Origin of the sequence: Streptomyces sp. NPDC001480, from assembly GCF_042894725.1 — a bacterium.
Taxonomy (GTDB): Bacteria; Actinomycetota; Actinomycetes; order Streptomycetales; family Streptomycetaceae; genus Streptomyces.
Genome location: NZ_JBIAVX010000005.1, coordinates 55659 through 171001 on the forward strand (window position 1 = coordinate 55659; position 115343 = coordinate 171001).

Consider the following 115343-nt stretch of genomic DNA (forward strand, 5'->3'; position numbering starts at 1 on the left):
AACACCTCGGCGCGCAGCATGGTCCGCTCGGCCCAGGCGCGGTGCGGCTTCACCTCGTTCATCTTGTTCGTGTAGGCCGACCTGAGTACACCCCCACCGCCCCGTTCCGGCCGCAGGATGTCCGCCGCGTCGCTGAACTCCTCGTGGCTGACCACGGACAGCGCGTGCACGGGAAGCACGTGGGAGGGGTGGATGCAGGTCTTGCCGAGCAGGCCGTTGGCCTGGTCCAGGGAGATCTCCCGCAGCAGCCCGTCCATCGCGTGCTCGATGAGCCGTTCGCGCAGCCCCACGGCCTGCCCCTCCAGGAAGGGGCTGTGCCGCAGCATCGGCTTGAACATGCGCTCGGGCACCCGGAAGTACTCCCACACCGGCCCGGTCACCGTGAACCCCGTGCCGTCGGCCCGCCCCAGCATGTTCACCACGTCGGCGATCACGGAGGCGACGATCTGCACGTCGTACGCGGTCATGTCGGGGGCCCGGCGCAGCCCGTAGGAGGAGCAGAAGTCGGTCACGCCGAGGCGCAGGGCGAGGACCCGGTCGCGGTACTTGTCGACCGCCCGGAAGATCCCCTCCAGTGCCTCGACCCGTGATTCCAGGTACAGCAGCTCGGGCGTCTCCAGCACCGGCATGGCGAACAGCCGGCGCCCGGTCTGCGTCTCCGCGGTGGCCAGCGCCTCCAGGAAGGGGATGCCGCGTTCCTCGGTGAACTTGGGCATGACGAACCCGGACAGCAGCCGGACGGCGGGGCCGAGCCGGCGGGCCAGGTCGGGGATCTGTTCGGGCGCCCGGACCCGGATGAAGAGCAGGGGCAGCCCGGCGCCGTCCCGCGCTGCCAGATCGGCGAACTGGCGTACGAGGTTCTCCTCGCCCTCCACGACGTCCGCGTCGTCGATCGAGTCCTCCAGGCACAGCACCATCGAGACCACGCCGTTGCCGGCCTGCTTGACGATGTCGTCGGCGAGCCGCGGCCGGGTGGCGGGGCTGTACAGCGTGGCCCCCAGGGCCGCGGACAGCAGCCGGGCCGGGGAGTCGGCGGTGAACTCGCACGGTTCCTGGTGGAAGAGGCGCCGCCGCACCTCAGGGGCGATGTGCCCGAAATGACGCATGAAACTCCCCCGCGGCGCAAAGTAAGCCTGTGGATTCTGGAAACAGGTGGCCGGTAATAGTACGTAGGCGTCCATGTCCTGGGTTCCCCCGGGCCATGAATTTCAAGTAACGGCGGGCGTGCGCGTGGTTTCCCGCAGCCGGACCCCGCATTGTCGTGACCAGGACCGAGAGGGCAGGATGACCGCATGACGCACGCGATGCTGAAGGGGTCGAACGTCCCGCTGGAAGCCACGACGGTGCGCGCCGTGCTGCGCTGGGCGCCCGGGCAGGGGGTCCCGGACGTCGATGCCTCGGCGCTGCTCCTCGGCCCCGGCGGTCGTGTGCGCTCCGACGAGGACTTCGTGTTCTACAACCAGCCCCGGCACCCCTCCGGGAAGGTGTGGCGGCTCGGCAAGAAGCGCGCCGCCGAGGGCCTCACCGACACGATCCAGACGGATCTCACCGGTGTCGAGCCCGGCGTCGGCCGGATTCTCCTGGTCGCTTCGGCGGACGGCGTCCCCTTCGAGCACGTACAGGCCCTGCGCATCCTGCTGTACGACGCGAGCGTCCCGGACGGGGAGCCGCTGGCCCACTTCGACATCAAGCCCGAGACCGGCGCCGAGACCGCGCTGATCTGCGGTGAGCTGTACCGGCGGGGCGAGGGCTGGAAGTTCCGCGCGCTGGGCGAGGGCTACTCCAACGGCCTCAAGGGCCTGGCCACCGACTTCGGCATCTCGGTGGACGAGTCGGAGGCGGCGGAGGAGCCTTCCCCGTCGCAGCCGCTGCCCCCCGAGCAGCCGACGACCTCGGTCCCGCCGCAGCCCGCGTACGGCTATCCGCAGCAGCAGCCCGCGACCACGCAGCCGGCCTACGGATACCCCCAGACGACGAGCCCCGCGAGCCCGCCGGCCTACGGCTACCCGCCCGCGGCGACGGCCTTCCCGGACCCGGACTTCCGGCTGCCGCCGCAGGGGCCGCAGTTCGTGCGCTGAGCGGGCCCGGGGGCGGTCACTTCTCCGCCTTGGTCTTGTAGCCGCGCCCCCACTGGAGCCCCCACCCGTACAGCCGGTCGAGCTCGGCCTGGAACCCGTAGACGAACTTCACCTCGCGGCGGACGACCAGCTCGCCCTTGACGTTCTCGATCATCACCACGGCGCAGGAGCGGGCCTGCTGGTGGCGCTCGTCCAGGCCTATCTCGATGCGGGGGCCGTTGCTCGGGTAGAGGGTGACGATCGCGTGCGTGCGGTCGAACGCCGGCGTCTGGTCGTATATGTAGACGAAGACCAGCAGGCGCTTGATGTCGTCCCGGTGGTCGAGGTTGACGTAGATCGTCTCGCCGGACGCGGAACCGAACCGGTCGTCGCCGCTGAGCTTGACGTAGGGCGGCCCGTTGACGTCGCCGAGGTAGCCGCCGAGGGGCTGCACCACGCCCTTGGTGCCGTCCATGAGCTCGTACAGGCAGCCCAGGTCGAGGTCGACGTTGACCATGCTCTGCCCGTGCCCGAGGATCTCCGGCGGCTTGAGCGCCTGGAAGGGGCGCCGGAACAGGCCCCCGCGCGGGCCGTCACCGAAGTCGGACGTCCGCATCCGCCAGGTCAGGTTGACGCGCAGGTGCCCGGTGGCCGCGCCCTGCTTGGTGAGCGACACCTGGTGGTGCCGTTTGGTGAGCTCGATGGCGTTGCTCGCGGCGCTGCCCGAGTCGAAGTCGTTCGCACGCGCGCCCAGCAGCCCGTCGAAGAAGCCCATTCCCGCCCCCAGCTACTCAGATCACAAGCGAAGGGGGCGGCCGCCGTCGACGGCCGCCCCGCTCAGAGCGTTCCTCACCCGGAGGGCTGTCACACCCCGGACGAGACCTCCGCCTTCGCGTCGGCCTCGCCCTCCGCGTCCGCCAGCGCGCGGTTGCGGCGGACGGAGGACCAGAAGGACCAGCCGATCAGGACGACGCCGACGAGGCCGGTGATGACCTCGTTGATCTCGTACTGGATGGTGACCATGAGGATCACGGCCAGCGCGCCGATCGCGTAGTGGGCGCCGTGCTCCAGGTAGACGTAGTCGTCCAGGGTGCCCTGGCGGACCAGGTAGACGGTGAGCGACCGGACGTACATCGCGCCGATGCCCAGGCCCAGTGCCATCAGGACGATGTCGTTGGTGATGGCGAACGCGCCGATCACGCCGTCGAAGGAGAAGGACGCGTCGAGGACCTCGAGGTAGAGGAACATGAAGAACGCGGCCTGGCCTGCCAGTACGACCGCGGACCGCTTCTTGCCGGTGCGGGCGGCTTCTTCCTCCTCCTCGTGCTCGCGCTCCTCCTCTTCCTCGAGCTTGTCCTCGAAGTAGCCGGAGAGGCCACCGACGATCATGTACGTGATCAGGCCGGCGATGCCGGCGATCAGGACCGTCTGCGCCTTGTCGACGTGCGCGCCGCCGTGCTGGTGGGCGTGGGTGGCGAAGGTGAAGGAGGTGATCAGCAGGACGATCAGCGCGATGCAGACCGACAGCATGTCGACCTTGCCGAGCTTGGCCAGGGGGCGCTCGATCCAGCGCAGCCACTGGATGTCCCGGTCCTCGAAGATGAAGTCGAGGAAGATCATCAGCAGGAACATGCCGCCGAAGGCCGCGATCGCCGGGTGCGCGTCGGTGACCAGCTGCTGGTAGTGGTCCTTGTTGTTCAGCGCGAGGTCGACCGCGTCGATCGGGCCGATCTTGGCGGTGATGGCGACGATCACGACCGGGAAGACCAGTCGCATGCCGAAGACCGCGATGAGCACGCCGACCGTGAGGAAGATCTTCTGCCAGAAGGCGTTCATCTTCTTCAGGATCCCGGCGTTGACCACCGCGTTGTCGAATGACAGCGAGATCTCCAGGACGGCCAGGATCGCCACGATGCCGAAGGCTTCCCACCCCCCGTAGAAGATCGCCGCGACCAGGCCGAGCGCGGTGACCGCGAACGACCAGCCGAAGGTTTTGAGAAGCACTGCTTACCCCATCGTGTCCGTACGAGTCCGCGCCGGGCCGTACGCGGCTTTACCCACTGTTGACCCCGAAGTCTAGAGTGTCGCGACCGAACCGGGCCAGGAGGGGCGTTATGGCCGTGGCGCCTATGAGACGTTCACGCCGAAGTCCAGGGCGATGCCCCGCAGTCCGGACGCGTACCCCTGCCCCACCGCGCGGAACTTCCATTCGCCGTTGTAGCGGTAGAGCTCGCCGAAGATCATGGCGGTCTCGGTGGAGGCGTCCTCGCTGAGGTCGTAGCGGGCCAGTTCCTGGCCGTCGGCCTGGTTGACGACCCGGATGAAGGCGTTGGAGACCTGGCCGAAGGTCTGGCCGCGCTCGTCCGCCAGGTGGATGGAGACGGGGAAGACGATCTTGTCGCAGCCGGCCGGCACCTTCGGGAGGTCGACCAGGATCGACTCGTCGTCGCCCTCGCCCTCACCGGTGAGGTTGTCGCCGGTGTGCTCGACCGAGCCGTCGGGGCTCTTGAGCTGGTTGTAGAAGACGAACCACTCATCGCCGAGCACCCTTCCGCCGGCGCACAGCAGCGCGCTGGCGTCCAGGTCGAAGGGGGCGCCGGTGGTGGAGCGGGCGTCCCAGCCGAGTCCGATCATGACGTTGGTGAGGTTCGGTGCGGCCTTGGAGAGGGAGACATTGCCTCCCTTGGCGAGCGTGACGCCCATGTTGCTGGTCCTCCCCGGGGGTACTTCTCTTCTTCGGTTGTCCTGCACGTCCGGCGCCGACCGTAAACGGTGCGGCGCCGGAGAGAGCGAGCGGGGTGCCTCAGACGTTGACGCCGAAGTCCTGGGCGATCCCGCGCAGGCCGGAGGCGTAGCCCTGGCCGATGGCGCGGAACTTCCACTCCGCGCCGTGCCGGTACAGCTCGCCGAAGACCATCGCCGTCTCGGTGGAGGCGTCCTCGCTCAGGTCGTACCGGGCGATCTCCTGCTCGCCGGCCTGGTTGACGACGCGGATGAACGCGTTGCGCACCTGGCCGAAGGACTGCTGGCGGTTCTCGGCGTCGTAGATCGAGACCGGGAAGACGATCTTCTCGATGTCGGCCGGGACGCCGGCCAGATTGACCTTGATCTGCTCGTCGTCACCCTCGCCCTCACCGGTGAGGTTGTCGCCGGTGTGCTCGACCGAGCCGTCGGGGCTCTTGAGGTTGTTGAAGAAGACGAAGTGCTGGTCGCTCGCGACCTTGCCGGAGTTGTTCAGCAGCAGCGCGCTGGCGTCGAGGTCGAAGTCGGTGCCGGTCGTGGTGCGGACGTCCCACCCCAGACCGACGATGACGGCGGTCAGGCCCGGGGCCTCCTTCGTCAGCGATACGTTGCCGCCCTTGCTGAGGCTGACTCCCACGGGTCCTCCATGTGGTGTCCAGGGGCGGGGAGCCCCGTCGTGCGTCGGATACCGGATCAACGATTCGATCCTAGTGACGGGTTCCCGCACACCGCAGTCCCGGGAGGTGAACAATCACAGGGTGTCGAGCGCCTTGACGTACTCGTTCAGGTCACGGGCGTCCGGAAGCGCGTTGACGACGGTCCAGCGGACCACGCCCTCCTTGTCGATGACGAAGGTGCCGCGCACGGCGCAGCCCTTGTCCTCGGCGAACACGCCGTAGGCGCGGGAGACCTCGCCGTGCGGCCAGAAGTCGCTCAGCAGCGGGTACTCGAGGCCCTCCTGCTCGGCGAAGACGCGCAGGGTGTGGATGGAGTCGTTGGAGACGGCGAGCACCTGGGTGTCGCGGTCGTCGAACTGCGGCAGGTTGTCGCGCACCTCGCACAGCTCGCCGGTGCACACGCCGGTGAAGGCGAAGGGGTAGAAGAGCAGCACCACGTTCTTCCGGCCGTGGAAGTCGGACAGCTTCACGGTCCTGCCGTGGTTGTCCTTCAGTTCAAAGCCGGGGGCCTTGTCGCCGACCTGGATCGCCATTCGTCCTGCTTCCCTTCGGTGGGACTGTTGGGGTGGGAACACCCTACGCAGCGCCCACCCCGGGGTGGTGGACGGGCCGAGCACGGCCCGGCCCGTCCACCACCCGGTGTCCGGGACGAGGCGGTTACCTCTTGGACTTCGCGGCCTTCGGCGTCGCCAGACGCGAGCCGCTCCAGTCCTTGCCCACGCTGACGCTCTTGGACGCCGTCAGCCCAGCGGTGGTCGCGGCTTCCGAGATGTCACTCGGCTCCACGTACCCCGAACGGCCGGTCTTCGGCGTGAGGAGCAGGATCGCCCCGCCCTCCTCGATGTACGTGGTGGCATCGACCAGCGCATCCGTCAGGTCGCCGTCATCGTCGCGGAACCACAGCACGACGGCATCGGCCACGTCGTCGTAGTCCTCGTCCATCAGCTCGCTGCCGATGACTTCCTCGATGGACTCGCGGAGCTCCTGGTCGACGTCGTCGTCGTAGCCGATCTCCTGGACCACCTGCTCGGGCTGGAACCCCAGCCTGACGGCAGGGCTAGTCCGCTCCTCCGCGTGGTCCGCGGTCGCGCTCACGGGTTGCCTCCTGATCATGTCTTGGTAGATATCTCAGCCACGCGCGTGCGCGAAGCATTGGCCGTAGTCCACACGGGCGGGGCGGATCGCGCAAGTACCCGGCCGTTCGGACCGCCGAAACGGTGACGATCCCGGCCGTGTCGCCGCAACTTACGGCACCGTATCGCGAGCCCGCCCGACGTACACCACACCCTTGTGCCCGGTTTGCGAGGTTTGAAATCATTCAAAATCATCCGCGGATACGACGCTCGAACAACTTTGCCATTCCCGTCACTCGTCGGGCGTATCGTTGCGTTTTGGCCGGGCCTGCCCGAGTGCCGCTCGAGGGGGACCGTACGGACGCCTCCGTTACCTCACGGTAGAGATGACGTACGCCTTCCCGAGGTACACGATGGGGAGCGGTGTAAGGCACGAGCAACAAAAAGTGGCCCTCTGACAGGTAAGGAACAGCGTGGCTTCCGGATCCGATCGCAACCCGATCATCATTGGCGGCCTTCCGAGTCAGGTTCCTGACTTCGATCCCGAAGAGACCCAGGAGTGGCTCGACTCCCTGGACGCCGCCGTCGACGAGCGAGGCCGGGAACGGGCCCGGTTCCTCATGCTGCGTCTGATCGAGAGGGCCCGCGAGAAGCGCGTGGCCGTGCCCGAGATGCGCAGCACGGACTACGTCAACACCATCCCCACCAAGAGCGAGCCGTTCTTCCCCGGCAACGAGGAGATCGAGCGCAAGATCCTCAACGCGACCCGCTGGAACGCGGCCGTGATGGTCTCGCGCGCGCAGCGGCCCGGCATCGGCGTCGGCGGCCACATCGCCACCTTCGCCTCCTCCGCCTCCCTGTACGACGTGGGCTTCAACCACTTCTTCCGCGGCAAGGACGAGGGCGACGGCGGCGACCAGGTCTTCTTCCAGGGCCACGCCTCCCCGGGCATCTACGCGCGCGCGTACCTGCTCGACCGGCTCTCCGAGCGGCAGCTGGACGGCTTCCGCCAGGAGAAGTCGAAGTACCCCGACGGCCTGTCCAGCTACCCGCACCCGCGCTCCATGCCGGACTTCTGGGAGTTCCCCACGGTCTCCATGGGTCTCGGCCCCCTCGGCGCGATCTACCAGGCGCGGATGAACCGCTACATGGAGGCGCGCGGCATCGCGGACACCTCCAAGTCGCACGTGTGGGCGTTCCTCGGCGACGGTGAGATGGACGAGCCGGAGTCGCTCGGCCAGCTGAGCATCGCCGCCCGTGAGGGCCTGGACAACCTGACCTTCGTCGTGAACTGCAACCTCCAGCGCCTCGACGGCCCGGTGCGCGGCAACGGCAAGATCATCCAGGAGCTGGAGTCGGTCTTCCGCGGCGCCGGCTGGAACGTGATCAAGCTGATCTGGGACCGCTCCTGGGACCCGCTGCTCGCGCAGGACCGGGACGGCGTGCTGGTCAACAGGATGAACACGACGCCGGACGGCCAGTTCCAGACGTACGCCACCGAGACCGGGGCGTACATCCGCGACCACTTCTTCGGCGACGACCACCGGCTGCGCGCCATGGTCGAGAACATGACCGACCACCAGATCCTGATGCTGGGCCGCGGCGGTCACGACCACCGGAAGATCTACGCGGCGTTCAAGGCGGCCAACGAGCACAAGGGCCAGCCGACGGTCATCCTCGCCAAGACGGTCAAGGGCTGGACGCTGGGCCCGAACTTCGAGGGCCGCAACGCCACGCACCAGATGAAGAAGCTGACGGTCGACGACCTCAAGCGCTTCCGCGACCGGCTGCACCTGCCGATCTCCGACAAGGAGCTGGAGTCCGGCGCGCCGCCGTACTACCACCCTGGCCGGAACTCGGAGGAGATCCAGTACATGCACGACCAGCGCAAGAAGTGCGGCGGGTACGTCCCGACGCGCGTCGTGCGCTCCAAGCCGCTCGCGCTGCCGGACGACAAGACGTACGCGACGGTGAAGAAGGGCTCGGGCCAGCAGTCCATCGCGACGACCATGGCCTTCGTCCGGCTCCTGAAGGACCTCATGCGGGACAAGGAGATCGGCAAACGGTTCGTGCTGATCGCGCCCGACGAGTACCGCACGTTCGGCATGGACTCCTTCTTCCCGAGCGCGAAGATCTACAACCCGCTGGGCCAGCAGTACGAGTCGGTCGACCGCGAGCTGCTGCTCGCGTACAAGGAGTCGCCGACCGGGCAGATGCTGCACGACGGCATCTCGGAGGCGGGCTGTACGGCCTCGCTGATCGCGGCCGGCTCGGCGTACGCCACGCACGGCGAGCCGCTGATCCCGGTGTACGTCTTCTACTCGATGTTCGGTTTCCAGCGCACCGGCGACCAGTTCTGGCAGATGGCCGACCAGCTCGCGCGCGGCTTCGTCCTGGGCGCGACCGCGGGCCGTACGACCCTGACCGGTGAGGGCCTCCAGCACGCGGACGGCCACTCGCAGCTGCTGGCCTCCACGAACCCGGCCTGTGTCGCCTACGACCCGGCGTACTCGTACGAGATCGCGCACATCGTCCAGGACGGTCTGCGCCGTATGTACGGCGGCGACGCGGAGCACCCGCACGGCGAGGACGTCTTCTACTACCTCACCGTCTACAACGAGCCCATCCAGCACCCGGCCGAGCCGGCGGACGTGGACGTGGAGGGCATCCTCAAGGGCATCCACCGGATCGGCGCCGCCACCTCGGGCTCGATCCCGGCCCAGATCATGGCGTCCGGTGTGGCGGTCCCGTGGGCGCTTCAGGCCCAGCGGATCCTCGCCGCGGACTGGGACGTCAAGGCCGACGTGTGGTCGGCGACCTCCTGGAACGAGCTGCGCCGCGAGGCCGTGGCCGTGGAGGAGCACAACCTGCTGCACCCGGAGGAGGAGCAGCGGGTGCCGTACGTGACGCGGAAGCTGGCCGGCTCCGAGGGTCCGTTCGTGGCGGTGTCCGACTGGATGCGCTCGGTCCCGGACCAGATCGCGCGGTGGGTGCCGGGCACGTACCAGTCGCTGGGCGCGGACGGCTTCGGCTTCGCCGACACCCGGGGCGCGGCCCGCCGGTTCTTCCACATCGACGCGCAGTCGATCGTGGTGGCGGTGCTGACCGAGCTGGCGCGCGAGGGCAAGGTCGACCGGTCCGTGCTCAAGCAGGCCATCGACCGGTACCAGCTGCTCGACGTGACGGCGGCGGACCCGGGGGTGGCCGGGGGCGACGCGTAGTCGCCGCGCGGCTTGAACGGGTGACGGGCGGCGGAGCCTGGACTCCGCCGCCCTTACCCGTTCTTTACGATTGCGGCCATGAACGAACAGACACCGCAGGCCCGTTGGGAGCGGCGCACCCAACGGCCGCTGCTGGCGCTAGCGGTGGCGTTCGCCGTCGCCTACGCCGTGCCGATCGTGGACAGCTCCGCCAACCGGCTGCTGACGTCCCTGTGCACGGTGACGGAGTGGGTGGTGTGGGGGGCGTTCGCCACCGACTACCTGATGCGGCTCGCTCTCACCCCGCACCGCAGGGTGTTCGTGCGGACGCACTGGATAGACCTGGGCGCGGTGGTGCTGCCCATGCTGCAACCCCTCCGGCTGCTGCGGATGGTGGCGACGCTGCTGCTGGTCGGGCGGCGGGCGCGGATGGCCTCGCAGATCCGGCTGACGACGTATGTCGCCGGTGCGGTGGTGGGGTTGCTGATGTTCGGCTCGCTCGCGGTGCTGTCCGTGGAGCGGGAGTCACCGCGGGGGAACATCCGGACGCTGGGTGACGCGGTGTGGTGGTCGTTCACCACGATGACGACCGTGGGGTACGGGGATCACGCCCCGACGACCGGGCTCGGGCGCATGATCGCGGTCGGGCTGATGCTGTCGGGGATCGCGCTGCTCGGTGTCGTCACCGCGAACATCGCCGCCTGGTTCATCGGGCAGTTCGCCAAGGACGACCTGGAGGAACGCCGGCAGACGGAGGCCATCGAGACCCTGACGGAGGAGGTCCGCCTGCTGCGGGCGGAGGTCGCGGCGCTGGCCGGGCGGGAGAGGGTCGGTGAGGAGCAGCCGCGCTGAGTGGTCGGGCGGAGGCGGGGCTGGGCGGAGGTGGGTCGCGCGGCCCGGCGCTGCCGGGGTCCCGCTGCGCCCACCCTCCCCCACTCTCGGCTTCGCTCGAGCGGGGCCCCCATCGCCCCAGCGGCACGTCTGCCCGCAGCTACTGCGGCTGCAACGGCAGTGCGCCGCCTAGAAGAACCCGTTGCCCATCGTCGCCGACCCCGCCAGCCAGATGATGGCCAGCAGGGTGTCGATGGCGCCCAGGACCAGGGCCACCAGAGCGGGGATGTTGCGGTCGGGCGACCATGTGCGGCCCATCGCCAGCCAGCCGCAGACGACTGCCACCGGGCCGAGGATGATGCCCAGGGTGAAGAAGCCGGCGACCGCGCATATGGTCCCGATGATTCCGAGCGTCGCGCGATCCGGCCCGCTCCGCTGCCACGTCCGGCCGCGTGAACGGGGGTACCTGCGCGTTCCGTGCCCGAATCCCGCCATCATCAACTCCCTGGTCGCTCATGGACTGTTCGGGTTCGATGCTCGGGTACCCCTGTTCCGCGTCCCCAGACCTGCGCGCTGCCCCCCTCCAGCAGCGCGCCACGGTCCGGGCCTCCTCCCATGCCCTGCGGAGGACTTGACCCACTGTGACCTGTGGCGCGTGCCGGGGGCGAGGAATCTTTAGCGGAGTCACCCTGATAGGGGAACTTCGCCTGGAGGCGACCGCAGACCTAGATGTGGCCCACGCCCGCGCCCGCCTCCGCGTTCTCGCCGCGCTTGGTGAGCAGGGCGACCAGGATGGCCACCGCGGCCACACCCGCCGCGACCAGAGACGCCAGGCTCATGCCGGAGATGAAGGTGTCGTGCGCGACGGTGGTGATCTTCTCGACCAGCGGCTGCGGCGTGCCCTTGGCCACCGGCGCCACCCCGACCTGGACCGCCTCGGAGGCCTGGTCCAGCTGGGCGGGGGTGAGCCCCGGCAGACCCGCGCCGGTCCAGTTGCCCGGCAGGTCGCTGTCAACCTTGGAGGCCATCACGGCGCCCAGCACGGCCGTGCCGAGGCTGCCGCCGATCTGCATCGCGGCCTGCTGGAGACCGCCGGCCACACCGGAGAGCTCCATCGGGGCGTTACCGACGATGACCTCCGTGGCGCCGACCATGACGGGCGCGAGGCCGAGGCCCAGCAGGGCGAACCAGAGGGACATGACGGCGCTGCCGGTGTCCGTCTCAAGCGTGGACATGCCGTACATGGCGATCGTGGTGGCCGCCATGCCGCCGGCGAGCGGGATGCGCGGGCCCAGCTTGGTGATCATGGCGCCGGCGATCGGGGAGCCGACGATCATCATCCCGGTGAGCGGGAGCAGGTGGAGACCGGCGTCGATCGGGCTCATCCCGTGCACGTTCTGGAGGTAGAACGTGACGAAGAACAGACCGCCCATGAACGCGATGGCCATCAGGACCATCAGGACCACGCCCGCCGACAGCGGCACCGAGCGGAACAGGCCCAGCGGGATCAGCGGCTCCTTCACCTTGGTCTCCCAGAAGGAGAACACGGCGAAGAGCACCGCGGACGCGACGATGAAGCCCCACGTCTTGCCGTCGCCCCAGCCCCAGGTGGGGGCCTTGATGAGCGCCCAGACCAGGCAGAACATCGCGCCGGAGAGCAGGGCGATGCCGAGGATGTCGAAGGAACGCGGGGCGTTCTCCGCCCGGTGGTCCTTCAGGATCAGCAGACCGAGGGTGAGGGCGAGCAGACCGACCGGCACGTTGATGAAGAACACCGACTGCCAGTTGACGTGCTCGACCAGGACGCCGCCGAGGATCGGGCCGCCCGCGGTGGAGGCGCCGATGACCATGCCCCAGATGCCGATCGCCATGTTGAGCTTGTCGGCCGGGAAGGTGGCCCGCAGCAGGCCGAGGGCGGCCGGCATCAGCAGCGCGCCGAACAGGCCCTGGAAGACACGGAAGGTGACGACCGCGGCGATGCTGCTGGACAGGCCGATGGCGCCCGAGGCGGCGGCGAAGCCGACGACGCCGATCAGGAAGGTCTGCCGGTGGCCGAACCGGTCGCCGAGCTTGCCCGCGGTGATCAGGGACACCGCGAGGGCGAGGAAGTAACCGTTGGTGATCCACTGGACCTGCGCGAAGGTGGCGCCGAGGTCCTTCTGGATGGCCGGGTTAGCGATCGCCACGATGGTGCCGTCGAGGGCCACCATCATGACGCCCACGGCCACGGTTATCAGGGTGAACCACGGGTGACCGCGCAGCCCGCCGGCCGGGGTCGGGTCCGGCGGGGCTGCCGGTGCCTTGTCCCCCGGCCCCGTCGAGTCGATGGTCTGACTAGTCATACGCGCGAGGCTAGTGTCAGTCGCTGACAATTGACAAAACATTTCAGTTACGGAGAGAAGCACATGAGTGAAGCGGGGTTGCGCGAGCGCAAGAAGCGGCGCACCCGGGACGCCCTGCTGCGCGCCGCGCTCGAACTGTTCCTCACCCAGGGGTACGAGCACACCACCGTCGACGAGATCGCCGAGGCCGTCGACGTCTCGCAGCGCACCTTCTTCCGCTACTTCGCCGGCAAGGAGGACGCGGCCTTCTTCGTCATCCGGCTCGCGGAGTCGCACTACGTCCGGGCCGTACGCGAACGCCCGTCGCACGAGGCCCCGCTGGAGACACTGCGACAGGCCGTCATGGCGAGCTGGGACACCATCGGGGAGGCCATCGAGCAGGTCGTCCCGGTCGAACTCCACCTGCGCGCCCACAAGATGATCGAGGCCACGCCCGCTCTGCTCGCCGCCCACCTGCGGCGCCAGGAGGAGGTGGAGGAGGAGATCGCGAGGATCATCGCCGAGCGCGAGGGCCTCGACGTGGACACCGACCCGCGCCCGCGCCTCCTGGTGGCCCTCTTCGGTGGAGTGATGCGAGTCACTCAACGGACCTGGTCGGTGGGCGAGGAGTGCAGTATCGAGGCGATGCGCGAGCTCACCGCCGCCTATCTGGACCAGGTGGGGCCCGCGCTGACCGGAAACTGGCGATCCGCCTGAGTTCCCCGTCACACCTGACGAAACGTGATCCCTGTCACTCGGTTACCGCGAGACCCTCCCGTTCTCTTAGTGTGTCCTCCCAGTGACTTCCTTCGACTCCTCCCCGCAACTCAACGTCTGGCGCGCGCTGCTCGCTCTGGCCGTCGTGTTCGTGATGCTCGCGACCACCGGCTGGACCGCCCTGCGCGGGCACCGGGAGACGACCCCCTTGCAGGCCTCGCTCTCCGCCTGGGAGCACGGCCGCGTCGGCGGGCACCGGCTGCCGGACCCGGACGAGGGTCCCACCCGGCTCGGCCGCTTCTTCGCCTCGCTCACCGAGCGGCAGCGCACCGGCCTCGCCCACAGCTACCCGCTCGCGGTCGGCAACATGAACGGCGCCCCCGTCGAGCTGCGCTACCGGGCCAACCGCATCGCGCTGAAGAAGCAGCGCAAGGTGGACGCGAAGCGCATGCACGACAGCCGGCTCTCCCCGGCCGGACAGCAGCAGGCGGGCCTGCGCATGCACCGCTACGAGTCACTCATGAGCAAGGACCGGCAGATCCTCGCCTTCGACCCCGACGGCTCGGGCCGGGTCGCCGAGGTGTTCGGCAACCTCGACCAGGCCGAGCGGATCTCCGTCGTCGTCCCCGGCGTCGACACCGACCTGCTCACCTTCCAGCGGACGAACCGCAGGTACACCGCCCCGGTCGGCATGGCCGAGGCCCTGTACGCGGCCGAGCGCACCGCGAGCCCCACGACCCGTACGGCCGTGATCGCCTGGGCCGACTACACCGCCCCCAGCGGGCTCGGCATCGACTCGGCCACGGCGATGCGCGCCGAGGACGGCGCCGTACGCCTGAACGCGCTGCTGCGCGCGCTGCCCGGCAGCGCCCCCGTCACCACGTTCTGCCACAGCTACGGCTCCGTACTGTGCGGGGTGGCCGCGCGCGACATGCCGCGCCGGGTGGCCGACATAGCCGTCGCCGCCAGCCCCGGCATGCACGCCTCCCAGGCCTCGCACCTGGGCACCGGAGCCCGGGTGTGGGCCATGCGGGACGCCTCCGACTGGATCCAGGACGTGCCGTACCTCGAGGTCGGCGGGCTCGGCCACGGCGCCGACCCGGTCTCCACGGCGTTCGGCGCGCGGGTGCTGTCGGCCCGGGACGCCGAGGGGCACGCCGGCTACTTCGAGCCGGGCACGGACAGCCTGCGCAACTTCGCCGACATCGGGGTCGGCGCGTACGACTCGGTGCGGTGCGCCCGCAGCGATGACGGGTGCCGGGACGGTTTGTCCGGTACGACGACGGCCGGACGCGCGTAGAGACAGCAGGAAGTGCGGTCCGCGCGGGGAGGGACGTGATGAGCCGGTGCCGCTTACGATGAGCCGCATGGGTGACGTACTGGCCGGATTTCATGCCGCCTGGGAGTTCGAGTCCGACTCCGTGCTCATCCGTTACGAACGGGGGATTCGAACACCGAAGCTGTTCCAGGCGCTGGGCGAACGACGTGTCCCCCTGGCCGCGCTCGAAGACGTGACGCTCACCCCCGGCCGACGCGGGACCGTCGTACTGCGGGCCGTGCCCCGCGCCGGCGCCGATCCGCTGATCGAGGCGGCGGCCGGACAGCTGAAGGACGCCTACGACCCGTACCGGCTGGTGCTGCCCGCCGAACGGGAGACACTCGCGGAGTACTACGCCGACGAACTGCGGGGCCTGCTGACCGAGTCCGGGCCGGCGGACCGGCACCTGGTGGCGGCACCCTCCGGGCCCCTCCAGTTCAAGGCGTACGACGGCAAGGCGTTCTTCGACGGCGCCTCGGTACGGTTCCGGTGGTTCTGGACGGGCGCCTCCACGGCCAAGTGGAAGGCCGGCGACCAGAGCTTCCCGGTCGCCGACCTGGGCGGCGTCGAGTGGCGCTCACCCGACGTCCTCGAAGGCCACCTCCGCCTCGTCCCCCGCCACTCGGCGAACGAGCACCCCGCGCCGCCGGACCAGGATCCGGCGGCGGTGGTGTTCGGGCTGGGGTACGGGCCGGTGCACGAGTCACTGCCGTTCGCTGCGGCGGTGTTGGCGGCGGTTCGGGGACGGCGGCCGGGGGCCGGGGTGTCTTCCGCGGCGGCGCGCCGCGATCCCGCCGACATCGCGGAGCGGATCCGGCACCTCGGGGAGTTGCATGAGGCGGGGTTGGTGACGGACGAGGAGTTCTCCTTCAAGAAGGCGGAGCTCCTCACGGAGCTTTAGCCGTGTGCGACCAACCGTCTGCCGGGTGCGGTTGAGTGTCGGCTGCCGACTCCGTCGTGGCTGGTCGCGCCCACGCGGCGGAGCCGCATATCGATACAGCCCCGCGCCCCTTCCGGGGCGCGTCCACCTCGGGCTGCTGGTTACTCCCGGCCTGCCGATGCGAAGGACATGTCCGCGTAGCGGTCGCCTGACACCTTTGTCGCTATCGGGTCCAGGAGGGACAGTTCGTCGTCGGTCAGTTTGATGGTCGTCGCCTTCGCGTTCTCCTCCACCCGGTGCCGCTTGGTCGTGCCCGGGATCGGGACCACCGGCAGGTTGTGGACGGTGGTCCGCTGGTGGGTCCAGGCGAGGGCGATCTGGGCGAGGGAGGCGTCGTGGGCGGCGGCGACGGCGCGGATCGGTTCCAGGAGGGCCGCGTTGGCCGCCGCGTTGTCGCCGATGAAGCGGGGCTGGTGGCGGCGGAAGTCACCGGCCGTGAGATCGTTCTCGGCGTCGGCGAAGGAGCCGGTCAGGAAACCCCGGCCCAGCGGGGAGTACGGCACCAGGGCCACGCCCAGTTCGGCGGCCGCGGGTACCACGTTCGCCTCGATGTCACGGCTGAACAGCGACCACTCCGACTGCACGGCGGCGATCGGGTGCACGCCCTGGGCCGCGCGCAGTTCGCCGGCGGTGACCTCACTCAGGCCGAGGTGCTTGACCTTGCCCTCGCGCACCAGGTCGGCCATCGTGCCGACGGTCTCCTCGATGGGGACGTTCACATCGCGGCGGTGCATGTAGTAGAGGTCGATGACGTCGACGTCCAGCCGCTTCAGGCTCGCCTCGACGGCCTGGCGGATGTACGGCGGGTCGTTGCGGACGACCCGCCGGCTCGGATCGTCCGGCGGGATCGACAGGGCGAACTTGGTGGCGACGACGACCTCGTCCCGGTGCGCCTTGAAGAACGGGGCGAGGAACCGCTCGTTCTCCCCGGAGCCGTACATGTCCGCGGTGTCGTAGAGCGTCACGCCCAGCTCCAGCGCGCGCTCCAGGGCGGCCCTCGCCTCCCCCGCGTCCGCCGGGCCGTACGCGGCGCTCATGCCCATGCAGCCGAGGCCCTGGACGCTCACCTCCGGGCCGGTCTCGCCGAGCCGTACCGTCGGGATCCTGCTGTCGGTCATCGATTCCTCCCCGTGGCGTGGACGCGTCCCGCGTCCGCGTAGAAACTGATCTTCCGGTCCAGTACGGACAATGTGTCCCGCAGTTCGGCGATCCGGGTCAGCACGTCCCGCCGGGTCGCCTCCAGCAGCTCCTGCCGCTCCTCGAACGTGTGGTCGCCCTCGCGCACCAGTTCGGCGTACCGGACCATGTCGGCGACCGGCATGCCGGTCAGCCGCAGCTTGGTGACGAAGTCCAGCCAGTCCAGGTCGCGGTTGCAGTAGCGGCGCTGGCCGGTGTGCGAGCGGTCGATGTGGGACATCAGGCCGATCCGCTCGTACCAGCGCAGGGTGTGGGCGGTGAGGCCGGTGAAGGCCACCACCTCGCTGATCGTGTATCTGTCCTGACCGTCGGGACGCGGGTGCCGCCGCGGTGGGGCGGAGCAGATGTCGGCGGGGTTGTTCGCTTCTCGCTCGGTGGCCGCTGGCGTGGTCTGCATCACCGTCATGGCCCCCACGCTATGACCTTGGAGTGCACTCCAAGCAAGCGGAAACCGGTAAGAAATCCGGAGGACGGGCCGGGGGCGCGGTCGTTAGCGTGCGGGCCATGAGTCTCGTACGCCGTGCCACGCCCGAGGACGCCGCCGAAGTACTGCGGCTGCGCCAGGTCATGATCGACTCTGTCTTCGCGGGAGGGGGCGGGGACGGCGGCGGCGCCGACTGGCACGGGGAGTCCCTGCCGACGCTGCGGGCCCGACTCGCCGAACCCGACGGGGACTTCACTGACTTCACGGCCTTCGCGGCCTTCGTGGTCGACCACCCCGAACGGCCGGGGGCGCTGGCCGCGCTGGTGGTGGGGACGGTGGAGTACCGGATCGGGCGGGCCGACAACCCGCACGGGCGGGTGGGGCACGTCTTCAGCGTCGCCACCGACCCCGACGCGCGGCGGCGGGGATACGCGCGCGCGTGCATGGAGGAGTTGCTGGAGTGGTTCCGGGAGCGGGGTGTCCGGCAGGTCGACCTGAACGCGTCCGCCGAGGCCGAGCCGCTGTACGCGGCGCTGGGCTTCGTGCGCAAGCCGGACCCCTCGATGCGGCTGGCGCTCTGAGCCGCGGCTAGGCTCGGGCCATGGCGTTGAACAGCTTGGCCGGCTTGGCGTTGATCGAGAACTGGCCCGTGCCGACCGCGGCGGCGGGTGTCGTACGGGCCGACGGCACGGTCCTGGGGACCCACGGGCCCGCCGGGCGGCGCTTTCCGCTGGCCTCGGTCACCAAGCCGCTCGCGGCGTACGCGGTGCTCGTCGCGTACGAGGAGGGGGCGATCGAGCTCGACGAGCCGGCGGGGCCGCCCGGCTCGACGGTGCGTCACCTGCTCGCGCACACCTCCGGGCTGGCCTTCGACGAGCACCGGGTGACGGCGGCGGCCGGGGAGCGGCGGCTGTACTCCAACGCCGGGTTCGAGCAGCTGGGGGATCACGTCGCCAAGGCGACGGACATTCCCTTCGCGGAGTATCTGCGGCAGGCGGTGCTGGAGCCGCTGGGGATGACGTCGACGTCGCTGGAGGGTGCCCGCTCCCCCGCGAAGGACGGGGTGTCGACAGTCGATGACCTGCTGCGGTTCGCGGCGGAGGTGCAGGCGCCGCGGCTGCTGGATCCGCGTACGGTGGCTGAGGCGATGACGGTGCAGTATCCGGGGACGAAGGGTGTACTGCCCGGGTACGGGCACCAGAACCCCAATGACTGGGGGCTGGGGTTCGAGATCCGGGACGGCAAGTCGCCGCACTGGACGGGGGCTTCGTCGTCGGCTCGCACCTTCGGGCATTTCGGGCAGTCCGGTACGTTCCTGTGGATCGACCCGGCGGCGGGGGCGGCGGCGGTCGCCCTGACGGACCGCGCGTTCGGGTCGTGGGCGGTCGAGGTGTGGCCGGTGTTCACGGACGCGGTGCTGGCGGAGCTGCGGGGCTGAGCCCGGCGAGCGGTTTTCGCCCCCGCCGGGCTGATGATCGAGAGCCTCGCCTTCCAGCCCACTCGCACGGGTGGTGGGTGGGCATAGGCCCGGGGGTCTGGGGGCGGAGCCCCCAGCGGACCGGAGCGTATCGGGCTTAGGTGGTCATCTCCCACACCAGGAGTTCCGCCGGGCCCGTCGCCGTCGCCTCGAGGCCCTCGGGCATGGTGAGCCGTGCCGAGTCACCGGGGGTCAGGGTCTCCCCCGCCAGTTGGATCCCGCCGCGGACCACGTGGGCGTACACGTACGCCGCGTCCGGGAGTGCCGTGCGTTCGCCCGGGGTCAGGCGGCGTACGTGGAGCATCGCTCCGGCCGAGGGGACGGCGTAGGGGGTGGAGTCGGCGATGCCGTGGACGATCTCGTAGGACGGGGTGCCGCCGGGGACGAGCGGGGCCAGCCACATCTGGAGGAAGGTGAGGGGGACCGTGCCGGCGTTGCGCTCGACGTGGCGGACACCCGACGCCGAGCTGAGGCGCTGGACGTCGCCGGGGCGGACGATCGTCTCGCGGCCGGTGGAGTCGCGGTGGGTCAGTTCGCCCTCGACGACCCAGGTGACGATCTCCGTGTGGCTGTGCGGGTGCTCGTCGAAGCCGGCGCCGGGGCCGAGCCGCTCCTCGTTGCAGGCGATGACCGCGCCGAAGCGAAGGTTGTCGGGGTCGTAGTGCGGGCCGAAGGAGAAGGCGTGGCGGGAGTCGATCCCGGCCCGGGGGTCGCCGCCGTGGTAGCGCTCCGTGGCGCGCCTTACGTCGATCACGGGACCACCGTAGACCCGGCGGCGCACCCGCCCGTCCCGATAAGGCAGTCTTGTCCACGTGCCCGAACCAGAAACCGGCAAGTCCGAACACGCAGCGCCCGGCGTCCACCAGCACCAAGCGACCCTGAGGCGGCTGGAGAAATCCTCCGGGAGTCTCGCCGCGCAGGCCATCGCGCGGATGGACGAGACCCTGCCGTGGTACCGGGCGATGCCTCCGGAGAACCGTTCCTGGATCGGGCTGGTGGCCCAGGCGGGTATCGCCGCGTTCACCGAGTGGTTCCGACACCCGGACGCGCCCCAGGCGATCTCCACGGACGTGTTCGGGACGGCGCCCCGCGAGCTGACCCGGGCGATCACGCTGCGGCAGACCGTGGAGATGGTGCGGACCACCATCGAGGTCATGGAGAGCGCCATCGACGAGGTGGCGGCCCCGGGCGATGAAGGGGTGCTGCGCGAGGCTCTGCTCGTGTACGCGCGGGAGATCGCCTTCGCCACCGCGCAGGTGTACGCGCAGGCCGCCGAGGCACGCGGTGCCTGGGACGCGCGGCTGGAGTCGCTGGTCGTGAACGCGGTGCTCAGCGGTGAGGCCGACGAGGGGGCGGTCAGCAGGGCCGCGGCGCTGGGCTGGAACTCGCCCGAACACGTGTGCGTGGTGCTGGGCACGGCCCCCGACGGGGACAGCGAGCTGACGGTGGAGGCCATCCGGCGGGCCTCGCGCCACGCCAAGCTCCAGGTGCTGACGGGGGTGCTCGGGGACCGGCTGGTCGTCATCGCGGGCGGCAGCGACAATCCGCTGGCCGTCGCCCGGTCGCTCATCGGGCCGTTCGCCGCGGGGCCGGTCGTCGCGGGCCCGGTGGTGCCCGACCTGCTGGCCGCGACCCGGTCCGCGCAGGCCGCGGCGGCCGGACTGAAGGCGTGTTCGGCGTGGCAGGACGCGCCGCGCCCGGTGTTGGCGGACGATCTGCTTCCGGAGCGCGCCATCGCCGGTGATCCCGGGGCGCGCGAGCAACTGGTGGAGGAGATCTACAGACCACTGGAGGAAGCCGGGTCGGCGCTTCTGGAAACCCTGAGCGTCTATCTGGAGCAGGCGAGCAGTCTGGAAGGAGCGGCGCGCATGCTTTTCGTCCACCCCAACACCGTGCGCTACCGGCTTCGACGTGTGACTGACGTCACCGGCTGGTCGCCCTCCGATGTACGATCCGCGTTCACGCTGCGGATCGCGCTGATCCTGGGGCGTCTGGCCGATGGGGATGCCCAACCCTAGGCTTTTGTCGGGGGCCTACAAAACCCCCTCCTGTTCTTCGTCCCTGTCCTCACGGGCGGCCGCGGCCGTCCCCAAGAGAGAGTGTGAGAGTGCTCGTACTCGTCGCTCCCGGCCAGGGCGCCCAGACGCCCGGCTTCCTGACTCCCTGGCTCGAACTGCCCGGCGCCGCCGACCGCGTCGCCGCCTGGTCGGACGCCATCGGCCTGGACCTCGCCCACTACGGCACCCAGGCCGACGCGGACGCCATCCGCGACACCTCGGTGGCCCAGCCGCTGCTGGTCGCGGCCGGGCTCCTGTCCGCCGCGGCACTCGGTGACATGTTGCCGGGCGCGGTCGCCGGTCACAGCGTCGGCGAGATCACCGCGGCCGCCTTCGCGGGCGTACTGGACGACACCGCCGCGCTGGGCCTCGTACGCAGGCGCGGCCTGGCCATGGCGGAGGCCGCGGCGATCACCGAGACCGGTATGTCGGCGCTGCTCGGCGGCGACCCGGAGGTGTCCGTCGCGCACCTGGAGAAGCTCGGCCTGACCCCGGCGAACATCAACGGCGCGGGCCAGATCGTCGCCGCGGGCACGCTGGAGCAGCTGGCCGCGCTGAGCGAGGACAAGCCCGAGGGCGTCCGCAAGGTCGTCCCGCTGAAGGTCGCCGGCGCCTTCCACACGCACCACATGGCCCCCGCGGTCGACGTCCTCGCCAAGGCCGCCGCGGCCCTGGCGCCGGCCGACCCGAAGGTCACGTACGTCTCCAACAAGGACGGGCGGACCGTCGCCTCCGGCCCCGAGGTGCTCGAGCGGCTGGTGGGTCAGGTCGCCAACCCGGTCCGCTGGGACCTGTGCATGGAGACCTTCAAGGAACTCGGTGTCACCGCGCTGATCGAGGTGTGCCCCGGCGGCACCCTGACCGGCCTGGCCAAGCGCGCCCTGCCCGGCGTGCCGACGCTCGCCCTGAAGACCCCCGACGACCTCGACGCGGCCCGCGCGCTCATCGCCGAGCACGGTGCCTAAGGAGCCCTGAATGGCGAAGATCAAGCCCAGCAAGGGCGCCCCGTATGCGCGCATCCTCGGTGTGGGCGGCTACCGCCCGACCCGGGTGGTGCCCAACGAGGTGATCCTCGAGACGATCGACTCGTCCGACGAGTGGATCCGCTCGCGCTCCGGCATCGAGACCCGGCACTGGGCGAACGACGAGGAGACCGTCGCCGCCATGTCGGTCGAGGCGTCCGGCAAGGCCATCGCCGACGCCGGCATCTCCGCCGAGCAGATCGGCGGCGTGATCGTCTCGACCGTCTCGCACTTCAAGCAGACCCCGGCCGTCGCGACCGAGATCGCCGACAAGCTCGGCACGAACAAGGCCGCGGCCTTCGACATCTCGGCGGGCTGCGCGGGCTTCGGCTACGGCCTCACGCTCGCCAAGGGCATGATCGTCGAGGGCTCGGCGGAGTACGTGCTCGTCATCGGTGTCGAACGGCTGTCCGACCTGACCGACCTGGAGGACCGGGCGACGGCCTTCCTGTTCGGTGACGGCGCGGGCGCGGTCGTCGTGGGTCCGTCGAAGGAGCCCGCGATCGGCCCGACGGTCTGGGGCTCGGAGGGCGACAAGTCCGAGACCATCAAGCAGACCGTGCCCTGGACGGACTACCGGGCCGGCGCGGTGGAGAAGTTCCCCGCGATCACGCAGGAAGGCCAGGCGGTGTTCCGCTGGGCCGTGTTCGAGATGGCGAAGGTCGCCCAGCAGGCGCTGGACGCGGCCGGGATCAGCCCGGACGAACTGGACGTCTTCATTCCGCACCAGGCCAACGAGCGGATCATCGACTCGATGGTGAAGACGCTGAAGCTGCCGGAACACGTCACGGTCGCCCGCGACGTGCGCACCACCGGCAACACCTCGGCCGCCTCGATTCCGCTCGCGATGGAGCGGCTCCTGGCGACCGGCGAGGCGAAGAGCGGCGACACCGCACTCGTCATCGGATTCGGGGCGGGTCTCGTCTACGCCGCGACGGTCGTTACCCTCCCCTAGGCACTCCGTGCCGGATCATGCATCCGGTGCGGTCTGCACCTGCCCGCCGCCGGCGCGGCGGGACGCCACACACCGTCTGGATATCTAAGAAGGAGCGCCTGACATGGCCGCCACTCAGGAAGAGATCGTCGCCGGTCTCGCCGACATCGTGAACGAGATCGCCGGCATCCCGGTTGAGGACGTCCAGCTGGACAAGTCCTTCACCGACGACCTGGACGTCGACTCGCTGTCCATGGTCGAGGTCGTCGTCGCCGCCGAAGAGCGCTTCGACGTCAAGATCCCGGACGAGGACGTCAAGAACCTCAAGACCGTGGGCGACGCGACCGATTACATCCTCAAGCACCAGGCCTGAGCCTTTCCCTAGGACCTCAGGCTGCTAGGCCCCGCCACCCGGCGGTGGCGCCGCTGAATCCCCATTCCGTTGGAGAAAGAATTCCCGTGAGCCCGACCAATCGCACCGTGGTCGTCACCGGTATCGGCGCAACCACACCGCTGGGTGGCGACGTAGCCTCGTTCTGGGAGGCCCTGATCGCCGGCCAGTCCGGCGTCAGCCTCCTGGAGCAGGAGTGGGCGGCCGAACTGCCGGTCAAGATCGCCGCGCAGATCGCCGTCGAACCGGGCGAGATCATCCCCCGCCCGCAGGCCCGCAAGCTGGACCGGTCCGCGCAGTTCGCGCTGATCGCCGCTCAGGAGGCCTGGAAGGACGCCGGTTTCACCGCCAAGGCCGGTGAGGACGCGTCCGTGAACCCCGACCGGCTGGGTGCCGTCATCGCCTCCGGCATCGGCGGTGTGACCACCCTGCTCGACCAGTACGACGTTCTGCGGGAGAAGGGCGTACGCCGTGTCTCCCCGCACACCGTGCCGATGCTGATGCCCAACTCCCCGGCGGCCAACGTCGGTATCGAGCTGGGCGCGCGCGCCGGTGTGCACACCCCGGTCTCGGCCTGCGCCTCGGGCGCGGAGGCCATCGGCTACGCCATCGAGATGATCCGCACGGGCCGCGCCGACGTCGTCGTCGCGGGCGGCACGGAGGCGGCCATCCACCCGCTGCCGATCGCCGCGTTCGGCAACATGATGGCGATGTCCAAGAACAACGACGACCCGCAGGGCGCCTCGCGTCCCTACGACTCCGGCCGGGACGGCTTCGTCCTCGGCGAGGGTGCCGGTGTGATCGTCCTGGAGTCCGAGGAGCACGCCAAGGCCCGCGGCGCCCGGATCTACGTCGAGGCCGTCGGCCAGGGCATCTCCGCCGACAGCCACCACATCACGCAGCCCGAGCCGTCCGGCAACGGCATCGCGCACGCGCTCCAGAACCTGCTCGACAACTCCGACCTCAAGCCGGCCGAGGTCGTGCACGTGAACGCGCACGCCACGTCGACGCCGCAGGGTGACGTCGCCGAGATCAAGGCGCTGCGGAAGGTGTTCGGCGACGACGTCGACCACATGGCGATCTCCGCGACCAAGTCGATGACGGGTCACCTGCTCGGTGGCGCGGGCGGCATCGAGACGGTCGCGTCGATCCTCGCCCTGACCAAGCGGGTGGCTCCGCCGACGATCAACCTCGACGAGCTCGACCCCGAGGTCAACGCGGACGTCGTGCGCGGCGAGGCCCGTCCGCTGCCCGAGGGCCGCATCGCCGCGCTGAACGACTCGTTCGGCTTCGGCGGCCACAACGTGGTGCTGGCGTTCCGGACGATCTGACCGGCGCCGCTGAGCCCATGAAGGGGCCCCCACCAGTTGGTGGGGGCCCCTTTCATAGGTCTTCCTGCGTGCCGGGCGGCGATCACACCACCTGGTGCAGCCAGCGCACCGGGGCGCCCTCGCCCGCGTAGCGGAACGGTTCGAGTTCGTCGTCCCAGGGCTTGCCGAGGAGCTTGGCGATCTCGGCCTCCAGGTCCGTCTCGTCGCGCTGGGACCGTGTCAGGGCGGCGCGCAGCCGGTCCTCGGGGATGAGGATGTCGCCGTGGATGCCGGTGACGGCGTGGAAGATGCCGAGGTCGGGGGTGCAGCTGTAGCGCTCGCCCTCGGCGGTGGGACAGGGCTCGGCGGTGACCTCGAAACGCAGCAGGTGCCAGCCGCGCAGCGCCGAGGCGAGTTTGGAGGCGGTGCCGGCCTGGCCCTGCCAGGAGAACTCCGAGCGCCAGGTGCCGGGGGCCGCGGGCTGCCGGATCCAGTCGAGGCTGACCCGTGTGCCCAGCACCCCGGCGACGGCCCATTCGACGTGCGGGCACAGCGCGCGCGGCGCGGAGTGCACGTACAGAACTCCACGTGTCGTCACCGGAACCTCCGGGCAGAGCGGGACATCTTGCGGTCGGGCTGGGCGGCAGTGACGCGACGGCCGCGTTGATGGCGAGGCTACCGTGCGGCGGCGCAAGGAGTGTGACGTACCGTCGCTCCCGGGGCCAGGAAACGCCCGCCATTCACCCATGGGGACGCTAGTACGGGTGTGAGCCGTTCCATGCCGCCCACCGGGAACCCTCGCGCGTTGTCATGGGTTGGGGACCATGACGGCACGACGAGGGGATGGACCTGGGCATGCGATATCGACGCCGGCGTTCACGGGCCGTTCTCGCCGTAGTGCTGGCGGCGGTTCTGGGGGCGGCCGGCTGTGACGTCGTGGGCGGTGACTCCCCGGCGCCGGACGGCACCCGCGCGAAGGCGTCCAGGCCGGCCCCGGTGTGGGACCGCAGCCCCTCCTCGATCGCCGCGGTCGGCGACTCCATCACCCGCGGCTTCGACGCGTGCATGGTGCTGTCGGACTGCCCCGAGGTGTCCTGGGCGACCGGCACCAGCAAGCAGGTCGACAGTCTGGCGGTACGGCTGCTGGGGCGGTCCAAGGCGGCCGGGCGCAGCTGGAACTACGCGGTGACCGGCGCCCGGATGGCGGACCTGCCGGGGCAGATGACCCAGGCGGTCACCCGGAAGCCCCAGTTGGTGACGGTGATGGCCGGGGCGAACGACGCCTGCCGGGCGACGCCCTCGGCGATGACCTCGGTGACCGCGTTCCGGGCCTCCTTCGAGGAGGCGATGAGCACACTGCGCGAGTCCCTGCCGAAGACGCAGGTGTACGTGGCGAGCGTGCCGAACCTGAAGCGGCTGTGGTCCGAGGGCCGGACGAACCCGCTGGGCAAGCAGGTGTGGAAGCTGGGCATCTGCCCGTCGATGCTGGGTGACGCGGACGACCTGACCAGCACGGCGACCCTGCGCCGGGACACGGTGCAGCAGCGGGTGGAGGCCTACAACAAGGTGCTGGAGGAGGTCTGCGCCAAGGACCGGCGGTGCCGCTTCGACGGGAACGCGGTCTTCGACTACCGCTTCGGCACCGGTCAGCTGAGCCGCTGGGACTGGTTCCACCCGAGCACGGACGGCCAGTCCCGGCTGGCGGCGATCGCGTACCGGACGGTCACGGCGAAGGAGCCGGTGACCTAGGTTCGTGACCTGGGTTCGTGACCTAGTGTTTCCCACATGAGCGAACTTTTCGGCACACTTTCCGACGGTACCGAGGTCCACCGCTGGACGCTGGAGCGCGCCGGGACGCGGGTGAGGGTCCTGACGTACGGCGGGATCGTGCAGTCGGTGGAGGTCCCGGACCGGGCGGGGCGGGCGGCGGACGTGGTGCTGGGGTTCGACGGCCTCGACGGCTACCTGCGGCACCCGGAGCCGTTTCTGGGCGCCCTGGTGGGCCGCTACGCCAACCGGATCGCGGGCGCCCGCTTCACGCTCGACGGCCACACGTACACACTCGCGCCGAACAACGGACCGAACTGTCTGCACGGCGGCGATCGTGGGTTCGACAAACGCGTGTGGGAGGCGGAGCCGGTCGGGCACGGGGTACGCCTGACCCGGGTGAGCCCGCACGGCGAGGAGGGCTTCCCGGGCCGGCTGGAGGTCTCGGCGACGTACACCCTGGACGCCTCCGGCGCGCTGCGGATCGCGTACGAGGCGGTGACGGACGCGCCGACCGTGGTGAACCTGACCAACCACAGCTACTTCGACCTCGGCGGCGGCACGGGCCCGGCCGGCCACCGACTCCGCCTCGCCGCCTCCCGCTACACCCCGGTCGACGCCGACCTGATCCCGACCGGCGAGTTGGCGGACGTCACCGGCTCCCGCTTCGACTTCCGTACGCCCCGCGAGGCCGGCTCCGGCTACGACCACAACTTCGTGCTCGACAAGGGCGTCACCGACACCCCGGAGAACGTCGCCGAGTTGTACGACCCGGTGTCCGGGCGGCTGCTCACGATCGCGACGACGGAGCCCGGTCTCCAGTTCTACACCGCCGACCACCTCGGCGACCCGTTCACGCCGGGCGCCGCCGTCGCGCTCGAGACCCAGCACTTCCCCGACTCCCCCAACCGCCCCGAGTTCCCCAGCACCGAACTGCGGCCGGGCGGGGTGTACCGCTCGGCCACGGTGTACGGCTTCGGGGTGCGCGGCTAGGGGCGGCGCGTGCCGGCGTCAGGCGCCGTTGGAGACCAGCTTCCTGATCCCGCGAAGGTCAGCGGCGGTGTACTTGCCGCCGTTGGTGTTCAGGTAGCCGCCGTTCGGAGAGGTCATCACCGGCTTGGTCTCGTTCGGGCTGAACTTCGACGGGTCCGGGTGGTCCAGGCCCATCATGTGACCCAGCTCATGGGTGACCGCGTTGACGGTCATCGCGTGAGCCTTGGTCTTGTTCGAGCCGAACCAGTTGTTCTCCTTGCCGGTGCTGGTCCAGTACTCGGTGTCCATCTCGACGTATCCGCCCCAGGCGGCATGCGTGTTGAGATTGGTGCAGGGAAGGGCACGCGACATGCCCTTCTGCCCGAGTGGCTGGTACTTCAGCCCGAACATGATGTGGTGCTGGGGACCGGCGCAGTACTTCTTGTTCCGGTAGTTCGTCCCGCCCTCGACGGTGGTGGACAGCACGAACTTGATTCCCGCGTTCCTCACCTCCGGCATCGCGTTGAGCTGCTGGACCGGGATCTTCAGATACGTGGTGAGAAAGCTGCGTGACTTCTGCGTCACGAAGGAGATGGTGTACGTGCTGTGGTGCGCCAGACTCGATATGTAGTACGGCTTGCCGGACTCCAGCTTCCAGCCGGTGCCCTCGTTCGCGGCGCTCGCGGGCGAAGCCGCGGCGAAGACCGTGGCCAAGGCCGCGACCAAAGCGCCCGCACCGATTTTCTTCATGTAGCACTCCCCGTTTGTCCGAGGCCCGACGTGTGCGCCGAGCCGACCGGATACTAGGGCTGTGCGATGTCGTGATCAAACGACTGATCAAACGACTGCCCGCAAGAGGGCGGGAGTTGCGAGCCCCGGCCCAGGGGTCAGGGTCCCGGGCCGGGGCTGCTCGTGGGGGGTTGTCCCGGATCAGACGTTAATCGTCGCGGCGAGCCTGCGGTCTCCGATCGAGCGGCCCACCTGGATTTCGTACGAACCCTTCACAACCACCCACCGCTTCTCTGCCCAGGTCTCGAAGGCGCGAAGCGGGATGTCGACGGTGACTTCGACGCTCTCGCCGGGTTCCGCCTCGACGCCCGAGAACCCGGCGAGCCACCGGGCGGGGCGCTCGGGGTCGGGCACGCTCGGGGCCAGGTAGACCTGGACGACCTCGCGTCCGGCCCGTTCGCCGGTGTTGCGGAGGCGGACGGTGACGGTGGTGTCCGCCACGTGCAGCGACTCGTAGGTCCAGTCGGTGTAGCCGAGGCCGTGTCCGAAGGGGTAGGAGGGGGTGCGGCCGGCCTTCTCCCAGGCCCGGTAACCGATGAACACGCCTTCCGTGTAAGCCAGTTCCCCGTTCTCCGGGGCGACCCGGGTGACCGGGGCGTCGGCCAGGGAGCCCCAGGTGGTGGGCAGCCGGCCACCGGGCTCGTACGCCCCCGTCAGCACGTCCGCCAGGGCCGCGCCGCCCTCCTGGCCGGGGAACCAGCTCAGCAGCACGGCCGCGACCTCGTCCCGCCAGGGCAGTTCCACCGGGGAGCCGGAGTTCACGACGACCACGGTGTTCGGGTTGGCGGCGGCGACGGCGCGGACGAGGTCGTCCTGACGGCCGGGGAGGCGCAGGTCGGTGCGGTCGAAGCCCTCGGACTCGACGCGCTCGGTGGTGGCGACCACGACGACGGCCGTGTCCGCGTCGCGCGCGGCACGGGCGGCCTCGGCGATGAGTTCGTCGGGGTCGCGGCGGGGGTCCTGGTGGGCGACGGCGAAGGTGACGCTCTTGAGGGGGGCGCCCGCCGGGTGCTTCACGACGTGGGTGAGGGAGACCTCGACCGGTTCGCCCTCGGTGAGGTCCACCTCGGCCCGGGGCACGGGGGCGTTGAAGAAGGCGGCGAACGGGTCGCCGCCGGTGGGGCGCTGGACGTCGTCGTAGTGCGTCGTGCCGCCGATGGTGAGGGTGAAGGCGCCCAGGCCCCGGATGCCGAAGGTGTGCGTGCCGCTCTCCCGCGGGGTGAACGTGCCGGTCAGTTCGACGGTGTGGAGGGTGTCCCGGGTGACGCCGTCGGGGAGGTCGGAGCCCATCCACTGGATCTGCCCGCCGGGTGCGCCGCGTGTGCCGAGCACCCGGCCGGCGGCGTCGCGGCAGACCGCGCGCAGATCGAGACCCGGCTCCCCGGTGGCGAGTTCGGTGCTGGGATCGGCGCCGACGGTGTACGTGAGGGTGCCCTCGGGCAGGGCCGCGGTGAGGGCGTCGAGCGGGGAGACGGTCCGGGACGGGAAGACGGTGGCGGAGCCGCCGCCGAGGACACGGGCGTCCCGGGCGGCGGCGCCGGCCAGCGCGACCGTGCCGGGCCGCAGGGGCAGGGCGGGGCGCTCGCCGCGCGCCTCGTTCCGTACGAGGACGAAGGAGCGGCGGGCGATCTCCCGGGCCAGGGCCTGGCCGTCTACCTGCCGCGGCGGCTCGGCGACCACCGGTTCGGCGCCGGCCAGGATGCCGACACGGGCGGCGAGCCGCAGCACGTTCCGTACGGCGGCGTCGACCCTCGCCTCGGCGACCTCGCCCGCGCGCACGGCCCGGGCGAGGGCCTCGCCGTACACGGTGACCGGGCCGGGCATGGCGATGTCGAGGCCGCCCTCGATGGCGCCGGCCGTGGAGCGGGCGGCCGCCCAGTCGGAGACGTTGACGCCGTCGAAGCCCCATTCGCCGCGCAGGACTTCCTCGACGAGGTGGTGGTGCTCGGTCATCGTGGTGCCGTTGACCGTGTTGTAGGCGGTCATGACGCCCCAGGGGCGGGCGCGGGCGACGATCGCCTCGAACGGGGCCAGGTACAGCTCGCGCAGGGTGCGTTCGTCCACCAGGTTGTTCACGGTGAAGCGTTCGGTCTCGGCGTCGTTGGCGACGAAGTGCTTGACGGTGGTGGCGACGCCGCCGGACTGCACGCCGGTCACATAGCCGGCGCCGATCCGTCCCGTCAGGTACGGGTCCTCGCTGTAGGCCTCGAAGTGGCGGCCGCCGAGCGGCGACCGGTGCAGGTTGACGGTGGGCGCGAGCAGCACGTGCACGCCCTTGCGGCGGGCCTCCTGGGCGAGCAGCACCCCTGCCCGGCGGGCCAGTTCCGGGTCCCAGGCGGCGGCGAGCGCGGTCGGGGAGGGCAGGGCGACGGAGGGGTCGTCGGCGGTCCAGCGCACACCCCGGACGCCGATCGGTCCGTCGGACATGACGAGGGACGTCAGGCCGATCTCCGGCAGCGCGGGCAGCGTCCACATGTCCTGCCCGGCCAGCAGCCTGGTCTTGGCGTCGAGCCCGAGCCGGGCGAGCGCGGCCTCCACGACCGCCTCACGAGCCTGTTCCCCAGGGTCTCCCACCATCGCGGTGCCTCCTCGTCGAAGTCCGTCCGGTGTTTCCATCCTGCCCAGCCGGCGGCCCCGGCCTACTGCCCCCAGGCGACGGCCAGCGCCTTGCTCAGCAGACACACCAGAGCGAAGGCGACCGCCCACCCCGTCGCCCCGGCAAGGAACAGCGCGGCCACGCCGGCGCCGAACCACAGCAGTTCGAAGACGACGCGGACCGCGCCGCGCGTCTTGTGCGCCGCCTTCTGCGATCCGAACAGCGCCCACAGCACGACCAGTACGGCGGGCGCGCCGATCCCGAGCAGCCAGGCGAGCGGGGCGGCGACGTCGAGGGTGAACCCCCAGTAGGCGGTGGCGGCCAGGGCGCCCAGTTCGATGAGGAACAACACGCCCAGATTGGCAGCCTTCATGCTGCCGCAGGCTAGGCGGGGAACGCGGCGCCTGCCAACTCGGTTTACTCCGCCGTCGGGCGACTGCCGGTCTTGTGTGGCTGAGAGCGCGCAGTTCCCCGCGCCGCCGGGGGGCTGCGCCCCCCGGCGTGTGCTTATCCGCCGGCCGGTACCGCCGCCACTACCTCGATCTCGATCTGGGCCTCCGGCCGGAACAGGCGTGGTACCTCGAAGGTCATGCTGGTGGGCGGGGTACCGGTGAGGAACTCCCGTCGTACGGCGCCGTATTCCTCCAGGCGGGAGATGTCGGTCAGGTAGGTGCGGATGTTGATGACGTCCGCGAGGGTGGCGCCGTGCGCGTTCAGCAGCGCGGCGATCGTCTCGAAGACGCCCCGGGACTGCTCGGCGAGGGTCGCGCCCTCGGCGATCTGCCCGGAGAGGTACAACAGGGCGCTGCCGTCGGCGTGTTCGACGCGGGCGACCTGGGAGTAGTAGGGGCTGAGGGGCTGGGGCGCGGAGGCGGGGTCGTCCAGAGTGATGTGCACGGGGCTCCTTGAGGGCGGTCTCAGTCACGGGCGATGAGGTGGGCGACGGCGCGCGCGAGGTCGGCGTGGGCCAGGGCGGGGTCGGCGCAGACGTCCCGGTACTGGGCCAGGGCGGCTTCCACGGCGGGCAGCCGGGTGGTCTTCACGGCCAGTTCCAGGTCCTTCACGGCGAGCGCGGTGTCGAAATGGACGCCCCCGGCGAAGGCGCGGGCGACGACGGCACCGAGCGGGCCGTTCGCGAGGGCGGTACGGGCCGTGTCCGGGTCCAGACCGAGCGCACCGGCCAGCCGCAGTGCCTCGGCTACCACCGCGATCCCGCCGATCACCGCGGTGTTGGCGACCAGCTTGAGCGCGGCGCCCGTGCGAGCGTGACCCGGTCGCCGAGCCGGTCGGCGAGTTCGCGTACCGCGTCCGGTCCGACGGTCGACATCTCCACCCAGTGCGCGCCGGTCCGCACCGCCGGGACGGCGTCGGCGGCGACCGAGGCGACCGCGGCGGGGCCGGCGAGCATCGTCACCACGACATCGGCGTCCCGGACCGCGTCGGCGGGGGACGCGGCGAGCACGGCGCCCCCGGTGACGAGCGGTGCCGCCTTGGCGGCGGTGCGGTTCCAGACGGTCAACGGGTGCCCGGCGGCGAGGAGTCGGCCGGCCATGGGCGCACCCATGTGGCCCAGGCCGAGGAAGGCGACCTTCTCCAACTTCTCGATCTTCTCCATGCGCTCGACGCTAGGCCCGCCCCACGGATGCGACAAGCGAATGTCTAGCATCGCTGTCATGCGAAGCACGCATGGCAGGCCCGTTCGCGAGGTCCCCGATCTGTCCACCGCGTGGCTGCGGGTGTTCCTGGAGGTCGCCCGGAGCGGTTCGTTCACCGTGGCCGCGCGGACGCTCGGCTGGACTCAGTCGGCGGTGTCCCGGCAGGTGGCGTCGCTGGAGGCGGCGCTCGGCGGGACGGCGCTGTTCGACCGGCTGCCCAGGGGCGTACGGCTCACGGAGGCGGGCCGGGCGCTGGTCCCGCACGCGGAGGCGGTCACCGAGTCGCTGCTCGGCGCGGCCCGCGAGCTGACCGCGCTGCGTGAGGTGGCGGGCGGACGGCTCAGGTTCGGCGCGTTCCCGACGGCCGACGCGGCGCTGGTGCCGCACACCCTGGCCGCCTTCCGCGCCCGTCACCCGCACGTCCGGGTGTCGCGCGAGGAGGGCCTCACGCCCGCCCTGCTGGACCGGCTGGCCACCGGCCACCTCGACCTGGCGATCGTCTCGACGACCGGCCGCGTCCCGTTGGACGCGTACGAACTCCACCATCTCCTCGACGAGTCCCTGTACGTGGCCGTCCCCGCCGGCCATCCCCTGGCCGGTGCCGGGGAGGTCCGGCTGGACCTGCTCGCCGACGCCGACTGGGTCTCCGGCGGTCCCCGCCCCGAGGGCACCCTGCTGGACGCGGCCCTGCGCCGGGGCTTCCGGCCCCGGGTGGCGCATGTCGTGGCCGAGTGGACGGCCAAGCAGGGGTACGTCGCGGCGGGCCTCGGTGTGGCCCTGGTCCCGGCGCTGGCCGCCGAGTCCGTACGGCCCGACGTGGCCCTGCTGCGGGTGCTCGACGAGGGGGCACCGGCCCGGGCGGTGTACGCGGCGGCGGCGCGGGGGCGCGCGCTCGCCCCGGCGGCCCGGGCGTTCCTGACGGCACTGCGGGAGGCCGCGGCCCGGGTCCCCGGCTGAACCGCCCCATGGCGTGGGCCACTTCCGTCACGCGATACTGCGGCCGTCCGGCACGACCGCACCCCACTGCGACGGAAGGACCCGAACCCCCTTGACTGCCATACGCCTTCGGATGGGCATTCTCGGTCTCACCCTGCTCGCGGGACTGGCCGTCCCGACGACCACGGCCTCCGCCACGACGGCAGCCGCGCCGACCGTCGAGGAACAGCGGCTCGACAAGGCCGTGCCCCAGGAGATCCTGCGGCGCTCCGGATTCGACACCGTCGCCCCGGACTTCGCCCGCGCGCTGGACCGGGCGCGGAGCTTCGCACAGGCCCGTCGTGTCGTCGCGCGCGAGGGATCGGCGCTGTGGCGGCGGGCGGTGGACCGGGCGCAGGGCCGGGGCCCGGCGGAATCAGAAGGGCGCGAAGCGCTTCCTTGGAAGGGTGGTGGGGGGAGACGGGCGGGCCTCAGCCGGGACGACGACCGGCCGCTGTACTGGGCGCGGCTGGGGATGACCCGTGAAGTGCGGGCGTGGGAGCCCGGGTTCGGGCTGAGCGAGGAGCGGCGCGGGGCGCTGCTGGACGAGTTGGAGCGGACCTCGCGGGGTCAGGCGGACATCCGGTATCCGGCGCGCGGCAAGGGCATCAAGCGCATCCTCGTCACCGGGTTCGACCCCTTCACCCTCGACCGTGACATCCGTATCTCCAATCCGTCCGGGGCCTTGGCGCTGGCCCTGGACGGCACGGTGATCGAGACGGCGGACGGCCCGGCGCGGGTCGAGACGGCGGTCTTCCCGGTGCGCTGGCAGGACTTCGCGCAGGGGACGGTGGAGCGGACGCTGCGGCCGTACCTGCCGGAGGTGGACCTGTTCACGACCGTGAGCCAGGGGCGGGTCGGGCGGTTCGACGTCGAGCGCACCAACGGGGCCTGGCGGGGCGGCTTCCCCGACAACGACAACGTCTCCCGTACGGAGACCGTCCCGGTGACCGACCCGGCCACGCAGCCCCAGTGGACGACGACGACCCTGCCGTACCAGCGGATCGTGGCCGCGGACACGGGACGTTTCCCGGTGTACGACCACACGGAGGTCACCGAGATCCCGGCTGGGGGTGCCCCCTCTGGGGGAGGCACCGACCCCGTCGTACGGGCGGACGGCCCGACCCCCGGTTCGACGGCGCGCGCCGGGGGCGGCGGGGACTACCTCTCCAACGAGATCGCCTACCGGGCCACGCTGCTCCGGGACCGGCTCGGCCTGCACGGCACGCTGCCCGGCGGCCATGTGCACACGCCGGTCCTCCGGTTCGGCTCCGGCAACACCGACCCGGCGACCGGCACGGTCACGGATCCGGAGTTCGTCCGGAACCGGCTGGACATCATCGCGCAGGTACGGGCGATCGTGACGGTGGCGGCGGACGCGACGTTCAGGAGGTGACCCTCTCGTCGTCCTCGGTCTCGTCCGGCTCCTCGGCGTTCTCCTCGCCCAGCAGGTCACGGGCGAGGAGGGTCGCGCCCGCGACCGCTCCCGGCATCAGGAACACCGCGACGACCGGGACCAGGAAGGCCAGGCCGAGGGGGGTGCCGAAGCCCCAGACCAGGGTCTTGCGGGAGCGGAGCAGGGTGAGGCGGGTGCGGAGTTCGACGCCGCGGCGCTGGAGGGCGACGGCGGTGAGTTCCTCGGTGAGGAAGGAGCCGGTGACGAAGAAGCCGAGCACCGGTATGACCGTCTGGCCGACGAAGGGCAGCAGGCCGAGGGCGAACAGCAGGACGCCCCAGACGGCGGCGCGGAGCACGATGCGCAGGCTGTCGCGGGCGGAGATCCACAGCTCGCGCCAGAGCGGGAGGCCGGACTCGGGTGCCGTCCCGTCGGGTGAGACGTCCCGGTCGACCTTCTCGGAGAGGCTCTCGTAGAAGGGCTGGCCGACCAGCAGCGTCACCGCGGTGAAGGTGACCACGGCGAGCAGCAGGCCGAGGGCGAAGAGGACCACCGTGAGGAAGCCGCGGAAGAGGCCCTGCCAGGGGCTCGACCAGTCGTCGGCGAACGGGGTGGTCCAGGCGACGAAGTCCTCGCCCCACACGGCGAGCGCGATCAGCGCCGCCGCGTACAGGACCAGGGCGATCAGGCCGGGGAGCAGGCCGAAGCCGTACTGCTTGCCGTGCCGGGCCACCCAGCGCTGGCCCTTCAGGAGATAACCGAAACCCACCCCGAGATCACGCATGGGGGAACCCTATCGGGGCGCGCCGGGGCCGTGGCGGGGGGCGTCCGGCCCTCAGGCGTCCAGCATCCGCCGCAGCAGGTCCCGCAGCGCGAGCCGCTCCTCGTCGGACAGTCCGGCCAGCGGTTCGCGGGCGAAGCGCAGGCCCTCCCGCAGGTCCCGGGCGACCCTGCGGCCCTCGTCCGTGGCGGCGGCCAGCTTCACCCGGCGGTCGGCCGGGTCGGGGCGGCGCTCCACCAGGCCGCGGTTCTCCAGCCGGTCCACGATCCCGGTGACGTTCGACGGCTCGCACTTCAGCTTCTGCGCCAGCTTGCGCATGGGCAGCGGCTCCAGGGAAAGCAGACTCAGCAGCCGGGCCTGTGCGCCGGTGAGCGCGTGTTCGCCCGCCGCCTCCTCGTAGTCGGCGTAGAACCGGGACACGACGTCCCCGATGAGCTCGACGACCTCCATGGTCAGCTCGTCGGGGCGGCGGGTCTTCTGTGGGGTGGACATGCCCTCCAGAATACCCCGTTACTTGACATCCTGAAATATTCAGGAGCATGGTTGTTTCAGGTACTGAAGTAAATTTGGAAAGGCGCAGTCATGATCAACCGCGAATGGCACCTGCTCAGCCGCCCGGTCGGCTGGCCGAAGCCCGAGGACTTCGCCCTGGTCGAGGCGGAGGTCCCCACCCCGGGCGAGGGCCAGGTGCTGGTGCGGAACAAGTACCTCTCCGTCGACCCGTACATGCGCGGCCGCATGAGCGCCGCCAAGTCGTACGTCGCCCCCTTCGAGCTGGGCAAGGTCATGCAGGGCGGGGCGGTCGGCGAGGTCGTCGCCTCCAACGCCGAGGGCATCGCCGCCGGTGACCACCTGCTGCACTTCTTCGGCTGGCGCGAGTACGCGGTCGTGGACGCGAAGCACGCCGTCAAGGTCGACCCCGAGGCCGCGCCCCTGTCGACGTACCTCGGCGTCCTCGGCATGACCGGCCTCACCGCCTACGCCGGCCTGCTGCGCACCGCCTCCTTCAAGGAGGGCGACTCCGTCTTCGTCTCCGGCGCGGCCGGTGCCGTCGGGAGCCAGGTCGGCCAGATCGCCAAGCTCAAGGGCGCCTCGCGGGTCATCGGCTCGGCCGGGTCCGACGAGAAGGTGAAGCTGCTGGTGGAGGAGTACGGCTTCGACGCCGCGTTCAACTACAAGGCCGGGCCCGTGGGCGAGCAGCTGCGCGAGGCCGCCCCCGAGGGTGTCGACGTCTACTTCGACAACGTCGGCGGCGACCACCTGGAGGCGGCCATCGGCCTGCTCAACCAGGGCGGCCGGATCGCGGTCTGCGGCATGATCTCGGTCTACAACAACACCGAGCCCGCCCCCGGCCCGAAGAACCTCGCCCGCCTCATCCAGACCCGGGGCCGCATCGAGGGCTTCCTGGTCGGCGACCACTACGACCTCCAGCCGCAGTTCGTCCAGGAGGTCGGCGCCTGGGTACGCTCCGGCGAGCTCAAGTACCGCGAGACGGTCGTCGAGGGCATCGAGAACAACCTGGAGGCGTTCCTCGGCGTGCTGCGCGGCGACAACACCGGAAAGATGATCGTCAAGCTCTGACCGATCCCAAAAGCACCGTGACGCCCGCCGACGGCGGTCGTTGCGTACGACGGAGGCCGTGACCCTAGGACGTGGGGCCACGGCCTCCGCCCTCGGCTCACAGTCCCAGCGAGACCGCTGCGCGGGCCCGCGACGGCCTGGGAACCGCCCGCACCGGCCTGCTGTCCTGCCCGCCCGACGGCGGTCGTCGCGTACGACGGAGGCCGTGACCCCTGGACGTGGGGCCACGGCCACCGCCCCCGGCTCACAGTCCCAGCGCCGCCCGGTGCACCGCCCTGGCCAGCCGGTCGTTCTCCGGGGCCGCACCGCCCGGGAAGGCGAACCGGCGGCGGGTGTAGCCGTAGGCGAGACCGCTGCGCGGGTCCGCGAAGGCCTGGGAGCCGCCCGCGCCGGCGTGCCCGAACGCCCCCGCGCCGAGGAAGGGGTGCCAGGCGTCCGCGGTCGCCTGGAAGCCCAGGCCGTACGCCTTGTGGCCGCGGGCCACCAGGTCGTAACCGGCGGAGTGCAGCTGCCCGAACTCCGCCACCGTGTCCGGCTTCAGCAGCGGCGCCTTGCCGTCGACGTCGCTGATCACCGCCGCGTACAGCCCTGCAAGGCCGCGCGCCGAGGCGACCCCGCCGACCGACGCCGGGCCCTTGGCGCGGACCAGGCGGTCGTTGGGCAGCGCCTGGATGTCGGTCGGCTCGGCCGCGTGCCGGTTGAAGGCGATGGACGCCAGCGTGTGCGGCCCGCTCGGCAGCTCGTCCAGCAGGGCCTGCTGCTTCGCGGTCGGCAGCATCGGCTGGACGCTGCGGAAACGGGGCTCCCGGGAGGGCGGCAGGCCCAGGTGGAAGTCCAGTCCGTAGGGGGCGCGCACCCGCTCCTCGTGCAGCTCCTGGATCGTCCGGCCGGTGGCGCGCCGCACCACCTCGCCGGTCAGGGCGCCGATGACCAGCGCGTGGTAGCCGAAGCCCGTGCCGGGCCGCCAGAACGGCCGCTGGTCGGCGAGGCGTTCGGCCATCGCCCGGTCGTCGGCCAGCTCCGCCGGGCTGAAACCGGTGTCGGTGCCGACCAGGCCCGCGCGGTGCGCCAGCAGATCGCGCAGGGTCAGCGCGCCCTTGCCCTCGGCGGCGAACTCGGGCCAGTAGTAGGTGACTTTGCGGTCCAGTTCCAGTGTGCCGTCCTGCACGAGCAGCGCCACGACCAGATGGGCGGCTCCCTTGGTCGACGAGTACACCCCGTACAGGGAGCCTCCGTCGACGTCCTCCCCCGCCCACAGGTCGACGACCCGCCGGCCGTCGACGTACGCGCACAACTGCCCTTCGTAGTCGTCCCGTTCCGCTGCGACGAACGCGGCGAACTCCTCGCGCACCGCCTCGAAGCCGTCGGCGACCGTGCCGTTGACGGTGATCTCCTGCGTCATCCGCGTGCCTCCTCCGGGTGATTCCCTAGATCGAATACGGCGCGACGCGTCCCTTCGACTCAACCGCTTTCTTCGTCTGTTGGCGCCCTGGTCTCCCCGATGTCCCCTGCGGACGGGCCGCAGCGTGCATGCTGGTGGCGGGTGCGCCCGGAGCGGGCGGCGGCGAGGCGGGAGGGGCCCATGGCGACGATTCCTTCGCTCCCCAGCAGGGATGACGTGCTGCGCATGGCACGCGGCACGACCGACATCACCGGCCAGCTCCTGGACACGGCCGGCAACATCACGAAGATCGCCATCAACACCCTCGACCCACGGGACGGTTCGGGCACCGAACTGCTGCGGGTACTGCGCCGGACGACGGCCGAACTGGCCGAGGCCAGCGCCTCACCGCAGGCGCAGGAGGCGTTCTACCGCATCGTCGACACCCTGACCCGGCTGGGCACGACCGGCGCCCCGCTGGCCACGCACCCGGTCAGCGCGCCGGCCCAGGCCCTGCTCGCCGCCCTCGGCGACAGCCTGCTCCCGGTGCTGGACGCGGTGGAACCGGCGGTGGAGGAGTGCGCGGCCGTGGCCGGGGAGCTGGCCGAGGCGCTGTCCCCGCTGCTGCCCGCGACGGCGGGGCTCGCCGCGGGCCTCCTGCTGGCCCTGACGCCGGTGCTGCGGGCGGCGGCCGAGGTCCTGCGTGACTCCACGCCCGAGCTGCGCCGCGTCGCCGACGCCCTGACCGCCGCGCTCGCTCCGCTGCTGCCCCTCCAGGTGGCCCTGGCGGAGCGCACGGCCGCGGTCGCCGCCGACGTCGTCCGCGCCGCCCTGCCGCCCCTCGCCGACCTCACGGAGGCGGCCGCGGCGGCCACCAAGACAGCTCGGCCGGCCCTGCTCGCGGGTGAGGAACTCATCGTGGCCGGCCTGGAACACCTCCAGCCCTTCCTCCTGACAACCGCCTCCCGCACCGGCCAGGTGGCCCGCGCGGTCGCACTCCGCGTCTCGGCGGCGGCCAGCCCGGCGGCCGACCGGAGTGTGGTGGTGGCGGTGACACCGGCGTAGCGCCCGCCCGGCGGATCAGGGCCGCGGGAAACCGGCGGTGTCCCGCCGAGGCGGGTGAGCGGGGCCGGACCGGGCGGGCGGAGTCGCCGTCAGGTTACGTGCACCACCACAGGAACCGATTGCACGTCTGCGTAGGCGAAGGTTTCGGAGTGGGGTCGGACGTGGTCGGGTCGACGGTCGGGGTGGCCGTCGGCCGGGTCGTCGCGGGCGTCGTCGGGGTCGACGTGGCACCGCCGGCGCCGGTGGTCGCCGACTGCTGCGCCTGGTCGGTGTCCTTGCCGTCCGGGGATGCGGAGGCCTTGGACTTCTCCTTGGACTTGGCGGACTCCGAGGGCGACAGGGACGCGGACGGGTCCGCCGAGGCGGTGCCGCCAGTGCCCCGTGGGGCGTCGTCCACGGGCTTGGCCGTCCGATGCGGGCCGGAGGTCGACGTACCGCCGTCCGCCGACTCGCCCCCGGCCGCCGCGGGGTCCGGGCTGGAGAAGCCGGGGGCGTCGATGCCCAGCTCGGCGAGGCTCAGTCCGCCCGCCGCCAGGACGAAGCCCGCGGCGATCAGGAGGGTGCGCCGACGCCGGCGGCGGTGTGCCGCGGCCTTGCGATCGCGACGACTCGCGGCCGAGTCCGCGGGACCCGCGTCGACCCCGCGGCCACGCGCCCGGCGCCGGTTCGCCGCCCGGCCCTGCGGTTCGTCGCCGGAGTCGTCCTCCACGCCCCCTTCATCGCCTTCGTCGCCGTCGCCCCGCTCGTCCACCGCGTGCTCGTGCGGTTCACCGTCGGAGTGAAGGCCCTGCGGGTACGACTCGTCGGGGTGGGACTCCTCCACACCCCCGTGCGGGTACCCCTCGTACGCGTACGGCGTCCCGGGCGCGCCCGCCTGCGCGTACGCGGGAGACGTCGTGGCCGGTGCGCCGCACCCGGGGCAGGCGAGGGCGCCGTTGAGGTGCCGTCGGCACGGGTGGCAGTAGTCCATGACGCGGGAAGAGTAAGTTCCCGGACGGTAACGTTCCTAGGCACCCCTGTGAAGGTTTGGTGGGGGACCGAAAGAGCTCTCGAAAGCCTTGCCGAAACCGTTACCCGTTCGACCCATTGACACCCCTACCGCCCCGTCCTTACTGTCACGCCAGCATTTCGAACGTGTGACGAAATCTCGAACAGCTGAGGGGCAACCGCCGTGCGTATCACCGGAATCAGCACACACGTGGTCGGGACGCCGTGGCGCAACCTGACCTACGTCCAGGTGCACACCGACGAGGGGATCACCGGAGTCGGCGAGACCCGGATGCTCGGTCACACCGACGCGCTGATCGGCTACCTGCGGGAGGCCGAGGCCAACCACATTCTCGGTTCCGACCCATTCGCTGTCGAGGACCTCGTGCGCCGTATGAAGTACGGCGACTACGGCCGTGCCGGTGAGATCGTGATGTCCGGCATTGCGGTCGTCGAGATGGCCTGCTGGGACATCAAGGGCAAGGCCCTGGGCGTGCCCGTCTGGCAGCTGCTGGGCGGCAAGGTCACCGACAAGGTGAAGGCGTACGCCAACGGCTGGTACACCACCGAGCGCACCCCGGAGGCGTACCACAAGGCCGCCCAGGGGGTCATGGAGCGCGGCTACAAGGCGCTCAAGATCGACCCCTTCGGCACCGGCCACTTCGAGCTCGACCACGAGCAGTCCCTGTACGCCGTCTCCCTCATCGAGGCCGTGCGGGACGCGATCGGCCCGGACGCCGAGCTGATGCTGGAGATGCACGGCCGCTTCTCCCCCGCCACCGCCGTCCGGCTGGCCAAGGAGCTGGCCCCCTTCAAGCCGGCCTGGCTGGAGGAGCCGGTGCCGCCGGAGAACCTCAAGGCGCTGGAGAAGGTCGCCGCCAAGGTGGACATCCCGGTGGCCACCGGTGAGCGCATCCACGACCGGATCGAGTTCCGCGAGCTCTTCGACAGCCAGTCCGTGGACATCATCCAGCCGGACGTCGGCCACATCGGCGGCATCTGGGAGACCCGGAAGCTGGCCGCCACCGCGGAGACCCACTACATGCTGGTGGCCCCGCACAACGTGGGCGGGTCCGTACTGACCGCCGCCTCCCTCCAGGTCGGCTTCACCTCCCCCAACTTCAAGATCCTCGAGCACTTCAACGACTTCGCCGACGCGGAGATCAAGAAGGTCGTCAAGGGCGCCCCCGAGGTCGTCGACGGCTACTTCCACCTCTCCGACAAGCCGGGTCTCGGCGTCGAGCTGGACACCGACGCGGCGGCCGAGTTCCCGCAGCAGCAGGCCCGGTTCGACCTGTGGGCCGAGGGCTGGGAGCAGCGCAAGCCGAAGGGCACCCAGAAGTGAGCACCGCCGTCGTCGTCGAGGCACCGGGCGCCCACCGGGTCGTCCCGCACGAGCCGCGCGAGCCGGGCCCCGGTGAGGCGCTGGTCGCCGTGCACGCGGTGGGTATTTGCGGAAGCGACCGCGAGGTGTACCAGGGCAACCGGCCCGAGGGGTACGTCCGTTACCCGCTCACGCCCGGCCACGAGTGGTCCGGGACCGTGCGGGCGGTGGGCGCCGGGGTGCCGGCGAGCCTGGTCGGCCGCAAGGTCGTCGGCGAGGGCTTCCGCAACTGCCAGGTGTGCGACCGCTGCCACGCGGGTGAGACCACCCTGTGCAGCGCGGGGTACGAGGAGACCGGCTTCACCCAGCCGGGCGCCATGGCCGGCACGCTCACCCTTCCGGCCCGGCTGCTGCACGCGCTGCCGGAGGACGCCGACCTCACCGCCGCCGCCCTGCTGGAGCCGGCCGCCTGTGTCGCGGCCGCCGCGCTGAAGGCGAACGCCCGGCCGGGCGAGCGGGTGGCGGTGGTGGGCACCGGGACCCTCGGGATGTTCGCCGTGCAGTTCCTGAAGGCGGTGTCCCCGGCCGAGCTGCTGGTCGTGGGCACCCGGAACGACCGCGAGGCGCTGTCGCGGCAGTTCGGCGCCACCGACTTCCGGCTGAAGGACCAGGAGCTCGGGGACGACTTCGACGTGGTCATCGAGACCGCCGGGTCCGCGTCCGCCGCGCGCACGGCCGCCGCCCTGCTCCGGCGTGGCGGGCGGCTGGTCCTGACGGGCATCCCGGCGGCGGGCGCCGACGGTCTCGACCCGACCGACCTCGTCGTCCGGCAGCTGGAGGTGCACACCGTCTTCGGTGCGCCGCCGGACGCCTGGGCGCACACGGTCCGGGTGTTCGGTGCCGGGCTGCTGGATCCGCTGCCGCTGGTCACGCACGAGCTGCCGCTGACCGAGTTCTCGCAGGCCATCGAGCTGGTCGGGGCAGGCGACCCGAAGGTCGGCAAGGTGCTGCTCCGCCCCTAGCCGTACGCCGGTACGGGGGTGACCTGACGACCCCCGTACCGGCGTACACCACCAGCTTTTTTCATACCCCGAGCCGCGAACCTCGTCCGAAATACCGAACATTAAGGACAGCTTGTGACCGACGCTTCCGCCACGGCAGCCCGCAGGCCCGGTGAGCAGGCGCTCACCGCGCTCGGCCTGGGCGCACCCGCCCTCGACCCCGCCGACGCCTCGCCCCACTCCTTCCCGGGCGGCGGTCGCTGGCGCACCGAGATCCCCTCGTGCGAGGGTCCCGAGGCGCTGGCCGTCGTCCTGAAGGAGGCCTCGCGACTCGACGTGCCCATCCACCGCATCAGCCAGGGCAGCGGTGTGTGGATGCTGACCGACGCCGAGATCACCGAGATGGTCGATGCCACGGGCGAACGCGACATCGAGCTCTGCCTGTTCACGGGGCCGCGCGGCACCTGGGACATCGGCGCCTCGGTGCGCACCGACTCCCGTGGGGCGGGCCTGAGGGCGCGCGGTCACGACGCGGTCGCCGGCTGCGTCGAGGACGCCATCAGGGCCACCGAACTGGGCGTCAAGTGCCTCCTCGTCGCCGACGAGGGCGTGCTGTGGACGCTGCACCGGGCGCGTGAGCAGGGCATCATCCCCGCCGACACCACGCTGAAGGTCTCCGCGCTGATCGGACCGGTCAACCCCGCCTCGTATGCGGTGTACGAGGGGCTCGGTGCCGACTCCGTCAACGTGCCCAGCGACCTGACGCTCGATCACCTCACAGAGATCAGACGGGCCTCCGCCGCCCCCATGGACATGTACATCGAGGCGCCCGACGACCTCGGCGGATACATCCGCATGTACGAGGTCGCCGAGCTGATCCGGCGCGGCGCGCCGCTCTACCTGAAGTTCGGCCTGTCCAAGGCCCCCGGTATCTACCCGTACGGCCACCACATGCGGGACCTGACCCTGGCCACGGCCCGGGAGCGGGTGCGGCGCGGCCGGCTGGCCCTCGACCTGCTGGAACGGCACGGAGTCGGCGGCGCCATGGCGCCCCTCGGCTCGCGGCTGCCCGGCACTCTGAAGCGGTTCGGAACTTCCGCATAACGTTCCGGAAAACGCGCTTCACAAAACAGGACGCGAACCAACAGAATCCAACGCACCTCGATCGTCCCGGCAGTGCTAGTCGAGCCGTCACCGCACCGCCGTACCGAGCCCGTTCCCACACATCAAGGATGATGATCATGCGTACTCGCAGAGCCGCCATAACCGCCGTGGCCGGAGCGGCCTCCCTCGCCCTCACCCTGACCGCCTGCGGCCAGAACAGCGACGGCGGCAGCAAGGAGAACAAGGGCAGCTCCAAGGGCGGCACGATCGGCATCGCGATGCCGACCAAGTCCTCCGAGCGCTGGATCGCCGACGGCAAGAACGTCGTCAAGGACCTCGAGGCCAAGGGCTACAAGACCAAGCTGGTCTACGGCGAGGACGACCCGGACACCCAGGTCTCCCAGATCGAGAACCTGATCACGCAGGGCGTCAAGGGCCTGATCATCGCGGCCATCGACAACAAGTCCCTGAACAACGTGCTCCAGGAGGCCGCGGACGCCGACATCCCGGTCATCTCCTACGACCGTCTGATCCTCGGCACCAAGAACGTCGACTACTACGCCTCGTTCGACAACGAGAAGGTCGGCAGGCTCCAGGGCACGTACATCGTGCACAAGCTCGGTCTGGACAGCGGCAAGAAGGGCCCGTTCAACATCGAGCTGTTCGCCGGCTCCAACGACGACAACAACACCCGCTACTTCTTCAACGGCGCGATGAGCGTGCTCCAGCCGTACATCGACAAGAAGCAGCTGGTCGTCAAGTCCGGGCAGACCGCGCTGAACAAGATCACCACCCTGCGCTGGGACGGCGCCACCGCGCAGAAGCGCATGGAGGACATCCTGACCTCCACGTACTCGAGCGCCAAGGTCGACGCCGTACTCTCGCCCTACGACGGCATCTCCATCGGCATCCTCGCCGCGCTGAAGTCGGACGGCTACGGCTCCAAGAGCAAGCCGCTGCCGGTCATCACCGGCCAGGACGCCGAGATCGCCTCGGTGAAGTCCATCATCGCCGGCCAGCAGACGCAGACCATCTACAAGGACCTGCGCAAGCTCGCCGAGGTCGCCACCACCATGGTCGACGACGTCATCAAGGGCAAGAAGCCGCAGATCAACGACACCAAGTCGTACAACAACCGCATCAAGGTCGTCCCCGCCTACCTGCTCCAGCCGGTGAGCGTCGACAAGACCAACTACGAGGACGTCCTGGTCAAGGGCGGCTACTACACCGACGCCCAGCTCAAGTGATCCCGCCCACCCCGACCACACACTGATTGGAAGGCACAACCATGGCGGGACCCGTCCTGGAAATGCGCTCGATCGTCAAGACCTTTCCCGGTGTCAAGGCGCTGTCGGACGTCACGCTGACGGTCCGGCAGGGCGAGGTCCACGCCATCTGCGGGGAGAACGGCGCCGGCAAGTCCACCCTGATGAAGGTGCTCTCCGGCGTCCATCCGCACGGCACCTACGAGGGCGACATCCTCTTCGAGGGTGAGACCTGCGAGTTCAAGGACATCCGGGCCAGCGAGCAGCACGGCATCGTGATCATCCACCAGGAGCTCGCGCTGTCGCCGTACCTCTCCCTCGCGGAGAACATCTTCCTCGGCAACGAGCACGCCAAGGGTGGGTTCATCGACTGGAGGAAGACCCTGGGGCACGCCACCGAGCTGCTGCGCCGGGTCGGTCTGACCGACCACCCGGAGACCCGCGTCGCCGACATCGGCGTGGGCAAGCAGCAGCTCGTGGAGATCGCGAAGGCGCTGTCGAAGAAGGTGAAGCTCCTCATCCTCGACGAGCCGACGGCGGCGCTGAACGACGAGGACAGCGACAAACTCCTCGATCTCATCCTGGAGTTGAAGAAGCAGGGCATCACCTCGATCATCATCTCCCACAAGCTCAACGAGATCCGCAAGGTGGCGGACTCGGTGACGATCATCCGCGACGGGCACACCATCGAGACGCTCGACGTGAAGTCGGCGGAGACGACCGAGGACCGGATCATCAGCGGCATGGTGGGCCGCGATCTCGACCACCGCTTCCCCGAGCGCACCCCGCACGAGCCGGAGAAGGGCGCGGCCCCGGCCCTGGAGATCAGGGACTGGACCGTGAACCACCCGATCGACCAGCAGCGCAAGGTGGTCGACGACGTGTCGATCCAGGTGCGGCGCGGGGAGATCGTCGGCATCGCGGGCCTGATGGGCGCCGGCCGTACCGAGCTGGCCATGAACGTCTTCGGGCGCTCCTACGGCCGGTACGCGGGCGGCACGGTCCTCAAGGACGGCAAGGAGATCCGTACCAGGACCGTCGCCGAGGCGGTCGAGCACGGCATCGCCTACGTCACCGAGGACCGCAAGCACTACGGCCTCAACCTCATCGACACCATCAACCGCAACATCTCGCTGACCGCGCTGAAGAAGGTCGCCAAGCGGGGCGTGGTCGACGAGCACGAGGAACGGCAGGTCGCCGAGGGCTACCGCAAGTCCATGAACATCAAGGCGCCCACCGTGTTCGAGCCGGTGGGCAAGCTGTCCGGCGGCAACCAGCAGAAGGTCGTCCTCAGCAAGTGGATCTTCGCCGGTCCCGATGTGCTGATCCTGGACGAGCCGACGCGCGGCATCGACGTCGGCGCCAAGTACGAGATCTACACGGTCATCGACCAGCTGGCCGCCCAGGGCAAGGCGGTCGTCTTCATCTCCTCCGAGCTGCCCGAGCTGCTCGGTATGTGCGACCGCATCTACACCATGGCCGCGGGGCGGCTGACCGGCGAGTTCTCCCGGGCCGAGGCCTCGCAGGAATCGCTGATGCGCCAGATGACGAAGGACAAAGAGGTAACCCGATGAGCACGGATGTGACCGCCAAGACCCCGGCCCCCGCGCCGCCGGGCAAGAGCGGATCGGCGGGCGGCACGGGGCTGCTCCAGCTGATACTGGACGGTCTGCGCCGCAACATGCGGCAGTACGGCATGCTGATCGCCCTCGGTCTGATCGTGGTCCTGTTCCAGGTGTGGACCGGCGGCGACCTGCTGCTGCCGCGCAACGTCTCCAACCTGGTCCTCCAGAACAGCTACATCCTGATCCTCGCGATCGGCATGATGCTGGTGATCATCGCGGGTCACATCGACCTGTCGGTCGGCTCGCTCACGGCGTTCACCGGTGCCTTCGCGGCCGTGCTGACGGTGCAGCACAGTGTGGCGTGGCCCCTCGCGCTGCTGCTGTGCCTGGTCATCGGCGCGGCCGCCGGCGCGGCACAGGGCTTCCTGATCGCCTACTTCGGCATACCGTCCTTCATCGTCACCCTCGCGGGCATGCTGATCTTCCGCGGCCTGACGGAGATGCTCCTGAAGGGCCAGACCCTCGGTCCGTTCCCGGACGGTCTGCAGAAGATGGGCAACGGCTTCCTGCCGGAGGTCGGCCCGACCACCAACTACCACAACATCACGCTGCTGATGGGCTTCGCGCTGATCGCCTTCACGGTCGTCCAGGAGGTCCGCGACCGCAAGCGGCAGCAGGAGTTCGCCCTCGACGTGGCGCCCAGGAACCTCTTCCTGCTCAAGCTCGTCGCCATCGTCGCCGCGATCCTCACGGTCACGATGCTGCTCGCCAGCTACAAGGGCGCGCCGATCATCCTGATCGTCCTGGCCCTGCTGGTGGTCGGCTACGGCTACCTGATGCGCAACGCCGTCTTCGGCCGTCACATCTACGCGATCGGCGGCAACCTGCCGGCGGCGAAGCTGTCCGGCGTCAAGGACAAGAAGGTCACCTTCCTTGTCTTCCTGAACATGGGCGTGCTCGCGGCCCTGGCGGGTCTGGTCGTCGCCGCCCGCCTGAACGCGGCCTCGCCGAAGGCGGGCCTCAACTTCGAGCTCGAGGCGATCGCCTCGTCGTTCATCGGTGGCGCGTCCATGAGCGGCGGTGTGGGAACGGTCCTCGGCGCGATCATCGGTGGTCTCGTCCTCGGCGTGCTGAACAACGGCATGAACCTCCTCAGTGTCGGCACCGACTGGCAGCAGGTCATCAAGGGCCTGGCCCTGTTGGCCGCGGTCGGCTTCGACGTGTGGAACAAGCGCAAGTCCGGTTCGTAAGTCAGCTCGGGCCCCGCCGGAAACGGCGGGGCCCTTCTTCTTGAAGGAGCCGCACATATGGAACTGAACCGACGCACGGTCATAGCAGGAGCCGCGGCCGCGGGTATCGCGGCGACCACCCTCGGCGCGGGCACGGCCGAGGCGGCCCCGGGAGGCAGGAAGCCGGTGAAGGAGCTCTTCGGCAAGCTCGCCGACGGCACGAAGGTCTACCGCTGGTCGCTGGAGAACGGCGGGACCCGGCTGAAGGTCCTCAACTGGGGCGGCGTCGTCCAGTGCCTGGAGATCCCGGACCGGCACGGCCTGCACGCCAACGTGTCCCTGGGCTTCGACAACATCGAGGACTACGTGGCGAAGACCCCGTACTTCGGTGCTCTCATCGGCCGCTACGGCAACCGCATCGGCAAGGGCCAGTTCACCCTGGACGGCAAGTCCTACCAGCTGTCCGTCAACGACGGCGTGAACAGCCTGCACGGCGGCACCCAGGGCTTCGACAAGCACATCTGGGACGTCGAACCCTTCACCAAGGGCTCCGACGTCGGCCTGCACCTGCACTACACCAGCATCGACGGCGAGATGGGCTACCCGGGCACCCTCAAGGCGAAGGTGACCTACACCCTCACCAAGCACGGCGACTGGCTCATCGACTACGAGGCCACCACCGACAAGGCCACCGTCGTCAACCTCACCAGCCACGTCTACTGGAACCTGGCCGGCGAGGGCAGCGGCACGATCGAGAACCACGAGCTCACGATCGCCGCCTCCCGCTACACCCCCACCGACTCGGGCCTGATACCCACCGGCGAGCTGGCGAAGGTCTCCGGCACCCCCTTCGACTTCCGCAAGACCAAGCCGATCGGGCGGGACATCCGGGCCGGCCACGTCCAGCAGGTGCAGGCCAAGGGCTACGACCACAACTGGGTCCTGGACAAGGGCATCACGGCGAAGCCCGAGCACGTCGCGACGCTCCACGACCCGCACTCCGGCCGCACCCTGAAGATCGCCACCGACCAGCCCGGACTCCAGTTCTACTCGGGCAACTTCCTCGACGGCACCCTCACCGGCACCGGCGGCCACACCTACCGCCAGGGCGACGCCCTGTGCCTGGAGACGCAGCACTTCCCGGACTCGCCGAACCAGCCGTCCTTCCCGTCGACCGTGCTCCGGCCCGGGCAGACGTACCGGACGAGGACGGTGCACACCTTCAGCGCGTGAGGTGAAGTCACACTTCTTTCACACGCGTTGAACGGCGGCCCGCCGGTCTCCGTACTCAAGGGTGGCCCGTGCTCCCCCGCACGGGCCACCCTTAAACGGAGGTTTCCTTGGCTGACAACGTCACCTCGTTGTTCCGCAACACGGCGGCGCACAGCCCCTCGATGGCGGCGCTGACGCGCGAGGGCGACGGGTCGGGCCCGGTGGACTTCTGCATCCCGTGCAATCCCTACTTCCCCACTCCCGCCATGTTCGAGTCCATGGCGGGCCGGTTGCGCGACATCATCACGTACTACCCCAGCAGCGCCGACACCATCACGGCCGAGCTGTGCAACCTGCTCCAGCTCCCGCCGAGTTGCGTCGCGATGGGCAACGGCTCGACCGAGTTGATCACCTGGATCGACCACCTGCTGGTCCGTGAGTCCCTCGCCATCCCGGTCCCCACCTTCGGCCGCTGGACCGACCAGCCGATGGAGACCGGCAAGCGGGTGGACATGTTCCCGCTCCAGGAATCGAGCGGCTTCGCCCTCGACCTCTCCCAGTACGCCGAGTTCATCCGGGCCCGAGGCACCCGGGTCGCGGTCATCTGCAACCCCAACAACCCCGACGGCGGCTACCTGCGCAAGCAGCAGGTGGTGCAGTTCATGGACTCGATGGCCGACCTCGACCTCGTGGTCGTCGACGAGTCCTTCCTGGAGTTCGCCGACGCGGAGGCCGACCCGAGCGTGGTCCAGGAGGCGATGCTGCGGCCGAACGTGGTCGTGCTCCGCAGCCTCGGCAAGAACTTCGGCCTGCACGGCATCCGCTTCGGCTACCTGGTCGCGAACCCCGCCCTCGCCACCAAGGTCCGCACCATGCTGCCCAAGTGGAACCTCAACTCCTTCGCCGAGCACGTGGTGTTCATGCTGAAGGAGCACGGCGCCGAGTACGCGCAGAGCCTCCAGCAGGTCCGGCGTGACCGCCTCGACATGGCCAGCCAGCTCTCCGCGCTGCCCGGGCTGACCGTGTACCCCTCCCAGGGCAACTTCCTCTTCGTGCGCCTTCCCGTCGGCGCCGAAGGCACCGTGGTCCGGGACCGGATGCTCTCCGAGCACCGGATCCTGGTCCGCGAGTGCGGCAACAAGATCGGTTCGTCCAGCCGCTTCCTGCGGCTCGTGGTGCGCCCCCAGGTCGACGTGCGTCGCCTGGTATCCGGCCTGGAGTCGGTGCTCTACGGGACCAGGAGGGGAGCCGCCGTACCCGAGCTGGGTACAGGGACCAACTACAGCTCGGGTACGGCGGCCGTAGACCGGCTGGTCAGCGAGACCAACGGGGCCGGAATGCTGGGGCTTGCCGCGCAGGCCGTCGCCGCCGGTCCCACCCCGGGGCTGCCAGTCGCCCCGGCCGCCGGCACCGGCATGCCGCTCCCCGCCGCCGCACCCTCGGTCGGCGCCGGGATGCCGATGCCGGCGGCAGCTCAGGCCGTTCCGCAGCAGGTGCCGCAACAGGTGCCGCAGACGGTCCCCCAGCAGGTGCCGCAGCAGGTGCCGCAGCAGATGCCCCAGCAGATGCCGCAGCAGGCACCCCAGCCGGTCGCGCCCGTGCCCGCCCCCGCACCGTTCCCGGCCCCTGCCCCCGTTCCCACCCCGGTGCCTGCGCCGGCGCCCGCACCGGTGCCTGCCCCCGCGCCCGTGCCCGTGCCCGTCCCCGCGGCGACCGGCCCCACCCCGCCGGGCGTCCCCGCCCGCGGCGGTCTCACCGCGGCCCAGGTACGCGGCATGACCGCCCCGGCCCCCGCCGCCGGCCTGACCCCGGCCCCGGCCACCGGCTGGCCCAACGCACAGAGCTGGCCGAACGCGGCCGGGATGGGACAGACGGGGTGACCCGGCCGGGGCTGCCGGCCTGATCCGAACGACTCCCGCCGCCCTTGGCCAACCGGAGCCTTGACGTCCTGGCACTTTGCCGAACTGACAGCCTACGGACAGCACGCCTCTCTACGGTGCCGTGTCCATGACAGACACCCCACACGCACAAGAGGCAGGCTCCGACGACCGCTCGGTCGGGCGCCGCACCGTGTTGATCGCCACCGGGACGACGGCAGCGGCCCTGGCCGTAGGTGCCGCTGCCGCCCCCGAGGCAGCCTCCGCCGCCACGCGGACGCCGGACACCGCTCCGGCCGCCGCCGCGGCCGTCTGCACCCTCACGAAGGAGATGACCGAAGGCCCCTACTACCTCGACGGAGCGCTCGTCCGCACCGACATCACCGAAGGCAAGGCGGGCGTCCCGCTCAAGCTCGCCCTGACCGTGGTCAACTCCGCCTGCACCCCCGTCAGCAACGCCCTGGTGGAGATCTGGCACGCCGACGCGCTCGGCGAGTACTCCGGCTACGTCGGCAGCAACGGCCACAGCGAGTCGGACGACGGCACGTTCCTGCGCGGCGGCGTCCTCACGAACCCCAGCGGCGTCGCCAACCTCACGACGATCTACCCGGGCTGGTACCGCGGCCGCTGCATCCACATCCACGTCAAGGTGCACACGGGCGTCACCCTGACCTCCGACGGATCGTTCACCGGCGGCAAGACCCTCCACACCGGTCAGCTGTTCTTCAACGAGACGATCACGACCGCGGTCGCCAGGATCTCCCCGTACTCGACCAACACGGTCACCCGCACCACCCTCTCCCAGGACGGCATCTACGACGGCGGAGGCGCCTCGTCCGGCCTCCTCACCCTCACCGCCCTGGGCAGCTCCACCTCCTCCGGGTACACCGGCACGCTCACGCTCGGCGTCAGCGGCTGAGCCCCGTCCGACCCGCGAAGAGGCCGGGCGGCTCCCTCGGAGCCGCCCGGCCCTCACGCGCTCAGGAACTCGGGCACTGCTTCCACGCCATGTGGTACACCGTGCTGATGTCGCCGTCCGTGGAGTCCATGGTCATGAAGCTGACCTTGCCGGACGACCCCGCGGTGACCCGGAGCTCGGTGTTGATGTTGAAGTTCCGCAGCACCCCGCACGGCGCCCACACCAGCTGCGCCCAGTCGGTGCTGTCGGTGGCCTGCCAGTCGTCGTTGTACGGACCGCTGAACGGGTGGTTCTTGAACGCGGTGTTGGACGAGCCCTGGAAGTAGTACGAGGCTCTCTGCGTGCCGCTCGCGCCGGACTGGAGCGAGGCGAAACCGCGGTAGTCGGCGCTCGCGATGGCGTAGGTGAAGCCCTGCGGGACGTGGACGATCAGGTTGAGCTGGCAGTTCTTCCGGAACGCCGTGGGGTCGGAGTTGCCGCCGGCCTGGGCGAGGTAGTCGCTGTAGGTCACCGTGAAAGCCGTGTTGTCCGGGGAGACGGCGACGGCGGCCGTGCCCTGGGGACAGCCGGAGCCGTTCACCGTGGCGACGTCGATGACGATCTTGTCCGGGGGCGGGTCGGTGACCACCGGGGACTCCGCGTGCGCGGGTACCGCGCTGGTGACCAGCGCGGCCACCGCGGCGCTCAGGAGCAGGCCTCGAGCCATGGTTTCTCCCTGTTCTCGGGTGGGGGGTGGGTCGCCCCGGGCCTCAGGAGAAACTGTGTGAAACCTGTGAAGGCCAAAGGGCGTTCGCATCGTAGGAAGCGCCACCGAAGCCGGACAGGGTCAACTCAGGCCATTCACAACGGGGATTTCACGGTCACGGGTTCTCCCAGGCCGCCGGTTCCTCCGCCAGCCTGCGTACCGGTTCCGGCAGTGCGTCCGCCGCGAGGTCGGCGACCGTGACGCCCTCCAGGATGCGGCGCACATTGGCGCGCAGCGCGATCCACAGGGGCAGCAGCGGCTGGGCGGTGCCGGTGTAGGCGAGGCCGGTGGGCCGCTCGCCGCGGACCGACACGATCGGGCCGTCGACCGCGCGGATGAGGTCGGCCACGGTGACGGCCGAGGCCTGGCGGGCCAGCCGGTATCCGCCGCCCCCGCCACGCCGGCTCTCGACGATCCCGGCACGCCGCAGATCCCCGAGGATGCCCTCCAGGAACTTGTGCGGAATGTCCTGCACGGCGGCGATCTCCTCCGCCTTCACCGGGCCGTCACCCTGCCGTACGGCGAGCTCCAGTGCCGCCCGTACCGCGTAATCCGCCCGTGCCGAGATCCTCATGCGTCCATTGTGGGGCGTGGGGCCGTGGAGAATGGCCGGACCCGGTCCCCGTAAGATCGCCCGGGAGGATCCCTTGGCGCTCAGCAGACGTACCTTCAGTGCCCTCGCCGGCTCCGCCGCGCTCGGCTTCGCCCTGGGCGGCAGTGGCGGCCCCGGGGCGCCCTCGGCGTACGCGGCGCGCAGTGTGCCGACCGGCCCGGCGCCCGCGCCGCCCGGCGCGGACGGGCGGCGGCACACCGTCGACCACGACCACTACTCGCTCGTCGTCGACGGCCACCGGCTGGTGCTGTGGTCCGGCGAGATGCACCCCTTCCGGCTGCCCAGCCCGTCCCTGTGGCGTGACGTGCTCCAGAAGATGCGGGCGCACGGCTACAACGCGGTCAGCGTCTACGTGGCGTGGAACTACCACTCCTCCGCCCCGGGGAAGTACGACTTCACGGGCGTCCGCGACCTGGACCTGTTCCTGCGCACGGCCACCGAGACCGGGCTGTACGTGATCCTGCGCCCGGGCCCGTACATCAACGCCGAGATCGACGGCGGCGGCTTCCCGGGCTGGCTGACGGCGACCGGGGGCACCGCGCGCACCGACGACCCGACGTATCTGGGTCACGTCGACCAGTGGCTGACCGCGGTGAACCGGATCGCGCGCCGGCACCTGTTCACGCGGGGCACCGGCACGGTCCTGCTGTACCAGATCGAGAACGAGTACGACGCCCACGTCGACGAGCCGGCCGGCCGGAACTACATGTCCCACCTGTACCGGAAGGTGCGGGCGGACGGGATCGACGTACCCCTCTTCCACAACGACAAGGGCCGCAACGGCTACTGGGTCCCCGGCTCGTTCGGCACCGGTGGTGAGAGGGGCCGGTGGCTGTACGGCTTCGACGGGTACCCGTCGCCGTCCCAGGTGCCGCCGGACTGGGGGCACTTCGGTCCGGGCGGGCCGAAGGGCGGGGCGACCGCGAGTCCACGTACGCCCGGGTTCATGCCCGAGTTCGGGGGCGGCTGGTTCGACCCGTGGGGCGGGGCCTGGTTCGACGGCAAGGGGTACGCGGAGTCGCGGCGCACCCGGGACGCGGCGTACGAACGGCGCTTCTACCTGACCAACCTGGCCAACGGCATCACCCTGCACAACGTGTACATGACCTTCGGGGGCACCTCGTGGGGGTGGCTGCCCGCGCCGGTGGTGTACACGTCGTACGACTACGGCGCCGCCCTCGACGAGGCCCGCAACGTCACCGGCAAGATCGTGCCGATGCACCAGATCGGGCACATGCTCCAGCGCGTGCCCGACTTCGCCAAGCTGGACCGGGCGACGGAGGTGAAGGCGGCCGGGCTGAAGGTGTACCACCTCACCAACCCGGACACCGGCGCCCATGTGTACGTGGCCCGCAACGACGGCGACAAGGAGGTCACCTCCACCCTGCCCACCGCCGCGGGCGAGCTGAAGATCACCGTCCCGGCCCGGGACGCCCGGATGCTGACCACGGGGCTCTCCCTCGGGCACCGGAAGCTGAAGTACTGCACCGCCCAGCCGATGCTGACGCTGACCGCCGGACGGCAGGACATCGCCCTGTTCACGGGCCGCCACGGCGAGATGGCGCACCTGGTGCTCGAGTGCCCGAGCGAGCCGTACGTCACCCGGCTGGACGCCGAGGGGGCCTGGACGTACGACCAGGACGAGCTGCACGTGACCGTGCCCCTCGGCCAGGGCGGTCTGACCCGGGTGCTGGTGGAGCGCGGCGAGAGCGAGACACCGCTGCTGCTGCTCTTCGCCGACGAGGCGTACTCGGTGCGGCTGTTCCCGTACGACACCCCGTCCGGCACCCTGCTGGTCTACGGCCCGGCGCTGCTGCGCCACGCCGAGCTGCGCGGCTCCACCGTCCACCTCACCGGCGACACCATCCAGGAGACCGGCCTGGAGGTGTGGGGGCCGCGCGGGATCGACAGTGTGACGTGGAACGGGCGGCCGGTGGCCACCCGGGTCGCGATGTCCGGGAGCCTGGTGGCCGCGACGGTGCTGCCCGGCGTGGCCGGGGTGCGGCTGCCCGAGCTGGGCGGCTGGCGGATGCGCACGGAGAACCCGGAGGCCGGTCCGTCCTTCGACGACTCGAAGTGGCGGGCCGCCGACCGGACGACGTCGTTCAGCACCACGCCGGTGCCGAAGGGGCAGCCGGTCCTGTTCGCCGACGACTACGGCTTCCACTACGGCGACGTCTGGTACCGGGGTACGTTCACCGACGCCACCGGCATCGAGGAGGTCTCGCTCGCCTACAGCACCGGCACGCAGGGCCTGCTGATGGCCTGGCTGGACGGGGAACCGCTGGGCACGCACCGCATGCCGGTGCCGACCAGGGACACCGCCCGGCAGGGCAGCTGGGCGGACACGGCCGTCCTCCCCGTTCGGGAGGAGCTGCGCGGGCCGGGCCGGCACGTGCTGTCCGTGCTGGTGCGGCGCATGCAGCACGACCAGGACGGCAAGGGGCTCGACACCCACAAGGCGGCGCGCGGTCTGACCGCGGTCACCTTCGAGGGCGGTGCCCCGAAGGTGAGCTGGCGGTTGCAGGGCGAGGCCGCGCCCGATCCGGTGCGCGGACCGCAGAACAACGGCGGGCTGTACGGGGAGCGGGAGGGCTGGCACCTGCCCGGCTTCGCCGACCGGGACTGGGAGCCGGTGAAGTTCCCGCGTGCCGAGCGGCGGCAGGGCGTGACCTGGTACCGGACCACGTTCGACCTGGCCGTGCCCGCGGGCATCGACGCCTCGGTGGGGCTGGTCCTGGAGGACGACCCGTACCGGGCCTACCGCGCCCAGCTGTTCCTCAACGGCTGGAACATGGGCCAGTACATCAACAACGTGGGCCCGCAGCACACCTTCGTCCTGCCGAACGGCATCCTGCGCACCCGGGGCACCAACACCCTGGCCCTGGCCGTCCTGTCCGAGTTCACCTCGCTGTCGGGCCCGGGGAAGGTGCGGCTGAGCCTGCTGGGCAGCTCGGCCGGAGGAGTACCGGTGACACCGGTGGCCTCCCCCGGCCGCTAGGGAGCTGTTATCCGAGCCGGATCACGTTCCAGGACAGCGGCTCCAGCACGGCGCCGAGGGTGCCGTCCTCCAGGGTGGTGCCCTCGGCCGGGTGCGGGGCGACCCGCTCGGGCGCGTCGAGCGTGTTGCGGGCGTCGGGGTCGGCGTCCGCGAGCACGCTGTGCTCGACGACCGAGGTCAGGTCCAGGCCGTTCAGGGCGACCTCCAGGGGCAGCGCCCGCGTGCGGTCGCGGTTGACGGCGAAGACGGTGACCGTGCCGTCGTCGGCGCGGACGGCGGTGGCGTGCAGCAGGTCCGCCTCGCCGTACTTCTTCGTCCCGTACGTCGGCGAGTCCACGCGGACGTCCAGGACCTGCCCGCGTCCGTGCTTCGCGGCCTGCGCGAACGGGAAGAACGTCGTCTGCCGCCAGGCCGGGCCGCCCGGCTCGGTCATGATCGGGGCGATGACGTTGACCAGCTGGGCGAGGCAGGCGACGGTGACGCGGTCGGCGTGCCGGAGCAGCGCGATGAGCAGCGAGCCGAAGACGACCGCGTCCGTGACGCTGTAGTTGTCCTCCAGCAGGCGCGGGGCCTCGGGCCAGTCGTGCTGCTCGAACGTCTTCGCGTGCGCCTCCCACTCGGGCAGGTACCAGACGTTCCACTCGTCGAAGGAGAGGTTGATCCTCTTCTTCGACTTGAGCTTCGCGCCCACGTGGTCGGCGGTCGCGACGACGTTCTCGATGAAGGACTCCATGTCGACGGCGGAGGCCAGGAAGGAGTCGATGTCGCCGTTCTCGGGCCAGTAGTAGGCGTGCAGGGAGATGTAGTCGACGAGGTCGTACGTCTCCGCCAGGACCGTCGCCTCCCATTCTGCGAACGTCGGCATGGACTGGCTGGAGGAGCCGCAGGCGACGAGTTCGACCTTCGGGTCGATCTGGCGCATGGCGCGGGCCGTCTCGGCGGCGACGCGGCCGTACTCCTCGGCGGTCTTGTGGCCGGTCTGCCAGGGGCCGTCCATCTCGTTGCCGAGACACCAGAGCCGGATGCCGAAGGGGTCCTTGTCGCCGTGGGCGGCGCGGAGGTCGGACAGGGCGGTGCCCTCGGGGTGGTTGGCGTACTCCTGGAGTTCCAGCGCCTCGGCGACGCCGCGCGTGCCGAGGTTGACGGCCATCATGGGCTCGGCCTGCGGGCCGATCTTCCTGAGGAAGGCGATGTACTCGGAGAGGCCGAACCGGTTGGTCTCGGTGGAGTGCCAGGCCAGGTCCAGGCGGCGGGGGCGGTCCTCGACCGGGCCCACCGAGTCCTCCCACTTGTAGCCGGAGACGAAGTTGCCGCCGGGGTAGCGGATGGCGGTGACGCCGAGTTCGCGGACCAGGTCGAGGACGTCGGTGCGCAGGCCCGCCTCGTCGGCCGAGGGGTGGCCCGGCTCGTGGATGCCGGTGTAGACGCAGCGGCCGAGGTGTTCGACGAAGGATCCGAAGAGACGGGGGTCGACCTCGCCGACGGTGAAGGCCGGGTCGAGGGTGAAACGGGCGGTGCGGTTGCTCATGGGGGCCTTTCGGAAACGGTGTCACTTGAGGGTGGGCCAGCCGTCACGCGTCCAGCCGAGCCTGTTCAGGCCCAGCTTGGGCGTGCCGTCGTCGTCGGCGTCGTAGTAGTGGTACGCCAGCCAGTCCTTGCCGTGGGTGCGGAACACGGACTCGCCGCCGGGCCCGACGTAGCGGCCGTGGGAGGCGAGGAGCAGGTCGCCGCCGCCGTCGAGCGAGCAGCGTGGCCAGCTCGCTCTTCATCCGGCGGGCCGCCGCGTCGGGCCGCGCGGAGCCCACGGTCGAGGAGACGACGATCGGGCCGACGCGCTGGGCGAGGATGCCGGTGGAGCCCGCGAACCACACCTTGGGCTCGTTGGCCTGGTGGTTCATGGCCGACGCGTACTCGTTCTGCGGGTACAGCTTCTGGTACGCGGGGGTGGACAGGGTCGGCAGGTAGGCGGGGATGTGGCCGCCGGCCGCCCACTGCCGGGCGTGTGTGACGACGTAGGCGGCGAGCTGGTGGGCCGCCTCGTTGGTGGCGCCGCCGCGGTCGGACCGGTGCGGCAGGACGAAGGAGTGCGACTCGGCGTGGGTGGCCTGCGTGCCGAAGACGGGCGGCAGCGGGATCGCGCCGTAGTCGAGCTTCGCGCCGGAGTAGACCGGCACCGACCAGTTGCCCTCCCAGGCGAACGGGGCGCCGTTGAGGAACTGTTCGGCGTTGACGGAGCCCATGGCCGGGTCGGCGTACCCGTCGGTGACGTGCCGGCGCAGGAACTCAAGGACCTGGGTGGCCTTGTCGGTGTCGAAGGTGACCTCGGTCCTGGCGTCGTCGAACCAGGTGCCGCCGAGCTGGGTGTAGAAGGCGACGAAGAACCACCACTGGAAGTTCTGGTCGTTGATCCACAGGCCGATGGTCTGGAGGCCCTTCTTGGTGGCCTTCTTGGCCTCCTCGAACACGCCGAACCAGTCGTCGGTCGAGGTGATGGGCACGATCCGGTCGTCGGCGCCGAGCAGGCCCGCCTTCTTCAGCACGTCCTTGCGGTAGAAGCAGAGCTGGACGTGGACGTCGAGCGGGAGGGCGTAGAGCTTGCCGTCGATGACGCCGCGCTGCCACAGCCTGGGGTTGTAGTCCGCCTCGTACTTGGCGAGCAGGCCGGTGTCCCAGGCGTCCAGGAGGCGCCCCGGCGCGAAGCCGGCGACCCGGCCGATGTGCATGACGCCGAGGTCCGGTGCGCGGTTGCCGGCGGCTGCCATGGCGAGCTTGGTGTAGAAGGGGTTGCCCCACTGGAGGGTCGAGTCCTTCACCGCGATGTCCGGGTTCGCCTTACGGAAGGCGTCCAGCATCGCGATCATGTTGGAGCCGTCGCCGCCGCTGAAGAGGTTCCAGTACCGCACCCGCGTGCGGGAGCCGGTTGCGAGGGCGTCCGCTCCCGTACCGAGGGCCGCGAAGCCGAAGCTGCCCGCGACCGCCAAGCCCCCCGCGGCGGCCAGAAGTTGCCTGCGGTTCAGGCCAGGTTGTCCCATTCCCCGCCCTCACTGTTCGGTATCTCGAATAGCGCCCGTAACTTCGAACGGACCGTAAAATCGAAGCGCTTCCGCGTCAATGGGTACGACAGGAACTCGCGGCGTTGACTTTCGATCGTTCCCGGTTGAACCACGGTCGCGTGAGCCCATGACGCGGACACTTCCGAACGCGTAATCTCGGACAAGCCGCCGTCCGGCGGTGAGAAGGGGGAGCGATGGACATCGCGGGCGCACTCCGGCGCTTCCGGCCCGGTTCGGTGATGCGTGGCCTCGCCGCCGACCTCGCCCGCGCGGTCCGCGACCGCCCCAACCCCCCTACGGGCGTACGCGAGTTGTGCCGGGCCCTGTGCGAGGAGATGAGCGCGCGGCGCGCCGGGCGCCCCGTCGAGCTGCGCTTCGAACGCTTCCCCGACGAGATCGAAGTCACCGGCCTGTGGGTGGAGTTCCAGGACTTCGACCTCGTCATCGTGGAGGAACGGGCCGAAGCCGTGCAGCAACTGGTCATCCTGGGCCATGAGTTGTGGCATCTGCACGCCGGCCACCGGCACCACCACCGGGTGGGGGCGGCGGCGGCCCGTGCCCTCGCGGACGGCCCCGGCTGGCGCGACCTCGCCCTCACGGTCGCGGCCCGCAACGGCTCCCGGCAGGCCGACGAGGCCGAGGCCGACGACTTCGGGCACCGGCTGGCGACCCTGTTCCGGCCGTACGTCTCCGGCGACGGCCCGGGCGCCCCGCTCAACCCCGTCCAGCGCACCCTGGGCTACCGCGGGCGCGGAGGAACGGCCCGGTGACCCTGCCCTCGCTGGACCCCTCCGCACTCCTGGGGGAGCTGTACATCTCCTTCTGGATCCCCACCGCCGTGCTCACCGCCGCCCTGGTGATCAAACTGCCCACCATCATCCGGCTGTGGCGGGACCCGCTGCTGCGCGCGGTCGGCGGGCTGCTGCTGCTCGCCTGCGCGGTGTTCGTGTTCTGCACACCGTCGACGATCGCCCGGGTCAACCGGCTGGTGGGCGTGGCCAACGTCTCGGCGCCCTGGTGCTACTCGCTGATCACCGCGTTCTGCGGCTCCTGCCTGCTGCTCATCATCGCCTGGCGCAACGGGCTGTCCGACCGCTCGGCGGAGACCCGGCGCGCGATGCGCTGGGTCATCTCCGTCTACTCGGGGGTGATCGTCGCGCTGTGGGTGCTGTTCGCGCTCGCCGACGCGCCCGTGGAGCGGCTGCGGGACCTGGACACGTACTACGCCAACACCCCGTTCATGCGCGAGGAGATCGTCCTCTACCTCGTCGCGCACTCCGTGGCCTGCCTGATCACGTCCCGGCTGATCTGGAACTGGGCGCGCACCGACGGACTCGACGCCAGACTGCGCTGGGGGCTGAAGTCGCTCGGCGCCGGCTATGTGCTGAACCTGGTCTTCGGCTGGTCCAAGCTGATCGCCGTCGCCGCCCGCTGGACCGGTCACGACCAGGACTGGCTGAGCACCAGCTTCGCCCCGCTGGTGGCCGCGCTGTCCGCCATCCTGATCGCGGTCGGCTTCATCCTGCCGCACGCCGGCCAGTACCTGCACGACCGCTGGCGGGTCCGGCTCGCCCACCACGAACTGCGGCCGCTGTACCAGCTGATGCGGACCGTGAGCGGTGAGGGCGTGCCGTTCCTGCTGCGTGCCACGCCCGAGCTGCGGCTGACCCGCCGGGAGACGTTCATCCGGGACGCGCTGCTGCCGCTGGCCCGGCGCGTCGACACCTGCCTGGGCAGGCGGTCGTACGAGGCCGCGCTCGCCCTCGGCCACCCGCCGGACCGGGCCCGGGCACTGGCCGCCGCGGTGGTCGTCCTGGACGCCGTCGAGGCCCGTGGCCGCACCCCGGAACCGTCGGAGCCGGCCGAGTTCCCCGACACGACGAGCCTGCTCAAGGAGATCGGGGCCGTCTCCCGGGCCCTGAGGCACCCCGGCGCCCTGGAGGCGGTCCGGGTGCGGGCGACGGCCCCTGTCGCGAGCGTGCCCGCACACGAGTGACCGCGTCCCACCGCCGGCGTCCCCGGCGGTGGGACGGGCCCGGTCAGCCCGCGAACGCCGGCTGCGCCAGCCCCTTCCCCGCCCCCGGCACCACCAGCACCGACCCCGACAACGGATCCGGCGCCGCCAGCCCCGTCCGGGCGGTCGTGATGTACAAGTCGGAAAGCTCTGCCCCGCCGAAGGCGCAGGCGGTCGTACGCGGAGCCGGCACCGTGATCACCCGGTCCAGCTCACCGTCCGGCGTGTACCGCCGTACCGCCCCGCCGTCCCACAGCGCCACCCACACGCACCCGTCGGCGTCCACCGTGAGCCCGTCGGGGAAACCGGCGCCCTCCTCGATCTGAGCGAGCGGACGCCGCCCGGACACCCGCTCCCCGTCGAAGTCGAAGACGTCGATCCGCCGCGTGGGCGTGTCGATGTAGTACATGAGGGCGCCGTCCGGGCTCCACCCCGTGCCGTTGCTGACGGTCACGTCCGGCAGCACGGTCGTCACGGCACCGTCCGCCGCGACCCGGGCCAGCGTGCCGCCGCCCGTGGCCTCGTCGTAGCGCATGGTCCCCGCCCAGAGGGAACCGTCGGGCGCGACCGCCGCGTCGTTGGCGCGCCGCCCGGGGACCGGTTCGTGGTGCAACCAGCGGAAGGCGCCGTCGGGGTCGAGCAGCCCCACGCCGTCCCGGAGGTTGAGGACCAGGCCGCCGCCCGCCCGGGGCTTGACCGCGCCGACGTGCTGGGGCGTCGTACGGACCGTGCGCCGGCCCGACGAGGGGTCGTAGGTGTGCAGCCGGGACTGGAGGATGTCGATCCAGATCAGCCGGCCGGTGGCCGCGTCCCAGGTCGGTCCTTCGCCGAGCTCCGCCTCGGCCCGTATCGCGACCTCGTACGCCGTCATGCCACGCTCCGGTGTCCGAGCCGCTCCGACAGCTCCGCCGCGCCCTTCGCCGCGAGCTGCTCCAGCTCGTCCCGGCGGTCCTCGCTCCAGCGGATCATGGGCACGGAGATGGACAGGGCGGCCACCACCTGCCCGGTGCGGTCGCGCACCGGCGCGGCGACGCAGGACACGTCCGGGTTGGACTCGCGGTTCTCCACCGCGATCCCCCGCTGCCGGATCTCGGCGAGTGCCTCGCGCAGGGCGCCCGGATCGGTGATGCTGTTGGGGGTCATCCCGGCCAGCTCGGCGCCGTCCGGGATCCGCGCGGTCAGCTCCGGCTCGGGCAGCGATGCCAGCAGCATCTTGCCGACCGAGGTGCAGTGGGCGGGCAGCCGGCGCCCGGCCGCCGACACCATGCGCACCGCGTGCGTGGAGTCGACCTTGGCGATGTAGATGACGTCGGTGTCCTCCAGGATCGCCACGTGGACGGTCTCGTCGCAGGTCTCGGCGACCGAACGGGCCACCTGCTGGCCCTCGGCGGCGAGGTCGAGCTGCTCGGCGTAACGGCTGCCGAGCTGGTACGGACGTACGCCGAGCCGGTAGCGTCCGGGCTGGCCGGTCACGGGGACGATGTACTGCCGGGCGGCGAGTGTGGTGACCAGCTCGTGCACGGTGGTGCGCGGCAGCTGGAGCTTGCGCACGATGTCGGGGGCGGAGAGCGTCCCGTCCCCGTCGAGGAAGAGCTCGAGAATGTCGAGAGCCCGGGTCACGGCAGGTACGAGGCGTCCCATGTCCGGCCCCCTCCCTTGGGTTTCAGCGTCTGCGTTCGAGATTTCAACAGACGATCGGCATGACGAACACAGGCTAGTCATGGACAGTTGCCTGGGCAATGGGCGGGAATCGCGGGACCGGCGGGAACGGGTTACGCGGCACCATGGGGCGCATGCCTCTCGACTTCCAGCTGGTGCTGCTGCGCCGCATGGCCGACCACAATCCGGACCTGGTGGAGGACGCCCGCCGGGAGCTGGGCGTCTCGGTCGCCGAGATGCGGGAGGCCAACAAACGGTGGCAGGCGATGGTCCGCTCACCGCGGTCCCGCTCGGCGGCCTCGCGGTACCGCTCCGTCCTCGGCCCCCCGGAGTCCGAGGGCAAACGCGCCATCGGTGACCTGGAGTGCCGGGTCTGGCAGTGGCCGCTCCCCCTCTGGCCCGGCCTGCGCTTCGAGGTGCTGGTCTCGTCCGAGGGCGCCGTCTGGAACGAGTGGCTGGTGCGCGCCCCCGGAGCCGAGGGCCCCGACCTGCGGACCGTCGAGGACCTCACCCCCTGGTCCTGCACGGTCGACGAGGCCGCCCGCGCCTTCGCCCCCGCCCGCCCCCTGGAGGGCACCGCCCCCACCCGCTGGGGCCTGGCCTTCACCGCCCCCGACGCGCGGGGCGTCCCCAGGGAGGTCGTCGCCGAGTTCACCTGGGGACTGCTCCAGCGGACGGCGGTCGTCGGCGAGGACCGCTGAGCGGGAGCGGATCAGGCGCGGATCAGGCGTCGAACGCCGTCGCCCTGGCCTGCTTCTCCCAGGCGGTGACATCCTCGCGGACCTGCTCCAGGTGACCCAGTACGGCACTCACCGCGTCCTCGCCGAGCGCCAGCCGCAGCGGGGTGCGCTCGGCATCGAGCGCGGCCAGGACGACGGCCGCCGCCTTGGCCGGGTCACCGGGCCGGGTGGCGTCGGCGGCGGCGAAGAAGCCGCGGATCTCGCTCGCCGCGGTGTACACCCCGCTGTCCGCGCTGGCCCCCACCCGCCCGGGGTCGAAGATCGAGGTCCGGAACACCCCCGGCTCCACGATCAGCACCTTGATGCCGAACTCCCGCACCTCGTCCGCGAGCGCCTCGGACATGCCCTCCAGCGCGAACTTGGTCCCGCAGTAGGCCCCGCCACCCGCGAAGGACGTCTGGCCGCCCATGCTGCTCATCTGCACGATCGCGCCCGACCGCCGCTCCCGCATGTACGGCAGCACCGCCCGCACCAGGGCCGCCGGACCGAAGACGTGCAGGTCGAACAGGTCGCGCAGCTCCCGGTCGGTGGTCTCCTCGACGGCCCCGACATGGGCGCGGCCCGCGTTGTTGACCAGTACGTCGATCCGCCCGTGCCGCGCCACCACCTCCCGTACGGCCGTCCCGGCGGCGGCCACGTCGGTCACGTCAAGGCGCAGCGCCTCCACCCGGCCCGGATGGGCCTCCACCAGGTCGTCCATCGCCTCCGGGCGCCGCACCGCGCCGACCACCACGTCACCGGCGGCGGCCGCCGCCCCGGCGATCGCCCGCCCGAGGCCACTGTTCGCCCCGGTCACCAGCCACACCCTGTTCACGGCGACTCCTCGTACGTCCTGCCTTTCGCGTCCTGCCTTTCGACACCATGGACGCGCATGCCCGGGACCCGCGCCACCTGGCTCGCCCCGGGCGAAGGACTCAGGCGCCGGCGGCCGCCGCCAGGATCGCCTCCGTCACGCGGGGCAGCGACCCGGGGTGCAGGAACAGGAACAGGTTCGGCTCGACCAGTTCCAGCTCCATCACCCGGGGCTTCCCGTCCGCCCCGTCGGCCAGGTCCACGCGCGCGTACAGCAGCTCCGGCGCGTCCGGTACGGCGGCCAGCGCCCGCTCGGCGACGGAGAGTTCGGCCGGGGTCGGGGTCCACGGCTCCAGGTCGGGGTGGGCCACCTTGTCCGCGTCGTAGGCCGTGCCGGCCGCGAGCACCGCCCGCTTGCGGCTGGCGTGCAGCAGCCGGCCGCCGAAGAACTGGAGCGCCCGCTCACCGCTGACGTCGATGTGGGTCAGGTACGGCTGCACCATCGCGGTCAGCCCCTCCGCGTGCATCCGGGCGAGCTGCCGCAGCGCCGTGTCCCGTTCGGCGGGCGTGTACCGGGCGGCGAACCGGGCGCCCGCGCCGAAGGTCGGCTTCACCACGAAGTCGTGGTCGCCGGGGAGGCCGTCCGCGGTCACCGCGTCGCCGAGGGCGAGGTACCGGGTGGGCACCACGGGCACGCCCGCCGCCGCGAGGTCGCCGAGGTAGCGCTTGTCGGTGTTCCAGCGCACGACGGGGACCGGGTTGGCCACGCGGGTCACCTTCGCGCACCGCTCGGCCCAGGCCACGAACTCCTCGGCCCGCCAGCTGTAGTCCCAGGTCGACCGTATGACCACCAGGTCGAAGCCGCTCCAGTCCGTGTCGGGATCGTCCCAGGGGACGGCGACCGCGTCGGCCCCGGCCGCGCGCAGCGCCCGCACCAGTCCCGGGAGATCACGGTCCTTGCTCGGCTCCGCTCCGGGGGCGTAGGTGGCTAGTGCGATGCGGGGCACGGCGGGCTCCTTCGGCGCGGAGGGGGACGGTCGCCCCGCAGGCTAACAATCTCCGCCGCGGCCGAGACATGCCGTTGACCTTCCCCTTCGGTGAAGCCCCAGCATCGGAGGCGGGAACCGGAGGCCCGGAGAACTACGAGGTGCACATGGAGATGAGGTGCACATGGAGATGCTGACGATCGGCGCCTTCGCCAGGGCGTCCCGGCTGTCGCCCAAGGCGCTGCGGCTGTACGACGAGCTGGACCTGCTGCGGCCCGCACGGGTCGACCCCGGCACCGGCTACCGCTACTACGCGGCCGGGCAGCTCCAGCAGGCCCGGCTCGTGGCCTGGCTGCGGCGGCTGGGAATGCCGCTGGCCGGGATCCGTGAGGTGTGCGCCCTGCCGCCGGATGAGGCCGCGCGGGAGATCCGGGCGTACTGGGCGCGGGTCGAGGCGGAGACGGCGGTACGGCGGGACCTCGCCGCGTTCCTGGTCGACCACCTGTCGGCCGGCCTGTCGACGGAACCGAGGAAGGACACAACCATGCTCGAACTGCGCTACAGCGCCCACACGGACACCGGCCACGTCCGGCCCGCCAACCAGGACACCGTGTACGCGGGCCGGCGGCTGCTCGCGGTGGCCGACGGCTACGGCCCGGCGGGCGGACCGGCGAGCGGCGCGGCCGTGGAGGCACTGAAGTTCCTGGAGGGCGCGGACCTGTCGGCGGGCGGGGTGCTGAACCTGCTGGAGGACGCCGTGCAGGGCGCGGGCCAGGCGGTCCAGGACCTGGCGGCGGACGGCTCTCCAAGTACGGGCGAGGACGTCGGTACGACCCTCACCGCCCTGCTGTGGACGGGCTCCCAGCTGGCCCTCGTACACATCGGCGACTCCCGCGCCTACCTGCTGCGGGACGCGGAGCTCTTCCGCATCACCCACGACCACAGCGTGGTGCAGTCCCTCATCGACGAGGGCCGCCTCACCCCGGACGAGGCCGCCAGCCACCCGCAGCGCGCCCTGCTCGCCAAGGCCCTGACCGGCACCGCGCCCCCGGCCGTCCCGGACCTCCGGCTGCACGACGTCCGGCCCGGCGACCGGTATCTGCTGTGCTCGGACGGCCTGTCCGGTGTCGTACCGGACGACGACATCCGGCGCCTGCTGGCCGAGGGCCCGGACCCCGACCGCGCCGCGCACGCCCTGGTCGACGCGGCGAACGCCGCAGGCGGCCCGGACAACGTCAGCTGCGTGGTGGCCGACGTGGTCGAGGCGGCGGCGAGGAGCCTGGTGTAGGACGCGAGGAGCCTGGTGTAGGAAGGGGGTGTTGGTGCCGAGTGCCCCCGACGCTTAAGGAGTGCCCCGCGTGTCCTCCCTCTTTCCGGCCCTGGCGGATGGTTCGGGCGAGCGAGTCGCCCTGCGGTTCGGCGACCGGTCGTTGACGTACGGAGAACTGGGTGCCGCGGCGGGCGCCGTGGCCGAGCGGGTCCGGGACGCGGGCCGCCGGGTCGCGGTCTGGGCGACGCCGGAACTGGAGACGGCGGTCGGGGTGGTGGGCGCGCTGCTCGCCGGGGTGGCCGCGGTGCCGCTGAACCCGAAGTCGGGTGAGAAGGAGCTCGCGCACATCCTCTCCGACAGCGCGCCCGCGCTGGTGCTGGCCGCACCGGGCGCCGAACTACCGGCCGCCGTCGCCGGCTTGGCGCGGGTGGACATCGACGCGCACGGTGCCGGGACCGTCCCCGAGGACCGTACGCCCGAGGGCGACCCGGCGCTGATCGTGTACACCTCCGGCACCACCGGCCCGCCCAAGGGCGCGGTCATCCCGCGCCGGGCGGTCGCCACGACCCTGGACGCGCTGGCCGACGCCTGGCAGTGGACCGGGGACGACGTGCTGGTGCACGGGCTGCCGCTGTTCCATGTGCACGGGCTGGTGCTGGGCATCCTGGGCCCGCTCAGGCGCGGCGGCTCGGTACGGCACCTGGGCCGGTTCGGCACCGAGGGCGTGACCCGGGAGCTGAACGAGGGCGCGACCATGCTGTTCGGGGTGCCGACGATGTACCACCGCATCGCCGAGGCCCTCCCGGCCGACCCGGAGCTGGCCAAGGCCCTCGGCCGGGCCCGGCTGCTGGTGTCGGGCTCGGCCGCGCTGCCGGTGCACGACCACGAGCGGATCGCGGCGGCGACCGGGCGGCGGGTGATCGAGCGGTACGGCATGACCGAGACCCTGATGAACACCAGCGTGCGGGCCGACGGCGAGCCGCGCGCCGGGACGGTCGGCGTGCCGCTGCCGGGCGTGGAGCTGCGGCTGGTGGACGAGGACGGCACGGAGGTGGCGGCGTACGACGGGGAGACCGTCGGCGAGATCCAGGTGCGCGGCCCGAACCTGTTCACCGAGTACCTGAACCGGCCCGACGCCACCGCCGCCGCCTTCACCGCCGACGGCTGGTTCCGCACCGGAGACGTCGCGGTGCGCGAGCCCGACGGGTACGTGCGGATCGTCGGCCGCAAGGCCACCGACCTGATCAAGAGCGGCGGTTACAAGATCGGCGCGGGTGAGATCGAGAACGCCCTGCTGGAGCATCCGGGGGTACGCGAGGCGGCGGTCACCGGGGAACCGGATCCTGACCTGGGCGAGCGGATCGTGGCGTGGATCGTCCCGGCGGACCCGCGACAGCCGCCGTCCACGGCGGAGCTGGCCGACCACGTGGCCCGCCGCCTGGCTCCGCACAAGCGTCCCCGGGTGGTCCGCCACCTGGACGCCCTGCCCCGCAACGACATGGGGAAGATCATGAAGCGGGCGCTGGGCGATGCCTGAACGCCTGTCGGCACGGGCGATGCTCGACCTGGTCACCGACGAGGGCACCTTCACCGAACTCCCTTACCCGGTACGGGAGTCCGATCCGAATGGCCCCCTCTCCTGGCAGGGCTACGACGCCTCGCGCGCCCGCGCCGCCGAACGCACCGGCGAGCGGGAGTCGGTGGTCTGCGGCACCGCGAGCGTCGAGGGCACCCGGGCCGTGCTGATCGCGTTCGAGTTCGGCTTCCTCGGCGGCTCGCTGGGCGAGGGCACCGGCGACCGGCTGGAGGCGGCGTACACCCATGCCCGTGAGCACCGGCTCCCGGTCGTCCCGCTGGTCGCCACGGGCGGCAGCCGGATGCAGGAAGGCATGCTCGCCCTCACCCAGCTCCAGCGCGTGGCCCGCCAGTCCGTACTCACCCGCGAGGCGGGCCTGCCTCAGATCGCGGTGCTGCGGGACCCGACCACCGGCGGCGGCTGGGCCACCCTCGGCGCCGGCGCCGACGTGATCCTCGCCCTGCCCGGCGCACAGATCGGCTTCGCCGGCTCCCGCGTCCGCCCACCCGACGCCGACCCGACCGCCTACACGGCCGAGGCCCAGGTGACAGCGGGAGCAGCGGACGCGGTGGTGCCTCCGGCGGAGCTGCGGGGGGTGCTGGGCCTGTGGCTACGCCTGCTTGCGGGCGCGCCGGCGCCACGGGGGCCCCAGCCCGGGCCACCCGGCCCCTCGGTCGCACCCGACGCCACGGCCGCCCACGACACGCCCAGCGCCGCACGCACGGCCGACTCCCCTGGTACCGCGGGCACTTCCGGCACACCCGACGCCTCCGGGGCCCACGGCACGCCCGGCGCCGCAAGCGCGGCCGCCTCCCCCGGTACCGCGACCACTTCCGGCACGCCAGGCGCTCCCGGCACACCGGGCCCCTCGGCCGCCCACGGCACGCCCGGCGCCGCAGGCGCGGCGGACTCCCCCGACACCGCGGGCACTTCCGCCGCATTCGCCGCTTCGGGCACACCGGGCCCATCCCGCGCCCACGGCACGCCCGACGCCGCAGACCCGGCGAACTCTCCCAGCACCGCGACTCCTTCGGCCACACCGGCCCCTTCCGGCGCTCATGGCACGCCAGGCGCCGCAGACGCGGCGGACTCTCCAGCCACTATGACCACTTCCGGCACGACAGCTGCTTCCGGCACAGCGAGCGCTTCTGGTGCATCCGACGCTTCAGGCGCAGCGGGCGCATCCGCCACACCCGCCGCCCACGGCACGCCAGGCGCCGCACGCCCGACCGACTCCCCCGGCACCGCCACCACTTCCGGCGCATCCGCGACGGGAGCCGGGGGCGAAGCCCGTGCCGCGCGACCGTTGGCCCCGGCCGCAGTGGCCCCCGAGACCGCGGCCGCGCCGCCCCCGACCCGCGTCGAGCCGGCCCCCGTCCCCGCCGCTCTCGGTGTCACGGGGCTCCCCCGTACCGGCTGGGCCGCCGTGCGGCGTGCCCGCTCGCCCGAACGGCCTCGCGCCCAGGCCTATCTGGACGCCTGGTTCACCCGCCGGGTCGCCCTCTCCGGTGATCGCTGCGGCGGCAGTGACCCCGACGGCATGCTGTGCGGCTTCGGGGAACGGGACGGTCGTACCGTCGCCTATGCCGCCCAGACCGGCACGGCCACCCGCCCCGCCGGATACCGCACGGCCGCCCGGCTGATACGGCTGGCGGACCGGCTGGGCATCCCCGTGCTGACGCTGGTGGACACCCCGGGCGCGGCGAACGACGCCGAGGCCGAGCGGCAGGGCGCGGGGGCGGCGATCGCGGACCTGTTCGGCGCGGTGGCCGCCGCCCGGGTCCCGGTCACCACCCTGGTCGTCGGCGAGGGCGGCTCGGGCGGTGCGCTCGCGCTGGCCGCGCCAGGCAACACCTGGGCCACACCGGACAGTTACTTCTCGGTCATCGCCCCGGAGCTGGCGGCCGCGATCCTCAAACGCCCGCCGGAGGAGGTGGAGGCGACGGCCGAACAACTGTGCATCCGTCCGCAGGATTTGCTACAGCTGGGGGTGATCCGGGGGATCGCGGACCACCCGGAGGGCGGAAGCGGGGACAGGGCCGGTCGCCTTCCACCACAATGAAGCTGACACCGGATCAGCACACGGGGGAGCGATCGGCGCCATGAACAAGCTGGTGGAGTTCAAGACCGAGGACGGCGCCGTCGTCGTCGTGGAGACCGCGGAAGCGGCGACCGGCTCCCGGCTCGTGTCCCGCGGCGACGGACCGGCCGCGCAGACCACCCGTACCTTCGAGAGCGCCCTGGACGGGGTGCGCGCGGCGGCCCGGTCCGCGCTGCGGGTCTTCCGGGACGGCACGCTGCGGCCCGACTCCGTGGAGCTGGAGTTCGGGGTGAAACTGAGCGCGGAGGCCGGGGCAGTGATCGCCAAGGGCGCGGCGGAAGGACAGTTGGTGGTGCGGCTGAGCTGGACTCCGGGTCAGGTCCCGGCGGAACCCGCGGCCACGGTACCGGCGGTCTCGGAGCCCACCGCCCGGTCATGAGACGCCCAGCCTGGCATGCCCGGATCGCGTGCGGGCGCGAGGTGGGGGCGGGCTTCCTGGTGACCCGCAGCAAGGTGCTCACGTGCGCGCATGTCGTGCGGGACCGGGACTGGGCACAGGTGACCGTGGCCTTCCCGCACCGCAGGGACCTGAGCGAGATGCCGGCGCGGGTGGCCGTGCACGGCGGCTGGCGGGACGACAAGGACCCCGGCGACCTGGGTCGTGCTCCAACTGGACCGGGAAGTGCCCCTGGACCCGGCCAGGTTCGCCCCGCCCGACGCGGCACACGGCAGTCCCGCCCCGGAACTGGAGGCGTACGGCTTTCCCGAGGGGTACGACGAGGGATCCATCGCCAAGTACCGCGCCGTGTCCGGCACGCTGATCGCCGACCAGTGGGTGCAACTGGAGGCCACTCAGGGCCACGGGCAGCCGCTCGCGCCCGGTTTCAGCGGCGCGGCAGTCGCCCTCCCCGACGGCAGGGTGGTCGGCATGATCGCGCAGAGCGCGGCCGAGCCGGACGTGCGGGTCGGCCGGATGCTGCCCACCGAGGTCATGGCCCGCTACTGGTACCACCTCGGCAAACTGGTCCCCCCGTCCGGCGCCGACACCCCGGACGTGTCCCACCGGCTGTACGAGCTGGTGGAGCGGGCGGAGGGGACCGGTCTGGCCTGCGACCCGAACCGGCTCTACGTGGCCGCCGTGGGTCCGTTCGGCCCGGCGCTGCCGCCGGACCGGTTCGCCTCGCTGCGGTCGGCGGCCCGGCACGTGCACTGGGAGGTCGAGGACCCCGAGGCGGTGACGAGGTTCGCCGACCAGCTGGAGGACCTGCTGGAGAGGCCACCCGCGCCTGCGGCCTCCGCATGGTCCCCCATCCTCGTCGAGCTGGACCGCAGCGGCGAGGGCCACGACCGGGTCGCCGTGCGGGTTTCCGCCTACCGCGACGGGCTGCCGCATCCCGTGGGGACGGCCCGGCTGCCCAGGGCGGAGGTGCAGACGTACGTGCAGAAGGGCATAGACGACGCGTTCACCCACCTCGCGCCCGGCACCGAGGAGCTGATCACTTTCGTACTGCCGCGTGAGTGGCTGAACGAACCAGTGGCGCACTGGGAGTGCGGCCCCGACGACCCCACTCCCCTCGGCTGCGCCCACCCCCTCGTCGTGGCGGACCGCTACCGGCACGACAGCGCCCGTATGCGCCACCAGCTCACCAAGACCTGGCAGAAGTCGCGGGCCGGCCAGGGCACACCACGCCTGCACCGCGTCGACTGCGGCAACCGGGAACGCCCGCCCAGCCTGCGCAAGCGGCTCCGCGACGAGGAGGCGCACCTGGCGGGCTACGCCACCGGGCCCGCCGCCGCGCCGGACCACTTCGCCGCCGCCCTCAGCGCCCCCGTCCCGGTGCTCCTGTGGCCGCGCACGGGCTGCCCCGGTACCGCGCACGACGACTCGCCCTGCCCGGGCACCGCCTTCCTCGACGCGCTCGCCCAGTACGTCGACGGTGTCCCGCCCGCCGAACTCCCCCGGCACATCCAGTGGTTGCGTGAGGCGGCCGAGGCGGACGACGACCCCGACCGGCACTGGGCGAGGGACGTCCAGCTCCTCTGGGACGACCCGCGCTGCTTCCCCCGGCCCACGGCCGGCCTGCACTCCCCCGTCGCCTGAGCCGCCTCAACGGAGAAGGAACCCATGCCCCTGTGGCCCGTGTACACCGGCACCAAGGAGCCGCACGACGGCATCACCGAGCTGCCCGCTCCCCCGCCCTGGCGGGCCTTCGACGGCGGCCCCGCACTCCACACGCCTCCGGACACCGCCGACACCGCGGCCACCTCCCCCGACCGCACGCACCGCGCCGAGACGTACCAGGCCACCCCGCAGACCGTGCAACTGGTCAACGCGGCCCTCTACCTGCGCCGCCCGCTGCTGGTCACCGGGCCGCCCGGCACCGGCAAATCCTCGCTGGTGTACGCGGTCGCCCGGGAACTGCGGCTGGGCCCGGTGCTCCGCTGGAACATCACCAGCCGCAGCACCCTCCACGACGGCCTCTACCAGTACGACCCCCTCTCCCGTCTGTACGCGGCCCGCCAGGCCGCCGCTCTCGACGCGGACGCCCCCGTCCCCGAGACCGGCATCGAGGACCACCTGCGCCTGGGCCCCCTGGGCACCGCCCTGCTGCCCTACGCCCGTCCCCGTGCCCTGCTCATCGACGAGATCGACAAGAGCGACCTGGACCTGCCCAACGACCTGCTGAACGTGCTGGAGGAGGGCCAGTACGAGATCCCCGAACTGGTCCGCGCCTCCCGCCACGCGCCCACCGCCGAGGTCATGGTCGCCGGCACCCACGAACGCGTCCCCGTGGAACGCGGCCGGGTCCGCTGCCACGCCTTCCCCTTCGTCGTCCTCACCAGCAACGGCGAGCGCGAGTTCCCGCCCGCCTTCCTGCGCCGCTGCGTCACCCTGCGGCTGCGCCAGCCCGAAGACCACCACCTCTTCGAGATCGTCCGCGCCCACCTGGGCGAACCGGACGAAGACGCGCAGGCCCTCATCACCCGCTTCCTCAACCGGATCGGCGGCGGCGACCTCGCCACCGACCAGCTCCTCAACGCCATCTACCTGGCCCGCTCCGCCGATCTGGCCCCGGCCTCCCTGAACGAACTGGCCGAGCAGCTCATGCCCTACCTCGGCGGGGCCGAGCAGGCAGATGCCTTCTGATCCCACCGCCGCCTCGGCGCCCCTGGCCCGCCTGGCCCACGTACTGGCCGAGGCGGCCGGCGGGGTGCGCCCGACGCCGCTGGAGCTGGCGGAACTGCTGTGGCTGGCGCGGCAGATGGAGCCGACGGCCGGAGCGGATCCGCGTCCGGCGCCGGCCCCGGAGCCCACGGACACCGCGGACGCGCCGGACGCCACGCCCGCCACCCCGGAACCCGCACCACCTCGCCCCGCACCGGAGCACACCCCGACGGAGCCCGAGTCCCCCCGCGCACCGCTCCATCTGCCGGCCCCCGGCAGGCCACCGGGCGGCCCCTATGCCTCCCTCCTGGCCCCGGCACCGCCGATGCTGCGCCACCCCCTGGGTCTGCAGCGCGCCCTGCGCCCCCTCAAGCGCCGCACCGACGCCCCGGTCGGCCGCCGCCTCGACGAACACGCGACCGCGGACCGCATCGCCCGCCTCGGCGCCGCCCCCGAATGGTGGCTCCCGGTGCTCCGTCCCGCGCGGGAACGCTGGCTGCGCCTGAACCTGGTGTACGACACCGGTCCCACGATGCCCGTCTGGCGCCCCCTGGTCCGCGAACTGCACACGGCACTGGCCCAGTCGGGCGTGTTCCGCACGATCGACCTGTACCGCGCGGCCCCCGACGGCACGGTCCACGGCCACGGTGCGCACACACCCGCCGACGGGCGCACGGTCACCCTCCTGGTCAGCGACTGCATGGGCCCGCAGTGGCGGGCGGGCGAGGCGGCGGGGCCGTGGTACGCCACCCTGCGCCGCTGGGCCCACCGGATGCCGCTGGCCGTCGTCCAGCCCCTGCCCGAACACCTGTGGCGCGACACGGCGTTGCCCGCCGCCCCCGGCCTGCTCGCCGCACCGTTCCCGGCGGCTCCGGCGGCAGCGCTCACGTTCGCACCGTACGAGGAGAAGCCGCGGGCCGACGGAGCCGTACCGCTGCCCGTGCTGGAGCCGGGACCGAGATGGCTGGCGAACTGGGCCGGGCTGGTGGCGTCCACGGGCGCCCGTTTCCCCGGCTCGGCGGCCCTGCTGGACGGCCCGCTGGGCCCGGACGACACCGAGGAGCGTACGGACGTCGGCCGGCTCCCCGCCGAGGAACTGGTACTGCGCTTCCGTGCCACCGCCTCCCCGGAGGCGTTCCGCCTGGCCGGCCACCTCGCCGTGGGCCGCCCCGACCTGCCGGTCATGCGGCTCGTGCAGCGGGCTGTCGAGCCGTACCCGCAGCCGCAGCACCTCGCCGAGGTGATCCTCAGCGGCATGCTGACCGCGACCGAGGGCCCGCCCGGGTCGTACGCCTTCCGCCCCGGGGTCCGCGACCTGCTGCTGCGCAGTCTGCCCCGGTCCGCACGGGGGCGGACCACGGAACTGCTGGCCCGGGTGGGCGGCCTGATCGAGGAACGGGCGGGGGCGACGCCCGGGGACTTCCGTGCGGTGACGCCCGCGGCGGGCGGGGCGGACTCGGCGGGGGCCGAGGCGGACGGGGACGCGTTCGCGACCGTGCGGCCGGAGAGTGTGCGGCAGTTGGGCGGGGGCGCGGCGGGTGCTCCGGGGGTGCCGCGGGGGCTGGGGGCGCGGTACCGGCTGGTGCGGCGGATCGGTTCCACCGGGTCCGTGTGGCAGGCCGAGGACACCGGGGCGAACCGGACGGTGGTGCTTCGGCTGCACGAGCCGATCCCGGATGCCGCGGGGCGGGAGGCGTTCCTGCGGGACGCCGAGCGGCTGAAGGCCCTCGCACACCCGAACGTGGTGGCCGTCCACGACTTCGGGATCGAGGACGACGTGCCGTACGTCGTCATGGAGCACCTGGACGGCATCGCCCTGAACACGCTGGCGGCCCCCAACGGCTACCGGCTCCAGGTGCCCCTGACCCTGCGCATCGGGCAGCAACTGGCGCTCGCCCTCAAGGCCGTCCACGATGCGGGTATCGTCCACGGCGCCTTCGGGATGTCCCGGGTGATGCTCCTGCCCGGCGGCGAGGTCAAAATCAGCCTCTTCGAACCGGGCAGGGCATCGGGCCCGTCGGCACAGGCCGTGGACCTGCGGGCGCTGGGCGAGATCCTTTTGCTGCTGGCATCGGGAGCCCCACGGCTGACGGCGCCCCTGCGGCCGGAACAGCTCGGCCACCTGTCGGACGGCCTCGCCCGCGAGTACGCCCCCGCCCTCAGTCTGCTGACGTCACGACTGCTCCGGGAGCAGCTGCGAGGCAGGGACATGCTCACCCGGCGGTTGTCCCGGCTCCCGCACCGGCCCGAGTCCCACCAGTACCGTGTCCTGGGCCCGGTGCACGTGGAGTTCAACGGCGAGATCCTGAACTTCTCCCCGCTCGTACGGGCCACGCTCGCCATACTGCTGTTCAGGCGCGGCCGGCAAGTCACCCACGAAGAGTTCAGAACAGGGTTGTGGCGCCCGGGGGACGAGCCCCACGACGCGCCGGCGGCCCTGGCCCGGATCGTGTCCCGGTTGCGAAGTGCTCTGGGGCCCGGCGTGCTGGCGAAGACCCCGAACGGCTATGCCCTGCACACCAGCGTCGACGACCTCGACCTGGTCAGATGCGAGGAACTGGAGCGGGAGGCCACGGCACTGGCCGAGCAGGGCGACCTCGCCCTCGCCCGCGAGCGGATCGACCGGGCACTGGCGCTGTGGGACGGCCCCGAGGCCCTCTTCGAGGTCCCCGGCCCGGCCGCCCGCACCGCCCGCACCCGGCTCCTCCAGCTCCGCCTGGCCCTGCACCGCAAGCTCGCCGAACTCGACCTGGACCTTGGCGAGTACGACCGCGCGGCCACACAACTCACCGAGCTGCTCCGCTCCTCCCCCTCCCGGGAGGACTTCCGCCGGCTCCTCATGCTCGCCCTGAGCGGCCAGGGCCGCACCGAGGAAGCCCTGGACGTGTTCGAGGAGTACGAGCTCTCCGGCGGCCGGAGCCCGGAACTGCTGGCCCTCGGACGGGAACTGCGCGAGGAGTACGGCGGGCCGGAGGACTCCTCCCCGGCGGACGGCCGGGGCGACTCGGCACCCGACGACTTCACGGCGGCGCTGGACGAGCACCCGGAAGGGCCCTTCCCCACCGAGGACGAGCTGCCGTCGATCTTCTTCGCGCAGGAGCACGGCGCGGAGGAGGCCCCGCTGCCGCGGGACGACGTGCCGGAGAGCCTGTTCGCCGAGAACGGGCCCGACCACCGTACCCTCGTCCACTACGAGTTCGCGGACGGCCGCCGGGACCAGGAGGCCCACGCCGCGCTCGGCCGGGCGGTGGCTCGGCTGCTGACGGAGAGCGGGCCGGCACTGGGATACGAGTACGAGCTGGTCGAGAACGACCTCGGTTACTCGGTGATCGTCCCGGTGGGAGTGTCCGTGCGGTCGTTGCTCGTGGCCACCGTCAGGTGGTTGCCGCACCGGATGCAGGAGCTGGACGGCGCCCGGCTGAAGGCCGTCTTCCGGTGCGTCTGGGCCGACGGGTGGACCGAAGGGCCCGACGACCAGCGGGTACGGCGTGCACAGAACGCGGAGGACGGCATCATCGCGGTCCCTCCCCGTCTCCGGGCCGAGCTGGCCGCGGCCGTCGGCGACGTCGGACTCAACCCGCTGACGGAGGACCCGGCCGACGGGTTCTACTGCCTGGTCCCCGTACCGCCCGGGCCTCCGGGCGGTACCGCGCCCCCGCTCCGTGGACCCTTCCCCCTCCCTCCCCTCGCCCCGCTCCCAGAACCCGCCGGACGGATCAGGGCGGTCGTCTACACCGGCCCGGACAACGCGCTCAGTCTCACCCGGTCCTCGACCGCCACGGGCTACTACGAGGTTGATCTCAACGGGCGCCTGCTGGAGCTCGCGGACGCCGGGCCGGCCGCGGACGGCGCCACCGTCTTCGAGGTCACCGGTAAGGCGATGTGGTGGGTCACCGACCCGATCGAGGCCGTCGCGAACGCCGACGGGGTGTCGCCGCCCGTCGCCGTCCGGGACCGACTGCGCTCGCGCCTGGCGCACGTCATCCTCAACTACCCGCCCACCCGCGCCGCTCAGGCGGAGACCGAGTTCGGTGACGGTCCGGGCGAGGACGCCGTGCCCGGGTGCACGGTCCGCTGGCAGCTGTCCCTCACCGCGACCCGCCGCCCGCACCCGGCCCTGTCGCAGCGGCCGGCGAGACGCGAGCTCGTCGACGCCCTGCGGGGGGCCGCGACCGTCATCTTCGGCTTCGACGGCACCCTGGCCCGGCTCTTCCCCTCAGACAGCGCACCCCATGCCGTGCGCGAGCTGCTGCTCGGGCTGGGCGTCCTGGACGCACCCTCCCTGTCCCACCCGCTCGACCTGCTGCGGGCGTACCAGGGTCACCCCACGCAACGTCAGCTGCGGGAACGACTGGCCCAGCTCGAGCGGACGGCCGTGCTCCGTGCCGAGCCCGTGCCCGACGCCGATCTGCTCATCCGCACACTGGCCGACCAGGGCCGGGCGGTGGCGGTGGTCACCGACTGCTCGGCGGAGGCGGCGACGGCGTACCTGGACCGGCGCCGGCTCGTCGACTGCCTGTCCGGCGGGATCCACGGCCGTGACGACTGGGACCTGCGGCTGATGCCCGATCCGGCCCGCGTGCTCCGGGCCCTGGCCGGGCTGCGGCGCCCGTGCCTGATGGTCGGCTCCGGCCGGGCCGCGGCGGAAGCGGCGCGGGCGGCAGGGGTGGCCTTCGTCCGGGTCGATGCCACGCACGCGATGGTGCACGGCACCGCCGGCCTGGTCAGCGACGGCCTCTTCCCCCTCCTGCAAGCCGCCCAGGCGCTCTGAACCCCGTCCAGCCGCACCCCCACCCGGCCCCCTTAAAAAGGCGCCCGCCCCCCGTGCCCGCGCAGGATGCACAGAGGAAGCCCGCGCGCTCGGAAGGATCTGCCGTGGCCGTCAGTCTGGAGCAGTTGCGCCGCTGCCATTTCGCCGTGGACATGGGAGCGGCCCGGACCCGTGTGTACGTCAAGGGCCCGGGGCTCGTCGTGGACGAGCCGTCCGTCGCCGCCGTGAACACCCGTAGCGGCTCCCTGATCGCGGTGGGCGAGTTCGCGGAGCAGATGACGGGGCGGACACCGGAGTACATCCGGGTGGTACGGCCCGTCTCCGGTGGCACGGTCGTCGACATCGAGATGGCCCAGCGCATGCTGCGCCACCTGCTCGGCGACAAGCTGCGCCGCAGCCTGCGCCGCAGACCACGGCTGCGTGCGGCGGCCTGCACCCCGCACGACGCCGATCCGCTGGCCCAGCGGGCGACGATCGAGACGCTGGCCGGGCTGGGTGCCCGGCGCGTGGAGTTGGTCGACACGCTGATCGCCGCGGCCGTGGGGTGCGGGCTGCCCGTGGAACGGCCCGAGGCGACCATGATCATGGTGTGCGGGGCCGCGGCGACGCAGGTCGCCGTGCTCTCCCTGGGGTCGATCGTCACGGCCCAGCGGATCCCGGTGGGCGGTGAGGCCGTCGACCACGCGATCGTGCAGCACCTGCGGCACGCGCACGCACTGATGCTGCCGAGCCAGTCCGTTCGGCCGCTCCAGCTCGCCCTCGCCGGCACCGGCCTGACCCCGCACGGCCCGGCATCCGCCGAGATCCACGGGCGGGACGTGGTCACGGGCCTCGCCCGCAGTGTGCGGGTCGACACCGCCGCCGTCCGGAAGGCCATCCAGACCCCGCTGACCGCCGTCCTCGACGGCATCGGCAAGGTGCTGCGGGACTGCCCGCCGGACCTGGTCGCCGACCTGGCCGACCGCGGGATCATGATGGTCGGCGGCTCCGCGCTGCTCCCCGGCTTCGACCAGATGCTGATCAGGGCGACCGGTATGCCGGTGCACATCGCCGAACGGCCCGACATGTGCGCCATCCAGGGGATCGGCGCCATGCTGGAGGGCAGCATCGCGCCGCTGGTGCTGGATCCGCCGGCCGCCTGAGAGCGGTGTCGCCGAGCGTGCCGCCTACCGCGACAGGTAGCAGCGGATCGTGGTGCCGTCCACTCCCGTGTGCAGCCGTACCAGGTCGGCCACCAGGTTGACCAGCAGCAGGCCGCGGCCGCCACGCTGGTCGCGGCTCGCGGGCCGGCGGCCGGCCAGCGGGTCGGTCAGCCGGCCCTTGTCGCGTACCTCGCAGACGACGGACCCGTTCTCGGCCCAGACCCGCAGGCGGCCCGAACCGCCGCCGTGCACCACGCTGTTGGTGGTCAGCTCGGCCGTGATCAGCGCCAGGTCCTCCAGACGGATGCCGGTGAGCCCGAGCCGTGCGCCCTCGGCGGTGGCGGTGTGCCGGGCCTCGGAGAGGGTCTCCTCACGGAAGTCGAAGGACAGTCCGTCGGGGGCGGCCGGCAGCGGCTCGTTGTAGCGGGCGACGACGGCGTCGGGGGCGTACTCGCCGCTGGGCCGGCCGCCGGTGGCATCGGCGGTGATGACGGTCGGGTGGGTGGCGTACGCGTCCGCGAGGACCTGTTCGTCAAGACGCACGGTGTCGTACGGGCAGAGGATGGTGACGTCGCGGCCCTGGAACGCCGCGTTGATCAGCGCCTCGTGCTGGACGCAGGCGGGGTACTCGGCTGCGCTGCGACCCGCCCAGATCGGCTCGCCGATGATCCGGACCCGGCGGCCGGGCGGCTGGGTGTCGGCGAACGCGCGCAGCACACCGGGGATGATGCGGCCGGGGTTGCGCCCGGCCTCGCGCATGTCCAGGAACCGCACGGACGCGGCGTCGGCGCCCAGCTCGTCCTGGATGAGCCGCAGGTTCTCGCCGGGGACGGCCACCGCGACCGGTTCGCCGTCGGCGAGCCCGTCCCGGATGAAGGGGACCGTGCCCGCGAGGTACTGCTGCTCGTCCGCGTAGAACAGCGCGGGATGCACGAAAGGTTCGGCCACGGCGGTCATGACTTCGACACCTCGATCGTCCGGAGGCCGGGCCAGAACAGTTCCAGGAGGCGCGGCAGGGCGGGCGGTGGCCGGTCGACGACGATCCGGCGGCCGTCGGGAAGCCGCTGGGCGGCGCCCGCGAGCGCGTCCACACCCGCGACGTCCACGAACGTCACCGCGGAGAGTTCCAAGTAGTACACGTCCTCGTCCTCGCGAACAGCCTGCTCCAGCGCGCCTTCCCAGATCCCCCGCGTGGCCAGGCTGACCTCGCCCACCGCCTGTACGCCGGTCCGTCCGCACAGCGGACGGACCCGCAGCTGGGGAACCTGTACCGACGGTGCGATGCCGCCCGGCGGGGCGTGTCGCGCGGGCTCGGAGATACTCACGCCGTCTCCTCGGTGCTCAGGGCCACGAGTTCCCAGTATGCGCCGCCGTCACCGCCCCGATGCCCCGGACCGCTGGAAATCGCCGGTCGCATCCGCATCTTCCCCTTCTTCACTCCGCGCCACGCGTACCCCGCCGCACACGGGGCACGCGTACGTTGACCCGCGCCATGAGGCGGCGCACACGCGCCACACCCGCACGACCACTGTCCGCAACGGAACAAGGGCGGAGACATGACCTCAGCGGCAAGCGCACCCCTTTCCCGGCGTCCGGCCACACTGGTCATCGATTCCCGCACGGAGACGGGCACGGCACTGCTGGTCCCCCGCGGGGAGCTCGTCCGCGGTTGCGCCGACATGCTCGCCACGGCGCTGGCGGCCCTGCCGGCGGGTGTCGTCCGGGTGGAGCTGGACATGTCGGCGGTGCATTTCATGGACACGGCCGGGCTGGAGTTCCTGGAGCTCCTGAACGGGTACGGCCGGCGCCACGGCGTCCCGGTCTCCGCCACCGCCTGGACCGGCCAGCCGCGCCGGATCCTGGAACTGGCGGGGCTGGACGCCGCGGATCCGCTGCACATCCACGTTCGGGAGCCGGCTCCCCCGGCGCCCGCTCCCGGTTCCTCGGCGGTGTCGCGGGAGCGTGCGGAGCGGATGCGCGTCCTGGAGGTGGAGATAGACCAGTTGCGCCGGGCGATCGTGGCCCGCCCGCTGATCGACCAGGCCCGGGGCGTCCTCATGGCCACCCACGGCTGCACGTCCGACCAGGCGTGGGACATCCTGCGGGAGGCCTCCCAGCTGTCCAACACCAAGCTGCACACCGTCGCGGCGGCGGTCACCGCGTCCACCACGACGGACGGCCCGCCGTTCCCGGAGGGCCTGCGCGACGCCCTGCGCACGGCGCTCACCCGCCATCGCGCCGGCCACTGATCAGTACGGCGGTGTCCGTCGATCAGTACGGCAGTATCCGTCCCGACGGCGTTCTGCGGTCGATCTCCTGGCCCCGGGGCGCTGCGGGCCGGCGGCTGACACGAACACGGATCCTGCGTTCCATGACGCCCTGGGCCCCGGGAATGAGCCGACGGGGGTCCCGCTACTCCCCCGGGAGGAGGCGGACCCCGTGATCCGTGGCGCGCTCACTGGCTGGTGAGCAACTGCGGCGACAGGGTCTTGATCATGGAGTTGGCCCAGCGGATCTGCCGGAGCGTCTGCGGATGGCAGTCGGAGGCCAGTTCGAGGAGCCGGGTGTCCTTGGTGGCCTGTGCGGCCTGGGCGAGCATCTCCCAGTAGAGGGAGTTGCCGGAGGCGGTCAGGCAGAGGTCGTGCAGGTCGTGCAGGAGCAGCAGTCCGGTCTCGGGGCGGCGCGTGAGGGTGTCGGCGGCCACTTCGCGGAGGGTGGCCATGATGCCGTACGCCGGTTGGCCGGGTGAGCTCGACATGTCCAGGCCGTAGTGGTGGCCGGTCTCGGCGATCCGGGCCCGGTGCTGGTGGGACCAGTCGGCGAGGTCGATCGCGACGTGGTGGAACTCGTGCTCGGTGTGGTGCCGTTCGGCGGCGGCCAGCAGGTCCTTCTCCAGCTTGCGCTCGCCGTGGTGCAGGGCGCGCAGGACGAGGGTGATGCCGTTCATGGGCGGTCCTTTGGCCGGTCCCCGGTGTGGCCGGCGTGCGCCTGGGGTCCGCCCTCGGTCGGCGGGACGCCGTCCGGGTGGGCCGGTGCGGAGGCGGTGGTGGTGGGGGCGGGTGCGGGAGTGCCGTCGCCGTGCGCGAACAGGCGGACGCGGGCGGCGGCGGTCTTGAACAGCGGCTGTTTGGAGACCGGGTCCCAGTCGGTGACCGTGGTCTCGTTCGCGGCCCGGCCGGTGGCCCGGTCCGGCGGCCGGTGACCCGCCGGGGTGTCCCAGTAGCCGTAGTGGAAGGGCAGGAACACCGTGCCGTCGCGGACGGCGGTGACGCGCAGCCGGGCGCGGACCGCGCCGCGGGGTGTGGTGACCTCCACCAGGTCGCCTTCCGCGAGCCCTCGGGCGGCGGCTTCCGCGGCGGACAGTTCGGCCCACATCTCGGGCGCGGCGGCGTCGAGCTGGGGGACGCGGCCGGTCTTGGTGCGGGTGTGGAAGTGGTAGAGCGTGCGTCCGGTGGTGAGCTGGAGCGGGTAGTCCTGCGTGACGACCTCGTGCGGGGGGAGGTACTCGGCGGCCTTGATGACCGCCTTGCCGTCGGGGTTGAGGGACCGGTACTCCACCGGTTCCACGGTGGCTCCGGTGACCAGGTCCTTGCCGTAGCTCTCGCAGTGGTCGGGGTGGGCCCAGGTGATGCCGCCGGTGTAGAGGCGTTCGGTGCCGTCGGGGGTGTCGGGGGTGCAGGGCCACTGGATGCCGGACGCGCCGCGCAGGCGGTCGTAGCTCAGGCCGGTGTAGTCGCAGGGCCGTCCGGCGCTGCACCGCTGCCAGGCCTCGAACGCCGACCGCGGGTCCCGCCAGGTGATCAGCGGGCCGCCGTCCTTGTCGCGGAAGCCCATCCTGGCGGCGTAGTCGAGGAGGATGTCCAGGTCGGGCCGGGCCTCGCCGGGCGGCTCGACCGCCTTCTCCGTCAGGTGCACGGTGCGGTCGGTGTTGGTGAAGGTGCCGGTCTTCTCGCCCCAGGTGGCCGCGGGCAGCACGACGTCGGCGAGCTGGGCCGTCTCCGTGAGGTACAGGTCCTGTACGACGGTGAACAGCCGCTCCTGGCCGAGGACGGACCGGATGCGGGACAGGTCGGGCAGCGAGACGGCCGGGTTGGTGCCGGTGATCCACAGCATGCGGACGGAGCCCTGCTCGGCGTAGCGGAGGATCTGCATGGCGTGGGTGGGCGGGGCGTAGTGCGGGACGGTCTCGGGTGTGACGTTCCACAGCCGGGCGATCTCGGCGACGTGCTCGTCGTTCTGCCAGTTCCTGAAGCCCGGCAGGTCTCCGTCGGCGCCGCACTCGCGGGTGTTCTGGGCGGTGGGCTGGCCGTTCATCTGGAGCAGGCCGGCGCCCGGCCGGCCCAGCATGCCGCGGATCAGGTGCAGGTTGTTGACCTGGACGGCCGCGGCGGTGGCCTGGTGGGACTGGTAGACGCCCTGGAGCACGGTGGACAGCAGCCGCTCGGCACCGCCGAGGATCTCGGCGGCCTCCTCGATCGACGCGGCGGGCACGTCGCAGATCCGCGCGGCCCAGCGCGGGGTGCAGTCCTTCACCCGGGCGGCGAGCTCCTCGTATCCGACGGTGTGGTCCCGCAGGTAGTCGTGGTCCACCCGCCCGATCCGGATGATCTCGTGCAGCAGGGCGTTGAGCAGGGCGACGTTGGTCCCGACGCGGGGCGCGAGGTGCACGGTGGCGCGGCGGGCCACGGGCGTGGGCCGTGGGTCCACGCAGATCAGCCGGGGCGGCTCGGGCCCGTCCAGCCGGTCCAGCATCCGCATCCACAGCACGGTCTGGGTCTCGGCGACGTTGTGCCCGTAGAGGGCGAGGACGTCGGCGTGGTCCACGTCCGTGTAGGACCCGGGCTGCCCGTCGCAGCCGAACGTCTCCTTCAGGGCCTCGGCGGCGGTGGAGGTGCACAGCCGGGTGTTGCCGTCCAGGTGGTGGGTGCCGATGCCCGCCCGGGCGATGACGGCGAGGGTGTAGTACTCCTCCAGGAACAGCTGGCCGGTGGTGTAGAAGCCGATGGACCCGGGCCCGCGTTCTTCGAGCAGCTCCTCGCTGCGGCTCACGACCCGCCCCATGGCTTGGTCCCAGTCGCTCTCCACCAGCCGCCCGCCCTCCCGCACCAGTGGCCGGGTGAGCCGGTCCGGGGAGGCGCCCGCCTGCCACCCGAAGAGGTCCGTGGGACCGAGCCGTCCCCTGTTGACCCGGTCCACGGCCCGCCCCCGCACCCCGACGATCCGCCCGTCGCGCACCGCGACGTCCATGGCGTCCCCGCCCGAGTGCAGCAGCGAGGCGGCCTGCACCCACCGCTCCACGTCGTCCTCGCCGACCCCGGCCGCCAGGTGCGTGTCGGTGCGCACCGGCCAGTCCGTGCCCGGCCCGTACGGCGTACGCGCACCCCAGGGCTCGGCGATCCGGTCCATGGAACCGTCCATCGCGCACCTCCGGCACCCACATGTACGCGCCCCGAGTACCCGGCGGCCCGCGTCCGACCCGGACTCCTGCCCCTGTGCGAAACCACGGTCCCGTGACACGTGAATCACAGCGCCGCCTCCTGGCCCACAGGAAGCGCAAGGCCCGCCACGTGTGGCGTCGGCGTCCGAGCCGGGCGCGTCGGGTACATCGGGTACGTCGGGCGCGAAGACGGCCACCACCTGCGCCTACACCCTGTCCGGCACCTCCGGGGGCGACCTGACCCAGCTCACCGAACTGACGTCCGTCGGCGCCTACGAGGCCACGGCCGCCGACCTGACCTCCGAGGGCACGCAGGAGATCGTGACGGCGAGCAGCAGCGACGACGAGCTGGACGTCTTCACCGGCTCCGACGGCTGACGGCCCTTCAGCCGTCGGACGAGGAGCCGGTCCCCACCGTGCTCTCGCCGGAAGCTCGCCGTGTGCGTAGGGTTTCTCTAAGGCTCAGCGTGACTGATCCGGCCTCTTTCGGGGGAGGGTACGCCCGCGAGCCTGGAGGGGGTGCTGGGTCGTGGGCGAGTGGCGCGTTCGGGTGCGGGGTCCCGGCGGGGAAGGCCTGTGCGGTGCCGGCGTCTTCATCGGCGGCGGCCGGATCCTCACGTGTGCGCATGTCGTGACCGAGGCCCTGGGGCTCCCCGACGAGCAGGCGTCACCCGCCGGCAGGACGGTACTGGTGGACTTCGCGCCGTCCGGCAACGCGCGACCGCGCAGTGCGCGGACGGTCGAGGGCGGCTGGTTCCCGGCCCGGCCCGCGTCCGGCGACATCGCGGTCCTGGAGCTCGGACCGGACGGCCCGCCCGCCGAGGCACGTCCGGCGGCCCTGTTCGCGGGCGACGGCTCACGGCCGACCGAGGTGAGCGTCTACGGCCATCCGAGCCCCGGCCTCGGTGACGGAGTATGGGTCCAGGTGACCGCCACCGGCTCCGGCGGGCCCAATCCGGCCTGGCGGCAGCTGGACGGCAGGGCGCACGGCGTGCCGATCAAGCGGGGGTTCAGCGGGGCGGGCGTGTGGGACCGTGACCTCGGCGGTGTGATCGGCCTGGTCGTGGCCGCCTACGGCTCATCCGTCGAGCGGGTCGCCTGGATGTTCCCGCTGGCCGCCGTGGCCCGCGAGTGGACACCGCTCGCCGCCCTGCTCACCACGACGGGACCGGCATCGGCCGAACTGACGGCGCGTCAATGTGCGGAACTGGCCGCACTGATCGCCTCGATACCCAAGTTCGGCACACTCGGCGGCCGGCAGGATCTCGTCTCGCTCCTGCGCCCGGAGATCGGCTCGGTGGTCACCGAACGCCCGGAACCGCATGCGCACTTGTACCACGTGGTGCGTACGAGCACCGACTACGAGGGAGGGCTGGACGAACTCGTCTGCGCTGTGAGGACGTTGGTAGGCGACTCGCGCGCCGTCCGATCGATCGCCGCCGAGCTGCGGCGCTTTGCGGAGGAGGGTCGCCGGTGACAGGTCATTCGACACTCTGCGTGGCCGAACCTGTCCACGCCTGGATGCCTTACGGGAAAACGGGGATGGCGGACACAATCGACGACCCATCGGACTCGGCGCGTATCAGCAGACTCGTGGAGGCTCTCGAACGCACCAGGCCCATGAGGGATCCGGAGCTGCGACGTCAGTGTCTGGAGATAGCGGGGGATCAGGTGGATGTCCATCTGACCGAACTCGTACTGCAGGGAATGCCCACGCGAAGCCAGCTCTACGACATCGTGCGGCTGCTGGACGACATCCCGGGCGGTCTCATAGCGCTGGCCGACGCGATCCGTGTCTTCGCCCCCCGGGCCCGGGCCACTGAGGCGTTCCACCACCTGGTGTCCACGACGTTCGCGCAGCCTGCGCTGACCGAGACCGAACTGCGCGAGATCCACGCTCTGCTGCGACGGGCGCCGGAGGTGCCCGTGGGCCGGATACACCGGGCGGCGCGGGGTGCCTACGACCGGCTCCCGCCCGGCTACGAGGACATCGTCCTGGCCTTCGACCATCTGGCGGAGGCGAACACACGGGCGGACGGCCTGTTCCCCTTCATGCTGTACGTCGAGCACGTCGCCCTGCTCGCGCCGGGTCACCTGGCCCGACGGTTGCGCGAGTGGAACGCGGTGGTCGCCGACGGCCTCGGTCTGCGCGACGTACTGACCGCCGCGTCCGCCGGACTCGTCCCCGTACGGCCCGAACAGAGGGAGGGCATCGCCTACCTCGCGATCCAGATCGAACGGGCGGAGGACGGCGACGGGCACGACGGATATCTGGTGTCCTCGTGGACGAAGGAGGACGTGTTCTCCCCGGCCCGTCCCGACTTCCTGGATCTCGCCTGTTCCGACGGGAACCTGGAGATGACCGTGGAGCGGGCCATCTCAAGCGGCGAGGCGTCCCTGGCCGGTCTCGACACGCCCGTGCAGCTGGAGTTCGTACTCGGCCGCGACCTGGTCGACCTGCCCGTCGAGGAGTTCGCCACCCACCGCTCCTCCGGTCTGCCCCGCTCCCTGGTGCGCCACTACCAGACGGTGATCCGCAGCCTGGAGCGGCAGCGCGACCCCTCGATCCAGCGGGTACTGAAGCGACGCTGGCGCAGCATGCGCGACACCCCGCACGAGTGCTCCTGGCACGCCTGCGGCGGGATGGGCGGCCTGAGCCCCTCCGACCTCCAGGACGTCCTGGGCCGGGACCGGGACGGCCGGGTGGTCGCGGTCGCCCTGCTCGACGCTCCACACAAACCCGAGCCCGGGATGGTCCACTCCTATGACGTCGCTCTGCGCGAGGGCGTCCCCGCGATGCTGTGGACCCGTTCAGCCGGTCTCGTGCCGGGGCTCGGCGACCTGGCCAAGCAACTGTTCGCGGCGAACCAGCTGAACGCGCTGGCCGCGAAGGTCCACGAGTCCCGGGGCTCGCTCCCCGCGGACGCGGTGCTGGTCCTCGTCGACGACCCGGACAACATCTATCAGCCGTTACGCCGTTACCAGTCGCCGCAGTACCAGGGAAGGACGCAGCCATGAGTGACGGCCGGCCCGCCGACGACAGGTCCGCCCCGGACACCGGGCAGGACCCCCGCCCCCAGGAATCCGCGCCGTGGTGGGTCTACCACGGCGACGGGCGCACTCTGGCGACCCGTGATCTCGATGACGTGCTCATGGGCCCGCCCCCTTGGCGCACCTTCGACGGCGGCCCGCTCCAGCCGCGTCCGGCCGAGGACGAGGCGGAGGTGACCCGCAGGATCGGCCCACCGCTGCGCGACGGCGACCCGCGCCGCCCCGTCGACGTCGACGAGGCGGACATGGTCAACGCGGCCCTGTACCTGCGCCGTCCGCTGCTGATCACAGGCCGTCCCGGCACGGGCAAGTCGAGCCTCGCCTACCGGGTGGCGCGCGAGCTGCGCCTCGGCCGAGTGCTGCGCTGGCCGATCACCACCCGTACGACCCTTAAGTCCGGATTGTACGAATACGATGCCATAGGGCGGGCGCAGGACGCCGCCGCCCACCGGGCCGCGGCGGAGACGGAAACGGGTTCCGGCGACGGGCGGACCCGCATCGGTGACTACATACGGCTCGGCCCCCTGGGCACGGCGCTGCTGCCGTACCGACTGCCCAGGGTCCTCCTCATCGATGAGCTGGACAAAAGTGACATAGATCTTCCGAACGACCTTCTCAACATCATCGAAGAAGGCGAGTTCGACATCCCCGAACTGGTCCGCATCGCCTCGCGCGAACCGGAGGCCGAGGCGCTCACCGCCGACCCCGGCGCGACCGCCCGGATCTCGGGCGGCCGGGTGCGCTGCCGTGCGTTCCCGCTCATCCTCATCACGTCCAACGGAGAGAAGGAGTTCCCGCCCGCGCTGCTGCGCCGGTGCCTCCGTCTCGAACTGCCGCCGCCGGACGTGGACCAGCTCGCCGCGATGGTGGCGGCCCGGTTCGGCCAGAGGGCCGGTGGCCGCGGGCAGGAGCTCGTCCGGCTCTTCGTCGCTCGCAGCGCGCGCGAGGGCGGGATGAGTGCCGACCAACTCCTCAACAGCGTCCATCTCGCGACTTCCGACCGGTTCGAACGTGACGAGCACTGGGACCGGCTGGTCGATTCGCTGTGGCGCAGCCTCGACACGACGAGGCCGTGATGCCTGCCGGCCCCCGGGGGCCGATGCCTCCGACAGCTCCCCTGGGAACCACGGACCTGACGCCGTACGAGCTCTCCGACGGCCTGTGGCTCGCCATGTGCCTGGCCGGGCGTACCCGTCCCCGGGAGGGCGGATCTGCCGTCGTGCCGCAACGCCGGCCGGAGCCTCGCCCGGACGAGTCGTCACGCCCCGCTCCGCCGCCCGTGGCGGACCGGGAGAGCGAGACACGGGCCGGGCCGCGGCGGACGTCACCGGTGGCAGCGGAGCCGTCGCCCTGGAAACCGACCGTACCGACCGCTGTCGTCGCCGCCCAGGTTCCGCGCCCCCGCCTCCCGGGCGCCGACACCGTGACCGCCGTGTGGACGTCCGTCCCCGGGCTGGAGAGACGGCGGATGCTGGAACGTGCGCTGCGCCCCTTACGGCGCACCGTCGCGTCCGCGCACCGCCGGGAGCTCGACGAGGAGCGGACCGCCGAGGCCCTCGTGGAGGCCGAGCCCCGGTTGCCCCGGTACCGTCCGGCCCGGGACCGCTGGCTGGACCTGGTGCTGGTCGTGGACGCCGGGGGGTCGATGGCCGCCTGGCGGCACAGTGTGACCGAGCTTGCCCGACTGCTGAACGGTCTCGGCGCCTTCCGTACCCTCGGCATCCGGCTCCTCGACACGAACCAGGAGTCCGAAGCGGAGCTCCGGCTGCGCGGAACCGGCCGGTCCGCGCCCGAGTTCGACCTCACGGACCCCGCGCAGCCGCCACGGCGGCGGGCGGTCATGGTGCTCACCGACGGTGCGGGGGCCGCATGGCGGACCGGGGCGGCACAACGGCTCATCACCCGTTGGGGTGAACATGTGCCGGTCGTCGTCGCCCATATGCTTCCGCACCGCTCCTGGTACCGGACCTGGATCAGCACCCGACCGGCCCGCATCCATGCCACCGGGTCACTGCCCTGCGGCCAGCGCTGCACGGCGGACGTCCCCGGTACGGGAGCTCCGCCCGGGCCGGTCGTGCCCGCCATCGAGCTCACTCCGCGGTGGCTGGAGCACTGGGCGCGGTTGCTGACGGGCGACGGCGGCGACTGGCCGGGCGCGCGGATACTGTCCACGGAGACCGGTACGGAGGACGGCGGTCCTCCCAGCGGCCTTCCGCCGGACCACGAAACCGCCCCGCTCCGCCCGCCGACGCCGGCCGAACGCGTCCTGGAGTTCCGTGCCGGCGCCTCCCCCACCGCCTTCCGTCTGGCCCAGCATCTCGCGGTCGCCCCGCTCGATCTCACCGTGATGGAGACGGTCCAGCAGCTCACCCAACCGGGCTCACGTCCCGCACACATGGCCGAGGTCCTCACCTCGGGGCTGCTGGTCACCGAGGACGGGCCGCCGTCCGTCGATCCCTTCGGGGCGGTCGCGCACCGGTACGCCTTCCTCCCGGGCGTGGCCGAGGAACTCCTCGCCACCAGCGGGCGGGCCGCCACCGCCGAGGTGATGCTGCACGTCATCACCCGGCTCGCGGTGTCGGTCCCCGAGATGCTGGAGCTCGCCCGGTTGCTGACGGCGCCCCGGACGGAGCGGACGATCGCACTCCCGGAGGAGTCGAGCGGCGACTTCGTTCCGTTCATCCGCACGCTGCGCGCACTGTCCGGGCCGTACCGGCCCTGGGCGGACCGACTGAGCGCGCCGGATCAGCGTTTCCCGGCACAGGAAATCGGTGCTGATCCCCTACAATTCGAGGGGCCAACCATGCGCGAAGAACCTGTGTCCGACCCATGTTCAAAAACGGTCAAAGAACAGCAATCGCAGGCCGTTTCCGAACACGTAACACCGACGCCCGAAGGACAGGCAGCGGCGGACAGAGGAGGGCCTGGTTCGATGAACGATGCACACGTACGGACACTGGGGCTGGTGGAACGAGCCATCGCCGAGCGACGCAAGGCAGGCAGCCCGCCACCCGTATGGGGTAATGTGCCCCCGCGGAACGTGAACTTCACCGGCCGGGTGCTCGCTCTCCAGGATCTGCACACTCGTCTGACCCAGGGCACCACCGCGATTTTACCTGAAGCACTGCACGGAATGGGTGGCGTGGGCAAGTCCCAGATTGCCATCGAATATGCATATCGTCATAGTTCTGACTATGACATCGTTTGGTGGATTCCCGCCGAACAGCCGGCCCAAATCCGTGCCGCCTTCGTGGACCTGGCACAACGCCTCCGACTGCCCACCAGCGCCGAGGCCAACACCGCGGTGCCGGCTGTCCTGGAAGCCCTTCGCCTGGGCAAGCCCTATCACAACTGGCTCCTGGTGTTCGACAACGCCGAAAGCCCGGAAACAGTCACCTCCTTCTTCCCGCAGGGCGGCACCGGCCGGATTCTCGTCACTTCCCGAAACGGACAATGGGTCAACATGGCACGAACCATCGAGGTGGATGTCTTCGCGCGCGAGGAGAGTATCGAGCTTTTGCGACGACGTGGCCCGGAACTCACCGACGAAAAAGCCAACCAACTGTCCGAGGCGCTCGGCGACCTGCCGCTCGCCATCGAGCAGGCCGCCGTTTGGCTCACCGAGACCGGTATGCCAGCTGAAGAATACCTCGAACTCTTCGAAGGGAAAAGGGAGGAGTTCGTCAGCCGCCGTGCGGAATTGCTTGAGCTCGCCCCTCCAATGGACTACCAACTGCCGGTAGCGGCGGCTTGGAACGTTTCCCTCGACCGCCTGAAGGACACCAATCCGGGCGCTCTCCAACTCCTGCAGGTCTGCTCCTATTTCGCGCCCGAGCCAGTGTCCCGCAGCCTCTTCATGGCGGGCCGCAACGCCGCGCTCCCCGGCCTGCTCGGCCAGGTCCTCAGCGATCCGATCCGCCTCGGCCAGGCGCTGCGCGAGGTGAACCGGTACGCACTGGCGCGCATCGACCACCGCACGAACAGCATCCAACTGCACCGACTGGTCCAGGCGGTACTCATCGACCAGATGACGCCCGAGGAACGGGAGTCGATGCGCGAGGCCGCCCACCTGCTGCTCGCGGGCGGCGACCCCGGCGAGCCGGGCGTGACGGCCAACTGGCCGCGATACGCCGAGCTACTGCCCCACATCAGGGCGTCCCGGGCGGTCGACTGCGACAACCACTGGGTACGGAACCTCGTCGTCAACACCGTCACCTACCTGTTCACGTGGGGCGACCACGACGCCTGCCTCGAGCTCGCCCAGGACGCGCTGCGGACCTGGCGGGACAGCATCGGCCCCGACGACGCCCAGACCCTCACCGTGGCCCGCTACTGCGGTCACGTCCTGCGCGCGCTCGGACGCTACTCGGAGGCCGCGGAGCTCGACGAGGACAGCCTGGAGCGCCGGCGCAGGACCGTCGGTGACACCCACGAGGACACCCTGCTCGCGGCCAGGGCCGTCGCCGTCGACATGCGCGCGGCCGGGGACTTCGCCTCGTCCGTCAAGCTCAACAAGGAGACGTACGAACAGGCGGTGCGCTCCTTCGGCGAGCGCGATCCGATGGCGATCGCGGCGGCCGTGGACTACGGGACGGCACTGCGCCTCACCGGAGAGTTCACCACCGCCCGGGATCTCGACGCCGTCAATCTCCAGCTCGCGGTCGACGCCCTCGGCGAGGACAGCCTGCTCACCATGATGCTCGTCAGCCTGCTCGCGGTGGACCTGCGGGAGTCCGGCGACTACGTGGGCGCCTGCGAGATGCAGGAGAACAACTCGATCCGCTTCGAACTCCTGGCGGGCAGCGAGACTCCCATCACCCTGATGGCCTTGCGCCACCTGGGCGAGGCACGCCGCAAGGCCGGCGACCACGACGGAGGGCTCTCGGCCTGCGCGGAGGCGTGGGAGCGCAGCCGGCGCCGCTACGGTGACGACCACCTCAACACCCTGTCCGCGGCGTCGAGTCTCGTGATCGCCCAACGCCAGGCGGACCGTCTGGACGATTCCGTGGAACTGGGGACGAGGACCCTGGACCGGTTGCGGCAGAGCCTCGGGGAGAGCCACCCCTTCACCTTCGGGGTCATGACGAACCTGGCGATCTCGCTGCGCCGCAGGGGACAGACCGAGCAGGCGGCGGCCCTGAACCGGCAGGCCCAGGACGGGCTGATCGCCAGTGTGGGCCCGAACCACCCCTACAGCCTCTCCGTCGCCATCAACCTGGCCAGTGACCTGTTCACGCTGGGAGACCCGCAGACCGCTGCCGAGATGGACGAGGAGACGCTGCGGCGGGCCACTCAGGAACTCGGCGAGCCGCACCCGATGACCCTGGCGTGTGCGCTCAACCTCGCGGCCGACCTCCGCGCCCTGGGCAGGGCCAACCGGGCCGAGACCCTGTACGCCGCGACACTGACGTCGTTGCGGCAGGTGCTCGGCCAGGAGCACCCGGCGACGACCGCCGCCACCCGGGGCGATCGGGCCGACTGCGACGCGGAGGTCTACCAGATCTGAACGGGTGTCACCTCAGGTGAGGCGGTGGCCCGGCCACCGCCGCCTCCGTGTGCCGCCCGCCGATCCAGCCGGCCAGCGCGCACGGGTCGGCCGGCGTGCCCTCACCGGCCAGGCGCAGGTAGACGGCCCGGACCAGCTCGGGCCGGCCCAGCAGTGCGGCCGCGGCGGAGCCGTCCCCATGGCCCTGGGCCGCCAGGCCGAGGCCTGTCCAGGGGCTCGACTCCTCGGGGTGGGCCGTCACCTGCCGCCGGTAGCCGCGCAGGGCGGTGTCGAAGTCGCCGTCGATCAGGGCGATGTCCGTCGAGGTCGCGCCCAGCGACTCCGGATGCCGGCGCAGCCACGCGAATCTCTTCGGGGCCTCCCAACGCAGTCTCACCAGCTCTGACCGCACAGGCCGCTCGCGAGGCAGCACGTCGGCCCGCACGACCGGGTTCCTGGCCTCGGGACATCTCGTCGGTGAGCGGTGCTTCCAGCCCTCGGTCAGCAGCGCCGTTTCGGACTCGGGCGGTCGACTGTTTCGCAGCCGCCATATGCCGAGGTGGTCGGCGGCGGCCAGGGCGGCGTCGGACTCGACCCGAGGTGGCAGGGCTTCCTCGCACCAGCGGACCAGGCACTCCCGCATGTTCGTCACGAACCAGAGCCCCAACTCGGTCAGTTCCCCGGACGCAAGGAGGCCGTCGAGTACGGACAGGGTGCCTCGTCGCCACAACGCGTAGGCGAATCGGGACCGAAGGGCCTCCTGTCCCGACGCCGTCGGGTAGTACCGACGCCAGAAGGAGACGATGCCCAGGTAGGCGTACGCACCCTGGAGAAGCCCCGAGACCGGACGCGGATCGAGCCGCCACGGCGCATAGTGAAGAGCGCCGTCCGCCTCCCGGGTGAGGGTGACCAGATCCAGCAGGGCACCCAGCTTGATGTGCTGGAACTCATGGATCAGGCTGACGGCCAGAGTCGTGGCGTCCGCGGGCAGTTGCACCATGGCGCTGCCGAAGGACTCGGGCGAGGTGACACTGTAGGGTTCGCCGCTCATGACGGCTTCCAGCGGAACGAGCGAGCACATCACCTCCGCGAGACCGTCGGCGGTGTCGAGCTGGCCGCGGACCAGGGTCTCCCAGGCCTGTTCGGTCAGGGCCTGCCACCGGTTCCGGCTCTGCGGGTTCTGCACGACCGGTTCCCGGCCCGCCACGAAGGACGCGTAGGGATCGGTGTCGTCCAGGGCGAGCCGGAGGCTGTGCCCGTCCCGCGTGGCCCTGACCTGCGGAAGCGGGCGCCAGTCGGCCAACGGCGACTCCAGGGCGTCCGGCAGCAGCACGCACGCCCCTCTGGGCGAGACGACGGCAACGCTGCCGACGCCTCGGCCCGCCCCTCGCACGGTCGCGACAAAGGGTCGCGTACCGCCCGGATCGGCGTGGGTGAGCCTGACCGTCCCCAGCGACGGTAAGTGGAGCGTGCCGCCATCCGGCACGGGCACCTGGGTGTGGAACTCCACACCGGCGCGGACAGCGGCGGCGGCGGCCAGTGTGTGGAAGTACCCGACCTCCGTCCACAACGGGACGTCACTGGATCCGACGCCCCGCAAACGCCGCAGAACGTGGGCGGCCCAGACGCCGGTCGAAGGGTGCATCAGTATCTTTTCGAAGGCTCCCGGGTCCTCGTACTGCACCCGGCCCAGCAGTTTCCAGGCAGCGTGCACCGGAGGCAGAGGTCCCATCGAGGCGGGATCGGCCGCCACGGCTTCCAGCACCATACGGATCAGGACGAGGCGCTTGCTCTTCTGCCCGTGACGCAACAGCCCGAGGGTTTCTCTGTCTCCGCCGCCCGTGGACAACTGGACGAAGGACTCCACCGGCAGGCGATGTATGTCGCCGAAACCTTCCTGGAACTCGGTGAAAGAGGGCGCGGAAGGTAACCGAGGCTGATTCTTCTTCCTCAACTGATGGCCTCCAGTCGGAGCAGCGAAGCCGGTCGCTCACCGAAGAGCCGCGGAGCCGCTCAGCAGCTGCTGCCGCCGGCCGGCGCCGCGGCCGTCAAAGGCACCGGCAGGTCGACCTGGAGAAGAATGCGCCGCACAGACCGATCAAGATCCCCCGAAGGGCACAGCATCAGCTCGTCCAGGGACAGATCGGCCACGTTCACCAGTTCCGTCGTGATGTCGTGCTCCGCGCGTTCCATCCGACCAAACCCCCTGTGTGGTGGAACCCTTGACGGGCCGCACCTTCCATGATGCCCGCGTACGGACAAGGTGAAAAGGGGACCCGATCCTGGATGACGGGGTCACTCGTCCCCGGGGTCACGGCTCCACTCCAGCGTCACCACGAAGTTGGCCTCCGTGGCTCCGCGGGCGACGATCACCCCCGCCTCCGCCGACAGTTTGATGCCGAACTCGACGCACACCCGGTCCGGGGTCTGGGGAAGGTGCCGCAGTTTCTCCCACACCGCGGCGGCGACCGGACGGATCCTGTCCAGGGACTGCTGAAGGCTCTCCTGGGCGACAGCCGCCACCTGCCCGGGCCGCGCGACCCGGACGACTCCGTCCGTCTCCTCCGACACCTCGACCCGGACGGACTCACCGCCCTCGACCGGAACCTCGATCACATATGACACGACGCCCCCCGCTCCTGCCCACTGGATCGGCCCGAACCAGCAGCAGGATAGGACGCGGCTCCCGGGGCCACCATGAGACCGGGTACGGATGACGGGGCGGACCGCTCGCCGCTCGGATCCCCCGGGACCCGCGGCCCCTGGATCAGATCCGGGGGCCGCCGGCTTGATCCGTGAGCCCAGCGAAGTCGCTGGTCAGATCGATTCTCCTCGCGTAGCGAGTGGTGGGGCGGGTGGGACTCGAACCCACGACCGACGGATTATGAGTCCGCTGCTCTAACCGGCTGAGCTACCGCCCCATAGCGGCGTGTCGCGTACATGTGTGCGCGCCGTCTGCCGCAGCATAGCCGCTCATACGATCTCCTGCTTCGGATGGTCGGCTTCCCGCGGCCCTTCATGACCTTGAGGACTCGGGCACGGGCACGGCGGTTCCCCCGGACATGAAAAAGGACCCCAGAGGGGTCCTCGTTCAGCATGCTCCCCCGACTGGACTCGAACCAGTAACCTGCCGGTTAACAGCCGGCTGCTCTGCCAATTGAGCTACGGAGGACCGAGCTCCCCCGACTGGACTCGAACCAGTAACCTGCCGGTTAACAGCCGGCTGCTCTGCCAATTGAGCTACGGAGGAATGCCTCGTTGCATCGAACGTACCTCCCTGGGTATCCGCCAGGGGGCGCCCGCTCGCTGCGACACATACATTAGCGCAAGCAGGGGGGTGCTCCGCCAATCGGTACTCCCCGGCGCTGTCGCCGTACGAGAGAGCAACGCATCGGAAGGGTGGTCGTCATGCGCTACCGGCTGACATTCGTCGTCGGACTCGCCCTTGGTTACGTCCTGGGCACGAGGGCCGGACGCGAACGCTACGAGACGCTGAAGAAGTCCGCTCGGCAGATCGCCCAGAATCCGGCCGTCCGCAACACCGCCGAGAGCGCCGCCCAGCAGGGGCGCCAGTTCGCGGGCAAGGCCCTGCACTCGGTGAGCGACAAGGTCGGCGACCGCGTCCCCGAGTCGGTGGCCCAACGAGTCCGCTCCCTACGCCACCACAACGGCCACACCACCCAGCCAGAGGACGACTGGGGCACCAGCAACACCTAGCCGCACCTCTCTGCGCCGCCCACCCCTGCCCACCCAGGGGCGCGAGGAACTGCGCGACCAGCCACAATGCACCCGCACCGGTACAAGCACAGTCACCCCTACGGCGCCCACGGCCAAAGCAAGCGCAGCGCTACGGCAGAATTTGAGGCATGGGGATAGTCGCCGGGTTGGACAGCTCGCCCGATTTCACTCGCATCGTGGTCTGCGACACGGACACGGGCGCCGTGCTGCGCCAGGGATACGCGCCGCATCCGGTCGACATGCCGGAGGGCGGGCCGCGGGCCAGCGACGTGGACCCGCAGGCCTGGCTGCTGTCCCTGGGGGAGGCGGCGGGCGGCGGGCTGCTGGAGGGGGTGCAGGCCATCGGCGTGTCGGCCCAGCAGAACGCGCTGATCCCCCTGGACGCGCAGGGCTCCACCGTGCGCCCGGCGATGGTCGGCGGCGACAAGCGGGCGCAGGTCGCGGCGGCGGACCTGATCGACGCGCTGGGCGGGCGCGAGGCGTGGGCGCAGGCGGTGGGGTGCGTTCCGCAGGCCGCGCAGCCCGTGACCAAGCTGCGCTGGCTCGCCAAGAGCGAGCCGGAGAACGCGCGGCGGACGGCCATGCTGCTCCAGGCCCACGACTGGCTGGTGTGGCAGCTGCTCGGGCGGCCGGTGCGCCGGACCACCGATCGCGGTGGGGCCTCCGGCACCGGGTACTGGTCCGCGGCCACCGGCGGCTACCGGCCCGATCTGGTCGAGCTGGCGCTCGGTCACCAGGCGATGCTGCCGGAGGTGATCGGCCCGTCCGACGCGGCCGGTACGACACCGGAGGGGCTGCTGATCTCCGCCGGGACCGGCGAGACGATGGCCGCCGCCTTCGGTCTGGGGCTGGGGCTCGGGGACGCCGTGGTGTCCCTGGGGGCTTCGGGGTCGGTGATGGCCGTCCACCCGGAGGCGCTCGTCGACCAGAGCGGGATGATCACCTCGCTCGCCGACGCCACCGGCATGCACCTGCCGGTCGTGACCACCCTGAACGCGGTACGGACCCTGCGCGGCACCGCCGAACTGCTCGGCCTGCCGGACCTGGAGAGCCTGTCCGATCTGGCGATGAAGTCCACGCCGGGGTCCCACGGCCTGGTGCTCCTGCCCTATCTGGAGGGCGAACGGACGCCCAGCCTCCCGCACACCGCCGGCACGCTGGCCGGGCTGCGGCGCGAGTCGATGAAGCCCGAGCATCTGGCACGGGCCGCGTTCGAGGGCATGCTGTGCGGGCTCGCGGACGCGCTCGACGTACTGCGCGGCCGGGGCGTGGACGTACGGCGGATCTTCCTGCTCGGCGGCGCCGCCGAGCTGCCCGCCGTGCAGGCCGCCGCGCCCTCGCTGTTCGGCGCGCAGGTCGTCGTACCGCAGCCCGCCGACTACGCGGCGATCGGTGCCGCCCGGCAGGCCGCGTGGGCGCTCGGCGTGTCGCAGGGCACCCTCGACCCGCGCACCCCGCCGGCCTGGCAGGGGGCGGCGGCGCAAGTGCTGGACCCGGGTGAGGAACTGGCGGTGGGGCAGGCCGTACGGCAGCAGTTCGTGTCGGTGCGGGAGCAGACCCACCCCGGCGCATTTCGCCCATAAGGGTGACAACGCCCTGAATCCTCAAGGTTGCTGGAGGCCTGCTGTTGGCTTAATCGGTTGAGGTAACGCGGGTGGAGTGTTCGACGATAGGGGCCAAGGGCAACCGAACGCCCCTTTCGCCGACCCCGAGAGACGTAGCGTGCTCATACGACTTCTTCGGGCCTGTCTCAGGCCTTACAAGAAACCCATAGCCGTGCTGGTGCTGCTCCAGTTCCTGCAGACCTGCGCCACCCTCTACCTGCCCACCCTGAACGCCGACATCATCGACAAGGGTGTCGTGAAGGGTGACACCGGTTACATCCTCTCCTTCGGCGCCCTGATGATCGGCATCTCGCTGGCGCAGGTCGTATGCAACATGGGGGCCGTGTACTACGGCGCCCGGACCGCCGCGGCGCTCGGCCGGGACGTACGGGCCGCCGTCTTCGATCGTGTGCAGTCGTTCTCGTCGCGTGAGGTGGGTCACTTCGGCGCGCCCTCCCTCATCACCCGTACGACCAATGACGTACAGCAGGTCCAGATGCTGGCCCTGATGACGTTCACCCTGATGGTGTCGGCGCCCATCATGTGTGTCGGCGGTATCGTGCTGGCGCTCGGGCTGGACGTGCCGCTGTCCGGGGTGCTGGTGGCGGTCGTGCCGGTGCTGGGCATCAGCGTCACCCTGATCGTGCGGCGGCTGCGCCCGCTGTTCCGGTCGATGCAGGTGCGCCTGGACACGGTGAACCGGGTGCTGCGCGAGCAGATCTCCGGCAACCGGGTCATCCGCGCCTTCGTCCGGGACGAGTACGAGGAGGGCCGCTTCCGGAAGGCGAACGGCGATCTCACCGAGATGCAGCTGGCCACCGGACGCATGCTCGCACTGATGTTCCCGATCGTGATGACAGTGGTCAACCTGTCGTCGATCGCGGTCGTGTGGTTCGGCGCACACCGCATCAACAGCGGCGGGATGGCGATCGGCGACCTGACCGCGTTCCTCGCCTACCTGATGCAGATCGTCATGTCCGTGATGATGGCCACCTTCATGTTCATGATGGTGCCCCGCGCGGAGGTGTGCGCCGAGCGCATCCAGGAGATCCTCGACACCGACTCCAGCGTGGTGCCGCCGACGGCCCCCGTCACGGAACTGCGCCGGCACGGCCACCTGGAGATCCGGGGGGCGGGCTTCCGCTATCCGGGTGCCGAGGAGCCGGTGCTCAAGGCGGTCGAGCTGGTGGCCCGGCCGGGTGAGATCACCGCCGTGATCGGCTCCACCGGCAGCGGGAAGTCGACGCTGCTCGGGCTGGTCCCGCGGCTGTTCGACGCGACCGAAGGCGCGGTGCTCGTCGACGGCGTCGACGTCCAGGAGGTCGAGCCGAGGCTGCTGGCGAAGACGGTGGGCCTGGTCCCGCAGAAGCCGTACCTGTTCGCGGGCACGGTGGCCACCAACCTGCGGTACGGCAACCCGGACGCCACCGACGAGGAACTGTGGCACGCGCTGGAGGTCGCGCAGGCCAAGGAGTTCGTCTCGAAGCTGGAGGGCGGGCTGAACGCGCCCATCGCACAGGGCGGTACGAACGTCTCCGGCGGCCAGCGCCAGCGGCTCGCCATCGCCCGCACCCTCGTGCAGCGCCCGGAGATCTACCTCTTCGACGACTCCTTCTCCGCGCTCGACTACGCCACCGACGCCGCGCTGCGGGGGGCGCTGGCCCGCGAGACCGCCGAGGCGACCGTCGTGATCGTCGCCCAGCGTGTGGCGACCATCCGGGACGCCGACCGGATCGTGGTCCTGGACGAGGGCCGGGTGGTCGGCACGGGCCGGCACCACGAGCTCATGGCGGACAACGAGACCTACCGGGAGATCGTGCTCTCCCAGCTGACGGAAGCGGAGGCCGCCTGATGGCAGGGCCCATGGGACGCATGATGGCCGGGGGCGGCCCCGACCAGCGCTCGATGGACTTCAAGGGCTCGGGCAAACGGCTCGTCGCCCGGTTCAAGCCGGAACGGCTCACCATCTACGCGCTGCTGCTGTGCGTGGTCGTCAGCGTCGGCCTCAGCGTGATCGGCCCGAAGATCCTCGGCAAGGCCACCGACCTGGTCTTCGCGGGCATCATCGGGCGGCAGATGCCGGCCGGGGCCACCAAGGAGCAGGTGCTCGACTCCATGCGCGCACGGGGCCAGGGCTCCGTCGCGGACATGCTGAAGAGCACCGACTTCACCCCGGGCAAGGGCATCGACTTCGACGCCGTCGGCAACGTCCTGCTGCTCGCCCTCGGTACGTTCCTCGTGGCCGGTCTGCTGATGGCGGTGGCGACGCGGCTGGTCAACCGGGCCGTCAACCGCACGATGTACCGGATGCGCGAGGACGTGCAGACGAAGCTGTCCCGGCTGCCGCTGTCGTACTTCGACAAGCGCCAGCGCGGCGAGGTGCTCTCCCGCGCCACCAACGACATCGACAACATCGGCCAGACGCTCCAGCAGTCGATGGGCCAGCTGATCAACTCGCTGCTGACCATCATCGGTGTGCTCGTGATGATGTTCTGGGTGTCCTGGCTGCTCGCCCTGGTCGCCCTGGTCACCGTGCCGCTGTCGTTCGTGGTCGCCACCCGGGTCGGCAAGCGGTCGCAGCCGCACTTCGTGCAGCAGTGGCGCTCGACCGGCAAGCTGAACGCGCACATCGAGGAGATGTACACCGGGCACACCCTGGTGAAGGTGTTCGGCCGGCAGGACGAGTCGGCGAAGCAGTTCGCCGAGCAGAACGACGCGCTGTACGAAGCTTCGTTCAAGGCGCAGTTCAACAGCGGGGTCATGCAGCCGCTGATGATGTTCGTGTCGAACCTGAACTACGTGCTCGTCGCCGTGGTCGGCGGCCTGCGGGTGGCGTCCGGCGCGCTGTCCATCGGTGACGTGCAGGCCTTCATCCAGTACTCCCGGCAGTTCTCGATGCCGCTGACCCAGGTCGCCTCGATGGCCAACCTGGTGCAGTCGGGCGTCGCCTCGGCCGAGCGGATCTTCGAACTCCTGGACGCGGAGGAGCAGGAGCCGGATCCGGTGGCGGCCGAGAAGCCCGCGGAGCTGCGCGGGCGCGTGGCGCTGGAGCACGTGTCGTTCCGGTACGACCCCGAGAAGCCGCTGATCGAGGACCTGTCGCTGAAGGTGGAGCCCGGGCAGACGGTCGCGATCGTCGGCCCGACCGGAGCGGGCAAGACCACCCTGGTCAATCTGCTCATGCGGTTCTACGACGTCACCGGCGGGCGCATCACCCTGGACGGCGTGGACATCCGGAAGATGTCCCGCGACGAACTGCGCGCCGGGATCGGCATGGTGCTCCAGGACACCTGGCTGTTCGGCGGCACGATCGCGGAGAACATCGCGTACGGCGCCTCGCGCGAGGTGACCCGGGGCGAGATCGAGGAGGCGGCGCGGGCGGCCCACGCGGACCGGTTCGTGCGCACCCTCCCCGACGGCTACGACACCGTGATCGACGACGAGGGCACGGGGGTCAGCGCCGGTGAGAAGCAGCTCATCACCATCGCGCGGGCGTTCCTGTCGGACCCGGTGATCCTGGTGCTCGACGAGGCGACGAGCTCCGTCGACACCCGCACCGAGGTGCTGATCCAGAAGGCCATGGCCAAGCTGGCGCACGGCAGGACGTCCTTCGTGATCGCGCACCGGCTGTCGACGATCCGGGACGCGGACACGATCCTCGTCATGGAGAACGGCTCGATCGTCGAACAGGGCGCCCACACGGAGCTGCTCGCCGCGGACGGCGCCTACGCGCGGCTGTACAAGGCACAGTTCGCGCAGGCGGTGGCCGAGGTCGACTGAGCGCACCGGGGCCGCCTTCGCGGGCGGCCCCGTTCAGTCCAGGTAGCCGCGCAGCTGGTCGGCGAAGGCGTGGTCCCGCAGCTTGTTCAGGGTCTTGGACTCGATCTGCCGGATGCGTTCCCGCGTCACGCCGAAGATGCGCCCTATCTCCTCGAGGGTGCGGGGACGGCCGTCGGCGAGGCCGTAGCGCAGCTGCACGACCTTCCGCTCGCGCTCGCCGAGGGTGGACAGTACGGCCTCCAGGTGCTGCCTGAGCAGCAGGAACGCCGCCGACTCCACGGGTGAGGCCGCGTCGCCGTCCTCGATCAGGTCACCGAGCGCGACATCGTCCTCCTCCCCGACGGGCGCGTGCAGCGACACCGGCTCCTGGGCGAGGCGGAGCACCTCGCCGACCCGCTCGGGCGGCAGGTCGAGGTGGGCGGCGACCTCTTCGGGGGTCGGCTCGTACCCGCGTTCCTGGAGCATCCGCCGCTGCACCCGTACGACCCGGTTGATGAGCTCGACGACGTGCACGGGGACGCGGATGGTGCGGGCCTGGTCGGCGAGGGCGCGGGACATGGCCTGGCGGATCCACCAGGTGGCGTACGTGGAGAACTTGTAGCCGCGGGCGTAGTCGAACTTCTCCACGGCCCGGATGAGCCCGAGATTGCCCTCCTGGACCAGGTCCAGCATGGTCAGGCCGCGGCCGATGTACCGCTTGGCGACGGACACGACGAGCCGCAGGTTGGCCTCGATGAGCCGGCGCTTGGCCATGCGGCCCATCACGACCAGCTTGTCCAGGTCGAGGGCGAGCTGGCTGTCCAGGTCCGGTGTGCTGCCCAGCTTCTCCTCGGCGAACAGCCCGGCCTCGACCCGGCGGGCCAGCTCGACCTCCTCGGCCGCGGTGAGCAGCGGGATCCGCCCGATCTCGCGCAGGTACTGGCGGAACAGGTCCGAGGAGGGAGCGCTGGTGTCGGCGCGCGCGGCCGCCGCCGGGGCCTCGACGGGCGCCTCGGCGGACTCGTCGTCCAGCGCCTCGGCGGGCGGTTCCGCCGGCTCGGCCGCGTCCGCCGACTCCGGCTCCGGTTCCGGTTCGGTCTCCGGGTGGTGCGCGGCACGGCTCTGCGGCGGAACCACCGCGAAGACCTCGCTCTCGGCGTCCGGCTCGTCCGTCGCGGTGCTGTCGGTGCTGTCGGTCTGTGTGAGGGTCTGGGTCTGCACGGGGGCGACCTCCAGGGTGATCGCTGCTGAGTGGAACCGCGGGGAGCGCGATCCGTGGGGGACGGATCAGCCGCGCTCCGAGGACTCAGGCACCGCACCCCAGTGTGGGGTAAGACACATCACCGCCACGAGGGGCTTGCGGTGACTTTTTGCATCCGGGTCGTGACGGGGCGGTGACGGGAGGGACGCGCAAGCGCTCAGAGCGCGGCGGCGCCCTGTTCGCGCAGTGTCTGGCCGTACTGCTGGAGGACCCACAACTCGTTCTGCACGGCCGCCAGGTGGGCCGGGTCGCCGCCGGTGCCGAGGCGGGCGAGGGCGCTCTGGACGTCCTGGATGCGGCGGTCGACGGCGCGGCGGCGGACCCAGACGAGTTGTTCGCCGGCGTAGGGCTCGTCGACCGTGCGGCGCATGATCGCTTCCACGGCCAGCTCGGTCACCATCGCGCGGACCGCGTCGTCGGGGGCCGCCTCGCGGACGCGGACCAGGTACTCCTGGGGGTCCCGCGTGCCGTACTCGGCGCCGCCCGCGTCCATGATCGCCTGGCGTACGGCCGCGTAGGGCGGGGCGGTGAACTCGTCGATCCCGTAGGCGTCGAAGGCCGGGGAGACCAGCTCGGGCCGCTGGAGGGCGAGTTTCAGCAGCTCGCGTTCCGTGGCGTACACCGGGTTGCGGAGGTTCAGCGCGGGGCCGGAAGGGGCCCGTACGGCCGCGTACTCCTGCGGGGGGCGCTGGGGGGCCGTCGGCGCCGGGCCCCTGCCGCCGCGGTCGCGGGCCCAACGGGCGAGCTGCGCGACCCGCTTGACCACGAACTGGGTGTCGAGGATGCCGAGCATCCCGGCCAGCTCGACGGCGACCTCGTGCTGGGCGCCGCTGTTCTTGATCCGGGCCACGATCGGGGCCGCCTCGTCGAGGGCGGCGGCCCGCCCCGCCGGGGTGTTCAGGTCGTAGCGGCTCACGATCTGGCGCAGCGCGAACTCGAAGAGCGGGGTACGCGGTTCGGCCAGGTCGGCCACCGCCTCGTCGCCCTTGGCCAGGCGCAGGTCGCAGGGGTCCATGCCGTCGGGGGCGATCGCGATGTACGTCTCGGCGGCGAACTTCTGGTCGTCCTCGAAGGCGCGCAGGGCCGCCTTCTGCCCGGCCGCGTCGCCGTCGAAGGTGAAGATCACGCGTGCGCTGCCGTTGTCCATCAGCAGCCGGCGCAGGATCTTGATGTGGTCGCCGCCGAAGGCCGTGCCGCAGGTCGCGATGGCGGTGGTCACCCCGGCCAGGTGGCAGGCCATGACGTCGGTGTAGCCCTCGACCACCACCGCGCGGGAGGTCTTGGCGATCTCCTTCTTCGCCAGGTCGATGCCGTACAGGACCTGGCTCTTCTTGTAGATCGCCGTCTCGGGCGTGTTGAGGTACTTGGGGCCGTTGTCCGCCTCGTACAGCTTGCGCGCGCCGAAGCCGACCACCTCGCCGCCGATGTCCCGGATGGGCCACATCAGGCGGCCCCGGAAGCGGTCGATGGGGCCGCGGCGGCCCTCCTGGGAGAGTCCGGAGAGGAGCAGCTCCTTGTCGGTGAAGCCCTTACCGCGCAGATAGCGGGTGAGGTGGTCCCAGCCCTGCGGGCTGTAGCCCACGCCGAAGTGGACGGCGGCGGCCTGGTCGAAGCCGCGCTCGGCCAGGAAGACGCGGCCCGTCTCGGCCTCGGGGCTGGTGGCGAGCTGCTCCGCGTACCACTGCGCGGCGATCTTGTGGGCCTCGACCAGGCGGATCCGCTCGCCGCGCTGGTGGGACGGGTTGTACCCCCCCTCCTCGTAGCGCAGGGTGATGCCGGCCTGCGCGGCGAGGCGCTCGACCGCCTCCGAGAAGGAGAGGTGGTCGACCTTCATCACGAACGTGATGGTGTCGCCGCCCTCCTGGCAGCCGAAGCAGTGGAAGAGTCCCTTGCTGGGGCTGACCTGGAAGGACGGCGACTTCTCGTCGTGGAACGGGCACAGGCCCTTGAGGTTGCCCCCGCCCGCGTTGCGCAGCTGGAGGTACTCGGACACGACGGAGTCGATCGGGACCGCGTCCCGTACCGCCTTCACGTCCTCGTCGTTGATCCGTCCTGCCACGCGTGAATTCTACGTGGGGTGTGTGACAGTTCCGGTCCCCTGAGGGGTCAGGAGGCGAGGCTGTCGAGAGGGACGTGCGGGTCGGCCAGCGCCTCCGTGTCCACCGGGGCCGTGGAGCGGACCAGCTTCTGGATCGACTCTGTGACATCCCACACATTCACGTTCATTCCGGCCAGCACCCGGCCCTCCTTCACCCAGAACGCGATGAACTCCCGCTTGCCCGCGTCCCCCCGGATCACCACCTGGTCGTACGACCCCGGCGGCGCCCAGCCGCTGTACTCCATCCCCAGGTCGTACTGGTCGGTGAAGAAGTAGGGGACGCGGTCGTAGGTGACGTCCCGGCCGAGCATCGCGCGGGCCGCCGCCGGGCCGCCGCCCAGGGCGTTGGCCCAGTGCTCGACCCGCAGCCGGGTGTCGAAGAGGGCGTGCGGGAAGGCGGCGACGTCGCCGGCCGCGAAGATGTCCGGGTCGGAGGTGCGCAGCCGCTCGTCCACCACGATGCCGCCGCCGTGCGCGCGGTCGGCGGTCTCCAGCCCCGCCGCCTCGGCCAGCCCGGTGCGCGGCGCGGCGCCGATGGCCGCGAGGACGTCGTGCGCGGGGTGCTCCTCGCCGTCGTCGGTACGGGCGGCCAGCACCATGCCGTCCTGGCCGACGATCTCGGTGAGCCGCGCCCCGAAGTGGAAGCGGACCCCGCGCTCGCGGTGCAGCTCGGCGAAGAGGGTGCCGAGCTCGGGGCCGAGCACGCCGTGCAGCGGGGTCGGGTTGTGTTCGATGACGGTGACCTCGGCGCCGTACTCCCGGGCCGCCGCCGCCACCTCCAGCCCGATCCAGCCCGCGCCCGCGATCACGATGTGCCCGTTGTCCCGGCCGAGCGAGTGCAGCACGCCCTTGAGCCGCTCGGCGTGGGCGAGGCGGCGCAGGTGGTGGACGCCCGCGAGGTCGGTACCGGGGATGTCGAGGCGGCGGGGCTCCGCGCCGGTGGCGAGAAGCAGCTTGTCGTAGCGCACGAGGGTGCCGTCGTCACCGAACCGGACCGTCTTCGCCGTACGGTCGATCGCGTCCACGGTCTGGCCGAGGTGCAGCTCGATGTCGTTCTGCGCGTACCAGGCGAGTTCGTGCACGAAGACGCTGTCGCGTTCCTCCTTGCCCAGCAGGTAGCCCTTGGACAGCGGCGGGCGTTCGTAGGGGTGGTCGCGTTCGTCGCAGATCAGTATCACCCGGCCGGTGAAGCCCTCCGCCCGGAGCGTCTCGGCCGCCTTGGCGCCGGCCAGCCCTCCTCCGACGATGACGAACGTCTGGTCCGCGTCGACCACTTGATGCCTCCTCGTAAAGATGCCGCCACATGGGAGCCTCCCGCACTGAGCGTGATGCGGGAAGGGGGAGTGACCCGATCAGGCCACGGAGGGTCACATTCTTCTCACAGGCGCCCCGTCAGTCTCGCGTGCAACGAGCGGGCCGACGCGTCGGTCAGGGAAGCGATCTGATCGACGATCACCCGCTTACGGGCGTGATCGCCGTCCGCCGCGTCGAAGAGCGAACGGAACTGCGGGTCCAGGCCGTCGGGGGCGCGGGCGGTGAGCGCCTCGGCGAGTTCGGCGACGACGATCCGCTGGTCGGCGCGGAGCCGCTCCTGCTCGGCGCGGCGCATCACGTACTGGTCGGCGACCGCCTTGAGGACCGCGCACTCCATGCGCGCGGAGCGCGGCACCACGAGTTCGGCGCCGTACCGGGTGAGGCGGCCGCCGCCGTACGTCTGGCGCGTGGCGGCCTCGGCCGCCAGGCAGAAGCGGCCGATGAGCTGGCTGGTGGCGTCCTTCAGCCGGGCCTGGGCGACCGCCGTGCCGTCGTAGCCGTGCGGCCACCACTCCTGGGCCAGGAGGCGGTCGAGGGCCTCGGCGAGTTCGGCGGGGTCGGTACCGGCGGGCACGTACCGGCCGACGGCGACGGCGAAGACCGCCTGCCGTTCCGGTTCGGCGCGCAGGCAGCCCGGGTCGATGTGACCGGCGTGCAGGCCGTCCTCGACGTCGTGCACCGAGTACGCCACGTCGTCCGCCCAGTCCATGACCTGGGCCTCGAAGCAGGTGCGGGTGCCGGGGGCGTCCTTGCGGACCCAGTCGAAGACCGGCCGGTCGTCCTCGTACACCCCGAACTTCCCCGAAGCCGGGTCGGTGGGGTGGGCGCCGCGCGGCCAGGGGTACTTGGTGGCCGCGTCGAGGGCGGCGCGGGTGAGGTTGAGGCCGACGGAGCCCTCGGGGGTGAAGCGCTTGGGCTCGATGCGGGTGAGGAGCCTGAGGGACTGGGCGTTGCCCTCGAAGCCGCCACAGTCGTCGGCGAACTCGTTCAGCGCCTGTTCGCCGTTGTGACCGAAGGGAGGGTGGCCCAGGTCGTGGGAGAGGCAGGCCGCCTCGACCAGATCGGGGTCGCAGCCGAGGGCCGCGCCGAGCTCGCGGCCGACCTGGGCGCACTCCAGGGAGTGCGTGAGACGGGTGCGGGGGCTGGCGTCCCAGGCCGGGTGGTTGGGCGCGCCCGGGGTGACGACCTGGGTCTTGCCGGCCAGGCGGCGGAGCGCCGCGCTGTGCAGGATGCGGGCGCGGTCTCGCTGGAAGGCGGTGCGGCCGGGGCGTTTGTCGGGCTCGGGGGCCCAGCGGTCGGCTGACGCCGGGTCGTAGGCGGGTGCGGTGCGATTACCTGCGGTGCCTTTGCTTGCGGTGCGATTACCTGCGGTGCCTTCCATGACTCGACAGTACGGGGCGGTGGTGACAATCGGGGGGTTCCGGGTGCCTGTGCGTCTGCCGAGTCTTGTTGTATGGCGGGTGCGGGTGCGTTGGGGTTGTTCGCGCAGTTCCCCGCGCCCCTGGGTGGGTGAGCTCGACCCTCGTTCTCACGCTGACGCCAGTGTTGGTTCCGTCAGCGTCGCCGGGGTTGACAGGGCTTGGTCGTAGCGGTGGAGGATCAGGCGGGCCATCGCGGGGTGGGCGCCCAGGGGGGCCGAGGTGATCCAGGGGGCCGCCTCCGCGCACTGGGTGGCGAAGCGGCCGGGGGCGGTGAAGCAGGAGGCGATCGCCACTCGGTGGCGGCCCCGCGCGGCGAGGGCGCGTACGGCGGTGGGGACGGTCGGGGTCGCGGCGGAGGCGTAGGCGGGGACGACGGGCACGCCCAGGCGGTCGGCGAGGAGGCGGGCCGTGCGGCGGGTGTCGGCGGCGGAGTCGGGGTCGCGGGAACCGGCGGCGGCGAGTACGACACCGCTCGAACGGCGGGTGGCGTCGTCGGGGCCGGTGTGCCAGCCGGCCTCCAGCAGACGGTCGTACAGGGTCTCCACGAGGAGCGGGTGGGGGCCGAGCGGTGCGGCCACGCGCGTGCGTGCGGTGGCGGCGGCGGCCATCTCGGGGATGTCCCGCTTGACGTGGTAGCCGCGGCTGAGCAGCAGCGGTACGAGCACGGCCGGGGCGTCGCCGAGGGCGGCGAGGGTGTCCGGGAGCAGGGGCTCGTTCAGCTCGATGTGGCCGAGGCGCACCGGCAGGCCGGGGCGCAGGTCCCGTACCCGCTCCATGAGGGTGAGGACCGTCCGCAGCGCGCGCGGGTCGCGGCTGCCGTGCCCGACCAGGACGAGGGCGGGCGGGCCGGGGCGGCGCCTGCCGTCCAGGGAGACGAGGCTGAGCTGGCCGGCGAGCCGGCTGCTGATGCCCGCCAGGATGTCCGCCGTGCTGTCTAGGTCCGTCATGGAACGATCCTGACGGCAGGAGGTTGCGCCCTCGTTGCACGCCCGTCACGGGTATTTTCCGTGGGTTCACGGTGTGGGCCCGGACCGTGTGAGGCGAACCGGATCGAACCGGATCATTGTTCGATGCGTCCTCCTCGTCGGGACGACAAGGGGGACCCGCGTGAAGATCCGTGGACCGCGCCTGCCGCACACCCGTGCCGGACGGCGGCGGCTGGTGCAGGCCGTGATGGCCGGGTGCGTGCTGGCGCTGCTTCCGGTGACCTGGCTGTTCGTGTCGACGGCCGACCGGCTGCGCGGTACGGCGGACGCGCCGCGCACCGATGTCGCCGTCGTGTTCGGGGCGGGGCTGTGGGGCGGGGAGCCGTCTCCGTACCTCGCGCACCGGCTGGACGCGGCGGTGAAGCTGTACAGGGCGGGCCGGGTGAAGGTGGTGCTGGTCACCGGCGACAACAGCCGGGACGACTACGACGAGCCGGACGCCATGCGTGCGTACCTGACCGAGCGGGGGGTTCCCGGCTCCCGCGTGGTCAGCGACTACGCCGGTTTCGACACCTGGGACTCCTGTGTCCGCGCGAAGAGGATCTTCGGTGTCGACCGGGCCGTCCTGATCAGCCAGGGCTTCCACATCCGCCGCGCGGTCGCCCTCTGCGAGGCGGCGGGCATCGACTCCTACGGCGTCGGCGTCGACGCCAAGCACGACGTCACCTGGTACTACGGCGGCACCCGCGAGATCTTCGCGGCCGGCAAGGCGGCCCTGGACGCGGTCTTCAAGCCGGACCCCCGCTTCCTGGGCCCGAAGGAGACGGGGGTGGTCCGGGCGCTGGCCGCGGGGCGGTGACGGCGGGATACGGGTGGGCCCGGTGGCGGGACAGAGCCGCCCGAAGCTCCCTGTCGCGGGCCCGGCGGCCGGGCGCGAGCCGGCCCGGCGACCGGCGGTCCGGGCCGGTGACCGGCGATCCGGGCCGGTGACCGGCGGTCCGGGCCGGTGACCGGCGATCCGGGCCGGTGACCGGTGATCCGGGCCGGCCGGGCCCCGCCCGAGGCGTCTCCGGCCGGGCCTGAGGGCCCCGCGCCCGCGCCCGGTGTCCGCCTCACCGTGGGCCAGCGGTGGCGGGGAGGTCGCCGTCCCGGCCGTGTAACAGGGAGCCGCCACGGCACGTAACACGTGCGAAGCACGCTGGGCGGTATGGAGACCACCTCGACGCCCACCCACTGCCCGTACTGCGCCTTGCAGTGCGGGATGAACGTGACCCCCGCGCCGGGAGGGGGCGTCGAGGTGACCGAGCGTCCGGACTTCCCGGTGAACCGGGGGGCGCTGTGCGGCAAGGGGCGGACGGCCGCGGCGCTGCTGTCGCCCGGGGTGCGGCTGACCTCGCCGTTGGTGCGGTCCGGGAGTGAGCTGGTGCCCGCCTCCTGGGAGGAGGCGCTGGACCGGGTCGCCGCGGGTCTCGCCTCGGCGCGTACCGCGTACGGTCCCGACGCGTGCGGGGTGTTCGGCGGGGGCGGGCTGACGAACGAGAAGGCGTACGCGCTCGGCAAGTTCGCGCGGGTGGTGCTGGGCACCTCGCAGATCGACTACAACGGCCGCTTCTGCATGTCGTCGGCCGCCGCGGCGGGCACGAAGGCGTTCGGTCTCGACCGGGGGCTGCCGTTCCCGCTGGAGGACATCCCGAAGACGGGCTGCGTGATCCTGGTCGGCTCCAACCTCGCGGAGACCATGCCGCCCTCGCTGCGCTTCTTCAGCGAACTCCGTGAGAACGGCGGCACGCTGATCGTCGTCGACCCGCGCCGCACGAGGACCGCCGAGCAGGCCGACCTGCACCTCGCGCCCCGCCCCGGCACCGATCTCGCGCTGGCGCTGGGCCTGCTGCACCTGGTGGTCGCCGAGGGCCGCACCGACGAGGAGTACATCCGGGAGCGCACGGCCGGCTGGGAGGAGGCGCGGGCCGCGGCGATGGCGCACTGGCCGGAGTACGTGGAGCGGATCACGGGGGTGTCCGTTCCCCAACTCCGGAAAGCTGTACGGCTGTTCTGCGAGCCGGAGACCGCGATGGTGCTGACCGCGCGCGGGCCGGAGCAGCAGTCCAAGGGCACCGACACGGTGGGCGCCTGGATCAACCTGTGCCTGGCGACCGGACGCGCGGGCCGCCCGCTGTCCGGGTACGGCTGCCTCACCGGGCAGGGCAACGGGCAGGGCGGGCGCGAGCACGGCCAGAAGGCCGACCAGCTGCCCGGCTACCGCAAGCTGACCGACCCGGCCGCGCGGCGGCACGTCGCCGAGGTGTGGGGCGTGGACCCCGACAGCCTGCCGGGCCCGGGCCGCAGCGCGTACGAGTTGCTGGACGCGCTGGGCACGGACATCAAGGCCCTGCTGCTGATGGCCTCCAACCCGGTGGTGTCCGCGCCGCGCGCCGCGCACGTGGAGGAGCGGCTGCGGTCACTGGACTTCCTCGCGGTCGCGGACGTCGTACTGTCCGAGACGGCGGCGCTCGCGGACGTCGTGCTCCCGGTCGCCCAGTGGGCCGAGGAGACCGGCACGACCACCAGCCTGGAGGGCCGGGTGCTGCTGCGGCGGCAGGCGGTCACCCCGCCCGACGGCGTCCGCAGCGACCTGGCGGTGCTGCACGGGCTCGCCGCCCGGCTGGGCGTGGAGAAGGGCTTCCCGACCGACCCCGAGGAGGTCTTCGGCGAGCTGCGCCGGGCGAGCGCGGGCGGGCCCGCGGACTACTCCGGGATCACCTACCGGCGGCTGGCGGAGGAGAACGGGGTGTTCTGGCCGTGCCCGGAGGTGGCGAAGGAGGCCGTGGAGCCCGCCGCGGAGGGGGCCGTGGATACCGCCGCGGAGAGGGCCGTGGAGCCCGTCGCGCACCCCGGCACCCCCCGCCTCTTCCTCGACCGGTTCGCCACCGAGGACGGCCGCGCGAGGTTCGTCGCCGTGGCACACCGGGCGGCGGCCGAGGAACCGGACGACGAGTACCCGCTGCTGCTGACGACCGGCCGGGTCGTCTCCCAGTACCAGTCGGGCGCCCAGACCCGCCGGGTGCCCGAGCTGAACGCCGCCGCCCCCGGCCCGTTCGTGGAGCTGCACCCGAGGCTTGCGGCCCGGCTCGGGGCCGCCGAGGGCGACCCGGTGGCCGTGGTCTCGCGGCGCGGACGCGCTGTGGCGCCGGCCCGCATCACCACCGGCATCCGGCCCGACACCGTGTTCATGCCCTTCCACTGGCCGGGCGAGGGCCGCGCCAACACCCTCACGAACCCCGCGCTCGACCCGACCTCGCGGATGCCCGAGTTCAAGACGTGCGCGGTGCGGGTGGAGGCGGTGGGGGCGTAGGCCGGACGGCCGGTTGGGTAGGGGGCCGCCATGATCCATGGCGATGCCCTCCGCTGGGGCCACTCCGCGCTCACCGTCGACGTCGGCCTCGGCGGCGACCGCCCGCCCCGGCTGCTGCGCGTGGCGCGTCCGGGCGATCCGGAGGTCCCGGACGCCTCGTACGAGGGCCTGCCCCTCGCCGACGTGACCCTGCTGGGCACGGGCACCGGCTGGTCCGGGCCTCGTTTCACGGGGACGGCGCTCGGCGCGCGGCTGCGTCACCGGGCGCACCACGCGACGTACGGCGACGACGGGTGGCACCGTCTCACGGTCGAACTCCACGACCTGGACAGCGGGTTGACCGTGTTCGCTGAGTACTCCTCCCCCGACGGCATCCCGGTCCTGCGCTCCAGGGTGCGGCTGCGCAACGACGGCCGCGCACCCGTCACCGTTCGCGCCGCCGGCAGCCTGCTGCTGGGCGGGCTGCCCTCCCCCGATGTGCTCGACGCGCACCTGGCCCGCAACGACTGGCTCGCCGAGTGCCGCTGGTCCACCGAACCGCTGCGGGCCGCCGTGCCCGACTTCGGCCGGGCGGTGCACGAGCACGACGCCCGCGCGGCCCTGCGGCTGACCGGCCGGGGCAGCTGGCCGACCGACGGCCACCTGGCGATGGGCGCGCTCACCGACCGTAGGAACGGCCGGGCCTGGCTGTGGCAGGTCGAGTCGGCGGCGGGCTGGTCCTGGGACGCCGGGGAGGCGGCCGGGCGGACGTACGTCGGCCTGGGCGGCCCGTCGTACGACGACCACGGCTGGCGCCAGGTCCTCGCGCCCGGCGGTGATTTCGCGTCCGAGTACGCCGCCCTGGCCCTCGGCGACGGCTTCGACGGGGCACTGGCCGCGCTGACGACGTACCGCCGCCGGATCCGCCGCCCGCACCCGGACCACGAACGGCTCCCGGTGGTCTTCAACGACTACATGAACACGCTCATGGGCGACCCCACGACCGACAAGCTGCTGCCGCTGGTCGACGCGGCGGCCGAAGCGGGAGCCGAGTACTTCTGCGTGGACGCCGGCTGGTACGACGACGAGGACGGCGGCTGGTGGGACAGCGTAGGGGCGTGGCAGGCCGCCCCGCGGCGCTTTCCCGGCGGGATCGAGGAGGTGCTGGGGCGGATCCGGGCGCGCGGGATGGTGCCCGGGCTGTGGCTGGAACCGGAGGTGGTCGGGGTACGCAGTCCGGTCGCCGCCGAGCTGCCGGACGCGGCGTTCCTGCGCCACGACGACGGCACCCGGGTCGCCGAACAGGGCCGCCACCAGGTGGACCTGACCCACCCGGCCGCCCGCGCGCACCTGGACGCGACCGTGGACCGGATCGTCGGCGCGTGGGGCGTGGGCTACCTCAAACTCGACTACAACATCACCACCACGGCACCGGGCCTGCTCGATCACTCCCGTGCCTGGCGCGACTGGGTGTCCGCCCTCCTGGACCGACACCCCGGCCTGGTCATCGAGAACTGCGCGTCCGGCGGCATGCGCATGGACGGCGCGTCCCTGTCCGTCACCCAGCTCCAGTCCACCTCCGACCAGCAGGACCCCCTCCGCTACCCCCCGATCGCGGCCGCCGCGCCGACGGCGGTGCCGCCGGAGCAGGGGGCGGTGTGGGCGTACCCGCAGCCGGAGTTCACGGATACGGAGATCGGTTTCACGGTGGGGACGGCGCTGCTGGGGCGGGTTCATCTGTCCGGCCACCTGGACCGCATGACAGAGCGTCAACTTGGCCTCGTGCGGGAGGCGGTGTCGGTCTACAAGGTGATCCGGGTTGATCTGCCGGGCACGGTTCCCTTCTGGCCGCTGGGGCTGCCGGGGTGGGACGACGAGTGGGTGGCGCTGGGGCTGCGGGCGCCGGGGGCGCTAGGGTCGCTGGGGGCGACGTACGTGTCGGTGTGGCGCAGGGGCGGGGCTGAGGAACTGACGCTGCCCCTGGGGCACTTGCCCGATTACGGCGCGCGGGTGGAGGTGCTGCACGCGGCCGGTGCGGGCGCGTCGGCCGCCTGGGACGGGGCGGGGCTGCGGGTGCGGCTGCCGGAGGTGCCGGGGATGCTGCTGGCACGCCTAACGCATGTCGCGGGCCAGCCAGTCCCCGCTCGCGATGAGCCAGCCGCGGGCGCGGAGGCGGGCGGCGACGTGGGGCGCCGCGATGTAGACCCAGGCGTGGACGGT

At 71.6% G+C, this 115343-nt stretch carries 95 protein-coding genes, 3 tRNA genes and 3 pseudogenes (3 of these 101 running past the window's edge); 54 read left to right on the forward strand and 47 right to left on the reverse strand.

The features are described 5' to 3' along the window. A protein-coding gene (locus ACFY01_RS13205) for an HpcH/HpaI aldolase/citrate lyase family protein (protein ID WP_390735813.1) crosses the window boundary here: on the reverse strand, positions 1-1106 show its 5' portion. The gene continues 61 nt to the left of window position 1, outside the view; the window shows 1106 of its 1167 coding nt (coding positions 1-1106); it begins with the start codon at positions 1104-1106; its stop codon lies beyond the left edge, outside the window. A 186-nt stretch (positions 1107-1292) separates the two neighbouring features. Here ACFY01_RS13205 and ACFY01_RS13210 point away from each other — a divergent pair, with 186 nt between their 5' ends. Beyond that, positions 1293-2078, forward strand: a complete 786-nt coding sequence (locus ACFY01_RS13210) for a TerD family protein (RefSeq protein WP_390735814.1) — start codon at positions 1293-1295, stop codon at positions 2076-2078. A gap of 16 nt (positions 2079-2094) precedes the next feature. On the opposite strand, the gene ACFY01_RS13215 is transcribed toward ACFY01_RS13210, so the two are convergent. The 6 genes from ACFY01_RS13215 to ACFY01_RS13240 form a co-directional block, all read right to left on the reverse strand. Further along, complete coding sequence (locus ACFY01_RS13215) at positions 2095-2832, reverse strand: Tellurium resistance (protein ID WP_390735815.1); 738 nt, start codon at positions 2830-2832, stop codon at positions 2095-2097. A gap of 89 nt (positions 2833-2921) precedes the next feature. Further along, positions 2922-4061, reverse strand: a complete 1140-nt coding sequence (locus ACFY01_RS13220) for a DUF475 domain-containing protein (RefSeq protein ID WP_390735816.1) — start codon at positions 4059-4061, stop codon at positions 2922-2924. Between the two features lie 123 nt (positions 4062-4184). Further along, on the reverse strand, positions 4185-4760 hold the full coding sequence (locus ACFY01_RS13225) for a TerD family protein (RefSeq protein ID WP_390735817.1): 576 nt from the start codon (positions 4758-4760) through the stop codon (positions 4185-4187). Positions 4761-4860: 100 nt separating this feature from the next. After that, on the reverse strand, positions 4861-5436 hold the full coding sequence (locus ACFY01_RS13230) for a calcium homeostasis/redox stress adaptation protein (RefSeq protein WP_390735818.1): 576 nt from the start codon (positions 5434-5436) through the stop codon (positions 4861-4863). Between the two features lie 114 nt (positions 5437-5550). After that, on the reverse strand, positions 5551-6009 hold the full coding sequence (locus ACFY01_RS13235; RefSeq protein ID WP_390735819.1) for a peroxiredoxin: 459 nt from the start codon (positions 6007-6009) through the stop codon (positions 5551-5553). 124 nt (positions 6010-6133) lie between these two features. After that, entirely contained in the window at positions 6134-6571 is a 438-nt protein-coding gene (locus ACFY01_RS13240; RefSeq protein WP_390735820.1) for a DUF3052 domain-containing protein, read from the reverse strand. 451 nt (positions 6572-7022) lie between these two features. Between ACFY01_RS13240 and aceE the strand changes: the two genes are divergently transcribed. Next, positions 7023-9770, forward strand: a complete 2748-nt coding sequence (gene aceE, locus ACFY01_RS13245) for a pyruvate dehydrogenase (acetyl-transferring), homodimeric type (RefSeq protein ID WP_390735821.1) — start codon at positions 7023-7025, stop codon at positions 9768-9770. Positions 9771-9848: 78 nt separating this feature from the next. Next, positions 9849-10601: a potassium channel family protein gene (locus tag ACFY01_RS13250; protein WP_390735822.1), complete on the forward strand. Its 753-nt coding sequence runs from the start codon at positions 9849-9851 to the stop codon at positions 10599-10601. Between the two features lie 168 nt (positions 10602-10769). Here the strand turns inward: ACFY01_RS13250 and ACFY01_RS13255 are convergent, their stop codons facing one another. Further along, a complete protein-coding gene (locus tag ACFY01_RS13255; protein WP_390735823.1) occupies positions 10770-11078 on the reverse strand; it encodes a small hydrophobic protein in 309 nt (102 codons plus the stop codon). A 227-nt stretch (positions 11079-11305) separates the two neighbouring features. Then, entirely contained in the window at positions 11306-12922 is a 1617-nt protein-coding gene (locus ACFY01_RS13260; RefSeq protein ID WP_390735824.1) for an MFS transporter, read from the reverse strand. 63 nt (positions 12923-12985) lie between these two features. Here ACFY01_RS13260 and ACFY01_RS13265 point away from each other — a divergent pair, with 63 nt between their 5' ends. From ACFY01_RS13265 to ACFY01_RS13275, 3 genes are all read left to right on the forward strand, one after another. Continuing rightward, positions 12986-13618 (forward strand): TetR/AcrR family transcriptional regulator, encoded by a 633-nt coding sequence (locus ACFY01_RS13265; RefSeq protein ID WP_390735825.1) that lies wholly within the window; start codon positions 12986-12988, stop codon positions 13616-13618. A gap of 82 nt (positions 13619-13700) precedes the next feature. After that, positions 13701-14918, forward strand: coding sequence for an alpha/beta hydrolase (locus ACFY01_RS13270; RefSeq protein WP_390735826.1), 1218 nt, complete (start codon positions 13701-13703; stop codon positions 14916-14918). A gap of 67 nt (positions 14919-14985) precedes the next feature. Further along, positions 14986-15837, forward strand: coding sequence for a DUF4429 domain-containing protein (locus ACFY01_RS13275; protein ID WP_390735827.1), 852 nt, complete (start codon positions 14986-14988; stop codon positions 15835-15837). A 140-nt stretch (positions 15838-15977) separates the two neighbouring features. Here ACFY01_RS13275 and ACFY01_RS13280 read toward each other — a convergent pair whose 3' ends face one another. Then, positions 15978-16994, reverse strand: coding sequence for an aldo/keto reductase (locus ACFY01_RS13280; protein WP_390735828.1), 1017 nt, complete (start codon positions 16992-16994; stop codon positions 15978-15980). After that, the gene (locus tag ACFY01_RS13285) at positions 16991-17479 is read right to left on the reverse strand and encodes a MerR family transcriptional regulator (protein WP_390735829.1); all 489 of its coding nucleotides are present in this window, start codon (positions 17477-17479) and stop codon (positions 16991-16993) included. The genes ACFY01_RS13280 and ACFY01_RS13285 overlap by 4 nt, the downstream gene beginning before the upstream one ends. 98 nt (positions 17480-17577) lie before the next feature. Between ACFY01_RS13285 and ACFY01_RS13290 the strand changes: the two genes are divergently transcribed. Continuing rightward, positions 17578-18078, forward strand: a complete 501-nt coding sequence (locus tag ACFY01_RS13290) for a GNAT family N-acetyltransferase (protein ID WP_390735830.1) — start codon at positions 17578-17580, stop codon at positions 18076-18078. 20 nt (positions 18079-18098) lie between these two features. Then, entirely contained in the window at positions 18099-18935 is an 837-nt protein-coding gene (locus ACFY01_RS13295; RefSeq protein WP_390735831.1) for a serine hydrolase domain-containing protein, read from the forward strand. Between the two features lie 136 nt (positions 18936-19071). Here ACFY01_RS13295 and ACFY01_RS13300 read toward each other — a convergent pair whose 3' ends face one another. Then, positions 19072-19725 carry a pirin family protein gene (locus tag ACFY01_RS13300; protein WP_390736218.1) on the reverse strand — a complete coding sequence of 218 codons (654 nt, stop codon included), beginning with the start codon at positions 19723-19725 and terminating at the stop codon, positions 19072-19074. Positions 19726-19786: 61 nt separating this feature from the next. Between ACFY01_RS13300 and fasR the strand changes: the two genes are divergently transcribed. The 5 genes from fasR to fabF all read left to right on the forward strand — a co-directional run bounded on the left by fasR (position 19787) and on the right by fabF (position 24709). Next, a complete protein-coding gene (gene fasR, locus ACFY01_RS13305; RefSeq protein WP_390735832.1) occupies positions 19787-20992 on the forward strand; it encodes a fatty acid biosynthesis transcriptional regulator FasR in 1206 nt (401 codons plus the stop codon). A gap of 89 nt (positions 20993-21081) precedes the next feature. After that, positions 21082-21996 carry an ACP S-malonyltransferase gene (locus ACFY01_RS13310; protein WP_390735833.1) on the forward strand — a complete coding sequence of 305 codons (915 nt, stop codon included), beginning with the start codon at positions 21082-21084 and terminating at the stop codon, positions 21994-21996. 10 nt (positions 21997-22006) lie between these two features. After that, entirely contained in the window at positions 22007-23008 is a 1002-nt protein-coding gene (locus tag ACFY01_RS13315; RefSeq protein WP_390735834.1) for a ketoacyl-ACP synthase III, read from the forward strand. A gap of 103 nt (positions 23009-23111) precedes the next feature. Then, positions 23112-23360 carry an acyl carrier protein gene (locus ACFY01_RS13320; protein WP_015660680.1) on the forward strand — a complete coding sequence of 83 codons (249 nt, stop codon included), beginning with the start codon at positions 23112-23114 and terminating at the stop codon, positions 23358-23360. 86 nt (positions 23361-23446) lie between these two features. Further along, positions 23447-24709 (forward strand): beta-ketoacyl-ACP synthase II, encoded by a 1263-nt coding sequence (gene fabF, locus ACFY01_RS13325; protein ID WP_390735835.1) that lies wholly within the window; start codon positions 23447-23449, stop codon positions 24707-24709. 82 nt (positions 24710-24791) lie between these two features. Here fabF and ACFY01_RS13330 read toward each other — a convergent pair whose 3' ends face one another. Beyond that, positions 24792-25286 (reverse strand): DUF3145 domain-containing protein, encoded by a 495-nt coding sequence (locus tag ACFY01_RS13330; RefSeq protein WP_132851096.1) that lies wholly within the window; start codon positions 25284-25286, stop codon positions 24792-24794. A 257-nt stretch (positions 25287-25543) separates the two neighbouring features. Here ACFY01_RS13330 and ACFY01_RS13335 point away from each other — a divergent pair, with 257 nt between their 5' ends. Together ACFY01_RS13335 and ACFY01_RS13340 are read left to right on the forward strand one after the other, a co-directional pair. Further along, positions 25544-26437 (forward strand): SGNH/GDSL hydrolase family protein, encoded by an 894-nt coding sequence (locus ACFY01_RS13335; protein ID WP_390735836.1) that lies wholly within the window; start codon positions 25544-25546, stop codon positions 26435-26437. A 36-nt stretch (positions 26438-26473) separates the two neighbouring features. Then, the gene (locus ACFY01_RS13340; protein WP_390735837.1) at positions 26474-27448 is read left to right on the forward strand and encodes an aldose epimerase family protein; all 975 of its coding nucleotides are present in this window, start codon (positions 26474-26476) and stop codon (positions 27446-27448) included. A gap of 18 nt (positions 27449-27466) precedes the next feature. On the opposite strand, the gene ACFY01_RS13345 is transcribed toward ACFY01_RS13340, so the two are convergent. From ACFY01_RS13345 to ACFY01_RS13370, 6 genes are all read right to left on the reverse strand, one after another. Next, the gene (locus ACFY01_RS13345) at positions 27467-28177 is read right to left on the reverse strand and encodes a hypothetical protein (RefSeq protein ID WP_390735838.1); all 711 of its coding nucleotides are present in this window, start codon (positions 28175-28177) and stop codon (positions 27467-27469) included. 180 nt (positions 28178-28357) lie between these two features. Next, entirely contained in the window at positions 28358-30793 is a 2436-nt protein-coding gene (locus ACFY01_RS13350) for a beta-glucosidase (protein ID WP_390735839.1), read from the reverse strand. Between the two features lie 62 nt (positions 30794-30855). Next, positions 30856-31185 carry a YrdB family protein gene (locus ACFY01_RS13355; RefSeq protein ID WP_390735840.1) on the reverse strand — a complete coding sequence of 110 codons (330 nt, stop codon included), beginning with the start codon at positions 31183-31185 and terminating at the stop codon, positions 30856-30858. A gap of 134 nt (positions 31186-31319) precedes the next feature. Further along, the gene (locus ACFY01_RS13360; RefSeq protein WP_390735841.1) at positions 31320-31709 is read right to left on the reverse strand and encodes a RidA family protein; all 390 of its coding nucleotides are present in this window, start codon (positions 31707-31709) and stop codon (positions 31320-31322) included. 20 nt (positions 31710-31729) lie between these two features. Then, positions 31730-32035, reverse strand: coding sequence for a hypothetical protein (locus tag ACFY01_RS13365; protein WP_390735842.1), 306 nt, complete (start codon positions 32033-32035; stop codon positions 31730-31732). Then, positions 32032-32427, reverse strand: a complete 396-nt coding sequence (locus ACFY01_RS13370) for an NAD(P)-binding domain-containing protein (RefSeq protein ID WP_390735843.1) — start codon at positions 32425-32427, stop codon at positions 32032-32034. The genes ACFY01_RS13365 and ACFY01_RS13370 overlap by 4 nt, the downstream gene beginning before the upstream one ends. A 58-nt stretch (positions 32428-32485) precedes the next feature. Here ACFY01_RS13370 and ACFY01_RS13375 point away from each other — a divergent pair, with 58 nt between their 5' ends. Both ACFY01_RS13375 and ACFY01_RS13380 read left to right on the forward strand, forming a co-directional pair. After that, positions 32486-33424, forward strand: a complete 939-nt coding sequence (locus tag ACFY01_RS13375; protein ID WP_390735844.1) for a LysR family transcriptional regulator — start codon at positions 32486-32488, stop codon at positions 33422-33424. Positions 33425-33536: 112 nt separating this feature from the next. Further along, the gene (locus tag ACFY01_RS13380) at positions 33537-34838 is read left to right on the forward strand and encodes a pyroglutamyl peptidase (protein WP_390735845.1); all 1302 of its coding nucleotides are present in this window, start codon (positions 33537-33539) and stop codon (positions 34836-34838) included. On the opposite strand, the gene ACFY01_RS13385 is transcribed toward ACFY01_RS13380, so the two are convergent. Then, positions 34828-35622 (reverse strand): EI24 domain-containing protein, encoded by a 795-nt coding sequence (locus ACFY01_RS13385; protein WP_390735846.1) that lies wholly within the window; start codon positions 35620-35622, stop codon positions 34828-34830. The genes ACFY01_RS13380 and ACFY01_RS13385 overlap by 11 nt on opposite strands. A 51-nt stretch (positions 35623-35673) precedes the next feature. Beyond that, a complete protein-coding gene (locus tag ACFY01_RS13390) occupies positions 35674-36111 on the reverse strand; it encodes a MarR family winged helix-turn-helix transcriptional regulator (RefSeq protein WP_390735847.1) in 438 nt (145 codons plus the stop codon). A gap of 90 nt (positions 36112-36201) precedes the next feature. Here ACFY01_RS13390 and ACFY01_RS13395 point away from each other — a divergent pair, with 90 nt between their 5' ends. Then, positions 36202-37200, forward strand: coding sequence for an NADP-dependent oxidoreductase (locus ACFY01_RS13395; protein ID WP_390735848.1), 999 nt, complete (start codon positions 36202-36204; stop codon positions 37198-37200). Positions 37201-37444: 244 nt separating this feature from the next. Here ACFY01_RS13395 and ACFY01_RS13400 read toward each other — a convergent pair whose 3' ends face one another. Next, the gene (locus ACFY01_RS13400; protein ID WP_390735849.1) at positions 37445-38602 is read right to left on the reverse strand and encodes a serine hydrolase domain-containing protein; all 1158 of its coding nucleotides are present in this window, start codon (positions 38600-38602) and stop codon (positions 37445-37447) included. A 180-nt stretch (positions 38603-38782) separates the two neighbouring features. Here ACFY01_RS13400 and ACFY01_RS13405 point away from each other — a divergent pair, with 180 nt between their 5' ends. Then, positions 38783-39646: a hypothetical protein gene (locus ACFY01_RS13405; RefSeq protein ID WP_390735850.1), complete on the forward strand. Its 864-nt coding sequence runs from the start codon at positions 38783-38785 to the stop codon at positions 39644-39646. Between the two features lie 94 nt (positions 39647-39740). Here the strand turns inward: ACFY01_RS13405 and ACFY01_RS13410 are convergent, their stop codons facing one another. Next, complete coding sequence (locus tag ACFY01_RS13410) at positions 39741-40616, reverse strand: hypothetical protein (RefSeq protein ID WP_390735851.1); 876 nt, start codon at positions 40614-40616, stop codon at positions 39741-39743. Between the two features lie 201 nt (positions 40617-40817). On the opposite strand from ACFY01_RS13410, the gene ACFY01_RS13415 reads away from it, so the two are divergent. From ACFY01_RS13415 to ACFY01_RS13455, 9 genes are all read left to right on the forward strand, one after another. Continuing rightward, positions 40818-41978 carry a mandelate racemase/muconate lactonizing enzyme family protein gene (locus ACFY01_RS13415; protein ID WP_390735852.1) on the forward strand — a complete coding sequence of 387 codons (1161 nt, stop codon included), beginning with the start codon at positions 40818-40820 and terminating at the stop codon, positions 41976-41978. After that, positions 41975-42979, forward strand: coding sequence for a zinc-binding dehydrogenase (locus ACFY01_RS13420; protein ID WP_390735853.1), 1005 nt, complete (start codon positions 41975-41977; stop codon positions 42977-42979). The genes ACFY01_RS13415 and ACFY01_RS13420 overlap by 4 nt, the downstream gene beginning before the upstream one ends. A 114-nt stretch (positions 42980-43093) precedes the next feature. Beyond that, positions 43094-44062, forward strand: a complete 969-nt coding sequence (locus ACFY01_RS13425) for a hypothetical protein (RefSeq protein WP_390735854.1) — start codon at positions 43094-43096, stop codon at positions 44060-44062. A gap of 137 nt (positions 44063-44199) precedes the next feature. Next, positions 44200-45309, forward strand: a complete 1110-nt coding sequence (gene chvE / locus ACFY01_RS13430) for a multiple monosaccharide ABC transporter substrate-binding protein (RefSeq protein WP_390735855.1) — start codon at positions 44200-44202, stop codon at positions 45307-45309. Between the two features lie 41 nt (positions 45310-45350). Next, positions 45351-46901 (forward strand): multiple monosaccharide ABC transporter ATP-binding protein, encoded by a 1551-nt coding sequence (gene mmsA, locus ACFY01_RS13435; protein ID WP_390735856.1) that lies wholly within the window; start codon positions 45351-45353, stop codon positions 46899-46901. Then, on the forward strand, positions 46898-48142 hold the full coding sequence (gene mmsB / locus ACFY01_RS13440) for a multiple monosaccharide ABC transporter permease (RefSeq protein WP_390735857.1): 1245 nt from the start codon (positions 46898-46900) through the stop codon (positions 48140-48142). Before mmsA ends, mmsB begins: the two co-directional genes overlap by 4 nt. A 57-nt stretch (positions 48143-48199) precedes the next feature. Continuing rightward, positions 48200-49354 carry an aldose epimerase family protein gene (locus tag ACFY01_RS13445; protein WP_390735858.1) on the forward strand — a complete coding sequence of 385 codons (1155 nt, stop codon included), beginning with the start codon at positions 48200-48202 and terminating at the stop codon, positions 49352-49354. A 107-nt stretch (positions 49355-49461) separates the two neighbouring features. Next, entirely contained in the window at positions 49462-51213 is a 1752-nt protein-coding gene (locus tag ACFY01_RS13450) for a pyridoxal phosphate-dependent aminotransferase (RefSeq protein ID WP_390735859.1), read from the forward strand. Between the two features lie 127 nt (positions 51214-51340). Then, positions 51341-52129: an intradiol ring-cleavage dioxygenase gene (locus tag ACFY01_RS13455; RefSeq protein WP_390735860.1), complete on the forward strand. Its 789-nt coding sequence runs from the start codon at positions 51341-51343 to the stop codon at positions 52127-52129. A gap of 61 nt (positions 52130-52190) precedes the next feature. Here ACFY01_RS13455 and ACFY01_RS13460 read toward each other — a convergent pair whose 3' ends face one another. Then, positions 52191-52835, reverse strand: coding sequence for a DUF4360 domain-containing protein (locus ACFY01_RS13460; RefSeq protein WP_390735861.1), 645 nt, complete (start codon positions 52833-52835; stop codon positions 52191-52193). A 154-nt stretch (positions 52836-52989) separates the two neighbouring features. After that, positions 52990-53448 carry an RrF2 family transcriptional regulator gene (locus tag ACFY01_RS13465; RefSeq protein WP_390735862.1) on the reverse strand — a complete coding sequence of 153 codons (459 nt, stop codon included), beginning with the start codon at positions 53446-53448 and terminating at the stop codon, positions 52990-52992. Between the two features lie 73 nt (positions 53449-53521). Here ACFY01_RS13465 and ACFY01_RS13470 point away from each other — a divergent pair, with 73 nt between their 5' ends. Beyond that, entirely contained in the window at positions 53522-56488 is a 2967-nt protein-coding gene (locus ACFY01_RS13470; RefSeq protein ID WP_390735863.1) for a beta-galactosidase, read from the forward strand. A 7-nt stretch (positions 56489-56495) separates the two neighbouring features. On the opposite strand, the gene ACFY01_RS13475 is transcribed toward ACFY01_RS13470, so the two are convergent. Beyond that, entirely contained in the window at positions 56496-58016 is a 1521-nt protein-coding gene (locus ACFY01_RS13475) for an alpha-N-arabinofuranosidase (RefSeq protein WP_390735864.1), read from the reverse strand. 43 nt (positions 58017-58059) lie between these two features. Next, a complete protein-coding gene (locus ACFY01_RS13480; RefSeq protein WP_390735865.1) occupies positions 58060-59520 on the reverse strand; it encodes an extracellular solute-binding protein in 1461 nt (486 codons plus the stop codon). A gap of 215 nt (positions 59521-59735) precedes the next feature. Between ACFY01_RS13480 and ACFY01_RS13485 the strand changes: the two genes are divergently transcribed. Both ACFY01_RS13485 and ACFY01_RS13490 read left to right on the forward strand, forming a co-directional pair. Further along, complete coding sequence (locus ACFY01_RS13485) at positions 59736-60311, forward strand: toxin-antitoxin system, toxin component family protein (protein ID WP_390735866.1); 576 nt, start codon at positions 59736-59738, stop codon at positions 60309-60311. Next, entirely contained in the window at positions 60308-61537 is a 1230-nt protein-coding gene (locus tag ACFY01_RS13490; RefSeq protein WP_390735867.1) for an MAB_1171c family putative transporter, read from the forward strand. The genes ACFY01_RS13485 and ACFY01_RS13490 overlap by 4 nt, the downstream gene beginning before the upstream one ends. A gap of 43 nt (positions 61538-61580) precedes the next feature. On the opposite strand, the gene ACFY01_RS13495 is transcribed toward ACFY01_RS13490, so the two are convergent. Together ACFY01_RS13495 and ACFY01_RS13500 are read right to left on the reverse strand one after the other, a co-directional pair. Next, the gene (locus ACFY01_RS13495; RefSeq protein ID WP_390735868.1) at positions 61581-62426 is read right to left on the reverse strand and encodes an SMP-30/gluconolactonase/LRE family protein; all 846 of its coding nucleotides are present in this window, start codon (positions 62424-62426) and stop codon (positions 61581-61583) included. Continuing rightward, the gene (locus tag ACFY01_RS13500) at positions 62423-63196 is read right to left on the reverse strand and encodes an IclR family transcriptional regulator (RefSeq protein ID WP_390735869.1); all 774 of its coding nucleotides are present in this window, start codon (positions 63194-63196) and stop codon (positions 62423-62425) included. The genes ACFY01_RS13495 and ACFY01_RS13500 overlap by 4 nt, the downstream gene beginning before the upstream one ends. Positions 63197-63348: 152 nt before the next feature. On the opposite strand from ACFY01_RS13500, the gene ACFY01_RS13505 reads away from it, so the two are divergent. Beyond that, entirely contained in the window at positions 63349-63915 is a 567-nt protein-coding gene (locus tag ACFY01_RS13505; RefSeq protein WP_390735870.1) for a hypothetical protein, read from the forward strand. Between the two features lie 22 nt (positions 63916-63937). Here ACFY01_RS13505 and ACFY01_RS13510 read toward each other — a convergent pair whose 3' ends face one another. Further along, on the reverse strand, positions 63938-64768 hold the full coding sequence (locus ACFY01_RS13510) for an SDR family NAD(P)-dependent oxidoreductase (RefSeq protein ID WP_390735871.1): 831 nt from the start codon (positions 64766-64768) through the stop codon (positions 63938-63940). A 100-nt stretch (positions 64769-64868) separates the two neighbouring features. Further along, entirely contained in the window at positions 64869-65753 is an 885-nt protein-coding gene (locus ACFY01_RS13515) for a RimK family alpha-L-glutamate ligase (protein ID WP_390735872.1), read from the reverse strand. Positions 65754-65916: 163 nt separating this feature from the next. Here ACFY01_RS13515 and ACFY01_RS13520 point away from each other — a divergent pair, with 163 nt between their 5' ends. The 9 genes and pseudogenes from ACFY01_RS13520 (at position 65917) to ACFY01_RS13560 (ending at position 79698) form a co-directional block, all read left to right on the forward strand. After that, positions 65917-67020, forward strand: a complete 1104-nt coding sequence (locus ACFY01_RS13520; protein ID WP_390735873.1) for a MerR family transcriptional regulator — start codon at positions 65917-65919, stop codon at positions 67018-67020. Positions 67021-67090: 70 nt separating this feature from the next. Next, positions 67091-68539 (forward strand): acyl-CoA synthetase, encoded by a 1449-nt coding sequence (locus ACFY01_RS13525; protein WP_390735874.1) that lies wholly within the window; start codon positions 67091-67093, stop codon positions 68537-68539. Then, positions 68532-69338, forward strand: a pseudogene (locus tag ACFY01_RS13530) (carboxyl transferase domain-containing protein); the annotation flags it as partial. The gene ACFY01_RS13525 and the pseudogene ACFY01_RS13530, both read left to right, overlap by 8 nt. A gap of 375 nt (positions 69339-69713) precedes the next feature. Continuing rightward, positions 69714-70640 (forward strand): annotated as a pseudogene (locus tag ACFY01_RS13535) (carboxyl transferase domain-containing protein); the annotation flags it as partial. A 40-nt stretch (positions 70641-70680) separates the two neighbouring features. Further along, positions 70681-71058, forward strand: a complete 378-nt coding sequence (locus ACFY01_RS13540; RefSeq protein ID WP_390735875.1) for a CU044_2847 family protein — start codon at positions 70681-70683, stop codon at positions 71056-71058. A 222-nt stretch (positions 71059-71280) separates the two neighbouring features. Further along, a complete protein-coding gene (locus ACFY01_RS13545; RefSeq protein WP_390735876.1) occupies positions 71281-72720 on the forward strand; it encodes a serine protease in 1440 nt (479 codons plus the stop codon). 24 nt (positions 72721-72744) lie between these two features. Next, entirely contained in the window at positions 72745-73767 is a 1023-nt protein-coding gene (locus tag ACFY01_RS13550; protein WP_390735877.1) for an AAA family ATPase, read from the forward strand. Then, positions 73757-78556 carry an SAV_2336 N-terminal domain-related protein gene (locus ACFY01_RS13555; protein WP_390735878.1) on the forward strand — a complete coding sequence of 1600 codons (4800 nt, stop codon included), beginning with the start codon at positions 73757-73759 and terminating at the stop codon, positions 78554-78556. The genes ACFY01_RS13550 and ACFY01_RS13555 overlap by 11 nt, the downstream gene beginning before the upstream one ends. Positions 78557-78660: 104 nt before the next feature. Beyond that, positions 78661-79698: a rod shape-determining protein gene (locus tag ACFY01_RS13560; RefSeq protein WP_390735879.1), complete on the forward strand. Its 1038-nt coding sequence runs from the start codon at positions 78661-78663 to the stop codon at positions 79696-79698. Between the two features lie 24 nt (positions 79699-79722). On the opposite strand, the gene ACFY01_RS13565 is transcribed toward ACFY01_RS13560, so the two are convergent. Further along, entirely contained in the window at positions 79723-80655 is a 933-nt protein-coding gene (locus ACFY01_RS13565; protein WP_390735880.1) for an anti-sigma factor RsbA family regulatory protein, read from the reverse strand. Further along, complete coding sequence (locus ACFY01_RS13570; RefSeq protein WP_390736219.1) at positions 80652-81017, reverse strand: STAS domain-containing protein; 366 nt, start codon at positions 81015-81017, stop codon at positions 80652-80654. The genes ACFY01_RS13565 and ACFY01_RS13570 overlap by 4 nt, the downstream gene beginning before the upstream one ends. A 237-nt stretch (positions 81018-81254) precedes the next feature. Here ACFY01_RS13570 and ACFY01_RS13575 point away from each other — a divergent pair, with 237 nt between their 5' ends. Then, positions 81255-81947 (forward strand): ANTAR domain-containing protein, encoded by a 693-nt coding sequence (locus tag ACFY01_RS13575; RefSeq protein WP_390735881.1) that lies wholly within the window; start codon positions 81255-81257, stop codon positions 81945-81947. Positions 81948-82153: 206 nt separating this feature from the next. Here ACFY01_RS13575 and ACFY01_RS13580 read toward each other — a convergent pair whose 3' ends face one another. Both ACFY01_RS13580 and ACFY01_RS13585 read right to left on the reverse strand, forming a co-directional pair. Then, positions 82154-82645 (reverse strand): hypothetical protein, encoded by a 492-nt coding sequence (locus tag ACFY01_RS13580; protein WP_390735882.1) that lies wholly within the window; start codon positions 82643-82645, stop codon positions 82154-82156. Further along, positions 82642-85116 carry a molybdopterin oxidoreductase family protein gene (locus ACFY01_RS13585; protein ID WP_390735883.1) on the reverse strand — a complete coding sequence of 825 codons (2475 nt, stop codon included), beginning with the start codon at positions 85114-85116 and terminating at the stop codon, positions 82642-82644. The genes ACFY01_RS13580 and ACFY01_RS13585 overlap by 4 nt, the downstream gene beginning before the upstream one ends. Before the next feature lie 151 nt (positions 85117-85267). Here ACFY01_RS13585 and ACFY01_RS13590 point away from each other — a divergent pair, with 151 nt between their 5' ends. The 5 genes from ACFY01_RS13590 to fxsT all read left to right on the forward strand — a co-directional run bounded on the left by ACFY01_RS13590 (position 85268) and on the right by fxsT (position 93692). Then, positions 85268-85513 carry a hypothetical protein gene (locus ACFY01_RS13590; protein ID WP_390735884.1) on the forward strand — a complete coding sequence of 82 codons (246 nt, stop codon included), beginning with the start codon at positions 85268-85270 and terminating at the stop codon, positions 85511-85513. Between the two features lie 151 nt (positions 85514-85664). Beyond that, entirely contained in the window at positions 85665-86612 is a 948-nt protein-coding gene (locus ACFY01_RS13595) for a trypsin-like peptidase domain-containing protein (protein ID WP_390735885.1), read from the forward strand. A gap of 65 nt (positions 86613-86677) precedes the next feature. Next, entirely contained in the window at positions 86678-88153 is a 1476-nt protein-coding gene (locus ACFY01_RS13600) for a hypothetical protein (protein ID WP_390735886.1), read from the forward strand. After that, the gene (locus tag ACFY01_RS13605; RefSeq protein WP_390735887.1) at positions 88150-89262 is read left to right on the forward strand and encodes an AAA family ATPase; all 1113 of its coding nucleotides are present in this window, start codon (positions 88150-88152) and stop codon (positions 89260-89262) included. Before ACFY01_RS13600 ends, ACFY01_RS13605 begins: the two co-directional genes overlap by 4 nt. Before the next feature lie 23 nt (positions 89263-89285). Beyond that, complete coding sequence (gene fxsT / locus ACFY01_RS13610; protein WP_390735888.1) at positions 89286-93692, forward strand: FxSxx-COOH system tetratricopeptide repeat protein; 4407 nt, start codon at positions 89286-89288, stop codon at positions 93690-93692. A 7-nt stretch (positions 93693-93699) separates the two neighbouring features. Here the strand turns inward: fxsT and ACFY01_RS13615 are convergent, their stop codons facing one another. The 6 genes from ACFY01_RS13615 to ACFY01_RS13640 all read right to left on the reverse strand — a co-directional run bounded on the left by ACFY01_RS13615 (position 93700) and on the right by ACFY01_RS13640 (position 96921). Next, positions 93700-95481: an HEXXH motif domain-containing protein gene (locus tag ACFY01_RS13615; RefSeq protein ID WP_390735889.1), complete on the reverse strand. Its 1782-nt coding sequence runs from the start codon at positions 95479-95481 to the stop codon at positions 93700-93702. A gap of 203 nt (positions 95482-95684) precedes the next feature. Beyond that, complete coding sequence (locus ACFY01_RS13620; RefSeq protein WP_390735890.1) at positions 95685-95864, reverse strand: hypothetical protein; 180 nt, start codon at positions 95862-95864, stop codon at positions 95685-95687. A gap of 102 nt (positions 95865-95966) precedes the next feature. Then, positions 95967-96296 (reverse strand): CU044_2847 family protein, encoded by a 330-nt coding sequence (locus ACFY01_RS13625; RefSeq protein WP_390735891.1) that lies wholly within the window; start codon positions 96294-96296, stop codon positions 95967-95969. A gap of 219 nt (positions 96297-96515) precedes the next feature. After that, a tRNA-Ile gene (locus ACFY01_RS13630) sits at positions 96516-96592 on the reverse strand. Positions 96593-96770: 178 nt separating this feature from the next. Further along, a tRNA-Asn gene (locus ACFY01_RS13635) sits at positions 96771-96843 on the reverse strand. Positions 96844-96848: 5 nt separating this feature from the next. After that, a tRNA-Asn gene (locus ACFY01_RS13640) sits at positions 96849-96921 on the reverse strand. A 158-nt stretch (positions 96922-97079) separates the two neighbouring features. Between ACFY01_RS13640 and ACFY01_RS13645 the strand changes: the two genes are divergently transcribed. The 4 genes from ACFY01_RS13645 (at position 97080) to ACFY01_RS13660 (ending at position 102793) form a co-directional block, all read left to right on the forward strand. After that, positions 97080-97388: a YtxH domain-containing protein gene (locus ACFY01_RS13645; RefSeq protein WP_390735892.1), complete on the forward strand. Its 309-nt coding sequence runs from the start codon at positions 97080-97082 to the stop codon at positions 97386-97388. Positions 97389-97537: 149 nt separating this feature from the next. Continuing rightward, positions 97538-98992, forward strand: a complete 1455-nt coding sequence (locus ACFY01_RS13650) for an FGGY-family carbohydrate kinase (protein ID WP_390735893.1) — start codon at positions 97538-97540, stop codon at positions 98990-98992. A 139-nt stretch (positions 98993-99131) separates the two neighbouring features. Beyond that, positions 99132-100865: an ABC transporter ATP-binding protein gene (locus ACFY01_RS13655; protein WP_390735894.1), complete on the forward strand. Its 1734-nt coding sequence runs from the start codon at positions 99132-99134 to the stop codon at positions 100863-100865. Then, a complete protein-coding gene (locus ACFY01_RS13660; RefSeq protein ID WP_390735895.1) occupies positions 100865-102793 on the forward strand; it encodes an ABC transporter ATP-binding protein in 1929 nt (642 codons plus the stop codon). The genes ACFY01_RS13655 and ACFY01_RS13660 overlap by 1 nt, the downstream gene beginning before the upstream one ends. Positions 102794-102826: 33 nt before the next feature. On the opposite strand, the pseudogene ACFY01_RS13665 reads toward ACFY01_RS13660, so the two are convergent. The 5 genes and pseudogenes from ACFY01_RS13665 to ACFY01_RS13685 all read right to left on the reverse strand — a co-directional run bounded on the left by ACFY01_RS13665 (position 102827) and on the right by ACFY01_RS13685 (position 109813). Further along, positions 102827-104086: pseudogene (locus tag ACFY01_RS13665) on the reverse strand (RNA polymerase sigma factor). Positions 104087-104190: 104 nt separating this feature from the next. Next, complete coding sequence (gene dnaG, locus ACFY01_RS13670) at positions 104191-106092, reverse strand: DNA primase (protein ID WP_390735896.1); 1902 nt, start codon at positions 106090-106092, stop codon at positions 104191-104193. A 47-nt stretch (positions 106093-106139) separates the two neighbouring features. Beyond that, entirely contained in the window at positions 106140-107405 is a 1266-nt protein-coding gene (locus ACFY01_RS13675) for an NAD(P)/FAD-dependent oxidoreductase (RefSeq protein WP_390735897.1), read from the reverse strand. A gap of 104 nt (positions 107406-107509) precedes the next feature. Next, positions 107510-108826 (reverse strand): deoxyguanosinetriphosphate triphosphohydrolase, encoded by a 1317-nt coding sequence (locus ACFY01_RS13680; protein ID WP_390735898.1) that lies wholly within the window; start codon positions 108824-108826, stop codon positions 107510-107512. Between the two features lie 147 nt (positions 108827-108973). Further along, positions 108974-109813: a sirohydrochlorin chelatase gene (locus ACFY01_RS13685; RefSeq protein ID WP_390735899.1), complete on the reverse strand. Its 840-nt coding sequence runs from the start codon at positions 109811-109813 to the stop codon at positions 108974-108976. A gap of 160 nt (positions 109814-109973) precedes the next feature. On the opposite strand from ACFY01_RS13685, the gene ACFY01_RS13690 reads away from it, so the two are divergent. The 3 genes from ACFY01_RS13690 to ACFY01_RS13700 form a co-directional block, all read left to right on the forward strand. Further along, positions 109974-110651: a vancomycin high temperature exclusion protein gene (locus tag ACFY01_RS13690; protein WP_390735900.1), complete on the forward strand. Its 678-nt coding sequence runs from the start codon at positions 109974-109976 to the stop codon at positions 110649-110651. 348 nt (positions 110652-110999) lie between these two features. After that, positions 111000-113144, forward strand: a complete 2145-nt coding sequence (locus tag ACFY01_RS13695) for a molybdopterin oxidoreductase family protein (RefSeq protein WP_390735901.1) — start codon at positions 111000-111002, stop codon at positions 113142-113144. A 30-nt stretch (positions 113145-113174) separates the two neighbouring features. Next, positions 113175-115343, forward strand: partial view of an alpha-galactosidase gene (locus tag ACFY01_RS13700; RefSeq protein WP_390735902.1) — the 5' portion only. It continues 3 nt past the right edge of the window; 2169 of the gene's 2172 nt are visible here — the first part of the coding sequence; the start codon lies at positions 113175-113177; its stop codon lies off the right edge, out of view. Beyond that, positions 115236-115343, reverse strand: partial view of a gamma-glutamylcyclotransferase family protein gene (locus ACFY01_RS13705; RefSeq protein ID WP_390735903.1) — the 3' end only. Its footprint extends 336 nt past the window's final position; the window shows 108 of its 444 coding nt (coding positions 337-444); its start codon lies beyond the right edge, outside the window — the gene reads right to left on this strand; its stop codon occupies positions 115236-115238. The genes ACFY01_RS13700 and ACFY01_RS13705 overlap by 111 nt on opposite strands.

Excerpts from the sequence above, each read along its gene's own strand:
- ACFY01_RS13210 (WP_390735814.1), top strand. The coding sequence starts at position 1,293 with ATGACGCACGCGATGCTGAAGGGGTCGAACGTCCCGCTGGAAGCCACG.
- ACFY01_RS13215 (WP_390735815.1), bottom strand. The coding sequence starts at position 2,832 with ATGGGCTTCTTCGACGGGCTGCTGGGCGCGCGTGCGAACGACTTCGAC.
- ACFY01_RS13225 (WP_390735817.1), bottom strand. The coding sequence starts at position 4,760 with ATGGGCGTCACGCTCGCCAAGGGAGGCAATGTCTCCCTCTCCAAGGCC.
- ACFY01_RS13235 (WP_390735819.1), bottom strand. The coding sequence starts at position 6,009 with ATGGCGATCCAGGTCGGCGACAAGGCCCCCGGCTTTGAACTGAAGGAC.
- ACFY01_RS13250 (WP_390735822.1), top strand. The coding sequence starts at position 9,849 with ATGAACGAACAGACACCGCAGGCCCGTTGGGAGCGGCGCACCCAACGG.
- ACFY01_RS13255 (WP_390735823.1), bottom strand. The coding sequence starts at position 11,078 with ATGATGGCGGGATTCGGGCACGGAACGCGCAGGTACCCCCGTTCACGC.
- ACFY01_RS13260 (WP_390735824.1), bottom strand. The coding sequence starts at position 12,922 with ATGACTAGTCAGACCATCGACTCGACGGGGCCGGGGGACAAGGCACCG.
- ACFY01_RS13265 (WP_390735825.1), top strand. The coding sequence starts at position 12,986 with ATGAGTGAAGCGGGGTTGCGCGAGCGCAAGAAGCGGCGCACCCGGGAC.
- ACFY01_RS13275 (WP_390735827.1), top strand. The coding sequence starts at position 14,986 with ATGGGTGACGTACTGGCCGGATTTCATGCCGCCTGGGAGTTCGAGTCC.
- ACFY01_RS13280 (WP_390735828.1), bottom strand. The coding sequence starts at position 16,994 with ATGACCGACAGCAGGATCCCGACGGTACGGCTCGGCGAGACCGGCCCG.
- ACFY01_RS13285 (WP_390735829.1), bottom strand. The coding sequence starts at position 17,479 with ATGACGGTGATGCAGACCACGCCAGCGGCCACCGAGCGAGAAGCGAAC.
- ACFY01_RS13290 (WP_390735830.1), top strand. The coding sequence starts at position 17,578 with ATGAGTCTCGTACGCCGTGCCACGCCCGAGGACGCCGCCGAAGTACTG.
- ACFY01_RS13295 (WP_390735831.1), top strand. The coding sequence starts at position 18,099 with ATGGCGTTGAACAGCTTGGCCGGCTTGGCGTTGATCGAGAACTGGCCC.
- ACFY01_RS13315 (WP_390735834.1), top strand. The coding sequence starts at position 22,007 with ATGGCGAAGATCAAGCCCAGCAAGGGCGCCCCGTATGCGCGCATCCTC.
- ACFY01_RS13320 (WP_015660680.1), top strand. The coding sequence starts at position 23,112 with ATGGCCGCCACTCAGGAAGAGATCGTCGCCGGTCTCGCCGACATCGTG.
- ACFY01_RS13335 (WP_390735836.1), top strand. The coding sequence starts at position 25,544 with ATGCGATATCGACGCCGGCGTTCACGGGCCGTTCTCGCCGTAGTGCTG.
- ACFY01_RS13340 (WP_390735837.1), top strand. The coding sequence starts at position 26,474 with ATGAGCGAACTTTTCGGCACACTTTCCGACGGTACCGAGGTCCACCGC.
- ACFY01_RS13345 (WP_390735838.1), bottom strand. The coding sequence starts at position 28,177 with ATGAAGAAAATCGGTGCGGGCGCTTTGGTCGCGGCCTTGGCCACGGTC.
- ACFY01_RS13350 (WP_390735839.1), bottom strand. The coding sequence starts at position 30,793 with ATGGTGGGAGACCCTGGGGAACAGGCTCGTGAGGCGGTCGTGGAGGCC.
- ACFY01_RS13355 (WP_390735840.1), bottom strand. The coding sequence starts at position 31,185 with ATGAAGGCTGCCAATCTGGGCGTGTTGTTCCTCATCGAACTGGGCGCC.
- ACFY01_RS13370 (WP_390735843.1), bottom strand. The coding sequence starts at position 32,427 with ATGGAGAAGATCGAGAAGTTGGAGAAGGTCGCCTTCCTCGGCCTGGGC.
- ACFY01_RS13375 (WP_390735844.1), top strand. The coding sequence starts at position 32,486 with ATGCGAAGCACGCATGGCAGGCCCGTTCGCGAGGTCCCCGATCTGTCC.
- ACFY01_RS13380 (WP_390735845.1), top strand. The coding sequence starts at position 33,537 with ATGGGCATTCTCGGTCTCACCCTGCTCGCGGGACTGGCCGTCCCGACG.
- ACFY01_RS13385 (WP_390735846.1), bottom strand. The coding sequence starts at position 35,622 with ATGCGTGATCTCGGGGTGGGTTTCGGTTATCTCCTGAAGGGCCAGCGC.
- ACFY01_RS13390 (WP_390735847.1), bottom strand. The coding sequence starts at position 36,111 with ATGTCCACCCCACAGAAGACCCGCCGCCCCGACGAGCTGACCATGGAG.
- ACFY01_RS13395 (WP_390735848.1), top strand. The coding sequence starts at position 36,202 with ATGATCAACCGCGAATGGCACCTGCTCAGCCGCCCGGTCGGCTGGCCG.
- ACFY01_RS13400 (WP_390735849.1), bottom strand. The coding sequence starts at position 38,602 with ATGACGCAGGAGATCACCGTCAACGGCACGGTCGCCGACGGCTTCGAG.
- ACFY01_RS13405 (WP_390735850.1), top strand. The coding sequence starts at position 38,783 with ATGGCGACGATTCCTTCGCTCCCCAGCAGGGATGACGTGCTGCGCATG.
- ACFY01_RS13410 (WP_390735851.1), bottom strand. The coding sequence starts at position 40,616 with ATGGACTACTGCCACCCGTGCCGACGGCACCTCAACGGCGCCCTCGCC.
- chvE (WP_390735855.1), top strand. The coding sequence starts at position 44,200 with ATGCGTACTCGCAGAGCCGCCATAACCGCCGTGGCCGGAGCGGCCTCC.
- mmsA (WP_390735856.1), top strand. The coding sequence starts at position 45,351 with ATGGCGGGACCCGTCCTGGAAATGCGCTCGATCGTCAAGACCTTTCCC.
- mmsB (WP_390735857.1), top strand. The coding sequence starts at position 46,898 with ATGAGCACGGATGTGACCGCCAAGACCCCGGCCCCCGCGCCGCCGGGC.
- ACFY01_RS13445 (WP_390735858.1), top strand. The coding sequence starts at position 48,200 with ATGGAACTGAACCGACGCACGGTCATAGCAGGAGCCGCGGCCGCGGGT.
- ACFY01_RS13455 (WP_390735860.1), top strand. The coding sequence starts at position 51,341 with ATGACAGACACCCCACACGCACAAGAGGCAGGCTCCGACGACCGCTCG.
- ACFY01_RS13460 (WP_390735861.1), bottom strand. The coding sequence starts at position 52,835 with ATGGCTCGAGGCCTGCTCCTGAGCGCCGCGGTGGCCGCGCTGGTCACC.
- ACFY01_RS13465 (WP_390735862.1), bottom strand. The coding sequence starts at position 53,448 with ATGAGGATCTCGGCACGGGCGGATTACGCGGTACGGGCGGCACTGGAG.
- ACFY01_RS13475 (WP_390735864.1), bottom strand. The coding sequence starts at position 58,016 with ATGAGCAACCGCACCGCCCGTTTCACCCTCGACCCGGCCTTCACCGTC.
- ACFY01_RS13480 (WP_390735865.1), bottom strand. The coding sequence starts at position 59,520 with ATGGGACAACCTGGCCTGAACCGCAGGCAACTTCTGGCCGCCGCGGGG.
- ACFY01_RS13485 (WP_390735866.1), top strand. The coding sequence starts at position 59,736 with ATGGACATCGCGGGCGCACTCCGGCGCTTCCGGCCCGGTTCGGTGATG.
- ACFY01_RS13495 (WP_390735868.1), bottom strand. The coding sequence starts at position 62,426 with ATGACGGCGTACGAGGTCGCGATACGGGCCGAGGCGGAGCTCGGCGAA.
- ACFY01_RS13500 (WP_390735869.1), bottom strand. The coding sequence starts at position 63,196 with ATGGGACGCCTCGTACCTGCCGTGACCCGGGCTCTCGACATTCTCGAG.
- ACFY01_RS13505 (WP_390735870.1), top strand. The coding sequence starts at position 63,349 with ATGCCTCTCGACTTCCAGCTGGTGCTGCTGCGCCGCATGGCCGACCAC.
- ACFY01_RS13520 (WP_390735873.1), top strand. The coding sequence starts at position 65,917 with ATGGAGATGCTGACGATCGGCGCCTTCGCCAGGGCGTCCCGGCTGTCG.
- ACFY01_RS13540 (WP_390735875.1), top strand. The coding sequence starts at position 70,681 with ATGAACAAGCTGGTGGAGTTCAAGACCGAGGACGGCGCCGTCGTCGTC.
- ACFY01_RS13550 (WP_390735877.1), top strand. The coding sequence starts at position 72,745 with ATGCCCCTGTGGCCCGTGTACACCGGCACCAAGGAGCCGCACGACGGC.
- ACFY01_RS13555 (WP_390735878.1), top strand. The coding sequence starts at position 73,757 with ATGCCTTCTGATCCCACCGCCGCCTCGGCGCCCCTGGCCCGCCTGGCC.
- ACFY01_RS13565 (WP_390735880.1), bottom strand. The coding sequence starts at position 80,655 with ATGACCGCCGTGGCCGAACCTTTCGTGCATCCCGCGCTGTTCTACGCG.
- ACFY01_RS13575 (WP_390735881.1), top strand. The coding sequence starts at position 81,255 with ATGACCTCAGCGGCAAGCGCACCCCTTTCCCGGCGTCCGGCCACACTG.
- ACFY01_RS13580 (WP_390735882.1), bottom strand. The coding sequence starts at position 82,645 with ATGAACGGCATCACCCTCGTCCTGCGCGCCCTGCACCACGGCGAGCGC.
- ACFY01_RS13585 (WP_390735883.1), bottom strand. The coding sequence starts at position 85,116 with ATGGACGGTTCCATGGACCGGATCGCCGAGCCCTGGGGTGCGCGTACG.
- ACFY01_RS13600 (WP_390735886.1), top strand. The coding sequence starts at position 86,678 with ATGGCGGACACAATCGACGACCCATCGGACTCGGCGCGTATCAGCAGA.
- ACFY01_RS13605 (WP_390735887.1), top strand. The coding sequence starts at position 88,150 with ATGAGTGACGGCCGGCCCGCCGACGACAGGTCCGCCCCGGACACCGGG.
- fxsT (WP_390735888.1), top strand. The coding sequence starts at position 89,286 with ATGCCTCCGACAGCTCCCCTGGGAACCACGGACCTGACGCCGTACGAG.
- ACFY01_RS13620 (WP_390735890.1), bottom strand. The coding sequence starts at position 95,864 with ATGGAACGCGCGGAGCACGACATCACGACGGAACTGGTGAACGTGGCC.
- ACFY01_RS13645 (WP_390735892.1), top strand. The coding sequence starts at position 97,080 with ATGCGCTACCGGCTGACATTCGTCGTCGGACTCGCCCTTGGTTACGTC.
- ACFY01_RS13650 (WP_390735893.1), top strand. The coding sequence starts at position 97,538 with ATGGGGATAGTCGCCGGGTTGGACAGCTCGCCCGATTTCACTCGCATC.
- ACFY01_RS13660 (WP_390735895.1), top strand. The coding sequence starts at position 100,865 with ATGGCAGGGCCCATGGGACGCATGATGGCCGGGGGCGGCCCCGACCAG.
- ACFY01_RS13680 (WP_390735898.1), bottom strand. The coding sequence starts at position 108,826 with ATGGAAGGCACCGCAGGTAATCGCACCGCAAGCAAAGGCACCGCAGGT.
- ACFY01_RS13685 (WP_390735899.1), bottom strand. The coding sequence starts at position 109,813 with ATGACGGACCTAGACAGCACGGCGGACATCCTGGCGGGCATCAGCAGC.
- ACFY01_RS13695 (WP_390735901.1), top strand. The coding sequence starts at position 111,000 with ATGGAGACCACCTCGACGCCCACCCACTGCCCGTACTGCGCCTTGCAG.